Source organism: Bacillus sp. MT(2024) (genome assembly GCF_036362845.1).
Lineage (GTDB): Bacteria > Bacillota > Bacilli > Bacillales > Bacillaceae > Bacillus > Bacillus velezensis.
This window is the reverse complement of sequence record NZ_CP143632.1, coordinates 2529983-2644771: the sequence shown is the minus strand read 5'-3', so window position 1 is coordinate 2644771 and position 114789 is coordinate 2529983. Positions and strand designations below refer to the sequence as shown.

Sequence of the window (114789 nt, the reverse complement as noted above, 5' to 3'; positions counted from 1 at the left end):
CAGAGCATGATAAACAGGCTGATAGAAGGCCATTTCCCTTTTGATACGAAGTCGGATGGAACCTTTTGTCTCGGCAGGGAAGGCGCTCATTCCAAAAGGAGGATTCTGCACGCCGGGGGAGATGCGACCGGACGGATGCTGGTTGAGTTTCTGGTTCAGCAGTTGAGGGACGGCATTCGGATCATTGAACACGAGACGGTTGTTGATCTGCTGATTGAACACGGGCGATGCGCAGGCGTTGCCGTAAAGGATGCTTCAGGCGCCGTTTCTTACAGAAGGGCGGATTGTGTAGTGCTTGCTTCAGGCGGCTGCGGCAGTCTGTACCAATATCACACAAATGATTCCGCCATAACGGGAGACGGCATCGCTCTTGCCTTCCGTGCGGGAGCTGAGATCACGGATATGGAGTTCACCCAGTTCCACCCGACCCTCCTTGTGAAAAACGGGACTGTGTACGGTCTGATTTCTGAAGCAGTGAGAGGAGAAGGCGGATATTTAGCGGATCGCTTCGGGCGCAGGATCATGGCTGACAGACACGCGCTTGAAGATTTGGCGCCCCGGGATGTGGTTTCACGGGCGATTTATGAAGAAATGATGAAAGAAAATCCTGTTTTTATAAATTGCAGCCGAATAGCCGATTTTAACAAACGTTTTCCGACCATAACAGAAATTTGTCAAACAGCCGGCGTTGATCTTGAAAGCGGGATCCCCATAGCACCCGGAATGCATTTTTTAATGGGCGGAGTAAAAGCCGATACATGGGGGAAAACGTCCGTGCCTGATTTGTACGCCATAGGCGAGACCGCCTGCACAGGCTTGCACGGGGCGAACCGCCTTGCGAGCAACTCACTGCTGGAAGCGCTGGCAAGCGGGCAACGATGTGCTGAACATATCATTCAAACACCGTTAAACGGAAGATATAAAAAAACCCCGAAGAAAACTGATGTCATCTTACAAGTGCCGGACACAACGCTTCATGTGCTTCAAGCCAAAATGACAACCGGAGCGGGCATCGTCAGGGAAAAAGAAAACCTGCAGGCGCTGGCATCCTGGCTTAACAACGTATCTGTGCGTCATATAAATGTGAAGGATATCACAATGGAACAAGCCGAGCTATCCTGCCTATGGAAGACTGCGCAATTTGTTGTGACCTCAGCCCTTATTCGGGAAGAAAGCAGAGGCGCTCATTTTCGCACTGATTTTCCCGGGACGGGGAAAGAGTGGCACGGAAAACAAATCATTCATTCAACATCTGGAACAGTTATCAGAAAAAACGAAAGGATTGGGGAACTATGGACATTCTGCAGCTGAAACAAATGCTGACTCATTTTTTTCAGGAAGATATCGGAACGGGTGATGCGACGTCACAAGCGATTTTTTCTGATCAGCAATGTAAAGCGCGGATCATCGCAAAAACAGACGGCGTGTTTGCCGGAGAAGACGTTATCCGTGAAGGATGGAAGCTTTTACACGATGATATCCGCATCCGCTCCCTGAAAAAAGACGGAGAACGGATGAAAAGAGGAGACGTGCTCGCTGAAATGGAAGGCCGGGCGGCAGCTCTTCTTACGGGGGAGCGGGTCATTTTGAATCTCATACAAAGAATGTCAGGCATTGCGACCATGACGGATGAGGCCAAAAGGCGTCTTGATGATCCGTCCATCAAGCTTTGTGATACGAGAAAAACGACACCCGGGCTCAGAATGCTGGAAAAATACGCTGTGCGCATCGGAGGCGGCTTTAATCATCGCTTCGGCTTATATGACGGCATCATGATTAAAGATAATCATATTGCCGCCTGCGGATCGATAAAGGCAGCCGTGGAGCGGGCAAGAAAAACGGCGGGGCAGATGCTTGCGGTGGAAGTCGAAATTGAATCCGAACAGCAGCTGCTCGAGGCAATAGAAGCGGGCGCAGACATTATTATGTTTGACAACTGTCCGCCTGAGTCCGTCCGGCGTTTTGCAGGCATGACACCGGGTCATATCAAAACGGAAGCATCCGGAGGCATAACGCTCGACACATTGCCCGCTTATAAAGGGACGGGCGTCCAATATATTTCACTCGGATTTCTGACTCATTCAGTAAAAAGCGCCGACATCAGCATGGATGTTGAGGCTGCGGAACAGGGGGATTTTTAAGATGTCTATTTTTGACGTGCTAACTGCATCAGCCGAAATGATGCCGAGCCATTATAAAGACATGAGCACCGGAGAAATGGAAAAGCGTGTCGCCGCCATTAAACGGGCTTTCGGAAAGCGCTTATTCATTCCGGGGCATCACTATCAAAAAGACGAAGTGATACAATTCGCCGATACGGCAGGTGACTCCCTGCAGCTTGCTCAAGTGGCAGAAAAAAATAAAGAGGCGGAATATATTGTGTTTTGCGGCGTGCATTTTATGGCGGAAACCGCTGATATGCTGACTGATGATAACCAAACCGTCATTTTGCCTGACATGCGCGCCGGATGCTCGATGGCTGATATGGCAGATATTCAGCAGACGGACAAAGCATGGCAAGAGCTTCAAGAACTGTACGGTAACACCATCATTCCGTTAACATATGTTAACTCGACGGCGGAAATTAAAGCATTCGTCGGACGGCACGGAGGAGCGACCGTCACCTCTTCGAATGCCCGGAGTGTGCTGAAATGGGCTTTTAAACAAAAAGAAAGAATTTTATTTTTACCGGATCAGCATTTAGGCAGAAATACGGCCTATGACCTCGGCATTCCGCTGACAGAAATGGCTGTATGGGACCCGGGGCAGAACCGATTGCTTACTGAACATCCGGAAAACATTAAAGTCATCCTTTGGAAAGGGCATTGCTCCGTACACGAAAAGTTTACAGCGGAAAATATTTCTCAGCTGCGGCAGCGGGATTCCGGCATCCGCATTATCGTTCATCCGGAATGTTCGCGGGAAGTGGTCTCGCTCAGTGACGACAGCGGGTCTACCAAATATATTATTGATACGATTGAACAGGCAGAACCGGGAAGCAAGTGGGCGATCGGCACGGAAATGAATCTTGTTCAGCGCCTCATTCACTCGCACCCGGATAAACAGATTGAATCATTGAATCCCGATATGTGTCCGTGTCTGACAATGAACAGAATCGACCTGCCGCATTTATTGTGGTCGCTTGAGCAGCTTGAAAAAGGCGAGCCGAAGGGTGTCATTAAAGTTCCGGAAGCGGTTCGGACAGAAGCGCTTCGTGCTTTGAACAGAATGCTGAGTCATACGTAATCATAAAAATTTCCCCTCCTTCCCAAATTTTTTATCATCATGCCCAGTCCACCGGCATATAGTGTGAAGAAACGTATTGTAATGACAAATGTACCGTTCACGTTTTGTGCATAGGAGGGGAAAACGTTGAAAATTCATATCGTTCAAAAAGGCGATTCGCTCTGGAAAATAGCTGAAAAATACGGAGTTGATCTTGAAGAGTTAAAAAAACTGAATCATCAGCTTAGCAATCCAGACTTAATTATGCCTGGAATGAAGATAAAGGTGCCTTCAGAAGCCGTTCCGGTCAGAAAAGAACCCAAGGCCGGCTTCGGAACGTCTGCGCATAAGCATGAGCATCCATATGCCAAAGAAAAACCGAAATCAGTTGTGGACATTGAAGACACCATACCGGAAGAACCGAAGCCGTCAATTCCGTATGTGCCGCCAATCCCTGAAAAGCATGAAAATGTGCTGCCGGAAGCTGATATGAACCAATATTATCCGTCCAATCAGCTGTTTCAGCCGTGGTCGCCTCCTAAGCCGGAGGAACCGGTGACACATTTTGTCGAGCCGAAAGAAAAAGAGCATGACAATAACATTCCACAACAGGAGGAAATGATCAACATGGAAAACGCGAATTACCCGAATATGCCGAAGGCGCCTGAAGCCGGTAAGATGGAAGAAGAAAACGCCGCTTATCATCTGCCGAACATGCCAAACATTCCGAATGTCCCGTTTCCGAATATGCCGGCCGTTGAACCGCCTTTTATGCATTACCCGATGCCGTGCATGCCTTGTCCTTGTCCGGTTCCGGTGACACCGATGCTGCCGGGTTCGGGACTATGCCATCCGTGCTTCCCGGTAGGCGGGGGTTTCGGCGGTTTTGGAGGAGGTTATGGAGGCTTTCCGGTAATGCCGATGCCGTTACCGTACGGATTCCATCATCCGGGATTTGGGCCGCAAGCGGGTTACGGTGAATATGAAAACCAGGCCCATGAAAATGCAGAGCATTATGATGGTTCTGCATCAGGTTTCGGCGGTGCTCCGTACGGTCAAATGCCGTATTACGGCGGATATTCGTCACATTACGCAAACGCGCCTCATCATGATGGAAAATATAAGGATGATGATTGCGGCTGCCATGATTCACATCACCACCACCATCATCACCACGGTTCACATCACCATCACGCAAATATGCCTGTGCAGCCGTATCCGAATGTGGGTGCAAACGCCGGATATTTTATGCCTTACGGCGGAGCAAATCCTAATGCCGCGCCGAATCAGCCGAGTCCAAATCAAGTATTCGGACGGCCGGAGGAAGAAGAAGATTAATGTTTCGGGACGATGTATGTCGTTCCTTTTTTTATGTCCAACTGAGGAATGGACATAACTGACAAGCTTAAACCCGCCGTCGGCCGCACATCCTAAACATGAGCGGAAAACGCTCAAACAGCGATGAATCCACGGGGGGTTTTTCCATTGGGTAAAAAACTGATGACGATCGCAGGCGTTTTAGCCGTGACGGCAAGCTTAACGGCATGCGGAGCAAATAATGCCATGAATGACGGACGCTACAATCAGTCAACACGTCCGGTCGGATATTATTCGAATGATAATGATAACGGCAGACGCCAGTACGGAATGGACCATCAAGGACCCGTTTCTGAAATGATGGAAAACCGAAACGGCCGTCATAATACGACAAACGTGTCCGACCAGTATGCGCCTAATGACGGGGTTCCGTTAACGACGGACGGCACATATAACGGCCGAAATGTCAATACGCCGCCGGCAGCTATGTCTTATAATGGGTATGACAACGCCGAAAACATCAGGCTGGCGGCAAAAGTTGCAAACCGCGTGAAAAAAGTAAAAGGCGTACAGGATAGTCAGGTCATCGTGACTGACACGAGAGTCGTCATTGCCGTCAGAACAAATCATCCTTTTACGAAAAATGATGATAAACATGTCAAACATGCGGCCAAAAAATTTGCGGACGGCCGTACAATTCAAGTGTTTACCGACAACGCTACTTTTACAAAGCTGCAAGACATGAACAGAAACAGCCGTTAAACGGGACTGCCGGATGATTTCATCCGGCAGTATTTTTATGGATAAAGCTTCATCATTTCTTTACATATTCTTAAAACGCTCTTTATGTTGCGGTGTTAACATAAAAGTAATAAAACGTAACGGAGGGGCCGGAATGAAAAAAACGGAGCATGACAAAAGCCGCGGAGAAAAAACTGTGTATCTGACCGTAAGGGGATACCGGCTCAAACTGACGCCCGGACAAATGAAACTGATTTCAGCCGGCCGGGCATAATCATCGGGGCAGCCCTCATATAGAGGCTGCTTTTTTCCGGCTGAAACAGACAAATGAAAGAAAACGGTTAAGCACCGGCATCTTTGGTCAAACTAGCATCAAGAGTTTGATTGAATAAAGAGGTGTTATTGGTGAAACGAATTTGCGGTGCTCGTCTATTGTTTATGCTTATCTTATCGGCTGCAGTCCTGATTTGCGGAGGAAAAGGCGCATACGGGGCGGAGGTTGAGCATTACGGGCCGCTTCGGGTGCACGTCCAGCTGGAAAAGGTCTATCTGGACGGTGATGTCGGCATCGAACATACGGATGAAACCGTTTTGGCGATGGAGGATTTTTGGGCCGCATATGCGGGCTGGACGCTCGTTGAGCAGAAAAAAGGCTTCGTCCTTTTCCGTAAGCATGTTGATGACATTTCTCCGCTCAGTAAGGTTAACGGTTATATCGGCGTCACGGACGGAGGCGTCATCTCCACTTTTCACGGCCGTCCCGGATCGCTGGCCGAGCCGATTCAATCTTTCTTCCAGATTGATATAGAAAGGCTGGAAAGCCGATTGCAAAAGCACTTGGAACACGGCATACCGTACAGGACAAAAGCGGAGTTTGAGAGCGTGATCGATCATATTAAGACTTACAGCGGCTGACTTTGACGCAAGACATGTGACACATGTCTTTTTTTTCTGAATGGAAGGTGTCAAAGCGAACATACGTTAACTTTTCTATAAGACTTTGGCTGTTTTTGTGTTACAATGATAAGCAGTCAAAGAGGTGAATAGGTGTGATTGAATTCGTGAAGGGGACGATTGATTATGTATCTCCCCAATACATCGTGATTGAAAACGGCGGAATCGGCTATCAGGTCTTCACTCCGAATCCGTTTATTTATAAGGTAAGCAATCAAGAGACCATTTTTACGTATCATCATATAAAAGAAGACGCCTTTTCTTTGTACGGTTTTTCAACCCGGGAAGAAAAAGCGCTTTTCACAAAGCTGCTGAACGTCACCGGCATCGGGCCGAAAGGGGCCCTCGCCATCCTCGGTTCCGGTGACCCCGGAGCCGTCATCGAAGCGATCGAACAGGAAGATGAAGCCTTTTTGGTGAAATTTCCGGGTGTAGGCAAAAAAACGGCGCGGCAGATTATTCTTGATTTGAAAGGCAAACTGGCCGACGTCGTGCCTGAAATGATTGACAACCTGTTCAATCATGAAGCGCGCATTGAAAAACAAGAGGCTGAAACGGCGCTTGACGAGGCGCTTGAAGCGCTTAGGGTTCTCGGCTACGCCGAAAAAGAAATTAAAAAAGTGCTTCCTCACTTAAAAGAGGAAACGGCGCTTTCAACAGATCAATATGTGAAAAAAGCATTGCAAAAATTATTAAAGTAAGGTGATGTTCATGGATGAACGGCTCGTTTCAAGTGAAGCAGACAGCCATGAATCAATAATCGAGCAAAGCCTCAGGCCGCAGAATCTCGCCCAGTATATCGGCCAAAAGAAGGTGAAAGAAAATCTGCGCGTGTTTATCGATGCGGCGAAAATGAGGCAGGAAACGCTGGACCACGTTCTTTTATACGGGCCTCCGGGTCTCGGGAAAACAACGCTTGCGTCTATCGTGGCCAATGAGATGGGTGTGGAGATGCGGACGACGTCAGGTCCCGCCATCGAAAGACCGGGAGATTTGGCAGCCATTTTGACGGCGCTCGAACCAGGGGATGTGCTGTTTATAGACGAAATTCACAGGCTGAACCGCTCGATTGAGGAAGTGCTGTACCCGGCGATGGAGGATTTCTGCCTTGATATCGTCATTGGAAAAGGCCCGTCCGCCCGCTCCGTCCGTCTCGACCTTCCCCCTTTTACGCTTGTAGGAGCGACGACAAGGGTCGGATTATTGACCGCACCGCTCAGAGACCGGTTCGGGGTGCTGTCGCGCCTTGAATACTATACGCAGGAAGAGCTGACAGATATCGTGTCAAGAACGGCTGACGTTTTTGAAGTGGATATCGAAGAAGCTCCGGCTCTGGAGATCGCCAGACGGTCAAGGGGAACGCCGCGGGTTGCAAATCGGCTTCTCAGAAGGGTGAGAGATTTTGCCCAGGTGCTCGGCGACAGCCGCATCACGGAAGAAATCGCTCACGACGCGCTCGAACGTCTTCAAGTCGATGCGCTCGGCCTTGACCATATCGACCATAAGCTGCTGATGGGCATGATCGAAAAATTCAGCGGCGGTCCCGTCGGCCTTGATACGATTTCCGCGACAATCGGCGAAGAACCGCATACAATAGAGGATGTGTACGAACCGTATCTGCTGCAGATCGGATTTCTCCAGAGGACGCCGAGGGGACGGGTCGTGACTCCGGCTGTGTATGAACATTTTCAATTGGAGGCGCCCGCCCGTGACTGACTTTCCGAAGGTTCTCATGGTTCTCGGTGCCGTTTTGCTTATTGCCGGCGCAGTCTGGCACTTTGTCGGAAGGCTGCCCGGAGATATTTTCGTTAAGAAGGGAAATGTTACATTTTTCTTTCCCGTTGTCACTTGTATTGTGATCAGTGTGATACTATCCATTCTGCTTAATTTTTTCGGCAGAATGAAATAACAATAGACAGAATAAAGGTGAAATGATGAAAGTCGATTTATTTGATTTTGAACTGCCTGAACGCCTCATTGCCCAAGTGCCGCTGAAAGAGCGTGACGCATCGCGGCTGATGGTGCTCGACAAACAGACGGGCGGGCTGACGGACAGTTCATTTAAAGAGATTGTAAGCTTTTTTAATGAAGGGGATTGTCTCGTCTTGAACAATACCCGTGTGCTGCCTGCAAGATTATTCGGCACAAAAGAAGATACGGGAGCGAAAGTGGAGCTTCTGTTATTAAAACAGGAAGAAAATGATACATGGGAAACGCTCGTAAAGCCGGCGAAACGCGTAAAAAAAGGAACGGTCCTGACATTTGGCGACGGCCGGCTGACAGCGGTCTGCACGGAGGAGCTTGATCACGGAGGCAGAAAAATAGAATTTCGGTATGACGGGATTTTTTACGAAGTGCTTGAATCACTCGGTGAAATGCCGCTGCCTCCTTATATTAAAGAGCAGCTTGATGATAAAGAACGGTATCAGACCGTCTTTTCAAAAGAAATCGGATCTGCCGCAGCTCCGACGGCCGGACTTCATTTTACGGAAGAGATTCTGGACGAGCTGAAGCAAAAGGGTGTGCGGATTGAATTTATCACACTTCATGTGGGACTCGGCACATTCCGCCCCGTCAGTGCGGATGATGTGGAAGAGCATAACATGCACGCGGAATTTTATGAAATGACGGAAGAAACCGCCGCCTCTTTAAACGAGGTCAGAAAGGCGGGAGGGCGCATCGTGTCGGTCGGGACGACATCAACGCGCACCCTGGAAACCATTGCCGGCGAGCATGACGGCGTATTTACCGCTTCAAGCGGCTGGACGTCCATCTTCATTTATCCGGGATATGAATTTAAAGCGATTGACGGTATGATCACCAATTTTCATCTGCCGAAATCTTCCCTTATCATGCTCGTTTCTGCGCTTGCCGGCAGAGAGCATGTTCTTTCCGCCTACCGTCATGCGGTAGAAGAGGAATACCGTTTCTTCAGCTTTGGCGACGCCATGCTGATTATCTAATTTGAATGACAGGAGGCCTCATACAAAGTGGCTGAACAACCGATACGTTATGAATTTATAAAGGAATGCAAACAAACGGGAGCGCGGCTGGGCAGAGTTCATACGCCCCACGGCTCCTTTGAGACGCCTGTATTTATGCCGGTCGGCACGCTTGCTACGGTAAAGACGATGTCTCCGGATGAGCTGAAATCTATGGATGCGGGCATTATTTTAAGCAATACGTACCATTTATGGCTCCGTCCGGGACACGACATTGTAAAAGAAGCGGGCGGGCTTCATAAGTTTATGAACTGGGACCGCGCGATTTTAACAGATTCCGGCGGTTTTCAGGTCTTTTCATTGAGCAAGTTTCGTAATATAGAAGAAGAAGGCGTTCATTTCCGCAATCACTTAAACGGAGACAAGCTGTTTTTATCTCCGGAAAAAGCGATGGAAATTCAAAACGCCCTCGGCTCTGATATCATGATGGCGTTTGATGAGTGTCCGCCGTATCCGGCAGAGTATGATTACATGAAACGCTCTGTGGAACGGACCAGCCGCTGGGCGGAACGCTGCCTGGAGGCGCACGGGCGCTCAGATGAGCAGGGTCTGTTCGGAATCGTACAAGGCGGAGAATACGAAGACCTGCGGACACAAAGTGCAAAAGACTTGGTTTCGCTTGATTTTCCGGGGTATGCCATAGGCGGATTATCTGTCGGCGAGCCGAAGCACGTCATGAACCGAGTGCTTGAGTTTACAACTCCGCTTTTACCGAAGGACAAGCCGAGATATTTAATGGGTGTGGGTTCACCGGATGCCTTAATTGACGGCGCCATCCGCGGCGTGGATATGTTTGACTGCGTACTGCCGACCCGGATTGCCCGAAACGGCACGGTGTTTACGAATGAAGGGCGTCTGAATATGAAAAACGCCAAATATGAGCGTGATTTCCGTCCGATTGACGAAGAGTGCAGCTGCCATACATGCAAAAATTACTCCCGCGCTTACATCAGACATTTGATCCGCTGTAATGAAACGTTTGGAATTCGATTAACAACTTACCATAACCTTCATTTTCTGTTACACTTAATGGAGCAGGTCAGACAAGCCATCCGGGAGGATCGTCTTGGTGATTTCCGAGAAGAGTTCTTTGAGCGTTACGGCTATAATAAGCCAAATGCGAAAAGCTTCTAAATAAAACCATTCTTGAAAGGAGGGAAACAGATGGGTACTTTAGGCACAATCGTTCCTATTATTTTAATGTTTGCAGTGCTTTATTTCCTGCTCATCCGTCCGCAGCAAAAGCAGCAGAAGGCCGTACGCCAGATGCAGGAAGAGCTGAAAAAAGGGGATTCAGTGGTGACAATCGGAGGATTGCACGGCACTGTTGATTCAATTGATGAAAGCAAGGTCGTCATTAAAACAGGTGATAACACCCGTTTAACATTTGACCGCCGCGCAATCAGAGAAGCTTCCGCTGAATAACAGCGAAGCTCATACATACAAAAAAAAAGAGCGGAGAATCCGCTCTTTTTTTATTACGCTGATCTGCTTCCTTTCAAATCCACTCCGAAAATGCCGCCCAGCATACTGACTCCCAAAAAGCCGAGATGAAACAAAAGCTGACCGGATGTAAACGTTTTTCCGAACCCTAAATATTGAAACAGCAAGATGATTAATGAAAAACAGACGGCGGTTAACGCTCCGATCATCCAGCCTTTTTCCTTCGCTTTGCCGCCCGATATAAAACCTCCCGCAAATAAAGAAAGAAAAGAAAGCGCGGTGATCAGCCAGCTGAAAGATGATTCTTCCATTGAGGTAACCGTCAGTAAAAGCGAAATCGCCAAACTTGTAAGAAGCATCACCGCAAAAATAGCCACTAAACCGTACAAAACGCCTCTTCCCACTTGTTTCGTTTCTTCCATTTTTATCTCCTCTCCGCTCTGCGGCCTGATATATGACAAGCCGGAGCCCGTCTTTTTCTAAATGTATTCTCTGAATGTTCGAATTAGACGTAAATGCATGATGTTCAGCCCGTTTATTACATAATTCAGAGCCGATGGCAAATGCTATGACCGTTGGAGGTGCGATATGGAAGATATTTTCATTATTACGTTTCGTACGATTGTGCTTTATTTTATCATTCTTGTGATTTTCAGACTGATGGGAAAACGGGAAATCGGAGAACTGAGCATTTTAGACCTTGTCGTCTCCATTATGATTGCCGAGATTGCCGTATTGGCAATTGAAAATGTAAAAGATAAGCTTTTGCACACAATAGTGCCGATTGTCGTTTTAATGATTATTCAAGTAAGCCTTGCTTTTATTTCGCTCAAAAGCCAAAAAATACGGCAGCTGCTTGACGGAAAACCCACCATTATTATAAAACAGGGAAAAATTGATGAACGGGCGATGAGATCGCAGCGCTACAATTTTGACGATCTTCTTATGCAGCTGAGGGAGAATAACATCGATAGAATCTCTGACGTGTCGTACGCCATTTTGGAGTCTTCGGGCAAACTGTCAATCGTCAAAAAGAAAAACAATAAGGATAAGCAGATGGAAACATCGCTTATCGTTGACGGGGTCATTCAGAACGAGCATCTGGACAGAATCGGGAAAGATAAACACTGGCTTGAAAAAAATTTAGCAAAAAGAGGATATCGCGATCTTTCGGTTATATCATTCTGCACGTTTACGGACGGCGCTTTTTTTATTGATCTTAAAGATGAAAAAGGGGAGCCATAAATCGGTTTCACCGCGTCACGAACTTGCCGATGACCGGAATCCGGATCAGCTCTTCCCTTTTAATCAGCCTGAATAACAGAAGAAGCGCAATGTACAAAATCGAGGTCATTGCAATCCAGCCTGTGAGATTAACAGCCTCTGATCCTGAAAAATGAACGGCGTGCTTGATGATGCGGCTGACATAACCGCAAATGAATATGACGGCAAAACAGAGCGCGTATTCTTTTATTTTAATGCTGATCGGAAGCACCTTGCTTACGGTGGCCGCATGCAGCAGGGTGACAAGGACCATCCCCGTTACAATCGCAAGTGCGGCGCCCATGATGCCCAAGGAAGGCCTGGTCGCCAAAACAAAAATTAGGCCGGTTTTGACAGCGGCGCCGATAAAACTGTTCATCATGGCGGCCCCGGCTAAATTGAGAGCCTGCAGCACCGCCTGAAGGGGCCCCTGAAAATAGTAAAGCAGAAAAAACGGCGCCATCACTTTAACAAATACCGCCGCATTAGTTGATCCGTACATGACGGACATCAGTTCATCAGCGAAAGAGAATAAAATAACCACCGAAATGCCTCCGCTTAAAAGACACAGCCTCATCGCCTGTTCCAGACGGTATTCGACAACTTGCAGCTTTTTTTGCTCCATTCCTTCACTGATCGCAGGAACAAGCGCTGTTGACAGAGAATAGGTTATAAAGCTGGGCAGCGTCAAAACCGTCATGGCAAATCCGGTCAGCTCTCCGTACTGGCTGGTGGCGGCAGCGGTGGCCACTCCTGCAATCGCAAGGCTCTGCGCGACGACAATAGGTTCAAAAAACCAAGATAAATTTCCGATGAAGCGGCTTCCGGTTGTCGGGAGCGACACGCTCATCAGCTGGCGGAAGGTTTCTTTTCCATTTGCGATCGACTTGAAAAATTGTTTTCTGATTCTGATTGTTTTATTTGCTTTAAAACAAATGAATAAATAAATAAGAGAGGCAAGCTCCCCGATGACAGACGAAATCATGGCTCCTGCTGCGGCATATTCAATCCCGTACGGCAGAAACACCGTCGTGCAGACTGCGACAAGTGAAATCCGCACGATCTGCTCAAGCACTTGGGAAAACGCCAGCGGGTTCATATTCTGTCTGCCCTGAAAGTAACCGCGGAGCACGCTGGAGATCGCGATAATCGGCACGACGGGCGTAATCGCCAGAAGCGGGTAAACCGTGCGCTGATCCGTCAGCATCGTTTCGGACATAATCGGCGCAAAGCATAAAAACAGCGGCGTGAAGATGAGACTTAATATCCCAGTGACGGTAAGCGACATCACTAAAATGTGTTTCATTTTCTGCCGGTCCCCCCGCGCGCTTGCTTCAGCGACAAGTTTGCTGATGGCAACGGGGAGGCCGAATTGAGTCAAAGTGGTGGCCAAGAAAAATGTCGGGGCAGCCATCATGTATAAACCGACCCCTTCTTCACCGATAAACCGGGCGATAACCACCCGGTTGACAAAGCCGAGCATTCTCGTAATCATCCCGGCTGCGATGAGAATAAGAGTGCCCCTTAAAAAAGTCTGTTTTGCCATTTTATAAACCCCTGCCTTCTCAAACTACCTGGAATCATATACAATAAAGATATGCGCCGATGTCGTCCGAGCATGACAAGTCTTCGAGAAAAATGGAAAAAGGAGCGAGCGCCCAGTGGAGAAACATCCCGCCGAAATGTACAAAGATCATTTGCGGCCTTTCTTGTACAGTAAACTTGAAGAGTTCAAAATCCTCGGATACGATGATGTTGAGCACGAGAGTTTATGGTCATACTTAATACATAAAAAGTGGAAACAGAAAAAGGAACTGCCGCTGCATGAATTGGCCGGTCATATTTTATCAGTTAAAATTGGCGATTTTATGAACTATGCAACCGTTGAAGCTTTTAAGTCGTCTAATTGGCTGGAAAGCGATGAGGGTCAGGAAGCTTTGGATGAACTGCTGAGATAATGATTTGACGGCATAGGTTTAAGGAGGAAATACATAATGAAAAAAGGACGCTTGATTGCGTTTTTCCTGATCGTATTATTGATCGGCACAGGGCTGGGGTATTTTACAAAACCGGCTGCCGATAATATTACGTTAGGGTTGGATTTACGCGGCGGGTTTGAAGTTCTGTACGATGTGCAGCCCGTCAAAAAAGGCGATAAAATCACAAAAGACGTGCTCGTCAGCACGGTGCAGGCGCTGAACCGCCGGGCTAACGTTCTCGGCGTAAGCGAGCCGAACATTCAGATTGAAGGAAATAACCGTATCCGCGTTCAGCTGGCTGGCGTCACGAACCAGAACAGGGCGCGCGAAATTCTGTCAACGGAAGCGCAGCTCTCGTTCAGGGATACGAATGATAAAGAGCTGTTAAACGGCTCTGATCTCGTGGAAAACGGCGCGAAGCAAACCTTTGATCCGACGACGAACGAACCGATTGTCAGCGTTAAGCTGAAGGATGCGGATAAGTTCGGAGAAGTGACGAAAAAAGTCAAGAAAATGGCGCCAAATAATCAGCTTGTGATCTGGCTTGATTACCAAAAAGGCGATTCATTTAAAAAAGAAGTCGGTAAAAAACATCCGAAATATGTATCCGCTCCGAATGTGAGCCAGGAATTAAACACGAAGGATGTCACGATTGAAGGCCAGTTCACCGTTCAAAAAGCGAAGGACTTGGCCAATATTTTAAACGCGGGCGCGCTGCCTGTGAAACTGACCGAAAAATACTCTACTTCAGTAGGGGCGCAATTCGGACAGCAGGCTTTGCATGATACGGTAGAGGCCGGCATCATCGGTATTGCAATTGTTTTCTTATTTATGCTGCTTTATTACAGACTGCCTGGACTCATAGCGGTCATTACGCTTTCTGTATACGTGTATATTACGCTTCAAGTGTTTGACTGGATGCAGGCGGTGCTGACGCTTCCGGGTATTGCGGCTCTCATTTTGGGTGTCGGGATGGCGGTTGACGCCAACATCATCACCTATGAACGGATAAAAGAAGAACTGAAACTCGGCAAATCCGTACGCTCAGCTTTCCGTTCAGGGAACAGACGGTCATTCGCGACGATTTTCGATGCGAACATCACAACGATCATCGCAGCGGTCGTGCTCTTTATTTTCGGGACAAGCTCTGTAAAAGGGTTTGCGACGATGCTGATTCTGTCAATTCTGACAAGCTTTATTACAGCTGTCTTCCTTTCAAGATTCCTGCTCTCCCTTATCGTGGAAAGCAGATGGCTTGACCGGAAAAAAGGCTGGTTCGGCGTCAAGAAAAAACATATTATGGACATTCAAAAAACGGATGAAAATACTGAACCGCATACGGCATTCCAAAAATGGGATTTCACGAGCAAGCGAAAATATTTCTTTATTTTCTCAAGCGCTGTAACCATTGCGGGAATTATCATCTTGCTGGTCTTTAAGCTCAACCTGGGAATCGATTTTGCAAGCGGTGCGCGGATTGACGTGCAGAGCAATCATGCATTGACGGCGCAGCAGGTTGAAAAAGACTTTGACTCTCTCGGCATGGATCCGGAAAACATCGTGCTCTCGGGTAAAGAGAACCATGTTGCCGCGGCCAGGTTTGTCGGAGAGCCATCTAAAGAAAAGATCGCTGAAATCAAAACGTACTTTAAGGACAAATACGGATCTGAACCGAACGTCAGCACGGTATCGCCGACAGTCGGAAAAGAACTGGCCCGTAATGCTTTATATGCTGTCGCCATTGCATCAATCGGCATCATTATTTACGTATCAATACGTTTCGAGTACAGAATGGCTATCGCCGCAATTGTATCCCTGCTGTATGACGCTTTCTTTATCGTCGCGTTTTTCAGCATTACAAGGCTGGAGGTTGACGTAACCTTTATCGCCGCTATTCTCACCATAATCGGTTACTCGATAAATGATACGATCGTTACATTTGACCGGATACGCGAGCAGATGAAAAAACGCAAGCCGAAGTCATTTGCCGATCTGGAACACATCGTGAATCTGAGTTTGCAGCAAACCTTTACACGTTCGATCAATACGGTCTTGACCGTTGTGATTGTGGTCGTCGTGCTGCTCATTTTGGGCTCATCGTCAATTACAAACTTCTCCGTCGCCTTATTGGTCGGTTTATTGACGGGCGTTTATTCCTCTCTTTACATCGCCGCGCAGCTGTGGCTTGTATGGAAAGGAAAAGAATTTAGAGGGAAAAAATCAATCGAAGAGTAAAAGGAAACAGGCTGTCTTCCGGAAGGCAGCCTGTTTTTTTTAGGCCACATTGAACTTAAAACCTGCATTTGCTATAATGACATACGCTTACATAATCAATCATCATTGTAAAAACATGTAGGAGGGTTCTTATGAACGTTCGTGAGTCGGAGCTTCCGGGCATCGGCCAGAAAGTAGAAGTCATTACGAAAAATCATGATAAAATCAGTATTATTCTTCATGATGACGGCAGAAAAGAGCTCTATTACTTCGATGAGAATGATCATGACGAATGCTTGGCATCCGTTGAATTTAACGACGAAGAGGCAAGGCAGATTTCCGCTATTTTAGGCGGGATGACGTATAAGCCGAAAGCGCTGGAATCTGTGGAAGTCGCGCTTGATGACCTCGTCATTGAGTGGTTTAAAGCCGAATCTCATGCACCGGCTGTCAGCCGCACAATCGGAGATTTGGAGATCAAGAAACATTACAACGTCCAGATTATTGCGATCGTGAAGAAAAACCGGCAAAAACAGCTGAGCCCCGGTATTGATACCGTAATTGAAGAAGGGGACACCCTCGTTATATCGGGAGAAAGAAGCGGACTGAAAAAGCTGGTCCGCGAGCAATTAACGGCCCGGATTTCCTGAGACCGGGGTTTACTCCCGGGAAAATAGGGGAAAAGATAAGAATCAATAATTGGGGGCAGACGCATGAATAAACAATGGACTATTATATTCGCTTTACTATTTACTCTGATTGTCGCCATCTTTGCTGTCATTAACGTGCGGGCGGTTGAGGTTGATTATCTGTTCGGAACCGCTGAATGGCCGCTGATTTTAGTCATTTTAGGCTCTGTGTTAATGGGAGCGCTGATCGTGTTTTCAGCCGGTATATTTCAAGTGATGAAACTGAAGCGCGAAATTAAAATGCTGCGGAAAGAAAACAGATCCGCAGGTGAATTGACGGCTGATTCGGACGGCAAAAAAACAGCCGCGCCGCCGGAAGAAATGCTTGAAGAGAAAAAAGGATCAGAATAACATTTGAAACCCCTCAGTCCGCTCTAGTATAATAGGGTGGTTGAGGGGTGAATTTATGTTAGCGTCAAAAATGCGCTGGGAAATCCAGCAGCCGGATCAGGAAAAAGTCAAATCACTCACAGAACAATTAGACATAACACCTCTTGTGGCATCACTGCTTGTAAAAAGAGGTTTTGATACTGCCGAAAGCGCAAGGCTGTTTTTACATACAAAGGATGCAGACTTTTATGACCCGTATGAATTAAAGGGAATGCGGGAAGCAGTTGATCGGATAAAACTGGCGGTTTCTCAAGGGGAACCGATTATGATTTACGGAGATTACGATGCAGACGGCGTTACAAGCACGTCAGTGATGCTGATGGCACTCAAACAGCTGTCGGCGGACGTTGACTTTTATATTCCCGACCGTTTTACAGAAGGCTACGGCCCGAATGAACAAGCTTTCCGCTCCATAAAAGAGCGGGGATTTTCGCTGATCATTACAGTGGATACGGGAATCGCCGCCGTCCATGAAGCTGAAGTCGCAAAAGAGCTGGGCTTAGACGTCATTATTACCGACCACCATGAGCCGGGACCCGAGCTTCCTGACGTATTTGCGATCATCCACCCGAAGCAGCCGGGATGCGGCTATCCGTTTAAAGAATTGGCCGGCGTCGGTGTGGCGTTTAAGCTTGCCCACGCGCTTACGGGTTCTTTGCCGGAAGCTATGCTGGACTTGGCGGCAATCGGTACGGTTGCAGATCTGGTGCCTCTTCATGATGAAAACAGATTAATTGCGTCACTCGGAATTGAAAGGCTTCGGACGACAAATCGGCCGGGCCTCAAAGCTCTGATTAAGCTTTCCGGCGGAGATATCGGACAAGCTGATGAGGAAACGATCGGATTTCAGGTCGCACCGAGGCTCAATGCTGTCGGAAGAATAGAACAGGCCGATCCCGCCGTTCACCTGCTGATGACCGAAGATCAGTTTGAAGCGGAGGAACTGGCTTCGGATATTGACCGGCTGAATAAAGAGCGGCAGAAAATGGTGAAAACCATGACCGAAGAGGCTGTTGAAATGGTTCAGCAGCAAGGCGGAAACCCGTCTGCCATTGTAGTGGCAAAAGCCGGCTGGAATCCGGGAGTCGTCGGTATTGTCGCATCGAAGCTGGCTGAGCGTTTTTACCGGCCCGCTGTTGTGCTTGGAATAGATGAGGAGCAGGGAATCGCCAAAGGGTCGGCGCGAAGCATCAGGGGCTTCAACCTTTTTACGAGCCTTTCACAGTGCAGAGACATTCTTCCTCATTTCGGCGGGCATCCGATGGCGGCCGGAATGACGTTGAAGGCTGAAGATGTGGCGGAATTAAGGGACAGGCTGAATCAAATGGCTGAAGAAACCCTGACGGAAGAGGATTTTATTCCCGTTCAGGAGGTTGATCTTGTCTGCGGCGTTGAAGACATAACCGTTGAAAGCATTACAGAATTGAATATGCTGTCGCCGTTCGGCATGCTTAACCCTAAACCGCATGTGATGGTGAAAAATGCCGTGCTTGATGATGTGCGCCTGATCGGAGCGAATAAAAACCACGTAAAAATGACGGTGAAAAGTGATTCCGCCGTCCTTGACTGCGTCGGCTTTAACAAAGGAGAGCTGGAAGCCGGAGTTGTTCCCGGATCAACGATTTCCATTGTCGGCGAGATGTCCATTAATGAATGGAACAACAGAAAGAAGCCCCAGCTGATGATTAAAGATGCTGCGGTGCCGGAATGGCAGCTTTTTGATATCCGGGGCAAGCGGACGTGGGAAGACACGGTCACCGCGCTGCCGAAGGAAAAACGGGTGCTCATCTGCTTTAACGAAAAAACCGCTCAGAAGCTCCGTGAAAAAGAGCTGTCGGGCGAGCTTGCCGAGATCACTTCGGAATCCGAGGCGGAAGTTCTCCAGCTTGACGGAAAATATGCCGTTTTTCTGGATGTGCCGCCGTCAGCGGATCGCCTGCAGCATTTGCTTGACGGAAAGAAGCCGGAACGGATTTATTTTGTTTTTATCAATCATGAAGAACATTTCCTGTCCTCATTTCCATCGCGGAATGATTTCAAGTGGTTTTACGCATTTCTCTTGAAAAGGGGCGCTTTTGACTTCGGCAAGCATGGTTCAGAGCTTGCGAGACACAGAGGATGGTCAATTGACACAATCAATTTTATGACAAAGGTGTTTTTTGATCTCGGTTTTGTTAAAATAGAAGATGGTGTGCTGTCTGTCGTGAGCGGCGCGAAAAAACGCGACCTGGCAGATTCGCAAACCTATCAGGTAAAACAGCAGCTGATGGAATTAGACCAGAAGCTCAATTATTCCGCAGCCCATGAGCTGAAGGAATGGCTGAATAAGCTGATGAACCAAGGTTCAGAGGCTTATGAAAGTACGAGGAGGACATAGAACAGATGGATCTTAAAAAATACGTAACAATTGTGCCCGATTACCCGAAAGAAGGCGTACAATTTAAAGATATTACGACATTGATGGACAAAGGCGACGTATACCGTTACGCCACTGACCAAATTGTTGAATATGCAAAAGAAAAAGAAATTGATTTAGTTGTCGGGCCTGAAGCGCGTGGCTTTATTATCGGCTGTCCGGTTGCATACGCGCTCGGAGTCGGCTTTGCCCCGGTTCGGAAAGAAGGGAAACTTCCGCGTGAGGTCATTAAAGTCGATTACGGTTTGGAGTACGGAAAAGACGTACTGACGATTCATAAAGATGCGATCCTGCCGGGACAGCGCGTGCTGATTACTGATGACTTGCTTGCAACAGGCGGCACGATCGAAGCAACGATTAAGCTTGTCGAAGAACTGGGCGGCGTCGTAGCCGGTATTGCATTCTTAATCGAGCTTTCTTACCTTGACGGCAGAGACAAGCTTGACGATTACGATATTTTAACATTAATGAAATATTAACCGCATATGGAAAAAAGCACTCGTGTCAGGGTGCTTTTTTCCTATTATTTCATCATCCTGACAGATTCTTTAGGTGTTTTGAACTTCTGCCCTTTACATCTCTCGTTTTTTTCTTGATAATAAACTAATACAGTTTACATTTAAAAAAGGTGATTCCATGGCGAACGAACAAGTATTGACTGCCGAGCAAGTAATAGATAAAGCGCGCACTTATCTGCCGGAGGAGCAGATTGCGTTTGTTGAGAAAGCTTACCTGTATGCGCAAGACGCGCATCGCGAACAGTACCGCAAATCAGGTGAGCCGTACATCATTCATCCGATTCAGGTGGCGGGGATCCTCGTCGATCTGGAAATGGACCCTTCCACAATTGCGGGCGGATTTCTGCATGATGTGGTGGAGGACACGGATGTCACCCTCGACGACCTGAAGGAAGCATTTTCTGAAGAAGTGGCGATGCTTGTCGACGGTGTGACGAAGCTCGGTAAAATTAAGTATAAATCTCAAGAGGAGCAGCAGGCGGAAAACCATCGAAAAATGTTTGTCGCTATGGCTCAGGATATCAGAGTCATATTGATCAAGCTGGCGGATCGCCTTCACAATATGCGGACGTTAAAGCATCTTCCGCAGGAAAAGCAGCGGAGAATTTCAAATGAGACGCTGGAGATTTTCGCTCCGCTGGCCCATCGGCTCGGGATTTCTAAGATCAAATGGGAGCTGGAAGACACCGCTCTCCGTTATTTGAATCCTCAGCAATATTACAGAATCGTCAACCTCATGAAGAAAAAGCGCGCGGAACGCGAACTTTATGTCGAAGAGGTTGTCAATGAAGTGAAAAAACGCGTTGAAGAAGTGAATATTAAAGCGGACTTTTCAGGACGTCCGAAGCACATCTACAGCATTTACCGCAAGATGGCGCTGCAAAATAAACAGTTCAATGAAATATATGATCTGCTCGCCGTCCGTATTCTTGTCGGAAGCATTAAAGACTGCTACGCCGTACTCGGCATTATTCATACGTGCTGGAAGCCGATGCCGGGCAGATTCAAAGATTATATTGCGATGCCTAAGCCGAATATGTATCAGTCTCTGCATACGACCGTAATCGGGCCTAAAGGCGATCCGCTGGAAGTGCAGATCAGAACGTTTGAGATGCATGAGATCGCTGAATACGGGGTGGCCGCACACTGGGCATATAAAGAAGGCAAGGCTGCAAACGAAGAAGCGACATTTGAGAAAAAACTGTCCTGGTTCCGTGAAATTCTGGAATTTCAAAACGAGTCTACCGATGCGGAAGAATTTATGGAATCGCTGAAAATCGATCTGTTTTCTGACATGGTATACGTATTTACGCCAAAAGGCGATGTCATTGAACTGCCGTCAGGCTCTGTGCCGATTGATTTTTCCTACAGGATCCATTCGGAGATCGGCAACAAAACAATCGGGGCGAAAGTGAACGGAAAAATGGTGACGCTTGACCATAAGCTCCGGACGGGCGACATCGTCGAGATTCTGACGTCCAAGCATTCTTACGGTCCGAGCCAAGACTGGGTCAAACTGGCGCAGACGTCCCAGGCGAAACACAAAATCCGCCAATTCTTTAAGAAACAGCGCCGGGAAGAAAACGTCGAAAAAGGCCGTGAGCTTGTCGAGAAAGAAATTAAAAATCTTGATTTTGAAGTGAAAGATGTTTTAACACTCGAAAATCTTCAAAAAGTTGCCGACAAGTTCAATTTCTCAAATGAAGAGGATATGTACGCGGCGGTCGGGTATAACGGCATTACCGCTCTTCAGGTGGCCAACAGGCTCACCGAAAAAGAACGGAAGCTGCGTGACCAGGAAGAGCAGGAAAAAATCGTTCAGGAAGTCACTTCCGAGCCGAAACATTATCCGCAAGGGAGAAAACGGGAAGCGGGTGTGCGCGTAAAAGGCATTGACAACCTTCTCGTCCGCTTGTCGAAATGCTGCAACCCGGTGCCGGGCGACCATATTGTCGGTTTTATTACAAAAGGGCGCGGTGTATCCGTTCACCGGGATGACTGTCCGAACGTCAAAACGAATGAAGCGCAGGAACGTTTGATCCCCGTTGAATGGGAGCATGAATCACAGGTTCAAAGGCGCAAAGAATATAACGTTGAGATTGAGATTTTGGGGTATGACCGTCTCGGGCTTTTAAATGAGGTGCTCCAAGCCGTAAATGAAACGAAAACCAACATCTCCTCTGTCTCCGGCAAATCCGACCGCAATAAAGTCGCTACGATTCATATGGCGATTTTTATTCAAAACATCAATCATCTGCACAAAGTGGTCGAGCGGATTAAACAGATCAGAGACATCTATTCAGTCCGCCGGGTAATGAACTAAAAGGAGCTTGCTATGAAATTAGTTGTTCAGCGTGTAACAGAAGCGAGTGTGACGGTTGACGGCGCTGTCGCCGGCCGGATCGGACCCGGTATTATGGCGCTTGTCGGCATCACTCATGAAGATACAGAAGAAGATGCCGCTTACTTGGCGGATAAAATCGTGAATCTTCGGATTTTTGATGATGAAAGCGGCAAGATGAATTTATCGCTTTTGGATACGGGCGGGGAGATTTTATCCGTTTCCCAGTTTACGCTTTACGGCGAAACGAAGAAAGGGAGACGCCCGAATTTTATGAATGCGGCTAAACCGGATCAGGCTGTGCTCCTTTATGAAAAGTGGAACGAACTCCTTCGAGAAAAAGGAGTCAAAGTGGAAACCGGAATATTCGGAGCCATGATGGATGTTCAGCTGACGAATTCCGGGCCGATTACATTGATTATGGATTCTAAACAATAAAAAAGCTGCCGTTCGGCAGCTTTTTTTATGATTGAAAATAATGTTCCAATCCGCTTTCAATTCCGTCTGTCACTTTTTCCTGGTAAGAGCCGCTATGTATGATTGTTTCTTCTTGCGGTTGACTGAGATAGCCGAGCTCATACAGCATGGCAGGCCGTTTATTTTCCCTCAGGACGTAATAATCGCCAAACAGAACGCCGCGATCAGGAATAGGGGAACGCTTCACTACTTCAGAATGGACGTCTGAGGCAAGCTGGCGGTCCTTAGACGGACTGTAATAATAAGCCGTGCTTCCCCGCGTTGACGTATCGGCATAGCTGTCATAGTGAATGCTGATAAAGGCATCCGCATTCCGGTAATGAGAGGTTGAAACCCTGGCCTGCAGGCTGATAAATGTATCATCCTGTCTGGTGATATACACGTTTGCACCGGCCGCTCTCAATTTTCCGGCTAACAGCTTAGCTGTTTTAATCGTTACGTTTTTTTCAAACTTTCCGGAGTAGCCGATCGTTCCGCTGTCTTTTCCTCCGTGTCCGGGATCAACGACGATCGTTTTGTTTTTAAGTGAGCCGCTGCCGCCTGACGTGTTGGGAGAAGGTGCTTCGCCTGTTTCCTCACCGCTTTTTGACGTTTGTACGACCCAGTCTGCCACATATGCGGTTTGTCCGTTCTCAAGCCGGACTTCATACCATTTGCCGCTTGAGCCGACAATCGGGTAGGCTGCGCCTTTATCTGCTCTTTTTACGATAGAAGCGGAAGTCGAGGCCGAGCTCCTTAAGTTGGTGCCGCCGTAAACAATATACGCTTTTTTCGAGGAGCCTGAGCCCGCAGAACCGTCTCCTGAGCCCGATGCGCTGTCCGATGAGTCAGAATCCTTTATGATGTAGTGGCTTGCTGCCCAGCCTTTTTGCCCGTTTGCTTCAATTTTCAGCCAGCCGTGGTCTTCACTTAAGATGGAAACCTTTGTTCCGCGTGATAATTTAGTCATAATCGCTGAATCATGTGACGCTGCACTTCTGACATTCAATGAAGAAACGCCGACCGTTCCGTTTTTTGACCCGCTTCGGGCCGAAGTTGCTTTCGTATCCGATCCGCCGCTGTCCGCGGTGACGTATTCGGAAGAAACCCACCCGGTTGTGCCTTGATAAGAAATGTTCACCCATCCGCTGTTCTTGTCCAGCACGGATGCATGCGCGCCTTGCGGAAGTTTGCCGATGACTTCATACGATGTCCCCGGGCCTTTTCTGATGCGGAGGTCAGGATCGGTGGAAGTGACCGTTCCGCTTGTTGCGGATGAATTGTCTGCTCCCCCGGCTGTTTTTGATATCAGCCAGGAAACGACCCATCCGGTTTTACCTGGGCTCAGCTGAAGCTGTACCCAGTCTCCCTCTTCTTTAGTGATCGGGTATCTTTCCCCTTTTTTCACTTCAGCCTTAATTCCGTAGCTCAGGCCGGGACCGCCTCTGACATTGATCTTGTCTGTCGCGATGACCGCTTCTCCCTCTGCGGCGATTGCGGTGTGAAATGACGGAAGAAGCGCTGTGATGATGACGCCGCATAAAATAAGAGCAAGAGTTCTCTTCTTCATGGCTGTCCTCCTTTCTGAACTAACTAAAATACATTCTTGTATAATATCGTATTTTCCTTGCTGAATGTTAAATAAAAATAAAATGGTTTGTTTATACTAGTCATAAATACAGCGAAAAGGTGTGCAAATCATGAAATATCAACCAAAAATGGGACGCGCGCTGCACGATGCGGAAGGAAATCTGCACTTCAGTGATCAGAGCGATAGAGAAAAGGCGGGTTTTCTAGAAGAGACGTCGACGGAGTTCGGTCTCTTATCGAAAGAAGCGGTCGCAAGGAAAAACAGACGGAATAAAACTTGACAGGGGAGTGCAATCCCATTATTATAATAGAAATTGATGTACATAAGTCATGATAACGATTTTGAACCGATAATGGAGAAGAGTAGGTCAGAATGCATGGAGAAGAGAGGAACCGTCCCGGGCTGAAAGCGGATCCGCACTGCATCTTTCTCGAAACAACACTCCGGAGGTTCCCTGCTGAACGCTTTTGCAAGTCATTAGGCAGCGGACGTGAACCTGCGTTAAAGGTCAGAGCGGGGATGCTTCGGCATTCCAACTAGGGTGGCACCACGGGTATAACTCTCGTCCCTACTATACATGTATAGTAGGAGCGGGAGTTTTTTTATTTGAAGAAAGACATTAAGGAGGCCTGTAACATGGCATATCACATTCCAAGAGGCACACAGGACATACTGCCGGGTGAATCAGACAGATGGCAGTTCGTCGAACAAATTATGAGGGAGACGTGCCGCACTTATCAATATAAAGAAATCCGCACGCCGATCTTCGAGCATACGGAATTATTCGCAAGAGGCGTCGGTGAGTCTACAGATATCGTGCAGAAAGAAATGTACACGTTTGAAGACCGTAAAGGGAGAAGCCTGACGCTTCGGCCGGAAGGAACAGCCGCCGCAGTCCGCGCGTTCAATGAAAATAAATTATTTGCGAACCCGGTGCAGCCGACGAAGCTTTATTATGTCGGACCGATGTTCCGTTACGAACGTCCGCAGACAGGGCGTTTCCGCCAATTCTATCAATTCGGAATTGAAGCGATCGGCTCCAAAGATCCGGCCGTGGATGCAGAAGTCATTGCGCTTGCGATGAGTATTTACCGTAAAGCCGGTTTGAAACATGTCAAGCTTGTGCTGAACAGCCTTGGTGACCAGGAGAGCCGCAAATCCTACCGGGAAGCGCTCGTCAAACATTTTGAACCGCGCATCGGAGAGTTTTGCTCAGACTGCCAGTCGCGCCTGCACACAAATCCGCTCAGAATTCTTGACTGCAAGAAAGACAGAGAGCATGAACTGATGAAAACGGCTCCGTCCATTCTTGATTACTTAAATGAAGAATCAGCCGCTTATTTTGAGATGGTAAAACAATACTTAAACGGTCTTGGCATCCCGTTCGAAATAGATCCGAACCTTGTCAGAGGGCTTGATTATTATAACCATACCGCTTTTGAAATTATGAGCAATGCCGAAGGATTCGGAGCGATTACAACCCTTGCCGGCGGGGGCCGCTATGACGGGCTTGTTGAACAGATCGGCGGACCTGAAGCGCCGGGTATCGGATTTGCGATGAGCATCGAACGTCTGCTGGCAGCCATTGACGCTGAGAAAACAGAGCTTCCCGTCAATCAGGGGATTGATTGCTACATCGTGACGCTCGGAGAAAAAGCGAAGGATTATTCCGTTTCCCTTGTGTACAAACTGAGAGAAGCGGGCATCTCAAGTGAAATCGATTATGAAAATAAAAAGATGAAGGGCCAATTCAAAACGGCTGACCGTCTCGGCGCACGTTTTATTGCGATTTTAGGGGAAGATGAGCTTGCTCAAAATAAAATCAATGTAAAAGATGCGGAAACAGGAGAGCAGCGTGAAGTGGTGTTAGACGAGCTGATACAAGTGTTAAAGGCAGATCAAAAGCAGTGAAGGAGAGGAACGCTATGTTTGGAAGAACATATTATTGTGGCGAGATAACTGAAAAAGCGATTGGCGAAACCGTCAAACTGAAAGGGTGGGTACAGAAACGGCGCGATCTCGGCGGCTTGATTTTCATTGATTTGCGGGACCGCTCGGGTATTGTGCAAGTCGTGTTCAACCCTGACGTATCGAAGGAAGCCCTTGCCGCAGCGGAAGCAATCAGAAACGAATATGTGCTTGATATCGAAGGCACGGTTTCTGCCCGTGAAGAAGGCACGGTGAATCCCAACCTGAAAACCGGTAAAATTGAAATCAAAGCTGAAGCGGTGACGGTGCTCAGTACGGCGAAAACGCCTCCGTTTCCGATCAGTGACCAGGCGGCTGACGTTTCTGAAGACGTCCGGTTAAAACACCGCTATTTGGATTTGCGCCGCCCGGCGATGTTTCAAACATTGCAAATGCGCCATCAAGTCACAAAATCCATCCGCCATTTCTTGGATGAAAACGGATTTCTTGATATTGAAACACCGATTTTAACAAAAAGTTCTCCCGAAGGCGCCCGTGATTACTTAGTGCCGAGCCGGGTGCATGAAGGGGAATTTTACGCCCTTCCGCAATCGCCGCAGATTTTTAAACAGCTTCTGATGGTGTCGGGCTTTGAACGGTATTATCAAGTGGCCCGCTGCTTCCGCGATGAAGACTTGCGTGCCGACCGCCAGCCGGAATTTACGCAGATTGATATTGAAATGTCCTTTATGAGTCAAGAGGACATCATGGCTCTGGCGGAAGAGATGATGGCGAAAGTCATGCTTGAAACAAAAGGTGTTGAAGTACCGCTGCCGCTTCCGCGAATGACATATGAAGAAGCGATGAACAGCTACGGTTCCGACAAACCCGATACCCGCTTCGGCATGCTGCTGACGGACGTGTCAGACATAGTGAAAGATACTGAATTTAAGGTGTTCTCATCAGCCGTGGCAAACGGCGGCGTTGTAAAAGCGATCAATGTCAAAGGCGCTGCCGGCGACTATTCCAGAAAAGATATCGATGCGCTCGGCGTTTTTGCCGGAAATTACGGCGCGAAAGGTCTCGCTTGGGTGAAAGTTGAAGCTGACGGCGTAAAAGGCCCGATTGCGAAATTCTTTGATGAAGAGAAGCAGGCAAAACTGGCTGAAGCGCTTAATGCTTCTGAAGGCGATCTGCTCCTGTTCGGCGCTGATAAGTTTGAGGTTGTGGCTCAATCCCTCGGCGCGCTTCGCTTAAAACTAGGCAAAGAACGCGGCCTGATTGACGAAAGCCTCTTCAACTTCCTGTGGGTTGTGGACTGGCCGTTACTGGAGCATGACGAGGAAGAAGGCCGTTTCTATGCGGCTCACCATCCGTTTACAATGCCTGTCCGTGAAGATCTTGACCTGATTGAAACGGCGCCTGAAGATATGAAAGCGCAGGCTTACGACCTTGTCTTAAACGGCTATGAACTCGGCGGAGGCTCAATCCGTATTTTTGAAAAAGACGTTCAGGAAAAAATGTTCGGGCTTCTCGGCTTTACAAAAGAAGAAGCGGAGGAGGAGTTCGGATACCTTCTTGAAGCCTTTGAATACGGCGCCCCTCCGCACGGCGGAATCGCGCTCGGCTTAGACCGGTTGGTTATGCTTCTTGCAGGCCGCACTAACTTAAGAGATACGATCGCTTTCCCGAAAACGGCAAGCGCAAGCTGCCTTCTTACGGAAGCGCCCGGCGAAGTGAGCGACGCCCAGCTTGAAGAACTTCATCTTTCTGTCAAAAGAAAAGTGAAACAGTAAAGATCGGCAGTTTGTTTCTTGAAAATCAAAATCTGCTGTGATATGATTTTGACAAGTTAAATAAAGTCCTGATGTGTTAGTTGTACACCTAGTTTTGACCGAACATTTTTTTGATTTGGGAGCCCGCATTTTTAAATGGCGTACATGCCTCTTTTCATTCGCTAAAGAGGACTTACAAGATTTAAAAAAGGGCACCCACCTGCTGAGAGCGGGTTCAAAACGAAGGAAAGCTGCAACGGCACAATTGGGACTTTATTTTTTGTGCGCTAAAACCAGAATGTGGAGTGAGGTTCTTGTTACATCAGTTTTCCAGAAATGAGCTAGCGATTGGAAAAGAAGGGCTGGACACGTTAAGAAACAGCACGGTTGCCGTTCTCGGCGTCGGCGGAGTCGGTTCATTCGCAGCCGAAGCATTGGCGAGGTCCGGAGTGGGGCGGATCGTGCTTGTCGATAAAGATGATGTTGACATTACAAATGTAAACCGCCAGCTGCATGCGCTATTGTCGACGGTGGGACAGCCGAAAACAGAATTGATGAAAGAGCGGATCGCTGATATTAATCCGGATTGTGACGTCGTCGCCTTAAAAATGTTTTATACAGAAGAGACGTATGAGCAGTTCTTTGAGTATCCGCTTGATTACGTCATTGACGCGTCGGATACGATTCATTATAAAATTCATCTGATGAAAGAATGTCTGAAACGGAATGTTCCGCTGATTTCAAGCATGGGAGCGGCGAATAAAACAGACCCGACACGCTTTCAGATTGCTGATATTTCAAAAACCCATACTGATCCGATTGCCAAAGTCGTCCGCACAAGACTTCGCAAAGAGGGCATTAAAAAAGGCGTACAGGTCATTTTTTCTGATGAAAGCCCGATCGTCATCCGTGAAGACGTCAGAAAAGAAGTCGGGAATGATGAAGCGAAAATCCGCAAAGCGCAAATGCCGCCGTCTTCCAACGCCTGGGTTCCGTCAGTGGCCGGTCTGATTATGGGCGGACATGTTGTCATGGAGCTCTTAAAGGACATCGACATTAAACGGGTTAAAGATAAGTAAAAAGAAAAACAGCCTTCTTCAGGAAAGGCTGTTTTTTTATTTGAATCCGCCGTTTACACGAAAGATCTTGTCCGGTTATTTTTTCTGCTTCATCAGTTTTTCATACACTTGCTTTATGGCGGCTTCAAATTTCCCCGTTTGTTTCGGTTTATAGTATTGCTTGTTTTTTAACGGATCGGGCAAATATTGCTGTTCGACCCATCCGTTCTCGAAATCGTGAGGATATTGATAGCCGATCCCGCGTCCGAGCTCTTGGGCCCCTTTATAGTGAGCGTCTTTTAAATGTTTCGGCACATCGCCGATTTTACCAGTCCTGATGTCTTTGAGCGCCTCATCAACGGCTGAGATGGCGGAGTTTGATTTTGGCGAGAGGCATAATTCGATTACCGCATTGGCCAGCGGAATTCTCGCTTCGGGAAAGCCGATCCGTTCTGCGGTCTGAATCGCGCTCAGCACCCGGGGGCCTGCCTGCGGGCTTGCGAGGCCGATATCTTCATAGGCGATCACGAGAAGTCTTCTTGATATGCTTTCAAGGTCTCCGGCTTCGATCAGACGGGCCAGATAATGAAGGGCGGCGTTTGCGTCCGAGCCCCGGATCGATTTTTGGAACGCGGATAATACGTCATAATGCGCATCGCCGTTTTTATCATGGGTATAGCTTTTTTTCTGCAGACATTCCTCCGCCGTTTCCCGTGTAATCCGGATCGTGCCGTCGCTTGATTCCTTTGTGGAGAGCACGGCAAGCTCCAGTGCGTTCAAAGCGGAGCGGACGTCTCCTCCGCATCCTTGTGCGAAATGATCCATCGCGTCGTCGTCCACCGAAACGCTGTAGGAACCGAGTCCCCGGTGTTCATCTGTGAGCGCTCTTTTCAATGCCTGCTTGATCAGATCGGGTGTTAACGGTTCAAGCTCAAATATCTGGGTTCGGCTTCTGATGGCCGGGTTAATGGCATGATAAGGATTGGCGGTCGTCGCGCCGATTAAAATAATCATGCCGTTTTCTAAATAGGGCAGCAGAAAATCCTGCTTTCCCTTATCAAGCCTGTGCACTTCATCAAGGATTAAAATGACCTGACCTGACATTTTCGCTTCCTGTACGACAATCTCCATGTCTTTTTTATTATGAATGACGGCATTCAATTTCCTGAATGCGATGCTTGTCGATCCTGCGATCGCTGTGGCGATGGACGTTTTTCCGATGCCCGGCGGTCCGTACAGGATCATGGATGATAAGTGCTTCGCACGCACCATTCTGCCGATGATTTTATCTTCTTTGACCAAATGTTCCTGGCCGATAATGTCTTCGATATTGGCAGGCCGCATCCGATACGCCAATGGTTTCATGAACATCTCTCCTTACATATACAGGGTAACGGAAAACGGCCGATTAGAAAAGCGAATTGCGGCGGGCCCCGTGTTTCAATGAAAATTAGGATAAGTTATGTTATAATAACAGTTGGTCTATAAGATACTAAACAGATTATTCATATCCATTTACTTGTATAAATTAACAATTAGAATTGACTGGGGTGTTCATATTGAAAATATCGACAAAGGGAAGATACGGGCTCACCATTATGATTGAATTGGCGAAAAAGCATGGAGACGGTCCGACGTCGCTCAAAAGCATCGCCCAAACAAACAGCCTTTCTGAGCATTACTTGGAACAGCTTGTATCACCGCTCAGAAACGCCGGACTCGTAAAAAGCATCAGAGGCGCTTACGGGGGTTACGTGCTCGGGGGCCAGCCTGAAGAGATAACGGCCGGAGATATTATCAGAGTGCTGGAAGGGCCGATCAGCCCGGTAGAAGTGCTTGAGGATGAAGAGCCTGCCAAGCGGGAGTTATGGATCCGCATCCGCGACGCTGTAAAAGACGTGCTGGACAGCACGACGTTAGAAGACCTTGCGAGCTACACGGACGGCGAGCAGGAAGCTTATATGTTCTATATTTAAACCAGAGGTGTAAAGACAATGGAACGGATTTATTTAGATCATGCCGCGACTTCCCCGATGGATGAACGTGTGCTCGAAGAAATGAAGCCCCATTTCTTCGGCAGTTTCGGCAACCCGTCAAGCATTCATTCATTCGGGAGAGAATCCCGGAAATGGGTCGATGAAGCGAGAGCGGACATCGCGCGCCAAATCAGTGCGAAAGAACAGGAAATTATTTTCACAAGCGGCGGCACGGAGGCTGATAATTTAGCGATTTTCGGAACGGCTGCCGCCCGGAAGAATGAAGGAAAGCATATCATTACGACCGCTGTTGAGCATCATGCTGTATTGCACGCCTGCGAAAAGCTGGAAGAAGACGGCTTTGAGGTGACATACCTCATCCCCGGCCCTTCAGGACGGATCAGTGCAAATCAGGTGAAAGAAGCGCTCCGTGATGATACAATCCTTGTTACCGTCATGTATGGCAATAACGAAGTCGGAACCATTCAGCCGATTGACGAAATCGGAGAGCTGTTAAGCGGGCACCAGGCCTATTTTCACACAGATGCCGTTCAGGCATTCGGTTATATGCCGATTGATGTGAAAAAAAGCAGAATTGACATGCTGTCTGTTTCCGGTCACAAGCTTAACGGGCCTAAAGGGACAGGCTTTTTATATGTAAATCAAGAGGTGAAGCTGTCACCGATTCTTCTTGGGGGAGAGCAGGAACGAAAGCGCCGCGCGGGGACGGAAAATGTACCGGGCATCGCCGGCTTAAAAGAAGCGGTCGTCCTTTCAAACCGTGAGAGGGAAGAGAAAACAGCGAAGTATAAGGAGTTTAAGAACATCATCATGAGCACGCTGGAAGAAGCCGGCGTCACAGCGGAGGTGAACGGAGATGCCGAGAAATGCCTGCCTCATATTTTAAACCTTTACTTTCCCGGTGTGCCGGTGGAAGCGCTGCTGGTCAATCTTGACATGGAAGGCATTGCCGTATCCAGCGGATCTGCTTGTACAGCGGGATCCGTTCTTCCGTCCCATGTGCTTACGGCCATGTTCGGAAGTGAGAGCGGCAGGCTGACTTCGTCAATCCGCCTCAGCTTCGGCCTCGGCAATACGGCGGAACAAATCGAAACAGCCGCCGAAAAGCTTGCCGCCGTCGTTAAACGGCTTGCTTAAAACGGCGGACTTACGTTTTTAATGGAGTGAATGCAAATGGAAAAACGGCCGGAGGATACAAGAGTCGTAGTCGGCATGTCCGGCGGCGTGGACTCTTCCGTGGCGGCCCTTCTGCTGAAGGAGCAGGGCTACGATGTAATCGGAATCTTTATGAAAAACTGGGATGATACGGACGAAAACGGTTTTTGCACGGCAACGGAAGATTATGAAGACGTCATCCGGGTCTGCAACCAGATCGGAATTCCGTATTATGCCGTCAATTTTGAGAAGCAATATTGGGAGAAGGTATTTCAATATTTCCTTGATGAATATAAAGCCGGAAGAACCCCCAATCCGGATGTCATGTGCAATAAAGAAATTAAGTTTAAGGCTTTCTTGGATCATGCTCTGTCACTCGGCGCGGATTATCTTGCGACGGGCCATTACGCCCGCGTGGACAGAAGCGCAGGTACAGTGCGCATGCTCCGCGGTCTGGATGAAAACAAGGACCAGACTTATTTTCTGAATCAGCTCAATCAGGAACAGCTCAGCAAAGTCATGTTCCCGATCGGTGATCTGCAAAAAAGCCGCGTGCGGGAAATCGCCAAAGAAGCGGAACTTGCGACAGCTGCGAAAAAAGACAGCACGGGAATCTGCTTTATCGGCGAACGCAACTTCAAAACGTTTCTCAGCCAATATCTCCCCGCTCAGCCGGGCGATATGATGACAATGGACGGAGAAATAAAAGGGCGTCATGACGGTCTGATGTATTATACAATCGGACAGCGCCACGGTCTTGGAATCGGCGGAAGCGGCGAGCCGTGGTTCGCCGTCGGTAAAGATCTTGAAAAAAACATTCTGTATGTTGATCAAGGATTCCATAATCCGCTTCTGTATTCCGATAAGATCACGGCGACAAATGTCAGCTGGACGCGTCCCGGTCTGATGGACAGCGGCGAAATGACATGCACGGCGAAATTCCGCTACCGTCAGGAAGATCACAAAGTAACGGTGAAAATGACGGGTGATGATGAAGCGGAAATCATTTTTGACGGGCAGGTACGCGCCGTTACGCCGGGACAAGCCGTCGTTTTTTATGACGGAGAAGAGTGCCTCGGCGGCGGAACGATAGATGACGTTTATAAAGACGGAACAAAACTGTGGTACGTATAACACATGTAAAAAACCTCAACTCGCATGTTGGGGTTTTTTAGCGAAAGGAAGTTAAAAATGGATTATAATAAAATCGGGATTGACGCTATGCAGGAGGGCGATTTTGAAAAAGCGGCAGAGGCTTTTACGAAAGCGATTGAGGAAAACGGCCAAGACCCGGTGCCGTACATCAACTTCGCAAATCTGCTTTCTTCTGTGAACGAACTCGAACGGGCGCTTGCATTCTATAACAGAGCGCTTGAATTGGACAATTCGGCGGCAGCCGCTTATTACGGTGCGGGAAACGTATATGTGATGAAAGAATCGTTTTCCGAAGCGAAGGATATGTTTGAAAAAGCGCTTCGCTCCGGAATGGAAAACGGAGATTTGTTTTATATGCTGGGGACCGTTCTCGTTAAATTAGAGCGGCCGAAGCTTGCACTGCCGTATTTGCAGCGTGCCGTTGAATTAAACGAAAATGACACGGAAGCGCGCTTCCAGTTCGGAATGTGTCTCGCAAATGAAGAAATGCTGGATGAAGCTCTTGCGCAGTTTGAGACGGTGATCGAGCAGGATCCGGGCCACGCGGACGCATTTTATAATGCCGGGGTCGCTTACGCATACAAAGAAAATCGTGAAAAGGCGCTTGAGATGCTGGAAGGCGCAATCGGCATACAGCCTGATCATATGCTTGCGCTTCATGCGAAACAGCTTATCACCCAGTCATAACAAAAGGAGGGAAGGCTCGTGGATCAGCTGAACATCGAAGAACAGCCGTATGTAAAAGGCGTCATTCATACGGTCATTTATCATAATGACACCAACCTGTATACAGTGCTGAAAGTCAAGGTTGCAGAAACGTCTGAGGCGATCGAAGACAAGGTCGTATCCGTAACGGGCTACTTCCCTCTGCTGCAAGAAGATGAGACCTACACATTTTACGGAAAAACCGCCACGCATCCTAAGTTCGGCCTGCAATTTCAGGCTGAACACTTTAAAAAAGAAATTCCGACCACAAAAGAAGGGATCATTCACTATTTATCAAGTGATCTGTTTGAAGGAATCGGAAAAAAAACGGCGGAAGAAATCGTCAAAAAGCTTGGAGACGGCGCGCTCAATAAAATTCTGGCTGATGCATCGGTGCTTTATGATGTGCCGAAAATGTCAAAAAAGAAAGCGGACAAACTGGCGGGAGAGCTGCAGCGGCATCAGGGTCTTGAGCAGATTATGATCTCTCTGAACCAATACGGTTTCGGGCCCCAGCTATCCATGAAAATATATCAGGCCTACGAAACGGAAACCTTGGAGAAAATTCAGGAAAATCCTTATCAGCTTGTAAAAGACGTTGAAGGCATCGGCTTTGTGAAAGCTGACGAGCTGGGCGGAAAAATGGGTCTGTCAGGAAACCACCCGGAGCGGATCAAAGCGGCAATCTTATATACGATTGAATCGACCTGTCTTTCAGAGGGCCATACGTACATAGAGACAAAGCAGCTGATTATCAATACGCAAACGCTTCTGAATCAGTCAGCTGAAGGCGGCCGCGTCACGGAAATGGATGCGGCTGACGGCATCATCGCCCTCGGGGAGAGTAAGGATATCGTCATCGAAGGAGAGCGCTGCTATTTTCCGTCCTTGTTTTATGCGGAACAAAACGTCGCAAAACGCGTGCTCGACATTGCGGCCCAGACGGAGTATGCCGATCAGTTTCCTGAATCGGAATTTCTGCTTGCACTCGGTGAACTGGAAGAACGGATGAATGTTCAATACGCACCAAGCCAAAAGGATGCCATTCAAAAAGCGCTGTCCTCGCCGATGCTTTTACTGACCGGGGGACCGGGCACGGGGAAAACGACCGTTATTAAAGGAATCGTGGAATTATACAGTGAACTGCACGGCGTATCCCTTGACCCCGGTGATTATAAAAAAGACGAGGCGTTTCCGGTGCTGCTTGCCGCGCCGACCGGAAGAGCCGCAAAACGAATGAGCGAATCTACGGGTCTGCCGGCTGTTACGATTCACAGGCTGCTTGGCTGGAATGGCGCTGAAGGCTTTACCTATAATGAAGATCAGCCGATTGAAGGAAAACTGATCATTATAGACGAAGCGAGTATGCTTGATATTTGGCTCGCCAGCCATTTGTTTAAGGCGCTTCCTAAGCACATTCAGCTCATTATAGTCGGTGATGAAGACCAGCTTCCTTCAGTAGGACCGGGGCAGGTGCTCAGAGACCTTTTGGCTTCTGAGGTGCTGCCGACCGTACGCCTGACAGATATTTACCGTCAGGCTGAAGGATCATCCATTGTGGAACTTGCCCATGATATGAAAAAAGGACTGCTTCCAAAGGGGCTGACTGCGCCGACAAAGGACCGCTCATTTATCCGCTGTAATTCTTCACAGATTAGAGAAGTCGTGGACCAGGTCGTCTCGAACGCGTTAAAAAAGGGGTATACCTCCAGAGATATTCAAGTGCTTGCCCCGATGTACAGGGGAAAAGCGGGAATTAACGAGCTGAACATGCTTCTTCAGGACATCATGAATCCGCCTAAAGAAAAAAGGCGGGAGCTGAAATTCGGGGATGTCGTCTACAGGACGGGCGATAAAATATTGCAGCTTGTCAACCAGCCGGAAAACAATGTGTTTAACGGCGATATCGGCGAAATCGTGTCCATTTTTTATGCCAAAGAAAATACGGAAAAAGAAGACATGGTCGTTGTCTCGTTTGACGGCAACGAAATCACCTTTACGAAAAAGGATTTCAGCCAGTTTACCCACGCGTACTGCTGTTCCATCCATAAGTCGCAGGGAAGCGAATTCCCGATTGTCGTCCTGCCTGTCGTCAAAGGCTACTATCGAATGCTCAGGAGAAATCTGCTTTATACCGCCATTACAAGAGCGAAAAAATTCCTGATTCTTTGCGGAGAAGAAGAAGCGCTTGAATGGGGCGTCAAAAACAATGATGCCACCGTCAGACAGACATCGCTTAAAAACAGGCTCACAGAGCAGACTGAAGAGATGGATGCAGAACTGGCCGCCCTGCAAAAAGAGCTGCCGTTCAGTGTATATGATGCGAACATCGGAATGGAAGGCATCACGCCTTTTGACTTTATGGAAGAAAAAGCGTAAATAAAACCCGGCGTATGTTTATGCGCCGGGTTTTCGCCTGTGGAAGTCATTTCAAAGTATGCTGCCCGGCTTCTTGGCAAAACCTATACGTGTTCAACAAAAGGTGGTTGATCACACTTTGAGAACATGCCATGCAGCTGAAGGACGAACAGTATATGACGAAAACACCGGGCGCAGTCTCGGAATGATATCGGATGTATGTTTCTCTCTGGACGGCCGGTTTCTCGGTTTCGTGCTGGAGCAGAAACGCTTGTTTCACAACCGCCATCTTTTTTTAGGGGCAAGTGATATAAAAGAGATGGATCAAGAAGCCGTAGCTGCCGGTCATGCTCATTTGCAGCCTTTGCCGAAGAGCTGTTTCACCTTTGAACAGATTAAAATGCAGCCGGTGAAATCGCCTGATGGTGAAATGTTCGGTTTGCTGGAAGATGTATACTTTTGTTTGGACAGGGGCATAATCGTAGCATATGAACTCTCGGACGGCTTCTTTTCAGATCTGGCTGGCAGACGCCAAGTGCGCCGCGCCGCCGATACGCCTATTGAAGCGGGGAAAGAAGGCATCGTCCTGAACGGATAAGAGGTGTAGTCTGTGCTTGTATGTCCGAACTGCAAAAGTAAAGATATCGGCAAAATCGGCGTAAACCAATACTATTGCTGGGGCTGCTTCATTGAGCTGACGGTGGCCAAAGGCAAAATTGCGACACATCAAGTAGAGGAAGACGGCACGTTAAGCAGTCTTGATGATTTGTTTTCTGAAGACGAACGCAGTATCAATTTTTAAAGTTGAAAGGAGATACGCGCGATGGGCAGAACAATGACCTCTCTGTTGGCTTTAGGAGCTGGAGCCGTTATGTATCGTATGGCTTCTCAGTCCGATATGCTGAATAAAAAAGGTATGAAACGGATGAGAAGACGAGTCATGAAAATGTTTTAAGCAGAAAAAAGGATACTTCTCCGGAAGTATCCTTTTTACGTTTGTCTCGCTTCCAGCCGTCTGGCTGCGAGAGACAGGCTGTAATTAACCGCGAAATACATCAGGGCCGCCAGCAGAAAGATCGGGAAAAAATACCCCCCGTCAGCGCTTTGTCCGTTTAAAATCTGCGCGTTATGAATCAGTTCGGGCAGAGCGATGACGACCGCAAGTGACGTATCCTTTAATAAGGAGATAAACTGGCTCACAATCGGAGGAACCATACGCCTGAGCGCCTGCGGCATGACGACGAGAAAAAGAGTCTGCGTGTACGTCAGTCCTGAAGAACGCGCCGCTTCAATCTGTCCTTTGTCAACGGATTGCAAACCGCTTCTGATGATTTCTGACAGCATGGCCGATTCAAAAATCGTCAGCGCCGTGATGGCGGCCGCGGTAATTTCCAGTTTGATCCCGATTTCCGGAAGGGCAAAAAACGTAAAGAAAATGATTAATAACAGCGGCAGGTTGCGGATGGTTTCCACAATGGCCGCTATAATGCCCGAGACGATAGGAATGTTCGCATAGCGCAAAGTGCCGGCGGCAAGCCCGAAAATAAAACTCAGGACAATGGAGATCAGCGCAACATAAAGTGTGACCAAAAAGCCGTCCCATAAAAACAGCAGATGGTCAGGTGTATAGGCGCCGCTAAAATCCATGTTTTTCACTCTCCTTCTCTAATAACTCTTTCCGAGACGTCTTTCCAAATAGTGAACCCCGATGCTGAGCGGGATCGTTAATATCAAATAAAAAAGCGCGACGAAAATATAGACATCAAACACGACAAGAGTGCTCGAGGACACGAGATCCGCCTGATACATCAAATCGAGTCCCGCCACCACTCCGAGTATTGATGAGTTTTTGACAAGGTTGAGAAATTGGTTTCCGAGCGGGGGAATGACGATTTTTACGGCCTGAGGAAGAATGATATATCTCATCGCCTGACTGTAGGTGAAGCCTGACGATCTGGCCGCTTCCATCTGCCCATTGGGGACAGTCTGAATTCCGGCTCTGATGGCTTCTGCGATAAAGGCGGACGTGTAAATCGTAAGCGCAATTGTTCCCGCCTGAAAGCCGTCCAGTCTCAGCCCGGCGTTCGGAAGTCCGAAATAAAAAACGAATGTGATGAGGAGAAGCGGGATGTTCCGGATAAATTCCACATACGCAGTGCCGATCCATTGAAGGGGTTTGAAAGCCGTGATTCTCATGACTGCGATCAGAACGCCCAGCGCAAAGCTGCCTGCCAGCGCGATGAAGCTCGCAAGCAATGTGTGCAGGAAACCGTCCATATACATATCGAAGTTTTCCGTTAAAATTGAAAAGTTCATCTATGTCACTCCTTATAAAACGGGGATGAGCATGCCTGCTCATCCCGCGGTCCGTCCTATTTTGCCGGTTCTTCTTTTATCCATTTTTTATAGATTTTTTCGTACCTGCCGTCGGCTTTCATTTTTTTCAAAGAGGCGTTGATTTCTTTGACAAGGCCGGATTGGCCTTTTTTGACGGCGATTCCGTAAGGTTCATCGGTGAAGGTTTCGCCTGTCAGCTGATATTGTTTATTTTCATCCGCCATGCCGTATAAAATCGCATTATCGGTTGTGAGCGCATCTCCCTGTCCCGCTTTAAGCGCAGTGAACGCTTCGGCGTAATTTTCAAATTCCAGCACTGAGGCGTCAGGCGCTTTTTCCCTGATGTTCTGTGAGGAAGTGGAGCCTTTTACCGCCAATACTTTTGAGCCTTTTCCCAGGTCTTCGGTGCTTTTGATGCTGCTTCCTTTTTTGACGAGCAGGGATTGCCCGGCTTCAAAATAAACATCTGAGAAATCAACTTCTTTTTTCCGCTCATCCGTTATCGTCATCGTGGCGGTGATGGCGTCGATATCGCCGTTTTGCAGCATCGGAATCCTCGTTTTTGACGTCACTTCTTTAAATTCCGCTTTCTTCTCATCCCCCAGAATATCTTTTGCGAGCTGTTTTGAGATATCAATATCGAAGCCTTCAATATCACCGGAGCTTGGGTTTTTCAGCCCGAATAACCTCGTATCGGTTTTGACGCCGAAGATGATTTTGTCTCTGTCTTTAATAGAGGCTAACGTGTCTTTTCCCGTTCCTTTTGAATCCCCGGACGTTTCTTTCCCTCCGCAGGCTGCCAGCATAAAGACGGCCAGCAGTGATATCAATCCGAATGACAACCATTTTGTTACGCGTGACATAAGCGCTCCTCCGTTTCTTTTCAGTGATTTAAAATACGGCTTAAGAATAAACGCGCCCTCTCTTCACGGGGGCTTTCGTAAAATTCAGCCGGTGCAGCTTCTTCTAAGATGGATCCGCCGTCGATAAACACGATGCGGTCCGCCACTTCTTTTGCGAATCCCATTTCATGTGTGACGACTGCCATGGTCATGCCTTCCTTTGCGAGTGTTTTCATGACATCCAGCACTTCCCCTATCATTTCCGGATCAAGCGCGGATGTGGGTTCATCAAACAGCATAATCTCGGGCTTCATCGCAAGCCCCCTGGCGATGGCGACACGCTGCTGCTGGCCGCCGGAAAGCTGTGAAGGATAAGCGTCCGCTTTGTCCGGTATACCGACTTTTTTCAAATAGTATAAGGCCGTTTCCTTTGCTTCTTCTTTTGATTGCTTGAGCACTTTGATCGGTGCGAGCATGATGTTTTGCAGAACGGTTTTGTGCGGGTACAGATGAAAATGCTGAAACACCATGCCGATATTCCGGCGGACCTGATTGATATCCGTTTTCTTGTCATGGATGGAGACGCCGTTTACCGTTAAGGCGCCTCCATCAACTGTTTCCAGCTGATTAATGCAGCGGAGAAGCGTGCTTTTTCCCGATCCTGAAGGTCCGATGATAACGACGACTTCCCCTTTTTTAATGTGCAGATTAATGTTTTTCAGCACGTGGAAATGTCCGTAGTGCTTATTTACATCCTGAAATGAAATCATGGCCATCCTCCTTAAAAAACATGAGTCATATTGACTGGACAGTTTTGAAATCCTTTAACACATTACGATGGTTATACAGACTTTTATGAATATTAGTTAGATTATTTCGTAATTTCTGATAATTATTTCCGTCAAGAGGTCTGCGTCATAAGGCGGAGTTTATGAATCGGGAATAATTCCGGCTTTCTGTCAAAAGATAAAGCAAGAGGTGAAACGTCATGCTTCAAAAACCGCTGCAGCTCTTAATGTGGACGGCTGTATGTCTGCTCGTTTTGTTAACAGTGTATGTCTTTTGCATGCTCGATATGTTATGGTCTCCCATTTGGCTTGTTATAAAATCTCTCTTTATTCCTATATTCATCGCAGTATTTATTGCTTATCTTTTACTTCCGATTACTGAATGGCTTCATAGAAAAGGGATGCCTAGAACTTTAAGCCTGCTTCTGATTTATTGCCTGTTTTTCGGCGGAATCGGCTGGGGGGTTTATAAAGGGGTTCCTGTTTTAATTGAACAGCTGCAGGATCTGTCTGAGAGCATTCCCGGTCTGGCCGAAAACTACAACAGCATGCTGAGGCATCTGCATAATCACACAGATCATTGGCCTGACGGCATGCACCATCGGATGGACAAAATGATTCAGCAGACAGAAACGTTTCTTGCCGGCACGATTGAAAGCACGATCAGAAGCATCCGTTTCGTGCTTGATTATATCCTGATCGCGGCGACGATTCCTTTTCTCGTGTTCTATATGGTGAAGGATATAGACGTTATGAAAAAGACGGTCTGGTATTTGACGCCGAAATCCTGGAGAAAAAGGGGGAGTGAATTTCTGCGGGATGTGGACGACTCTCTCGGTGATTACATCCGCGGTCAGCTTCTCGTTTGTTTTTTGCTCGGGTTCATAGCCGGCGTTTCATTTTGGCTGTTCGGGCTTCCTTACCCGCTGATTTTGGGCCTTGCCATCGGGATTACGAATGTCATCCCGTATTTCGGTCCGTTTATCGGCGCTGTGCCGGCGCTGCTCCTTTCGCTGGCGATTTCCTCCAAGGCTGTGATCATCGTAATCGTCACGATTTTTATTCTTCAATTTATAGAAGGAAACATTTTGAGCCCGCTCATTGTCGGGCGAAGTCTCAGGATGCACCCCGTCGTGATCATGCTTGCGCTTCTTGCCGGAGGGGAGCTCGCGGGCATTCCCGGCATGATTCTCGCTGTTCCGGCGGCAGCCGTTTTAAAAGTGACGGCCATTCACTTTTTGCGGATCAGGACGGAACATTGACATTCGGGTTCTGCTTGTCTATAATTTCGAGTAGAATACATACGAATCTCGAGTGACGGATATGAGTACGCCGAAGCCCTGTTTAAGAGAGAAGCTCCGATACGCTGAAAGGAGCTTCAGCAGAAGATCGGCCGAAGCTAATCCTGAGTGCAGTTAAAGGCTGCCGCAATCCTGCGTTACGGGATGAAAGGTGACAGGCCTTTTTCGGCCTGTAATCAGGGTGGTACCGCGAGACAGCTCTCGTCCCTGTGTGAACGCATGGTTTGCATAGGGAGAGAGCTTTTTTGCTGTCGCAAAAGAGAATTTCGGGTAGTGATAAGGAGGAATATAGATGAAACACTTAACTTCTGCTGAAGTGCGTCAAATGTTTTTAGATTTCTTTAAAGAAAAAGGCCATGCCGTTGAACCGAGCGCCTCATTGGTTCCGCATGAAGATCCGTCTTTATTATGGATCAACAGCGGCGTTGCGACGCTGAAAAAATACTTTGACGGCCGCGTTGTGCCGGAGAATCCGAGAATTGTAAACGCGCAAAAATCAATCCGCACAAATGATATTGAAAATGTGGGGAAAACGGCGCGCCATCACACGTTCTTTGAGATGCTCGGAAATTTTTCCATCGGTGATTATTTTAAAGAAGAAGCCATCACGTGGGCTTGGGAGTTTTTAACGAGCGAAAAGTGGATCGGCTTTGATCCGGAGCTGCTGTCTGTAACGGTTCACCCTGAGGATGAAGAAGCTTATACGCTATGGGCGGAAAAAATCGGCGTTCCGGAAGAAAGAATCATCCGTCTGGAAGGGAACTTCTGGGATATCGGCGAAGGCCCGAGCGGACCGAATACAGAAATTTTCTATGACCGCGGCGAGAAATACGGCAATGATCCGTCAGATTCTGAATTGTATCCGGGCGGCGAAAATGACCGCTATCTTGAAGTGTGGAACCTGGTATTCTCAGAGTTCAACCACAACCCGGACGGCACGTACACACCGCTTCCGAAGAAAAACATTGATACGGGCATGGGGCTTGAACGGATGGTCTCCGTGATTCAGGACGTCCCGACAAACTTTGACACTGATTTGTTTATGCCGATTATTGAAGCAACAGAGCGTATTTCCGGAGATACTTACGGAAAGGATGCAGTGAAGGATACGGCCTTTAAAGTGATCGCCGATCATATCAGAACGGTCGCATTTGCGGTAAGCGACGGAGCTCTGCCGTCAAATGAAGGGCGCGGGTATGTACTGAGACGCCTCTTGCGCCGGGCAGTGAGATACGCGAAAACCATCGGTATCAGCCGTCCGTTTATGTACGAGCTGGTTCCGACTGTTGCAGGAATTATGGACGCTTTCTATCCGGAGGTGAAAGAAAAGCAAGAGTTTATCGCCAAAGTCATCAAAACGGAGGAAGAGCGCTTCCATGAAACATTAAACGAAGGTCTGGCCATTTTATCCGACGTGATAAAGAAAGAGAAGGAAAAAGGCAGCGGCATCATCTCCGGAAAAGACGTATTCAAACTGTACGATACGTACGGATTCCCGGTTGAATTGACGGAGGAATACGCGGAAGATGAGCAAATGAAGGTTGACCATAAAGGCTTTGAAGCCGAAATGGAAAAACAGCGTGAACGGGCGAGAAATGCGCGCCAAGATGTAGGAAGCATGCAGGTGCAGGGCGGCGCATTGCGCGACATTACCGCAGAAAGCACATTTGTCGGCTACAATTCCGTAAAAGCTGAAGCGAAGGTAATCGAGCTTCTTCATGACGGGCAATTAATCAGCGAGGCGCAGGAAGGGGATACCGTCCAAATCCTTCTCGACAAAACGCCTTTCTATGCTGAAAGCGGCGGACAGATCGGTGACAGAGGAGTGCTGAGGAGCGAGCAGGCTGTCGTAACCATTAAAGACGTGAAAAAAGCTCCGAACGGTCAGCATGTACACGAAGGCACGGTGGATAGCGGCACGATTCAAAAAGGCGCAAGCGTGACGGCTGAAGTTGAAGATCAAATGAGAAGCGGCGTGGTGAAAAACCATACAGCAACCCACCTTCTGCACCAGGCGCTGAAAGACGTTCTCGGCACACATGTCAACCAAGCGGGTTCACTCGTTACCGAAAATCGTCTGCGTTTTGACTTCTCTCATTTCGGTCAAGTGACAAAAGAAGAACTTGAACGCATTGAAGGAATCGTCAACGAAAAAATCTGGGAGAGCATTCCGGTAGCGATTGATTTGAAACCGATCAATGAAGCGAAAGAAATGGGCGCGATGGCCCTGTTCGGCGAGAAATACGGCGATATCGTTCGCGTCGTACAAGTCGGAGATTACAGCCTTGAGCTTTGCGGCGGATGCCATGTCACGAATACGGCTGAAATCGGTCTGTTTAAAATCGTATCCGAATCAGGGATCGGCGCAGGTACGCGAAGAATCGAAGCCGTAACAGGAAAAGGCGCTTATCAGGAAATGAACAGCCAGCTCAGCCTTCTGCAGCACGCTGCGGACGAGCTGAAATCAAACGTAAAAGACGTACCGAAGCGAATTCAGTCTCTTCAAGCAGAGCTGAAGGAAGCGCAAAGAGAAAATGAATCATTGCTCAGCAAACTTGGCAATGTGGAAGCCGGAGCCATTCTGTCTAAAGTAAAAGACATCGGCGGCGTAAAAGTGCTGGCTGAAAAAGTAAATGCGAAAGACATGAACCACCTTCGCACTATGGTGGATGATCTGAAAGCGAAGCTCGGTTCTGCGGTCATCATTCTCGGCGCCGTGCAAAACGAGAAAGTCAACCTTTCAGCAGGCGTGACGAAAGACCTGATCGAAAAAGGCCTTCACGCCGGCAAAATGGTCAAACAAGCGGCTGAAGTCTGCGGAGGCGGAGGCGGAGGCCGTCCGGACATGGCGCAGGCCGGCGGAAAGCAGCCTGAAAAATTGGAAGAGGCGCTCGCATCTGCGGAAGATTGGATAAAATCCGTTTTATAATCCTTTCAACTAGTGTAGAATGATGATAAGATGAGGACCTCAGGCTGAACTTTGCCTGCGAATTTGGGAAAGAGGTGCAAAACGGTGAGCTCGTTTGATAAAACGATGAAATTTAATTTCTCCGATGATTCTGCTGAAACAAACGTCGAAGAAGTGCTGAATACAGTATATGATGCGCTTCAGGAAAAGGGGTACAATCCTATCAACCAGATTGTCGGATACTTGCTGTCTGGAGATCCTGCATACATTCCTAGGCATCGCGACGCCCGGAACTTAATTCGCAAACTGGAACGTGACGAATTAATCGAGGAATTGGTAAAATCCTATCTAGAACAGCATAAAGAGGCGTAAATACATTCATGAGAATATTGGGACTTGATCTTGGAACGAAAACACTCGGCGTAGCTTTAAGCGATGAAATGGGCTGGACCGCTCAAGGCATTGAGACGATAAAAATAAACGAGGCTGAAGGAGATTACGGTCTGGACCGTTTATCCGAGCTGATGAAAGACTATAATGTAGAGAAGATCGTGCTCGGTTTTCCGAAAAACATGAACGGGACGATCGGTCCGAGAGGCGAAGCCAGCCAAACATTTGCGAAACTGCTTGAAACAGCGTACAATGTCCCTGTTGTGCTGTGGGACGAGCGTCTGACGACGATGGCGGCTGAAAAAATGCTGATCGCGGCTGACGTCAGCAGGCAAAAACGAAAAAAAGTCATTGATAAAATGGCGGCTGTCATGATCCTTCAAGGATATCTGGACAGTTTAAACTAAGAGGTGAAAGAAATGGAACACGGCGAAAAACACATTACAATTGTCGATGATCAAGGCAACGAACAGCTTTGCGAAGTGCTGTTCACATTTGAAAACGACACATTCAACAAATCTTACGTACTTTATTATCCGATTGATGCTCAAGACGATGATGAAATCGAAATTCACGCTTCAAGCTTCGAACCGAACGAAAACGGTGAAGACGGCGAACTGATGCCGATTGAAACTGATGAAGAGTGGGAAATGATCGAAGAAACGCTGAACACGTTTTTAGCGGAAGAAGACGAAGAATAAAATGAACAGAAAAAGCCGGAGCGCATATGTGCTTCGGCTTTTTTTTGTAATAAATTGCCGAATGCACATGAATCATGTAGTATAAGAGCTGTTGGGAGGAAAATACTTGTATGAATATCAATCAGACTAAAAATTCATTTCCGCGTAAAAACAAAAAAACAACGATAATACTGTCCTCCGTGATTGCTCTGCTTATCATCATTTGCGGTGCTTTTTTCTATGGAAAATCTCTGCTGTCTCCGGTTGACAAAGGCAGCAAAACGGCAGTCAATATTAATATTCCTAGCGGTTCTTCCGTTTCGGCAATCGCTGAAATTCTTGAGGATCAGCATGTCATCAAAAGCAAAAAAGCATTTCAGCTGTATGTGAAGTATAAAGGCGCTTCCGGGTTTCAGGCGGGATTTTACCACCTGAATAAAGGAATGGATGCGGATGCGATTATCAAAAAACTGACCGCGGGATCAACGGGATATGCCTTTCAGATCTCCGTTCCTGAAGGAAAACAGCTTACACAGATTGCGGATGCGATCGCAAAAGAAACATCATATTCAAAAGAAGAGATTATGGCGAAACTGGATGACAAAACATTCATCGGCAAACTGAAAAAACAGTTTCCTGATACAATAACGGACGCACTTTCAAACAAGAAGCTCAAGCATCCGCTCGAAGGCTATCTGTATCCGGCCACATATCCGTTTAATGATCCGGATGCATCGCTTGACACGATTTTGACGGCAATGGTTCAGGAAACAAACACCCGTATCGAAACGTATAAATCTGAACTGGAAAAAAAGAAACTTTCCGTCCATAACGCGCTGACGATGGCATCGCTTATTGAAGAAGAAGCCACCGCCAAAGCCGACCGTCACAAAATCGCCAGCGTTTTTTACAACAGGCTTGCAGAAAAAATGCCGCTGCAGACTGACCCGACGGTATTATATGCGGCCGGCAGGCATAAAAGCCGGGTCTACTACAAAGACCTGAAAATTGATTCTCCGTTTAATACGTATAAACATAAGGGGCTGCCGCCGGGACCGATTGCAAATGCCGGCGATTCATCATGGGAAGCGGCTCTCCGCCCTGACAAAACGGATTATCTCTATTTCCTTGCAAAATCAAACGGCGAGGTCGTTTTCACCAAAACATTAAAAGACCATAATAAAGCGAAGGAAAAGTATATTTCCAAAAAAGACAGCGAATAAAAGGAGGGCAAAAGCTCTCCTTTTATTCCATTCTGAAAGGTTTTATGATAAAATATATCGGGTTGTTTACTTATGGATAAAGAAGTGTCTTAAGAGAGTGTCCCCGCGGATTCGTCAGGGGCACTCCTTTTTAGAACGGAGGCTGTTTGCCGTGAATGATCGGTATGAACAAATAAACGAGTATATAAACGCGATGCTGAAGCCTCGGCCTGATAAAGTGAAAAAGCTTGAAGCCTATGCAAAAGAGCACCATGTTCCGATTATGGAAGAAGCGGGCATTGAAGTGCTGCTTCAAATGCTGTCGATTCAACAGGCGAAAAACATTTTGGAAATCGGCGCGGCAATCGGATATTCCGCCATACGGATGGCGCTTGAGCTTCCGGATGCGAATATTTACACGATTGAACGGGACGACAAACGCTATGAAGAAGCTGTGAACAATATAAAAGACTTTGAAATGGAAAAACGGATTCACGTAATGCACGGGGATGCGCTGGAACTTTCTGAGTCTGTCCGTGTCACGGCTCCTTATGATGCCATTTTTATCGACGCGGCCAAAGGCCAGTACACGAACTTTTTTGAGCTCTATGAACCGATGCTTGCGCCGGATGGAGTCATTTTTACGGACAATGTTCTGTTTAAAGGACTGGTGGCACAAAATCACTCGGACATTGAGCCGAAAAGAAGACGGAAGCTTGTTGAAAAAATTGATCAATATAACCAATGGCTGATGAACCGGCCTGACTATCAAACGGTCATACTGCCGGTCGGAGACGGCATCGCCATCAGTAAAAAGAAGAGGTGAATGATCATGAAAAAACCTGAACTTTTGGTGACTCCGACTTCTGTACAGGATATTCTTCCGCTCATTCAAGCGGGCGCAACGGCCCTGTTAGTCGGAGAACAGAGATACGGCCTGAGACTGGCCGGTGAATTTTCAAGAGAAGATATAAAAGAAGCCGTAAAGACAGCTCATCAGGAAGGCGCGAAAGTGTACGCCGCCGTCAATGCTATTTTTCACAACGAAAAAGTGGACGAGCTGAACGGCTATCTTGCCTTTTTGCAGGAGGCCGGCGTTGATGCGGCTGTTTTCGGTGATCCGGCCGTTTTAATGGCGGCGCGTGAAGCGGCTCCCGATCTCAAACTGCACTGGAGCACGGAAACAACGGGTACCAACTACTATTCCTGCAATTACTGGGGACGCAAAGGCGCACGGCGGGCAGTGCTGGCTAAAGAATTAAATATGGACAGCATCATTGACATAAAAGAAAACGCCGAAGTGGAAATTGAAATTCAAATCCACGGCATGACGTGCATGTTCCAATCGAAGCGTTCTTTAGTGGGCCATTACTTCGAATACCAGGGAAAAGTCATGGACATCGAACAGAAGAAAAAAGAAGCGGGAATGTTTCTGCATGACAAGGAACGGGGCAATAAATACCCGATTTTTGAAGATGAAAACGGCACGCACATCATGAGCCCGAACGATGTGTGCATGATTGATGAATTAGAGGACCTGATGGACGCCGGCATCGATTCTTTCAAAATTGACGGAGTTTTGAAGTCTCCTGAATACTTAACTGAAGTGACCCGCATGTACAGAGAAGCAATCGATCTGTGCTTTGAAAGCCGAGAGACATACGAAGAGAAAAAAGAGAGCTGGATAGAGCGGATTGAAAGCATTCAGCCTGTGAACAGAAGCATCGACACAGGATTCTTCTTTAAAGAAACGGTCTATTAAAAAGGAGGGTGCAACGGATGACAGCCGTAAATCAAACCATTTCCAAAGTCGTAAACGGAAAACGCGTCATTACGAAAAAACCTGAACTCCTTGCTCCGGCAGGAAACCTTGAAAAATTAAAAATTGCCGTTCATTACGGAGCGGACGCGGTTTTTATCGGAGGACAGGAATACGGACTCCGCTCAAATGCGGATAACTTCTCAATAGAAGAAATCGCAGAGGGCGTAGAATTTGCCAAAAAATACGGGGCAAAAATATATGTGACAACAAACATTTTCGCCCATAATGAAAATATGGACGGTCTGGAAGAATACTTAAAAGCGTTGGGAGACGCAAAAGTTGCCGGAATTATCGTCGCTGATCCGCTGATTATTGAAACATGCCGGAGAGTGGCCCCGGACGTAGAAATTCACCTCAGCACACAGCAGTCCCTTTCAAACTGGAAAGCGGTGCAGTTCTGGAAAGAAGAAGGGCTTGACCGCGTGGTGCTTGCCCGTGAAACGAGCGGACTGGAAATTAAAGAAATGAAGGAAAAGGTGGATATTGAAATTGAAACCTTTATCCACGGCGCTATGTGTATCGCTTATTCAGGACGATGCGTGCTGAGCAATCACATGACGGCCCGGGATTCCAACCGCGGCGGCTGCTGTCAGTCCTGCCGCTGGGATTATGACCTGTATCAGACAGACGGTGCAAACGCGGTCGCGCTTTATGACGAAGAAGACGCTCCGTTTGCGATGAGCCCGAAAGATTTAAAATTGATTGAATCCATTCCGCAAATGATCGAGATGGGTATCGACAGTCTGAAAATTGAAGGCCGGATGAAATCGATTCATTACGTTGCGACGGTTGTCAGCGTGTATCGCAAAGTCATCGACGCATACTGCGCTGATCCTGAAAACTTTGTCATTCAAAAAGAATGGCTGGATGAGCTGGACAAATGTGCAAACCGGGATACCGCGCCTGCTTTCTTTGAAGGCACGCCCGGGTATGAAGAGCAGATGTTCGGCGAACACGGAAAGAAAACAACATTTGATTTTGCCGGTCTCGTGCTCGCGTATAACGAGGAAACTCAAATGGTGACGCTCCAGCAGCGCAATTTCTTTAAACAAGGTGACGAAGTGGAATTTTTCGGTCCTGAAATCGACAATTTCACATTCACAATCGGCACTATTTGGGACGAAGACGGAAACGAGCTTGATGCTGCCCGCCATCCCCTGCAAATCGTTACATTTAAAGTAGACAAAAAGATTTATCCGAGCAACATGATGAGAAAGGGGAAGTAATCACCAATGGGTAAGAGTCCTGTAGTTATAGGCATCGCAGGAGGTTCCGGATCAGGAAAAACAAGCGTCACCCGTTCCATCTATGAACAGTTTAAAGGACACTCGATTTTAATGATCCAGCAAGACCTTTATTATAAAGACCAAAGCCATCTTCCGTTTGAAGAAAGGCTGAACACAAACTATGATCACCCGCTCGCATTTGATAATGACTATTTAATCGAGCATATTCAAGAGCTTTTGAATTACCGGCCGATAGAAAAGCCGATTTATGATTATAAACTGCATACGCGTTCTGAGGAAACCATTCCGGTTGAGCCGAAGGATGTCATTATTCTGGAAGGCATTCTCGTCCTCGAAGATAAAAGACTTCGCGACCTCATGGATATGAAACTTTATGTCGACACGGACGCGGATCTCCGTATCATCAGACGGATTATGAGAGATATTAACGAAAGAGGCCGTTCAATCGATTCTGTCATTGAGCAGTATGTGTCCGTCGTCAGACCGATGCACAATCAGTTTGTTGAACCGACGAAACGCTACGCGGACATCATTATTCCGGAAGGCGGACAAAACCACGTCGCAATTGATCTGATGGTCACGAAGATTCAAACGATCCTTGAACAAAATGCAATTTTGTAATACCATAGCATAGACATAAATAACTCAGACCATATTATGTATAGGCTGGAAGGGAATGAGACAGTTCCCTTCTTTCCCTGTTTATAAACCGAAACATTTGCAGAAAACACACATTCAGTTTAAGATAAACAGTACCTATATGGGAGAGAAGAACGAGGACTGCCCTGTGTTCTCATTCTTGATTTTTTCGTTTATGCTCTCATACATAATCACACGTTATTGTTGAGGGACAACCACCAAGGAGTGAAGGAACATGGCACAAGAAAAAGTTTTTCCGATGACTCACGAAGGAAAACAAAAACTTGAACAAGAATTAGAGCAATTGAAAACGGTTAAACGTAAAGAAGTAGTAGAGCGCATTAAAATCGCAAGAAGCTTCGGAGATCTGTCAGAGAACTCTGAGTATGATTCCGCAAAAGAAGAACAGGCATTTGTGGAAGGGCGCATCACGACGCTTGAAAACATGATCCGCAATGCGAAAATCATCGAGGACGACGGCGGTTCAAATGTAGTCGGTTTGGGAAAAACCGTATCATTCATCGAATTGCCGGACGGTGAAGAAGAATCTTACACGATTGTCGGAAGCGCTGAAGCTGATCCGTTTGAAGGAAAAATCTCAAACGACTCGCCAATCGCAAAAAGCCTGCTCGGCAGAAAAGTGGACGAAGAAGTGACAGTTCAGACGCCGGGCGGAGAAATGCTCGTGAAAATTGTGAAAATTTCATAAGATCCGTTTAACAATGAAACACCTCGTCCAAAATGTGGATGAGGTGTTTTTTATGATCGTATCAAAAAGGCTGAAAACGGCCGTGATTTGTTTTCTGCTCGTGTTTTTCTTTCTGCTTGCTAGGCTGGCTGAAATTCAGCTGTTTTTTACAGAATCTTTTTCAAAATCCAATATTAATCTGATTCAGGAAAGCGTCAAGCAGCGGACGGAAGAAGTCCTTATTTCAGACGGACGCGGCTCTTTTCTTGATCGGAACGGCAAAGAGCTGACCGGAAAAAAGCAGCCTGCCGTCATACTGTTTCCCTTTCTCGTGACGCAAGATTGGCCGGTTGACCGGGTATCAGACATTCTCGGAATGAAACAGGGGGAGCTCAGGCAGCTGCTCACGGAAGCAAAAAAACCGGTGATCCTGAACAGCAGAAAAATAAAACATTTGACGAAACAATCCGTGGCAAATATCAATTCTTTGAAATATCCCGGCATTTACGGCGTATATATGAAAGACAGCAAAGAAACAAACATAGCCGCTCATCTGTTGGGCGCGACAAACCAGGACCCTGAGCTTTTGAAAAAGAAATACCCCGGGAGGAAGGAACTGCCGATCACGGCAAAAATCGGGACAAGCGGGATGGAGCGGACGTTTGATGAGTTTTTACTGGCGGATCAGGACACAAAACTTTTGTATCATGTCGACGGAAGGGGAAACCCTTTATTCGGAATGGACGTCAAATATACGGCTGAAGCAAACGCGTTTTATCCGCTGCAAGTCAAAACCTCCATCGACCGCAATATTCAAGAAGCAATGGAAGATGTATTGAAAGACCGCGGGTTAAAAAAGGGGGGAGCCGTCCTTTTAGACATTGAAAAAAGCAGTGTGCTCGGAATGGTATCAAAGCCTGACGCTGACATGTCAAAGCAGCAGACACTGCAAAATTACATGCTGACGCCGATTTATCCGGGATCAGTGTTTAAAACGGTGATCGCCGCAGCCGCAATAGAACAAAACGAAGTGAAGCCGGGCACATCCTTTAACTGCAATCTCAACCTGTACGGAGAGCCGGGGGATGACAAAGGCACGCTCAGTTTTGGAGAAAGCTTTGCCCAAAGCTGCAATTATACGTTTACAAGTCTTGCGGAAAAATTGATCAAAAAAGATGATTCCGTTATTGAAAACATGGCGGAAAAACTAGGTCTCACACAGCGGGCGGGCTGGGAAGGCAAGCTGTACCGGGAAGACGGATTCAGGCAGCTGTATAATGAAAAAAGCGGGGTCATTTGGGGAGATGACAAAGACAAAACCGTAAAAAAAGCCGTCGCACAGACGGCGATCGGGCAAAAAAACGTGAAAGTCACGCCTCTTGAAGTCGCCAATATGATGGCGGCGATCGCGCGCGGCGGTGAAAAAAAACAAGTCAAAATTGCGGACAAAATTGAATACAAAAACAAAACGACGATGGCGTCATTCAAAGATCAGCCGTTAAAAGGGGAAAACATCGACAAATATACGGCGCAGCAGCTTCAAAAAATTCTCAGAGAAGTCGTCACCTCACCGAAAGGAACCGGCCGAAGGTTTCAGGATCTGCCGTATGAGATAGCAGGCAAATCGGGAACGGCCCAGACGGGAATGTTCACAAAAGAAAAACAGACGCTTTACCACAAATGGTTTGCGGGATACTTTCCCGCGGACAAGCCGAAATACGCTCTCGTGGTGCTGCACATGGACACGCCGGGGGATAAGGCTCTGACAAATACAGTGTTTTATGATATTGTTAAAAAGGTACATGAAAATGAAACAAATCAGACATAGAACAACCGCTCAGCCCATGTTAAAATATATGCTGAGCAAGAGGGATAAAGGAGTGCAGAATGATTGAGCAATAAACAATCTCGTTTTGAAAACCGTGATAAGCGCAGAAAAGCAAATATGGTGCTTAACATTTTAATTGCTATCGTATCTATTCTTATTGTCGTCGTTGCAGTCAGCCTCTTCATCAACAGTCCGTCGAGCGACGTGAGCGAAAAAGCGGACACGAGCCAGAAGCAGGAAACACCTGCATCAGGCAAGACGAAGCAGACATCCGATGAAGACATAAAAGACAGCAAAAAAGATAAGGCATCAGACGATGACAAAAAAGATAAACAGGATAAGGACACATCTGATTCATCTTCAGACTCTGACAGCAAAAAAGACGATGATTCATCGAAAAGTGATGACAGCAGCAAAAAAGACTCTGATTCAAGCGATCCTTTTAAAGGAGCAAAAATAACAGAGGGCGGCTCATCAAGCGATGTCGAGAAAACAATTGTTAACCCAAAATGGAAAGCGGTCGGAACAAAGCAGACGGGAGAACATGCGGCGACGTATGACTCAAGCTCTGAAGACTGGTCCGAAATGCTTGACGCCATCTCTTACGCAACAGGCGTGTCAAAAGATCACATGACAGTGCTGTGGCTCGGAAACAATGGAAGCCCGCAAGATGCGAAGGGTAAAGTTTTAGACAAAACGAACGGCAAAAAGTATCAGGTCACCATCACTTGGAAAGACAAAAAAGGCTGGAAGCCGACAAAAGTAGAAACGTTAAAATAACCGCAAAAAAGCAGCTGATTATTCAGCTGCTTTTTTCTGTCATACGTCAGCTGAAAAATGCACCGACGCGCTGTAAAGGATTCTGCCGTCAACGGCCGTCACCTGATGGGATACAGAACGGACGCGAAGCATAATCGCCTGGTTGTTTTCAATCTGAACGTTTATTTTCTTTTCAAGCTCCTGCAAAGATGCCGCTTCGAAAAATTCTACTTTATCTTTGATTAAATCCAATTGAAAATTCATCAGTACAGATCCTCCTGATTTTTCTTCTGAGTCAATGAAAGTATAAGCCTTTCTGCCGTAATTGCGCAATAATCCCAAAGTATTTTAGTACCCTTCCATTCTTTTTTGTGATAGGATAGGAACTGTTCCACGATTAATCCATACTATACTCATAGGAATTATAAATTATGGAGAGTGAAAAATATGGGCCGTGAATTTATTCCATTATTTGAAGATTGGGCAGCGACTTATGATGCCACAGTGCACGGGGCAGACAAACAATATGCTGATGTTTTTAAAGGGTATGACAATATTCTTGACAGCATCGTCGCACTTTCAGGTTCAAACGTTTTAGAGTTCGGACCGGGCACAGGGAATTTAACGGCGAAATTAGCCGCCGCGAACAAAAAGGTGTTTGGTGTAGAACCGTCTCCGTCAATGAGAAAACTGGCGGCTGACAAGCTTTCTGACAAAGCCGTGTTCAGTGACGGAGATTTTCTGGAGTTTCCCGCTCCGCCTTTTCAAATAGATACCATCGTCAGCTCGTACGCCTTTCATCATTTAACCGATGAAGAAAAGCGAACGGCTGTAAAGCAGTATGGCACAATCCTTCAGAAGCATGATAAAATAGTGTTTGCCGATACCGTCTTTAAAGATCATGAAGCTTATGATGAAACAATTAAAAAAGCAATCCGAAACGGCTATCATCAATTAGCGGACGATTTAAAGACGGAACATTATCCGACACTCGGGACAATGAAAAACATCTTTTCAGAAGAGGGATTTGCCGCGCGGTTTACGCAGCAAAATGACTTTGTCTGGATAATGGAGGCGATTAAACGGTAAATCGAAGGGATTGTGTATAAATGAAACTGGCAGTCATCGGAGCAATGGAAGAGGAAGTTACGATTTTAAGAAGCAAACTGAAAGACGCAAAACAAGAGATGATCGCTCACTGTGAGTTTACGACGGGCAGCTATGAAGGCGTCGAAGTTATCTTGCTGAAATCGGGGATCGGAAAAGTCAACGCCGCGATCAGCACGACGCTTCTGCTTGACCGTTTCAAACCTGATTATGTGATTAACACAGGCTCAGCGGGAGGTTTTCATCATACATTGAATGTAGGCGACGTCGTCATCTCAACAGATGTCCGCCATCATGACGTGGATGTGACGGCGTTTGACTATGAATACGGACAGGTGCCGGGTCTTCCGGCAGCATACAAAGCTGATGAAAAGCTGATCAGTATTACTGAGGAAGCGGTTTCTGAACTGAACGGCATTCAAGTCGCCAAAGGCACAATCGCTACGGGAGATTCTTTTATGAATGATCCGAAGCGGGTTGAAGACGTACGCGCCAAATTTGCGGATTTGTACGCGGTTGAAATGGAAGCTGCGGCTGTCGCACAGGTGTGCCACCAGTTCAAAACGCCTTTTGTTGTCATCAGAGCTTTATCTGATATTGCCGGAAAAGAATCTGACGTTTCATTTGATAAATTTTTAGAACAGGCTGCCGTTCATTCAACTGAGCTTGTCCTGAATGTCATCAAACGAATTCACTAAGCGGGGGATTCTCGTTCTCCTCCGCTTTTCCAGGAGGAGGACATATATTGAACGTGATAACAGATATTACAGAACTGATCGGAAATACACCGCTGCTCCGTCTCAAGCATTTTGATATACCGGAGGGAACAGCGGTTTATGCTAAACTTGAGATGATGAATCCGGGCGGAAGCATTAAAGACAGGCTGGGCGGGATGCTCATTGAAGATGCGCTTCGCACGGGAAAGGTGAAACCGGGCGGCGTTATCATCGAAGCGACTGCCGGAAACACCGGGATCGGACTCGCTCTGTGCGCCAGAAAGCATCAGCTTCGCGCCGTTTTTTGCGTCCCGGAGCATTTCAGCAGAGAAAAGCAGCAAATTATGAAAGCTCTCGGAGCGGACATCGTGCATACCCCGAGAGAAGAAGGCATGCAGGGAGCCATTCGAAAAGCGCTTGAACTGGAGAGAGAGATTAATAATTCTTATGCCGTTCTGCAATTTAAAAACCGAGTAAATCCATTGACTTACTATAAAACGATCGGACCTGAAATATGGAACGCGCTCGGCGGGGATATCCACACCTTTGTCGCAGGAGCGGGTTCCGGCGGCACCTTTGCCGGTACGGCAGCTTATTTAAAAGAGAAAAATCCTGCCGTCAAAACGGTGATCGTTGAACCGGAAGGCTCGATCCTGAACGGAGGAGAGCCGCATGCCCATAAAACGGAAGGCATCGGCATGGAGTTTATCCCGGAATATATGGACGAGAACCATTTTGACGCCATTTACACAGTGGATGACGATACGGCGTTTTCGCTTGTCAGAGAAGCGGCCGAGAAAGAAGGCCTATTAATCGGAAGCTCTTCAGGGGCGGCTCTTTATGCAGCGCTTGAAGAAGCGAAAAAAGCGCCCGCCGGATCAAATATCGTCACTATTTTCCCTGACGGCAGCGATCGATATATAAGCAAAAACATTTTTCAAGGAGGTCAGTAAGATGAAGAAAAAAACGCTGATGGTGCACGGAGGAATTACGGGAGATGAAAAAACAGGAGCGGTTTCCGTACCGATTTATCAAGTAAGCACGTACCGGCAGCCGAAAGCGGGCGAGCACACGGGTTATGAATATTCAAGAACGGCCAATCCGACGCGGGCGGCGCTTGAAAGCTTAATTGCGGAGCTTGAAGGCGGCGCGGCGGGATATGCGTTCGGCTCAGGCATGGCTGCGATTACTGCCGTCATGATGCTGTTTGACAGCGGCGATCATGTTATTTTGACGGATGATGTATACGGCGGCACTTACCGGGTGATGACAGGTGTGCTGAACCGCTTCGGCATTGAAGCGGACTTTGTTGATACGAGCAGTGAAGAAAAAGTCAAAAAGGCCATTCGCCCGAATACGAAAGCCATTTATATCGAAACACCGACAAACCCGCTATTGAAAGTGACTGACCTCAAACTGATGTCTGACATCGCAAAAGAAGCGGGCGTATTGCTTATCGTCGATAATACATTTTACACGCCGTATTTCCAGCAGCCGCTCAGCTTTGGCGCGGACATCGTGCTGCACAGCGCGACAAAATATCTCGGCGGCCACAGTGATGTCGTCGGCGGCTTAGTCGTGACGGCTGATAAAGAGCTCGGTGAAAAGCTTCATTACGTGCAAAACTCAACGGGCGGCGTTTTAGGACCGCAGGATTCATGGCTTTTAATGAGAGGCATTAAAACACTCGGACTCAGAATGGATGCCATCAATCACAGCGCCGGGAAAATCGCCGAGCTGCTTGAAGCGCATGATGCCGTTCAGACGCTCTACTATCCGGGATCAGCGAAACATCCGGGCCATGAGCTGACAAAAGCGCAAAGCTCCGGTTTCGGCGGAATGATTTCCTTTGATATCGGCAGCAGTGAACGCGTCGACGCATTTTTAGAAAAATTGAACCTGTTTACAATCGCTGAAAGCTTAGGAGCGGTTGAAAGCTTAATCTCCGTGCCGTCCAGAATGACGCACGCTTCGATCCCGCGCGACCGCCGGCTTGCGCTTGGCATTACCGACGGGCTCGTACGGATCTCAGTCGGTATTGAGGATACTGAGGATTTAACGGCGGATGTGAAACAGGCGCTTGATTCACTTTTATAAAGAATGGATAGATTTACATTCTCTGTCGGCTGTCAGCTTGTATTATAATGTTGGTAGACTATAAAACTGGCAGGTGACCTTATATGGAGAAGAAAAGACTGAAATCATTAATAGAAGATTTTAAGCATTACGCATTTATTCTGCTTGCAGTCAGCACCTTCATTTATATCGGCGCGGTTCTTCCCGGACAAGGGCTGACTGCGGGCCAGAAAATGCTGATGTTTGTAACGGATTGTGCATTTTTAGCGGGCGCTTATTTCTGCGTTGACCGTTCACTTATTTATAAAAAGAGGCTGGAAGAGGCCGATGAATAAAAAAAAGCCATTGTCTTTTGACAATGGCTTTTTCATTTCTTATTCAGATGGGGTTTCGCGTAATTCTTTTCCCATTCCTTTTAAAAACTGCAACCCGAAGCCGAGCGCGCGGTTAATATCAGGATCACCGACGGCTTTCATCAGTTCAAACATACTGACTTTCCTGTCCTCTTTTAAAAATCTTTGCGCCTGATCCGTCCCGGCCATGGCGCTTTCTAAAAGTCTGCCCATAAATTCGGGATCAGCTTTTGACAGCGCGCCTCCCGCGGCCATCATCGTATTCAGAAGATTGGTGACAGGTTCCCGGGAAATCTGTCCGAGTGCGATTTTGGCAATCTCCTCTTTTGCCTGGAGCATATAGCCGGCGGCATCAAAAATGCCCAAGCCATTCAGCTCTGCCATAATAGACATCGTTTTCGCGACGGCTTCTTCATTTTCTGCGAGAAGCGTCTTCAGTTCTTCCAGTTTTTCAGCTTTCAGCTGTTCCTCTGTTTTCGTTTCTTTTTGAATTTCAGTAATTGGGCTTGCCATAATGTTTCCTCCTTTCCTTAATCAGTTAAGTGCACATAGCCCGGACGGTTCCATTTTCGCTGAGCTTCCACACCGTTTTGCGGATGACGTTTTTTGTTCCGCGGATTCGTTTTCGGAAGCGGCGGTGTACCACAGGAACCGAGCACTTCCATGCGGACTTTTGTCTGTTTATAGGCAGGTGTATGTGTCCGTGAATCATACGCAGGCCCGGTCAGGAAATTAATCGCAGAATCTTTATCTGTAGAGTTCATCGGCAGATAAAGCTCATTTGCGCGGACACGGTCTGTCACAAGCGCATTCAATTTAACCGCCCCAAAAGGAGAGACGAGCCGGATCATTGTTCCGTCGCAAATTCCGCGTTCAGCCGCGAGCTCCGGCGATACTTCAACAAAAACATCCGGCACTTTAGACTGAATGCCCTTCGATTTGTTTGTCATGTTTCCTTCGTGGAAATGTTCAAGCATCCGTCCGTTGTTAATATGCAGGTCATATTCTTCAGGGAATACGGCAGGCTCCACCCAATCGCTCAGCGCAAAACGGGCTTTTTTGTCCGGGAAGTTAAAGCCGTCTTCATAAAGAAGCGGAGTGCTTTCTCCCGTAAAGCTTCCCCACAGAAAGCTGTTCCAGCCGCTAAGAACGTCGTAGCTTGCTTTTCCGAACAGCGGAGAAAGGCTTGCCATTTCTGAGAAAATGTCGCTTGGATGCGTGTAATTCCAATCAGCGCCTAAACGATTGGCGACTTCCTGAATAATCCACCAGTCGGGTTTGGCATCGCCTAGTGTCGGAAGCGCCTGATACAATCTTTGTACACGACGCTCTGTGTTTGTAAATGTTCCGTCTTTTTCAAGAGATGGAACTGCAGGCAGGATGACATCCGCGTATTGCGCCGTTCTTGAAAGGAAAATATCCTGCACAACAAAGAAATCAAGGCTGGATAAAATGTCATGAACATGGTTGGCGTTTGAATCGACGAGCGCCATATCTTCACCGACAAGATACATGGCTTTCATGTTTCCTTCTTCAATCGCATGGAGCATTTCGATATTATCAAGACCCGGCTTGCCGTCAATTTCAACACCGTAAGCTTTTTCGAATTTAGCGCGTGCCGCATCATCGGTAATATGCTGATACCCCGGAAGCCAGCCTGGAAGAGTTCCCATATCGCAAGCGCCTTGAACGTTGTTATGTCCCCGCAGCGGATAGGCTCCGGCGCCCGGGCGGCGGTAGTTCCCTGTGGCAAGCAGCAGATTGGAAATCGCCGCTGATGTATCAGAGCCGCCTGTATTCTGGGTAACGCCCATGCCCCAAAGAACACAAGTGCCGTCTGCATCACGAATCATTTCGGCAATGCGGATGATCGTATCCTGAGAAAGTCCGGTGATGCGCTCCGCATATTCTAATGTATACTTTTTCAGCGTTTCTTTATAATCTTCAAAGTAGTTGACATTCTCATCAATAAACGCTTGATCGTGCCAGCCTTGGTCAATCATATATTTTGTCACTGCCATGAGCCAGACTTGGTCAGTCCCTTGTTTCGGGCTGATAAAGAGGTCGGACCGTTCAGCCATTTCATTTCTGCGCAGATCGGCAACAATTAATTTTTGTCCGTGTAGCTTATGGGCGCGTTTCACGCGTGTGGCCAGAACCGGATGTCCTTCTGCCGGATTGGCGCCGACGATGAGCACGAGGCCCGCTTTTGCGATATCTTTAATTGTGCCGGCGTCGCCGCCCATACCGACTGTGCGGAATAAGCCGTCCGTTGCCGGTGACTGGCAGTAGCGTGAACAGTTATCCACGTTGTTGGTTTCAAATACTTGACGCGCTAATTTTTGAATAACGTAGTTGTCTTCATTCGTAATTTTAGAAGAAGAAATAAAACCGACAGAACCATTTCCGTGTTCGGCCTTGATCGAACCGAGTCTTGAAGCGACAAGATCAAGAGCTTCTTCCCATGACGATTCAACAAATGCGCCGTTTTTCCGGATAAGCGGTTTTGTAATCCGTTCTTCCGAATTCACGAAGTCCCAGCCGAATTTCCCTTTCACACAAGTGGAAATCGCGTTAACCGGAGCATCGGAAACAGGCTGAATTTTAAGGATGTCACGGCCTTTTGTCCATACTTCAAAAGAGCATCCGACGCCGCAGAACGTGCAGACTGTTTTTGTTTTTTTCGTCCGTTTATCGCGCATAGCCGCTTCCACTTCTGACACGGCGAAGATGCTTGTATAGTCGGGTTCAACATTTTTCACTAAATCAATCATCGGTTCCATGACATCTTCTTTTATTCCTGTCATAAATCCGGCTTGGCCGAGCATTGATTTTTCCATCAGTGCGTTACAAGGGCAGACAGTGACACATTGGCCGCAGCTGACGCAGGATGATTCATTAATGGCGACGCCTTCATCCCAAATGACCCGCGGGCGGTCGCGCTCCCAATCAATTGAAAGGGTCTCATTCACCTGAAGGTTTTGACACACTTCCACACATTGGCCGCAGGCGATGCATTGGTTCGGATCATAGCGGTAAAACGGGTGAGACATATCAACCGCGCACTTTGAATCATCTTTCGGCGTATACGGATATTTCTGATGCTCAATTCCCATCATTTCCGCTGTATTATGCAGTGTGCAGTTGCCGTTGTTGTTATCGCATACCGTACAGTAAAGCAGGTGATTCTCGAGCAGGCGGTCCATGGCCTCTGTCTGAGCCTCTTTTACCCTTCCCGACGTAAGCGAGATGGACATCCCGTTTTCTGCAGCCGTGGAACAAGAGCGCTGCAATTTCCCATTTACTTCAACAATACAGGTGTCACATGTTTGAATCGGATCTACTTCCGGTACATGGCATATTTGCGGAATCTCAATGCCGTTTTGGATTAAAATATCTAAAATCTTTGACCCCTCTGGTGCTTCATACTCCGTGCCGTCAATTTTGACACGGATAGACTGAACGTCTGTCACTTCCAATTCCCCTCCATCTTTTAAACTCGAAAAAAAGCCATGCACATAGATACCGGCCTCCTGTCCGGAGAACGGTATAAATACGCATGGCGGAATAGTTCACTAGCAAGTCTTACTAACAGACCAATCCTATTTGTATAAAACGATAGACTCGTAACACGTTTCCTATTACAAATCCATCTTCACTGCTTTTATTATAAGGTGATATTTATTATAATACAATACGAAAGGAAAACTTTAACCAGGTGAAATGTCAAAAAGGGGAACCGGGAATGTCTTTTATAGGCTGAAATCGGAGGGGACAATATGTCTAAAAAAATTCATGAATTTAACGATATTATCCGGAAATTGCGCAAAGAATTATTTGGAAAGGGGCCGGAACGAATTCACACCGTTTTTGTGGATAACATGGCGGTATCAACGCTTTACGGCAATCTAAGCGCAAGTGAGCAGTTTATCGCACGCACGCCTGAAGGAAGAGAAATGGTTCATGCGGCGCGGACCAGCTTAATTCAGGAACTGTATTCAAAACAAACGCCTGACGGAATGGAAGAGCTCATCGGAGCAAAGCTCGTGCATCTGTTTTCAGACATCAAGATCGAAGAGAATATTGCGGTGTCTGTATTTGTCTTTGACCGAACCATTGAAGAGCGCCGTGAAGAAATCAAAAGCTGAAAAAAATTCAATTGACACGAAATTGTCACATTTGATATGATATGAACTGCCAGCAGTGGCTTAAGGACGATTTTTTTATGGAATGTGTGCATGATCTGTACATTTTCTATAGCTAATATTTTCATTCTGCTTGATATTGTTGTATGGGTATGCATACAAGTTAGGCAGCATTCAAACCCGTTTTAGACGGGCTGTTTGAATGCTGCCTTTTTTGTTAGGCGTCTTTGGAAACTGCGGGCTGAAATGATAAATGGAGGGGTTATTATGGCTTTTCGTAAACCGGACGAAATAGCGGAGCTTGCGGTCGAATCAGGGGTAAAAAAGGTGCATTCACCGCTTTCAGCACTGATTGTATTAGGATTTTTGGGAGGAGCGTTTATCGCACTCGGTTATTTGCTTGATATCCGTGTCATCGGCGACCTTCCGAAAGAATGGGGAAGCCTGTCGAGTTTAATCGGGGCGTCCGTGTTTCCCATCGGATTGGTGCTCGTCGTTCTTGCCGGCGCGGAGCTGATTACGGGAAATATGATGTCGGTATCTATGGCGCTGTTTTCCAGAAGAATATCCGCCGGTGCATTAGTGAAAAATTGGGTGATCGTGACGTTGATGAATCTTGTCGGCGCACTGTTTGTCGCTTACTTTTTCGGACATGTTGTCGGATTAACCGAAACAGGACCTTACTTGGAAAAAACGATTGCGGTCGCACAAGGCAAATTGGATATGCCGTTTGGAAAAGTCATTGTTTCGGCGATCGGCTGTAACTGGCTTGTCTGTTTGGCCGTCTGGCTTTCTTTCGGCGCAGAAGACGGAGCTGGAAAAATCGCGGGTATATGGTTTCCGATTATGGCGTTTGTCGCGATTGGTTTTCAGCACGTTGTAGCCAATATGTTTATCATCCCGGCTGCGATTTTTGCAGGCTCTTTTTCGTGGGGTGATCTGATTGGCAATCTCATTCCGGCCTTTATCGGGAATGTAATCGGCGGGGCAGTGTTTGTCGGCCTTATTTATTTTATTGCATATTCAAAAAAAGATCAGAAAAAGCAAGGGATGAAAAGAGTTTCCTGAGGTAAGAAAGATGCCGGAAAACACGGACAATTGAAGCGGAATGCCAGCACATTTTCCGTCCAAATCTTGAAAAAAATGTTTACAAAATGGAAGCTGATGGATATACTTACAAAGTAAGAAAAAAGCAAAGGGAGGTTGAATCACATGACGACGTTAAACGGCAATCAAAATTTACAATTGAACCGATTCAGCCTGTGGAAGAGTTCGTGTCCTTCCTTAACCTCTGCCCGTCAAGCACGTTAATTTCGGAGTATCAGGACATTCGCAGCTCCCCGCAGGGAAAGAAGCTCCGTCTTCTTTTGTCTGCGGATTTAGTCTGCCCGCAGCGCATATGAAGTTTGCTGCGGGTTATTTTCGCTTGTGCGGATATTGAAAGGGGGTGAGCGATAATGACCATTAATCTTTTCTTTTTAACACTGACCATTTCAAAGCGTTTTAAAAGTGCGGAAGAGTATGAACGAGAACAGCAGGTCGAAGAGTTTTATAATGAAGCGAAAGAACGACAGCTGAAACACTTTTATATGAACTGAACGGACACGAAGGGCTAAAACGGAGGAGAAGGAGGAGATCATCATGTTCAGAATTGAACTGCTGAATCATTACACAATGGAGAAGGACCAGGTTTAGCGAGGATGTTGCTGTCACGTCGCAGACGGCCTGCATACCATGGTAAAGAAAGAAAAATTGGTAAGCGGGTGATAGCATGCAAGGCGGTCAGAACAGAATTCCATCCATCGGGCACGGGTATGCGTCAATGCCCCATTCATTTAAACACGGCTACGGCAACCCGTATCGCCGGCAGAGAATGGCGGCGCTTTCCCGGCAGACAAGATATATAGCACCGTATTATTGGTACTAGAGCAGGCGGAAAACCTACGTTTTCCGTCTTTTTTTTATGAAAACAAATATAAATTTCAAATAAATCGAAACGTTCATGAAGAGAAGTGCGTCTAGTTAGTACCTCATACTAACACGAGGTAATATTATTTCTGAATAATAAATCACAGGAATGGAAAAGCGGGTGTTATACAATGTTGCAACATACATCTTCAGCATTAAAACGAATGCGCGCGAAATACTTTGCTGCATCAGAACCGGCAGAGTCAGTCATTCAGCAAATATTGATGGACATACAGGAATACGACCGCATTTTGGAAATCGGGACCGGAAACGGCTCAATGTTTAAACAAATCATCGGACAGCTTGAAAAGGGCAGTCTTAAAAGCATAGAAACATCGAAACGTAAAATACGGAAAACACAGCGCGCAAACCGTTCGGTTATAAAAGCCGGGCTCGGAAACATTCAGCAGGGGAGGCCTGAAAGCTTACCGTTCCGCGATCGCAGCTTTCATAAAGTTTTCTCATTACATACTGCTGAAACAGTCAGCGATTACAGGACAGCATGTAAAGAAGTGTACCGCGTTCTTCAAATTGACGGATGTTTCTATATGGTTTTGAAACCTTCGCGGATGAGTGAGAAGGATGTGATTCAGGTGCTCTATGATCAGCATTTCAGAGACATTTCAGTTGTCAGCAGAGATTCATTCCATTTTATTACTTCCATTAAATAGAATATTTCTTGGGAAATAAAAAGAGCTGCTTAAGTCACTGCAGCTCTTTTTGTGAAATTGGGCATATTTCCTTATTTTTGGTTATTTCACATCTATTTTATATTAAAAAAAGTTTTTTTCTTATACAATGGTAATCAGATGACCGTACATTTTAAATATTTTGAACAAACGGAATGAACATTCATTCCGCATTTAGAAAGGGGGATGAAATGACAGCTTCAAACAAGGTTGAACTCATTATGAAAGCGTCGCTTACTTTGTTTACAGATAGAGGATTTGACGCCACGACGATTCCGATGATTGCCGCTCAGGCCGATGTCGGAACCGGCACAATCTACCGTTACTTTGACAGTAAAGAGACACTTGTGAACGTACTGTATCAGGAAAGTGCGCAGCGTTTTATGAAAAAAGTCAAAACGGACTTTCAGGGTATCTCTGTAAGAGAAGGGTTTCATCACCTGTTTTATTGTCTGATTGATTTTACGAAGGAAAGTGAGTATGCATTGTTTTTTCTTGAAACGAATAAGGACGCCTACTTTCTGAATGAAACGAGCCGTAAGCTTCTTGATGAAATAACACAGATGCTTGACGTCTTTTTTCAGCGCGGCAAGTCTGAAGGTGTGCTCCGCAATCTGCCGTCCAATGTGCTGATGGCGCTGCTGCTCGGGGCATATCTCAAACTCTATCAGCTTATTCGGACGGGAAGCGTCGAAATAACAAAACCGTTTCTGAAAGAACTGGAACAATGTTCTTGGGATGCCATCAGAACTCATTAATTATTCGCCGAAGGAAGGAAGATCGATATGAAACAGCTAAGCGCTATACCGCAGCCGAAAACATACGGACCTCTGAAAAATCTCCCTCACTTGGAAAAAGAAAAACTGTCACAATCGCTCTGGAAAATTGCCGAAGAATACGGCCCGATCTTTCGTTTTGAATTTCCGAGCTCTGTCGGGGTCTTCGTCTCAGGCCGCGAGCTCGCGGCAGAAGTCTGTGATGAAAAGCGATTTGATAAAAACCTCAGTAAAGCCTTGCTGAAAGTCCGTGAGTTTGGCGGTGACGGACTATTTACGAGCTGGACTCACGAAAAGAATTGGCAGAAAGCGCATCGGATTTTATTGCCGAGCTTCAGCCAGAAGGCGATGAAAGGCTATCATTCAATGATGCTTGATATTGCCATGCAGCTCGTGCAGAAGTGGAGCAGATTAAATCCGAATGAAGAAATTGACGTTGCCGAAGATATGACGCGCCTGACGCTGGATACAATCGGCCTGTGCGGATTTCATTACCGCTTTAACAGCTTTTACCGCGACACACAGCATCCTTTTATCACGAGCATGCTTCGCGCGCTGCAGGAGGCAATGCGCCAATCACAGAGACACAGCCTGCAGGACAAGCTGATGATCAAAACGAGACATCAGTTCCAGCAGGATATTGAAGAGATGAATTCGCTTGTAGACCGGATCATCGCTGAGCGGAGGGAAAATCCGGATGAGAATCTGTCTGATCTTTTAGCATTGATGCTTGAAGCGAAAGATCCTGTAACAGGGGAAAGGCTGGATGATGAAAATATCCGCTATCAAATTATTACTTTTTTGATCGCTGGGCATGAAACCACAAGCGGACTGCTTTCATTCGCAATTTACTGCCTGCTGAAAAATAAAGATAAATTGAAAAAAGCCGTTCAGGAAGCCGAGCGGGTGCTGACGGGAGAGACACCTGAATATAAGCAGATTCAGCAGCTGACATATATCCGCATGGTGCTGAACGAGACTTTGCGGCTGTATCCGACTGCCCCGGCATTTTCCCTGTACGCGAAAGAAGATACGGTTCTCGGCGGGAAATATCCGATTGCGAAGGGACAGCCGGTGACGATTCTGACTCCGCAGCTGCACCGGGATAAAAGCGCGTGGGGAGAAGATGCCGAGTTATTCCGTCCGGAAAGGTTCAGCGATCCCGCGGCAATTCCGGCTGATGCGTATAAGCCGTTCGGAAACGGACAGCGCGCATGCATCGGGATGCAGTTTGCTCTGCAGGAAGCGACAATGGTGCTCGGCCTTGTCCTTAAACACTTTGAACTGATTGATCATACTGATTATGAGCTTACGATTAAAGAAGCTTTAACCATTAAGCCCGGTGATTTTAAAATCCGTGTGAAAAACAAGGATGTGTCCAATCAGCAGTCCGCACAAAACCATAAAGCTGAAGGCAGCGGTCACAAAGAAGAAACGACAGAAATACCGTCCCACGGAACGCCGCTTCTCATTCTTTACGGATCAAATTTAGGAACTGCGGAAGGAATCGCGGAAGAGCTGGCTGACATCGGCAGAAGCAAAGGATTTTCAACTGAAACCGGCCCGCTCGATGATTATACGGGGAAACTGCCTGTAAAAGGCGCAGTCGTTATTGTGACGGCTTCTTATAACGGGGCGCCGCCTGATAATGCGGCGGGCTTTGTGAAATGGATGGAAACCCTTGAAGATCAGGAATTAAAGGGTGTTTCTTACGCTGTCTTCGGCTGCGGAGACCGCAACTGGGCCGCCACTTACCAGAGGATCCCCCGCCTGATAGACAAAGTGCTTGAAGAAAAAGGGGCAAAAAGGCTGACTTCTATCGGGGAGGGCGACAATGCCGATGATTTTGAGTACAGTCAGGAAGCCTGGGAAGACTCATTCTGGAAGGACATCATGAAGGCTTTTCATATAGAGGCCGCTCCAAAACAGGCAAACAAATCACAGTTATCAATCGAATACGTAAGTGAAGCAGCCGAGACGCCGATTGCCAAAACGTACAAAGCATTTGAGGCGGAAGTCATCACAAACAAAGAGCTTCATACCGAAAGCAGCAAGCGTTCAGTCCGGCATATTGAGCTGCGTCTCCCGAAAACCGAAACGTATCGGGAAGGAGACCATCTCGGGGTGCTTCCGCAAAACAGCGGGGAACTGATCAGCCGTGTCATTCGCCGATTCGGTCTTGATCCGAACCAGCACTTTAAGATCAAGGGCCGGCAGCTGCCTCATCTGCCGACGGACCGGCCGGTTAATGCGCCGGAGCTTTTGGCGTCATATGTAGAGCTGCAGGAACCGGCAACGAGAGCCCAGCTTCGCGAACTTGCCGCCCATACCGTGTGCCCGCCGCACCAAAAAGAATTGGAGCATCTTTATTCTGACGATGCGGCATATAAAGAAAACGTGCTGAAAAAACGAATGACCATGCTGAACCTGCTGGAAGATTATCCGGCTTGTGAACTGCCGTTTGAGCGCTTTTTAGAACTTCTGCCGTCCTTAAAGGCGCGCTATTATTCAATCTCAAGCTCACCGAAGGCAAACAAAAGGGAGCTCAGTATCACGGTCGGCGTTGTGACGGCTCCGGCGTGGAGCGGCCGGGGAGAATACAGGGGCGTGGCTTCGAACTATTTAGCCGGATTACAAAATGGCGATTCTGCCGTCTGTTTCATCCGCTCGCCGCAGTCGGGTTTCGCATTGCCTGAAAATACGAAAACGCCTCTCATTATGATCGGAGCAGGCACCGGAATTGCACCGTTCAGGGGATTTATCCAGGCGCGGGCTGCAGAAAAAATGTCCGGTAACAGCCTGGGCGAAGCTCATTTATACTTCGGCTGCAGACATCCTGAAGAAGACGATCTGTACAAAGATGAATTCGACCATGCGGAGAAAAACGGCCTTGTCACCGTGCATCGGGCGTATTCCAGATTAGATCAGGACTGTAAAGTTTACGTACAGGATGTCCTGCTTCGCGAGGCTGCACAGATTATTGCGCTTCTTGACCAAGGCGGCCATCTCTATATATGCGGAGACGGAAGCAAAATGGCTCCGGCTGTCGAAAATGTACTGCTTCAGGCGTATGAAAAGGTGCATAACACTGATTCAAAAGTTTCCTTGAATTGGCTTGAACAGCTGCAGGCGGAAGGAAGATATGCGAAAGATGTTTGGGCAGGTGTGTAACAGAAGCGTAAGGCAATTGAAGATTGTGTTTTAATTGAAGAAAGCCGGCACGATATTTGAAATCTACTGAATCAAAAGGAATAGTTATAGGGAGTATCGTGCCGGCCTTATCTTTAGTATCGGACAAAAGACACAAATCTTTAATGTTTTTATTGATTTACATGCAGGCAGCTATGTCCCTTTTTTCTGAATTCCGCCAGAAATAAAACCGGATAAGACAGCAATAGCAAAACCGAAATAAATGAAATGATACCGATCCAATGAAAATGCGTCCAAAAGAAACCGCCGCAAGACCCGGCCACGCTTGACCCGATATAGTATGCAAGCAGATATAATGAAGAGGCTTGCGCGCGCTGATCACCGGCTGCGCGGCCGACCCAGGCGCTTGCGATCGAATGTGCGCCGAAAAAGCCGAAGGTAAAGACGGCAATCCCCGCGATTTTAAGGGCAAGCTGGGGCAAAAGTGTCACCGCTGCACCGGCCAGCATAACAAAAATCGCAATCTTAATCATTTTTGCACTTCCGAAAAGGTCCGCTTTTTTCCCCATATAGACAGAGCTGAACGTTCCCGCGAGATAGACAATAAAAATAAAACCGATCACAGTCTGTGACAAATGATAAGGAGCCGCCATTAAATGAAAGCCGATATAATTATATAATGTCACAAAACTCCCCATTAATATAAATCCCAGAGATATTAACAAAAGCAGCCGTTTGCGGTGTAGAACCGCTCCGTATTCCTTACATGCCGCTTTTACGCCCGCATGCCGCTGAGATGAATGGCGCGGAGCCGGAAGAAAACGCCAAAACAAATAGCTTAATACAATAGAAAGAATGCCGATAATGGCAAGCGCCGGCCGCCAGCCGAATACATCAGTCAGAAGCCCCGTTAACAGCCTGCCGCTCATTCCCCCGATGCTTGTGCCGCTGATATATAAGCCCATCATTTTCCCGAGGCCCTTCGGATCAAACTCCTCGCCTACATATGTCATAGCGACAGCAGGAACGCCTGCCAGAAAAATACCGAGCAGCCCCCTCATCGCCAAAAGCGCCGGAAAAGCCGGACTGAACGCTGTTAATAGACCTAAAACAGAAGTAGCTGTTAACGACAGCACCATTAATTTTTTTCTGCCGAATCCGTCAGACAACGAAGCGGCGGCCAATAATGAAAATGCCAAAACGGCTGTTGAGATGGATAAAGTTAAGCTGGCAGCTGCAGCGGAAATATGAAACTCTTCCGAAAACAAAGGCATAAGCGGCTGTGTCGTGTAAAGCGTGGCAAATGTCACAAAGCCGCTGATAAACAGAGCTAAGCTGGCCTTTCTGTAAGCCTTTGTATGAGGCTGAATAAACGTCATGAATGTCCCTCTTTTCTCACTGTTGGTTATATATGTATCGTACGCTTTTCATTTCAATGTGTCTAATTTATAATAACTATAGAATTAATGCGTGTAGGTTATGAGGAAAGGGGAGAAGGAGAAAATGGAGCTTCATCAAATTGACAACTTCATTGCGGCGGCAACTCATCAGCATTTCACAAATGCGGCAAAAGAAAGGATGATTTCTCAGCCGGCATTAAGCCGATCGATTATCAGGCTCGAAGAAGAATTAGGCGCGCCGTTATTTTACAGAGAGACAAAAGCCGTCCGGCTGACAAGGCACGGAGAGCAGTTCTTAATAAAAGCAAAACAAGCGAGACGAGCTTTAAATGAAGGCGTTGAACAAGTGAAAAAAAATATGAGCCTGGAGCACGGCGAAATATCTGTATCTTTTCTTCATACGCTCGGGCTGCGCTTAATGCCTCAGCTGATTGCCGAATTTAAAAAGCTATACCCAAACGTGATCTTCCGGCTTTATCAAGGCGCAAATGAAACGCTTCGCAAAATGGTGGAAACGGGAGATGCGGATATCTGTCTCAGCTCCCCGCCGCTTCCCAGCGAGCTTTTACAATGGACAGTGCTGGAGAAAGAGCCTCTTTATGCGGTGCTTCCTGAGAACCACCCGCTTGCAGGAAATAAAAGCATTCAAATGAAAGAGATGCAGGACGAGGATTTTGTCGGATTTAAACCGGGATACGGGCTGAGGTATATGTTTGATCTGATGTGCCGGGATTTGAATATACACCCGCATCTCGCATTTGAAGGAGAGGAAGTGTCAACCATATTAGGGCTGACCGCCGCGGGTCTGGGGGCTGCAGTGCTGCCGAAAACCGCGGAGCATTCATACTTTCCGGTCGTTTTTCTCCCGGTTGCAGATTACCAATGCGAACGCACCATAGCGTTAGCCCAGTTAAAAAACCATGCTCTCTCTCCCGCTGCTGAGCGTTTTAAACAGTTTGCACTTGATTATTACAAAGCACGCAACTGAGCGGTCATTTTATTAAAATCGAAGTTGAAAATAAAGCAGAAAGAAATACAGAAAACGGAGGAAAACCATGGCGAAAAAAACAGTGAAAACAAATGCTGTCCGTATCATTGAGCAGCAAAACATTCCCTATGAGCTATTAGGTTACAAAACAGAAGGGGGACAGCCCGCAGACGGTCTTTCCGTTTCACAAAAAATCGGATACTCTGCCGAATATGTTTATAAAACCTTAGTGGCATCTGCAGGAACTGATCGTTATTACGTCTTTGTCGTTCCCGTTGCAAAAGAACTGAATCTGAAAAAGGCTGCGAAGGCGGCAGGTGAGAAGAAAATAGAAATGATTGCCATGAAGGACCTTTTGGGAGTGACCGGCTATATACGCGGCGGCTGTTCTCCGATCGGAATGAAAAAAAGGTTTCCGACTTTTATTGATAGATCCGCTGAAACACTGGAGTTTATGATTGTCAGTGCGGGGAAAATCGGAATGCAGCTGAAAGTAGCGCCTCAAGATTTAGCCGAAGCAAGCGGGGCGGTATTTACAGACATTGTATAAATGTCCGGTGGATCTAATGGAATACACGTTTCAAGGGAGAATGATAATGAAAAAAAGATATGAAAACTTGAATGGCGTGAAGAATGAACATGGATTCATGGACATGTGGAAATGGATGAAAGAACGAAGAGAAAAAAGTAAAGACTTAAGCGAGAATATTCCGAAGGCGGTCACAAGGGATGTCCGTGATGTTGCCGTCAATCGGACGGAAACCGCCATAACATGGATCGGCCATTCTTCATTTCTGATCCAAATACAGGGGCTTAACATAATGACCGACCCTGTATGGGCGCGGAGGATGGGTTTTCAAAAACGGCTGACAGAGCCGGGATATGAATTGAGCGAACTGCCTGACATTGATGCCGTGCTCATCTCACATGGGCATTATGACCATCTTGATTTTCCGAGTATAAAAAAACTGAGAGGAAACCCGGATTTTTACGTGCCTGCGGGATTGAAAAAGCTGTTCATCAAAAAAGGCCGCAAAAAGGTTCATGAAATGAATTGGTGGGATCGTTTTGAGGTGCGGGGGGTGAGTATATCATTTGTTCCGGCCCAGCACTGGACACGGAGAACGCTTTGGGATACCGATACCTCTCATTGGGGAGGCTGGGTCATAGAAAGCGAAAACGGCGAGTCCATCTATTTTGCAGGAGATACAGGCTATTTTGAAGGCTTTAAAGAAATCGGAGAGAGGTTTCGTATTAAGGCGGCTCTGATGCCGATCGGAGCATACGAACCCGAATGGTTTATGAAAGTGTCACATATCAATCCGGAAGACGCCGTGAAAGCGTTTTTGGAGCTGAAGGCTGACAGCTTCATTCCCATGCATTACGGGGCATTCCGGCTTGCTGATGATACAGGCCCGGAAGCATTAAGCAGACTGCACAGCGAGTGGGACCGGCGTGCATTACCTCCTGAAAACCTGAAAGCATTAGCGCTTGGCGAAACATTTTGGCTGTAACAGCAGGTTTTCGCTGCCGACACCAATCGTTTAAAAACGGTTGGTGTTTTGTTGTCAACCAAAGGTGAACAGCCTCAGTATAAAACATGATTTTTCCGGAATCTGCGGTAAAAAACAAAACTTTTTACTCTTTTGTTTCACTATACAATGAAAACGGTTTCGTATGCGCAGTATATTTAACCTATCATAATTGCTCCAGCAGAAACGGACAGGAAGGATAGAAAAACAGATGAAATACATGAATTCAAGACAGAAAAAGATTTTGTATCTGTTGTTATCTGAACCTGATGACTACTTAGTTGTGCAAGATTTCGCAGACAGGGTCCGCTGTTCTGAAAAAACGATCAGGAATGATTTGAAAACGATTGAAGATTTCCTGAATGAACATGTTCAAGCTCAGCTGATCCGCAAACCGGGATTAGGCGTCTATTTACATATATCTGAACAGGAAAGGTCACGGTTAAGCCGGCACATTTATAATGAGCACTTTACATGCAGGCACAAGACCGATGAAGAAAGAATACTTCACATCGCTTATGATTTATTAATGAATTCAAAGCCCGTTTCCGCAAAAGAAATTGCCGCACAGCATTTTGTAAACAGAGCTTCCATTAAAAAGGATATTAGTGCGGTTGAAGAGTGGCTGAAGCGATTTGATCTCACACTGGTTTCTAAACAGCGGCTCGGCTTAAAGATTGAAGGGGACGAAAAAAACAAAAGAAAAGCATTGGCGCGAATTTCAGATTTGATTGATAATGCGGAGTTTACAAGCCAATTTATAAAAAGTAAGTTTTTAAGTCATGAAGCGGACTTTGTGAGAAAAGAAATCAAGTTATTACAAAAAAACCATTCTATCTATTTTACGGATGAAACATTTGAAAATTTGCTGCTGCATACATTGCTGACCATCCGCCGTATCAAAATGAAACAGCCGGTCGCCATCTCTGCAAGACAGCTGGAGGCGGTAAAAAAGAAGAAAGAATATGAATGGACACTGGCTTGTTTAAAACGGCTTGAGCCGGTATTTGCCATCCGGTTTCCCGAGGAAGAAGCCGTCTATTTAACTTTACATATAATAGGCGGGAAAGTCCGCTATCCATTGCAGCAAGAAAAGAAGCTTGATCTTGAAGATTCTGAGCTTTCCAAAGTCGTCAGGCATTTGATCAATCGTGTTTCAGAACTGAAAATGCTGGATTTTCACAAAGACCAGGAATTGATCAACGGATTGAACATTCATCTCGATCCGGTGTTGAAGCGGCTGAGCTATGATCTCTCTGTTTCAAACCCCATGCTCCACGATATCAAAAAAATGTACCCTTATTTGTTTCATCTTATCATTGACGTTTTAGAAGACATCAATCAAACATTTGATCTTTATATTCCTGAAGAAGAGGCGGCCTATTTGACGCTGCATTTTCAGGCAGCGATCGAACGGCTGCGCCGAAGCAGTCATAACCCTAAAAGGACGATCATCGTCTGCCATATGGGCATTGGCATGTCGCAATTGCTGCGGACTAAAATTGAACGCAAATTTCATCACATTACGATAAAAGACTGTATCGCAAAAGCGGAGCTGACAGAGTATATCAAAAAGCATAAAGATATAGATTTCGTCATTTCTACGATAGAGCTTGGAAATGTAACGATCCCTCATATCGTCGTATCACCGCTTTTGGAGCCTGCTGATGAAAAGAAGCTCAGCGCATTTATGCAACAGCTTGATACATCATACCGCCGGGAGCAAAAAACGTTTAAAATGCTGAATGATACGACTCCGTTTCTCGTTTTTTTACAGCAAGAGACAGAGCACCGTTATCAGGTCATTGAACAGCTGGCGCAGGCTTTGTATGAAAAAGGCTATGTAGAAAAAGAGTATGGCATTCATGCAGTAATGAGAGAAAAAATGTCGGCGACAAATATCGGGGCGGGTATTGCCATCCCTCACGCGAACTCTAAATATATCAAACAATCAGCCATTGCAATCGCCACCTTAAAAGAGCCCATTGAGTGGGGGACGGAAAAGGTGTCGCTTGTATTTATGCTTGCCGTCAAACACGAAGATCAAAACAAGGTAAAGCAATTATTCAGTGAGCTTTCCTATCTTAGCGAGCAGCCGGCATTTATTCAAAAACTGACGGAAGAAAAAAATGTGATGACGTTTTTATCGTATTTAAACTATTAAAAGCAGGGAATGGCTCCCTGCTTTTTTTCTGTTTATAGGGAAAAATGCCGTTATTTCCGGAACTTATGGTAAAAAAACGCGCTTATCACAGGCTGATTTCAGTATAAAGTTGAGACAAGATCTTGAAATTCAGACTGCAAAGGAGGATTTATATGAAACTGTTAGCGATTACATCATGTCCGAACGGCATTGCCCATACGTATATGGCTGCTGAAAATTTACAAAAAGCAGCCGGCAGATTAGGCGTTGAGATCAAAGTGGAAACCCAGGGCGGAATCGGGGTGGAAAATAGGCTGACCGAAGAGGAAATCCAGGAAGCAGACGCAATCATTATCGCGGCGGACCGTTCGGTGAACAAAGACCGATTCGCGGGAAAAAAGCTGCTGGCCGTCGGGGTTCAGGAAGGCATCCGCAAACCGGAAGAATTAATTCAAAAAGCGCTTAGCGGTGAAGTGCCGATCTATCAATCTGCTTCAAAAGCTCAAACCGCAAGTCAGCAGGGCAAAAAACAAAACCCGATTTACCGTCATTTAATGAACGGCGTTTCTTTTATGGTTCCTTTCATTGTCGTCGGCGGATTATTGATAGCGGTTGCATTGACGCTTGGAGGAGAAAAAACACCAAAGGGCTTAGTCATTCCGGATGCGTCTTTTTGGAAAACGATTGAACAGATCGGCAGCGCTTCTTTTTCATTCATGATCCCGATTTTAGCCGGGTACATCGCGTTCAGCATCGCCGATAAGCCGGGTCTTGTCCCCGGAATGATCGGCGGATATATTGCGGCATCCGGCAGCTTTTACGACAGTGCGAGCGGCGCAGGATTTCTTGGAGGAATCATTGCGGGATTTTTGGCGGGATATGCGGCGCTTGGAATCAAAAAATGTAAAGTTCCTAAAGCAATACAGCCGATTATGCCGATCATTATTATTCCGGTGTTTGCCTCACTGATCGTCGGTTTGGCGTTTGTATTTCTGATCGGCGCCCCCGTCGCTCATATTTTCGCATCATTAACGGTTTGGCTTGCGGGAATGAAAGGCTCGAGCTCAATTCTCCTGGCATTGATTTTAGGAGCGATGATCTCCTTTGATATGGGAGGACCCGTAAACAAGGTGGCCTTTCTATTCGGATCGGCAATGATCGGAGAAGGAAATTATGAAATTATGGGCCCGATTGCCGTTTCCATTTGTATACCGCCGATAGGGCTTGGGATTGCGACGTTTTTAGGAAAAAGAAAATTCGCCGCCGCAGAAAGAGAAATGGGAAAAGCGTCATTTACGATGGGCCTTTTCGGTATCACGGAAGGAGCCATTCCATTTGCGGCCCAAGATCCCCTTCGTGTGATCCCGAGTATTATGGCGGGTTCTATGACCGGCTCGGTGATAGCGATGATCGGCCATGTGGGGGACAGAGTGGCACACGGCGGCCCCATCGTTGCTGTACTTGGAGCAGTAGATCATGTATTGATGTTTTTTATCGCTGTAACAGCAGGCTCTCTTGTCACCGCTCTGTTGGTTAATGTACTGAAGAAAGATATGGCGAAATCCCCCGCGCCCGGTGAGGTGCTGCCGTCTGCCGCACCAAATGAAGCTGCAGCGGCAAAAGAAACAAAGGAACCATCTCAGGCTGACAGCCGAAAAGCCGGGATGACCGAAATCAAAAAACTGACTGACATTATCAGCACGGACTTGATTGAACCGCATTTATCCGGCGAAACGAGGGATGACATTATCGATGAAATGATCGAGAAATTGTCCCGTAAAGGTATGCTTCTGTCTGACAGCGGATTTAAACAGGCCATTTTGAGCCGTGAACAGCAGGGAACCACGGCGATAGGTATGAATATCGCCATTCCGCACGGAAAGTCTGATGCCGTCAGAACGCCGGGTGTCGCATTCGGAATAAGACGTTCGGGTGTTGACTGGAACAGCCTTGATGGTTCTGATGCAAAACTGATTTTTATGATTGCCGTACCGAAGGAAAGCGGCGGAAATCAGCATCTGAAAATATTGCAGATGTTATCCCGAAAACTGATGGATGACAGCTATCGGGAAAGGCTGCTCTCCGTTCAGACAAAAGAAGAGGCGTATGAGCTTCTGGAAGAAATCGAATAAAGCGGGGGATGATCATGTCTACTGAACCGATATTTTTCAATCCGGTTTTCAAAGAAAGAATTTGGGGAGGCGCCGCCCTGCGTGATTTTCACTATAATATTCCGTCCGAGCGGACAGGGGAGTGCTGGGCCTTTGCCGCTCATCAAAATGGACAGAGCACAGTTCGAAACGGCATGTATAAAGGATGTACGCTCGGTGAATTGTGGGAGCATCACAGAGATTTATTCGGAAACCTTGAAGGAGACCGTTTTCCTCTTCTTACAAAAATTTTGGATGCGGACCAAGACCTGTCCGTTCAGGTGCATCCGAATGATGACTTTGCCAAAATGCATGAAAACGGGGAACTTGGAAAAACCGAATGCTGGTATATCATTGATTGTGAAAAAGATGCGGAGATCATTTTCGGCCATAACGCAACAACAAAAGAAGAACTGATATCCATGATTGAGCGCGGAGAATGGGACGGGCTCCTGAACAGAGTTAAGGTAAAGCCGGGAGATTTCTTTTTTGTCCCAAGCGGCACCGTTCACGCGATTGGAAAGGGCACACTTATTTTAGAGACGCAGCAAAATTCAGATACGACTTACAGATTGTATGATTACGGAAGAAAAGATGCGGACGGCAGGCTGCGCGAGCTCCATTTGGAAAAAAGTATAGAAGTGACAGACGTTCCATCTGTCCGTGAACGGCCGACCGTTCAATATAAACAAACAGATGATCTGCTGGCAGCTGTTTTAATAGAATGTCCTTATTTTTCAGTCGAAAAGTGGGATGTAAAAGGTGAAGTGAATTTATTCCAGAATCATCCCTTCCTTCTTGTCAGCGTGATCGAAGGAGACGGAATAATGATTGCAGGCGGGCATGAACATTCCTTTAGAAAAGGAGATCATATTCTCCTGCCTTCCGGTTTGGGAGAATATAAACTGGCGGGCCATGCAAATTGTATTGTGTCTCATCTGTGATCTTCAAAACCCTTCTCTGGCATCAGAGAAGGGTTTCTCGTTACTTTTACAAAAAGGCCGAAATTTCCGTGGTTCGTTCCTGAATTTATTCTCTCAATTTGTATATCTCCCGAGCCATCGATTCAAGTATGTACATCGCGGGGATTTGGGTGGTGATATTCGCATTTTCAACCCATTCTTCCGTCACGTAATATGAAATATTCACATCGGACATTTTGGCAATGGTTGAATGTTTATGATTTGTAATACTGATGACCCGGCTTCCTTCTTGTTTCAGCTGATTCAGATGAGTCACCGTAGAATCTCCTTCACCTGAAACCGATAATGCGATCGTGATGCTGTTATGGCGGAAATGGGAATGGGCCGGAAAGTAAGGATCTTTAATATACATTGAAAGTTTCCCTAAGCACGAAAAATATCTGGCTCCGTATTCGGCGAGAATTCCTGAACTACCCACTCCGATAAAAATGACGCTTTCTGCATCGGCCGCAAGGGCTGCTGCTTCCTTCAGCTTTTCTTCCATCCCTCCGCTTACTGTTCTTTCAAAAAACTCGGCAACGGAATGATGGGGACTCTTTAAAATCGTTTTTTTATTTGCCTCCGCATACATTTTCAGCTTCACCTTAAACTCTGAAAACCCTTCACAGTTTATTTTTTTGCAGAAACGTAAAATAGAAGCCGTAGATACATGGGTTTCATTTGCCAATTCACGGATGCGCATATAGACGACTTTCTCGCTGTTTTGGGAGATGTAGTTGTATAAAGAAGTTTCAAGCTCGTTAAATGAAGCAATCATTTCGTGTGTGAACATGCAGGGGGATTCTCCTTTTTATGAGAATGGTGAATGTACATCTCATCGTAACATATCATTTTTAAAAGAAACATAGTGTTATATTTATGTGACAAATCACTTTTTGTGTCATTCAAAACAAGACGTCAGCCAATGATTTACGGTCAAAACAACTGCGGATATAATTCGTTCATACGCTTTATGCATGATCTCTTCAAGGGGCGCTGACAAAAGCGGCCGAAAAAAGGAGGACAATATGAGTATCAAACTGATAGCGGTTGATATGGACGGAACGTTTTTGAATGATGAAATGGCATATAACGAAGAGCGTTTTATGAATCAGTATCGTGAATTAAATGCGCGGGGAATTAAATTTGCCGTAGCAAGCGGAAACCAATATGCGCAGCTTACATCCTTCTTTCCGGAAATCAAAAGTGAAATCGCTTTCGTTGCCGAGAATGGCGCTTTCGTCGTGAATGCCGGAGAAGAAGTATTCGCGGGTAACATGTCTGAAGACACTATAATAGCAGTAATCCGTGCTTTAGAGCAGTATGAGGTGAAAAACGTCATTGTCTGCGGAAAAAAAAGCGCGTATATTCATGAAAATGCCAGTGAAGATGAATATCTGCATGCCAGTAAGTATTATTATGTGTTAAAAAGGGTGCCGCATTTTGAAAACATCGATGATGACATTTTAAAATTTTCCATCAGCTTTCCCGCCGAACATTGTTCCGCACTTCTGAGCCATTTAAAAAACGCAATCGGGTCTTTCGTCACGCCTGTATCAAGCGGGCACGGTGACATAGATCTGATCATACCGGGGCTTCATAAAGCAAGCGGGATTAAGCTTCTCCAGAAACAATGGGGGATAAATGATGAAGAATGCGCGGCCTTCGGAGACAGCGGCAATGATTTGGAGATGGTGTCGGCCGTGAAATACGGAGTCGCCATGGATAATGCGCAGGAAAGCATTAAACAGGCCGCGGCGCATATCACGCAATCAAACAATGAGGAAGGGGTCTTAAATGCGATTGATTCAATCCTCAAATGTGAAAAACCCTTTGTCTGAAAAAAGACATTTTAACTGCGGAGGTGCTGAACGATGATTAAATTAGTGATTACGGATTTAGACGGCACATTTTTAAATAATCAAGGCGATTTTGACAGAACGTTATTTGAAAAGACAAAAAGAGTAATGGAGGAACAGCATGTCGCTTTCGCCATCTGCACCGGGAAGCAGTGTGAAAGGGTGGAAGCCTTATTCGGAGAAGACGCGAAAGATTTTTGGATTTTAGGAGACAGTGCCGCACGTATAAAAAAGAACGGCAAGTTCGTATATGAATCTTTGATCAGCAATAAAGCCGGACTGTCAATTATAGGCGCTTTAGAAAAAATCAGCTGCGGGCACACCATTATCGCGTGCACAAAAAAAGGCGCGATCGTAAAAGAAAATCTGTCTGAAAGTGAAATGAAATATGTAAATGCCTCTTATGCACATGTAACGAAAATAACTGATTTTACTGAGATAAAAGACGATTTTATCAAGATTACGGTTCATGACCCCGACGCCAACTGTCCGGAAACGAGAGAAAAGCTGCATGAATTTTTTCACCAATTATATATCGTAGCATCAGAAGATACCTGGATGGATATATCAAATATCGGAATACATAAAGGATCAACAGTACAAGAACTGCAGCGATTATTAGGGGTTTCGGCTGATGAAACAATGGCATTCGGAGACGGCCGCAATGACAAAGAATTGATGGAAGCGGCATCCTACAGCTTTGCGGTTAAGAACGCCATTGACGAAATAAAAGATGCGGCGCACTTTGTCATCAAATCAAATGAGGAAAGCAGCGTCATGCACACGATTATGAGAATATTAGCGCTGCAAAAACAATGAGAAAGCAGATGGGCTAAAGCCAATGAGGCAGGACTTACTAGGAAAAGAAAAAGCGGGCTATTCTCAGACTTTAATTCACTCCTCATTTTCCGGAAATATGTTAAAAATGAATAAATATCTATATTTGACTCGATTGTATTGGTATAATATGTATAAAATGAATGAAACGGCGTAATATCAAGATGAAAAAAATCACTTCATATCATTTGATATCAGACAAAAAGTAGGAACTTCCTCGTTTTGAAATTGGGAGGTGTTTGTATTAGCCCGCTGTTGAGTCCCGCGTATATCATTCTCATTTTTCTTCCGGCAGCTTCTTTTCTGTTAGGGATATTAGGGTATTTCATCTTTAAAAAAGTATGGATGATGGTTGTTATTGTCTTCATTTTGTCCTTGATATTTATGTTTATTGTAATAGGTGCCGAGCCGACATTTTTCATTTGGGTGGCTATGATGACGGGGAGCTGTTTTATCTCCGGTTCAATCACTAAGACGATATGGACTTTTGCAAAGCGAAAATATTAGACACAGAAGAATCCTGTTTGTCGATTGAAGAAAAAGAAGTATAGAGTGATCTGTTATGTTCTTATATTTTGACTGTTATTGTCAGATCGGGCTTTCTGATAAAAATGTCTGTCTATCGTTTTGTTCTTTTTTAACTAAACGGAGCACTATAATTGAACTGCAGATACATAGAAAAACAAAAAAGGATAAGGAGGATTTTTATGTTTCAAACCTTAGACCATTTTTTGAAATCTTGGGAATTCGAAGCCGACGCGACACAAAAACTGCTGAATCATCTGACTGATGAATCACTTAAACAAGAAATCACTTCACAACATTGGACTTTAGGCCGTATTGCATGGCATACTGTCGCGGCCATTCACATCATTACCTCAAACACAGATTTAACGTTTCATGCTCCTGCTGAAGATTTTCCTGTTCCTGCATCGGCGCGGTTTATTGCTGAGAGTTATCATCAAGCCAGTAATGCATTTGTGCAGGCGTTAAAAACGCAATGGACTGACGATACACTTCAAGAATGTGTTAACTTTATTGGTCAGCAATTGCCAAATGGTTCACTTTTGATGTTTTTAATTCAACATCAAAACCATCATCGAGGACAAATGACTGTCCTTATGAGACAAGCAGGTTTACCTGTTCCGGGTATTTATGGTCCGGCAAAAGAGGAATGGACAACATTTGGTTTGGAAGCTCCGAAATAGGATGTTGTTGCAGGGCTCGAATGAATAGATGATACCAATCGATGTTGGTATCTTTTTTGTTTTAGTCTTCGTGACATGCAGACGAATCAACAGTTCAAAAGGTGTAAAGTGAGTTCAATAACTGCAGAAAGGTGATTATGATGATAACTAAAATGACTCGTTTCAATATGAAAGACTTCAATAAACCAAACGAACCTTTCGTTGTTTCAGGGAGAATCATCCCTTCATTTGAAAACAATGTTTGGACATATACAGAGGAGAAATTTGCTGAACCTTATGTCAAAAAATATGACGATGCTGACATTGATGTCAGTTATATTGAAGAAGAGGATAAAGTTGTCTTTTTTTATTACGCAGAGAACGACTGTGTCGGCCGGAGTAAGCTTCGTTCTAATTGGAATGGATACGCACTGATTGAAGACATTGCCGTTGCAAAAGATTATAGAAAAAATGGTGTCGGGACGGCTTTATTACATAAAGCGATTGAGTGGGCAAAGGAGAATCATTTATGCGGTCTTATGCTTGAAACACAAGATATTAATGTTTCAGCTTGTCATTTTTATGCCAAAAATAACTTTGTCATAGGAGCGGTCGATACAATGCTTTATTCCAATCTTTCAACAGCAAATGAAATTGCGGTTTTTTGGTACTGTAAATTTTAAATATAACAGTATTTGATGTTTCGTCATTTAGCGGGTGTGTGCCGCAAAGTATTCAAAACATCGGCTTGAGGATTTATAATAAGGTATATCAATCAATGCAGGGGGAGTTATGTATGAAGTGCAAAAAAATGAACAGGGTACAATTAAAAGAGGGAAGCGTATCAATGGCCCTATAAACTGCGTCTGCCCTCATTAATGGAGGGAAATTTGTGAATACGCCTTATTCACAGTCAGCTTTACGGCACAACCAAGTGTTCATTTGGCTTTGTGTTCTGTCATTTTTCAGCGTATTAAATGAAATGGTTTTGAACGTCTCGTTACCTGATATCGCCAACGATTTTCATAAACTGCCAGCGAGTGCAAACTGGGTGAACACGGCCTTTATGTTAACCTTTTCCATCGGAACTGCTCTGTATGGGAAGTTATCAGATCAGCTGGGCATCAAAAAACTGCTCCTATTTGGAATTATGGTAAATGGCTTCGGATCGATCATTGGATTTGTCGGACACTCTTTCTTTCCTGTACTCATTCTGGCCCGATTTATTCAAGGGGCTGGTGCAGCCGCATTCCCGGCTCTTGTGATGGTTGCAGTAGTACGCTATATTCCGAAAGAAAACAGGGGTAAAGCATTTGGTCTGATCGGTTCGCTGGTGGCAATGGGGGAAGGTGTCGGACCAGCTATTGGCGGAATGATCGCTCATTATATTCACTGGTCATATTTGCTGCTTATTCCGACAGCAACAGTTATCACCGTTCCATTCCTGATGAAACTGCTGGAAAAGGAAGAAAGAGTCAGCGGGCGCTTTGATATGACGGGGATTATATTAATGTCTGCAGGCATCGTATTTTTTCTGCTGTTTACAACTTCATATAGAATGTCTTTTCTGATCATCAGTATTCTAGCTTTCCTGATATTTGTGAGACATATTAGGAAAACTCAAGATCCCTTTGTTGACCCTGCACTGGGGAAAAATGTTTTGTTTATGATGGGCGTCCTTTGCGGAGGCCTGATCTTCGGCACTGCTGCAGGATTTGTGTCTATGATTCCTTATATGATGAAAGATGTTCACCATTTAAGTACTGCGGCAATTGGAAGCGGGATTATGTTCCCCGGGACAATGAGCGTCATCATCTTCGGTTACATTGGAGGATTGCTTGTTGATCGGAAAGGTTCTTTGTATGTGCTGACCATTGGGATTGTATTGATGTCTTCCAGCTTTTTAATCGCTGCCTTTTTCATAGATGCGGCACCTTGGCTCATGACCGTTATAATCGTTTTTGTTTTTGGGGGGCTCTCCTTCACAAAAACGGTTATATCTACAATTGTGTCTGGCAGTTTGAAACAAAAGGAAGCCGGCGCCGGAATGAGTCTTCTTAATTTTACGAGCTTTTTATCAGAGGGAACGGGTATTTCGATTGCAGGCGGTTTATTATCGATCCGCTTGCTGAATCAAAGGCTGCTGCCTGTTAACGCTGATCATTCCGCTTATTTGTACAGTAATATGCTCATTCTTTTTGCAGGAATCGTTGTTATGAGCTGGCTGGTAACCGTGAATGTCTATAAACGTTCGCGAAGAAATGACTAAAAAGGGAAAAGGATCAAACTTGATAAAAGTTTTGATCCTTTTTTTGAGGAGCTTCCTTATTCCGAAACCTTTTGCCGATCAATGAAAGGGGAGTTAAAGTGAATTACATTTATAAGAAAAAGGAAAAGAAAAATGGAAATTGTATCATTTCAATCAGAGATAAATGGGAGAACGCACTTATTGAGTTTGAACAAAAAAATAATCAAATTGAGATCGTAATCAATCACCGTAACGAGAAAACAACCAAGTTTTCACTGCCAATCGAGACTTTTGAAAAAGTGTATGAGGATATTAAAATAGGCCGGAGAGAAAGTTAATCATTCTGTTTGAAAATGACCATGAAGTTCGTAAGCAGTATGGTTTTAACATGCATCTGGATTCTCCTGGCAAAGTAAAGGTTTTTGGGGATTTATGTCAAAATAATAGTAAATACCTTATGCAACAGGGAGTTTGGTTGCTTCATAAGGAGGGGGAAGTATGAAAAATAAGATTCACATATTGGGAGCCTCTGGTGTCGGAACGTCAACATTGGGTGTTGCATTATCAAAGCATTTGCCGCATACGCATCTTGATACTGATGATTACTATTGGACAGATAAATTCACTAAAAAAAGAGAAATCCCTGAAAGAAGAAAGTTGCTTGAAAAAGACTTGACAATAAATGAGAAATGGATTCTTTCTGGCGCAGTGTGCCGCTGGGGCGATGATCTAAAAAGTTATTTTGACCTTGTCATCTTCTTATGGATTCCGCAGGATATACGGCTTGAGAGATTAAGGCATAGGGAATTTCAGCGTTATGGAAACGAAGTGTTAGCCGGCGGCAGTAAATATGAACAATCAAAAACATTTTTAGAGTGGGCTTCTTTATATGATCATGCCGGAATGGAAGTTAGAAGCAAAGCTTTACACGAACATTGGATGGAAGATTTATCTTGTCCATTGTTAAAAATTGAAGGAGATTACTCAGTCAATGAAAGAGTTGATCGTGTCTTGGATTATCTGAATTCTAATTAAACTAACGGATGGAGATAACTGCAAAATCCAAAAGTCAAAGACAGTTCCGGCCATTTTAACGGAGCTGTTTTTTTATACCGCCTTCAGTTTGTCTGTTGTGAAGTGATTTATTCTCGGAAAGAAGCAGCGGAATTAATAGAGAACTCACTTCGGGAAACCGTGAAGGCAGGAATCAAAACGGGAGATCTTGGCAGTCAATCATCAACGTCAGACTTTGCAGAAGAATTGCAGAAAGGATCGGACGTTAAGGCGGAAAATAAGAGGTGAGAAGCAGATCATCAAAACGCAATACACCTCAATTTATATTTTCAGTAAGAACGGCTCTGCTCATTAAAAAACTCAATTCGAAGATTAGTGGCATCAATATTGCCGCAGATCGAGTGACATAAAGAGGAAGGGATGAGACCCCTTCCTTAAAACCTTCAATTCCTCTAATTTCATTGTAAGATATATTCCTTTTTTGAAATGGGTATCCAAATTTCACTTTTAAAAGATGGCGATGTTACATCTTTATGCTCGTTCCACAGGGTTTCTGGGCCTTCAATTTGTTCATAATGGGACGATGGAAACCATTCGGAATAAATCCGCCCCCATACTTCCTGCAGTGCATCCGGAAATGATCCGGCTGCTTTGAATACAGCCCACGTTGAGGCAGGGACTTCAAGCTGTGATAGATGATTTGGGCAATGTTTCGTTGTGGCTGCGCCAATATAGTGATCAAGCTCTCCGTTTTCCTCTGTCCGGCCTTCAGAAAAGTTCGTGGATGCACTGATGAGTCCTGCAGGCGCTGCATTAGAAAGCTCTTTTAGTTGATTGATTGCTGCTTCATTTAAACTTTCCCACATCAATGCAATGTCAGGATTCACGCCTTTGAACAAAATAGGGACTCTTTTTTTAATGCCGACGATGCGAAATTTTATTATGCAATAGTTCACTCTATTTCTGCTTTCAATTTTTCGAACCATTCTAAATTAACCAAGTGATGTGAACGGGAATTTTCATTCATACGGCGAAAGTAATTGATTGTGCCGGGAATTTCTTGAGTGATGGCCAGGTATTCATCAAGGAGCTCGATTCGAGTTTTAGTCTGATCGATTTGTGATTGGATCAGATCCAGTAATTTATTTTTGTCGAATTCATCGGCAAAGAGTAACGCCCCATAAAATTGCAGGTTCACATATTCCGATTTGGTGCCGTATTTGATCATTAATTTTTCGAATTCTGCCCTTCCCGAATCTGTGACTTTAAAGTTACGGATCTCACGCCCGCTGGTTGAGGGTTTCTGCTGAATCTGTTCAATCAAACACTTTTCTTCAAGTTGCTGCAGATTGTAATAAAATGAACCTTTCGTGAAGTTAACAATGTATTTGTAATGACGTTTTTCCATTAAGGCCAGAAGTTCATAGCCGTGAGCTCCGGGGTTTTGGATGAGCAAGCCAAGGATAAGTAAGGGAATTATGGTTTCATCACCTTCGCCATCCGCGCCTCAAATTCCGCGTACGTGATTTCACCCGAAGCCAAATCCATACTATGAAGGTAAATCTGTTCTGTTTTAGAATAGTCACCTTTCACTTTCAATGATTGCTCCTCTCCCGAAATGGGTTTCAGGATATGGTGCTTTTTCGAAAAAGCCTCGAAATAGCGGTAACCGAATTTACGTTGTGAAGCTGCGTCTAAATGAATGCCATCAGGATTCGCAGTCAAACCTGCTGCAGTAACAAAATAACAATTCTGTTGTTCATTAGCAAAACGCAGCAATTGTTCATTAACCTGTCGAAATTCAGTCGCGTGCTGTCCAAAACCGGTCTTCCCAAGAAAGTCACCAAGCCCTCCAATAATCAACGGTACATCATCAAGTTTCAACTCGTTTCTTAGCGTCTCAATGATAAGAGTTAATTTCTCGTAATAAGTTTCATGCAGCGAACGATAACTGTCACTCTCACCTTGGTGCCAAAGGATTCCGCAAATTTGACTGGAACGGAGGGCGAAGCGGGCTTCGGACAAAGCATGCTGAAAAAGGATGCCTTCCGGATGCCAGTCATTCAATGAACTGCCGCCTTCCGCACACGGGATCAAGCCAATTTCTTCATCGGGATGAGCTTTTGACCATGCATCTGCAAAAGATGCCGCCAGGCCAACGCCGGAAACCGGACGGTCGTAATTAATCGGCTCTGTCATCATCTGCCATTGTCCATTGCGCAGCATTTTAATTTTTTCATTATAGATAGGGTCTACTTCATTCAAAAATCCACGGCCTGCCATATTCGACTGCCCCAACATTAAAAAAGACTTTATCATCTAATTTTTTCACTTCTTTACATCAATATTTTAGTCTAATTAGACTATAGTCAATTCAGCTTGTCTTGTAAAGTTTTAATAAGGTTTTATTATGATGTATGAAAAGCGTTCCTGTGAAACAGCAAGGAGCGATCATGAAAGGCTAGCTTTCTTCCACCACCCCTTATTAAGCGATTTGAGGAAGTGTCAGGAAAGAGGGCTGCACAGTTTACTGCTTCTATCTTAAGTCTTGATAACAGCGAGCAGATGCTGCAGAAAACAGATCTTATGAGTGCCATCTCATCTGCAATGGTGGCAGAAACTCGACCTGCCTATAGATAAAAACTTAGGGGATGTCTGGATAGTTCCTTATGGAGGAAAGGCTCAATTCCAGCTTGGATACAAAGGGTACATACAGATTGCTTTGCGAACAGGCCAATATAAGTCCATCAATTGCATACCGATTCATGAAGGCGAATTGGAGAAGCGGAATCCGCTGACTGAGGAGATCGAGATTGAGTTTGAAAAGCGTGAATTCAGACGTAGTAATTGGTTATGCAGCTTATTTTGAGTTGATAAATGGCTTCCGAAAAACAGTGTACTGGACAAAGGCACAAGTAGAAAAGCACAAAAAGAAATTCAGTAAGTCTGATGTTGGATGGAAAAATGACTGTGATGCGATGGCTCCTAAGTTTCCGAGCCTTCAAGCAAAGAAAATACAGAAAACCAAGCGCGCGAGAAGCCGATCCTTTGATGGCAAGCCTGTTCAAGCTTCAACTTTTATTCGAATGGTTCAAGATACGCCAACGATTTTAAGAGTTGCGCTGACTAAGGATCAAAAGTCTGTTCCATCAATTAGCACAGCTAACTTAAGCACAAAAGAAGTAATTGCTGAAGTTAACATTACCTCTGACACGCTTGAAAACAACATCGAACAAGAAGTCGCATACAGATGCGACTTCTATCAATTTCTAATTAATAGAAAGTAACCGTAAGAAAAAAATTAAGGACTTGCAGCCTTATAGCCGTATATAAACAAATTTAATCGCTCATAACATGTCATCAAACTTAGCCTATTCAATATGGATTCCAATTTAGGAGTTTAAGAGCCATTGATGTGCTCATAAATATCTTTCACATCTACCGGACAGTGGGCGAGTAAAATACGTCACTATGCATATGCTGTATTTTTTCCCAGTTGGCGGGATTGGTTGTATCAAAAGAGCGGTGCTCCAGAATGGCTTGATATAGGGCGGTTTTTTGTTCCAAATGGGCAATGTGCTGTTTGGCTTCTTCGAGCTGAGCGAGCGCATCTTCTTTATGCTCCATCATGAGTGTGTACCGTTGTGGGATGGTCGAATCTCCTTCGAGACAGAGATTCACGTACGTTTTAATGTCTTCAATCGGCATTCCGGATTGCCTGAGGCATTTGACGCCAAACAGCCAGTTGATTGATTCTTCATCGAACAAACGGATATTGTTTTTATTGCGCTGTACGCTCGGCACCAGGCCTTTATCCGTGTAAAAGCGCACCGCATGCTCAGTGAGTCCGGTTATCATCGCTGCTTCTTTGACTGTATGCATGTGTAATCCTCCTTTAAAAATTTTTTAAAAAAGTGCTTGCCTTCGTGTTGCACGAAGGTAATAAGCTTATTATAACGCAAACCAGCCGCAGCGGAATTCATTCTGCAGTGCCCGATTTTCGGGATGCGTGCCGTTTGTCGTTCTACATTTGAACAATAGGAGGAATTACAATGCAAACCGTAACATTAAACAACGGATTGAAAATGCCAATTATCGGCTTCGGTGTATACCAAGTCCCCGATGCTCAAGAATGTGAAAACGCAGTATATGAAGCACTGATGGCCGGTTATCGCCTGATTGACACTGCTTCCGGTTACCTAAATGAGGAGGCAGTCGGACGTGCAATCAAGCGGAGCGGCGTACCGCGTGAGGAGCTGTTCATTACGACCAAGCTCTGGATTCAGGATGCCGGCTATGAAAGTGCCAAGGCGGCATTTTCCAAATCTTTAAATAAGCTGCAGCTGGATTATCTTGATTTATACCTTATTCACCAGCCATACGGCGATTACTACGGCGCTTGGCGCGCGATGGAGGATCTGTACCGCGAAGGAAGAATCAGGGCAATCGGAGTCAGCAACTTCCATCCCGACCGTCTAATGGATCTGATCATGCATAATGAAATCGTGCCAGCCGTCAATCAAGTCGAAACGCATCCATTCTGCCAGCAAAAAGAAAGTGCTGCTTTTATGAAAGAGCAGGGAGTTCAACACGAGTCATGGGCACCGTTCGCTGAAGGGCGCAATAACATGTTCAGCAACGGCGTGTTGACTTCCATTGCGGAAAAACACAATAAATCCGTCGCCCAGGTCGTGCTGCGTTGGCTTGTTCAGCGTGAAGTCGTTACGATTCCAAAATCGGTGCGCAAAGAACGGATTGTCGAAAACTTTGACATTTTTGATTTTGAGTTGAGCTTAGAGGATATCGAAAAGATTTCCACCCTTGATAAAGGAGAAAGTCTTTTCGGGTCGCACCGAGATCCTGAAATTGTAAAATCGATAGGCGCCATGAAATTCGATCTGTAAGCTTTGTCTAATAAAACAGTTAAGTTTAATGAACTTAAAAGGTTAATCCCATGGATTACACAGAGGATATCGATACTACAACTTAGGGAATTAGAACCTTATCGGGTATGAAAATTATTCGAAAATGCCAAGTTTGTTCATAAGGGAGGGTTAATGCTAAAAAGACTGCGTGCAGCTTACATTTTAACGGAAGAACAATTTGATGAGATGGTTAAACCAGAAAATCTGAAACCTAATATTTGAATCTTTTAAGATAAAAACTAGTTACTAATCAGTAGCTAGTTTTTCTTTTTTCCACCGTTGAAAATCACCTCAGTAGGACAAACTTCAGGATGATAGCCATTAGCTGTAAGGTTATCAACCGAGGAACAAGGGATCAAACATCGGCAGCCAGATCGAGGTCAGCATAAAGAAAGCAGGGACTGAAGTATGCCTGGGAAGGATTTTCTGAGGAGTTTTTAGAGCGTCCGGCGTTGAATCGTTTGAGAGAGGACGCAAGTTAAGGACTTATAAGTCAAGTCATTTGATACCAAAATGCAGTAACGAATGAGAAAAATGATTTTCATAACTGTCACATCTCTTTTTCTATATTCTAACTTTATTGAATGTGAGTCACCGGTGGATATTATGCCGGCTGAAGTGATTTTCGTTTCATCTATTGAAATAAGGCTATATGAAAATGACAAATTAATAATACCTGCTGATTTGATTATTATTCCTAAACGGTGGCGCTCTGGAGAAGATGAAGAACTGAAAATGGGTGAGAATTTGATGGTTGTCTCCTTAAAAGGCGGGCAATCATTTTTTATTCTCGATAAAATTTAATGATAGTAATCCTGAAAAAATAAATAATTGTAAAGACCTAATCTATGCTTTAAAATAACTATAATATTTTGAAAATTTTATCCGAGGTGGGTTATGAAAACTATTGGTCTTATTGGCGGAATGAGTTGGGAATCTTCAGTTGAGTATTATCGAATTATCAATGAAGAAATAAAAAAGAAGTTAGGAGGGCTTCACTCGGCAAAATGCCTTTTATACAGTGTTGATTTTAAGGAAATTGAACATTATCAATCCGTAGGGGCTTGGGATAAAGCAGGTGAAGCTTTAGGTCAAGTTGCAAGATCATTAGAAAAAGCAGGTGCAGATTTTATTGTAATATGTACAAATACTATGCATAAAGTTCTTGGATATATCCAAGAAATGATCACTATACCTATTTTGCATATTGCCGATGCAACTGCAGAACAAATTATTAGACAAGACATTCGCTCAATAGGATTGCTTGGTACTAAATATACGATGGAACAAGATTTTTATAAATCACGTATTGCGTCTCATGATATTAATGTCATTGTTCCTGATGATGAGGAAAGGGAATTAATAAATAATATTATTTATCAAGAACTGTGTCTGGGTGAAATTAAACAGTCTTCCAAAAACATTTATAAGAAGATCATAAATAATTTGGTGGATAGAGGAGCAGAAGGAATCATTCTTGGATGCACTGAAATTGGACTATTAGTAAAGGCAGAGGATTCAAAAGTGCCATTATTTGATACGACTTTAATCCATGCTCAAAAAGCAGTAAATAAATCCCTTTCGATTTCTTCTTAGAATGATTATTTCTTATATTTTAAAACCGCTCTTTAGGAGCGGTTTTTATTATGGTTCATTCAATCAATAAATGGAGGAACGTTATAGGAGTGATCTTATCATGACCCTTTCCTCAGAAATTGAATTTGATGATATTGAAGATGACAGCGAAGTTATAGAGACCTCTCAAACCTACAAAATATATTTTGAAAATGGCCGTATCACAAATGAATTCATCACAGGCCTTGACGCGATTAAATAGTTTGTATATTTGTCCCTTCACACTGAGCGCTACGCATATTCTGTTCATAGTCATGATTGAAAAAGATAAAATAGAAAAAGCCGGAATGTCAGATCCGGCTTTTCGCTCACTTTCCCTTCTTCTTCCGCTTCTCCTTTTCCGCCCGGTAAAACTCATGAAACATCTTCATCAATGCGCGTTTTTCAATCCGCGACACATAACTCCTTGAAATGCCGAGCTCCTTTGCGATCTCGCGCTGCGTTTTTTCTTTTTTTAAATCAAGCCCGAAGCGGCCGACGATGACTTCTTTTTCGCGGTCGTCTAAAATATCGATATATTTTTTGACCTTTTCAAGTTCCATGTTGAGCTGAATGGTGTCGATCACATCTTCGCTTTCCGACTTGAGAACATCAATCAGGCTTATTTCATTCCCTTCTTTATCCTGGCCGATCGGGTCATGAAGGGAGACGTCTTTTTTCGTTTTTTTCAATGCGCGCAGATGCATTAAAATCTCATTCTCAATACATCGTGCGGCATATGTGGCAAGCTTCGTGCCTTTTCCGGCTGAGTAGCTTTCAATTCCTTTGATCAGCCCGATTGTACCGATGGAGATCAGATCTTCTGCGTCTTCTCCCGTGTTTTCGAATTTTTTTACAATATGGGCGACTAAACGGAGATTATGTTCGATCAGCATATTGCGGGCGTGTTCATCTCCTTCGGCCATAAGGTCTAAGTATTTTTTCTCCTCACTATTTGAGAGCGGTTGTGGAAAGGCATTATTTTTCACGTATGATACTAAAAACACGAGTTCTTTCACAATAAACCCGAGCGCTGCAAAAACACCTGTCACCATCCTCACCTCCACAAAGTTATGTAGGCAAAAGCCTATATGTAACTGTATGTGGCAGTCAGGCTGTTTGTGTCTGTACAGGGAAATTAATCAAAGGCAGGTTTTATTTCTTACAGCCTCTTGATTTTTGCTGATTGAGCCTGTATATTGTTAAAAAAAGTAAGGGTGAAAAGAATATAACGAAAAGCGCTGAAGAGACGAGTAGACAGATATCATTCATGACAGAGAGCTCCGGGAGCTGTGAAGGAGTATGAATGGATGTGTTGAAACAAACCTCTTAGCTTCGCATCGGAATCATGAAAAACGAGGATGATGCGGCGGATACTCCTGTTACCGAGTAAGCTTTGTACCCGGCTTAGGCCGGCACCAAACCGAATTGAGGTGGCATAGCGGGCTGTTTCCCGTCCTCAAGACTTTATTGTCTTGAGGGCGTTTTTTATTTCTAAGGGAGGGATAAGATGAAAAACCGGAAGTCTTGGCTGTACCCGATGCTTCTGTTAACCGGAATCGGGATAGCAAATATTGGTGAATGGATTTATTTTTTGTCTCTTAATCTTATTGTCTTAAAAGAAACGGGGTCTGCTTTTGCGGTTTCCATCATTTATTTAATCAGGCCTGCGGCTGTTTTGATGACAAATGGGTGGGCGGGCAGCATCATCGACCGGTGTAACAAACGGAATATGATGATGTCGCTTGATTTCATCCGGGCTGCATTCATTGCCGTTCTGCCGCTGATGTTTACTGTAGGGTCTTTGTTTTCTGTTTATTGTATCGTGTTTTTGATTCAAATGGCCAATGCGATGTTTCGTCCGTGTTCCATGGCGTATGTGACGATGCTTATTCCGGCTGAAAGGAGAAAACGATTCAATTCACTAAGGGCTTTGTCGGAATCAGGGGCTTTTCTCCTCGGGCCGGCTGCGGCCGGGCTGCTTTTTATCGCCGGCACGCCGATTTTTGCGATTTGGGTGAATGCGGCGGCTTTGGTGCTGTCCGGTTTCATCACGATGATGCTGCCGAACCTTGAAAATGAGCCCCACGTACATTCTCCCGCACAGAAGCTTTCTTTGGCAGTGTACAAAGAAGATTGGAAGCTCGTCTATCGCTTCAGCCGAACGGCGCGAAACGTCATGATCATTTATTTTTTATTCAGTCTGGTCATGACCGTTATGCCATCCGCGCTTGATTCGCTTGAAGCCGCTTTTTCAAAAAAAGTTCTTCAGCTGACTGATGCCGATTACGGTTTTCTCGTCAGTGTCTCAGGGGCAGGCATTATTGCGGGGGCGCTTGTCAATGTATTCTTTAATAAAAAAATGCCGGCTTCTTTATTGATGGGAATGGGCTCTTTATTCACAGCGGCAGGATATATGATTTATGCGTTTTCTGACGTTTTTTGGACGGCTGCTTTCGGATTTTTCCTTCTCGCTTTTTTTCTGGCGTTTGCCAATACAGGCTTTCTGACGTTTTATCAAAAGAAAGTTCCGGTGGACATCATGGGGAGAGTGGGGAGCTTTTATTCATTAGTCGAAGCCGTCTTCATTATAGTGGTAACGGCGGTTTTCGGAGCGGCGGCTGTCAGTTCTTCCGTCCGCGTCATCGTCATCGCAGGGGCTGCTGTTATGCTGGCGTTGGCAGCCGTTTTATGCTCGTTCTTATTTGCGGCCTCAAAAAGGAGGACTCCCGATGTATTTCAAGCGGATCAATGTAAACAAACATAAAGAGACGGCCGTTTCATTTCGTGAGGATTCGTTTTTCGTCAGTTTTGGCACGGCGGATCATTTTAATAAGGATGAATATCTCAGATGGCTGTCATCCCAAATCAAATGCTTTCCCGCCGGTTTTATGCTGCTTCTTCATAACGGGCAGCCGATCGGACAGCTTGAAGCTTCCATCAAATTTTACCGCAGCCAAAAAATCGGTTATGTGCACCTTTACTATATGACTGAGCAGCAGAGGGGAAGAGGGTGCGGAACAAAACTGCATCAATACGCGAATCAGTTTTTCAGAGCGAACGGTGTTTCGGAATATCACCTGAGAGTTTCGCCGGGCAATGAAGCGGCTCTGTCATTTTACAGAAAGAAAAACATGGAAGTGATCGGTTCAGAATGTAACGGAAAAGTTCTCAGAATGAGAGGAGCCGTACCGCCGGAATAGGGGGCGGTACGCGTTTCATTTTCTCGTTGTTTTTAAAAGACCGGGAAACTTCTTATAAATGACCGCCATTAAGACGAGCATATACATTCCGTAAATCCCGAAAGACAGCAGTTTGTTGCTTGTAAATGAAGCGCCTGCGACGGTCACGATCACAATGTTCGGAATTTTGCCGAGCACCGACGCAGAAAAAAAGATCGGCCATCGTATGTTACTCAGCCCGCAGACGGTATTCATGGCAAGCGACGGTATAATCGGAATCAGCCGCCCGAAAAGCACCGCCGTAAACGCGTGCTGATGAAATGAATCTTCATATTGAGCCGCGGCCGGGTAAGCCACCAGCTTTTTTCTGGCCCAGTCTCTGAATCCGTACCGGACGAGAAAAAACAATGCCATTGTTCCGAGCATCGCGCCTGACAATGTAATCCACACTCCGTTTACAATCCCGAAAACCGCTCCGTTTAAGGCTGCGATAATGGCGAATGGAACGATCGGAAAAAATACGTCAGCTGCGACCAGAAGGATACTCATAAGCACGGCGTACATGCCGCCCGCGCGAATCATGCTGAGCCAGACGTCTTTTTGCATAAAGCCGATCATCACGACAGCAATGATGACGGCAAGACTGAATCCCTTTTTTATCATCTGTACGTTCACCTCTTTTCAATTAGTATACAGCACAAATCTATCTCCTTCTATTAAAATAAGCTGTCCGATAAGCGTACTTGTTTATCAGCATTTGCCGTTCGATGAGAAACGGCTGCACCCGGATTTGGACAAAAACAAGCGGGAAGCGGGGATGTACATCATTTGATGCAGAGAATGATTTTTTATAAAAGGGGACACGTTAACAGTAGTGTTTACTGGAGGTGTAAACGTTGAGATGCTTTCATCTGATCATCATGATATGCGTCCTCACGAGTCTCACTGCCGTGTCCGCCGATGCGAAATCTTTAAAAAGAAGTGACATGGAGAAGACGGGAAACGTGTACTGGGATATAAGGTCTGAAAAAAAGAAGCTATCTTTAACCTTCGATGACGGCCCCCATCCTGTCTATACGGAGGGTGTGTTAGACGTGCTGAAACAGCACAATGTTAAAGCAACCTTTTTTTGTATCGGGAGCCGTATAGACAAATACCCCATAACGGCAAAACGCATCGTTGAAGAAGGACATGAAATCGGCAACCATACGATGAACCATGTTTATTTTCACCGTTTAAAACGCAAAGACATTTTACAAGAGCTTCACAGCTCCGCGCATCATATCAGATCGCTGCAGCCGGAAGGGGACAAGTTATTCCGCCCGCCGGGAGGGTCGTTGAATCAGACGGCTTTCAAAAGCATCTTAAAAGAGGGCTATCATATCATCATGTGGTCATGGAACCAAGATCCGAGGGACTGGAAAAGGCCCGGAAAAGGAAAAATCGTCAGGCACGTTGTTTCACATGCCAGAGATGGAGATATCGTTCTTCTGCATGACGGCGGAGGAAACCGGCGCCAGACGGTGGAGGCTTTGAAAGAAATCATTCCCCAGCTGAAAAAGCAGGGCTACACGTTTGTTAAGGTTTCGGATTTGATCGGACAGGATTCCGGTCCTTTTCATATCCAGTAAAGAGAGCGCCGCGTTGAAAGCCGCCAAAGAGATGTGTACCATAGGAGGTAAGGTTTGGAGGGAGAGAAAATGAAGTTTGCTGTTCTTTTTATTACGATAACCTGTCTGTTATCAGGATGCGCTGCGGGCAAAGAGAAAAGTGTTGTCGCGTTCGGCGACAGCAATACGCGCGGTTCCAACTGGGATTATCGTGATTATCCGAAGGCGCAGCAGTGGGTAAACATTTTAAAAACAGCGGAACGCGGCCGTCTTACGGTTATAAATGCGGGAATAGGCGGCCAGACGACTGAGGATGCGCGCCTGCGCTTTCAAAGCGATGTGCTGGAGCGTAAGCCCCAATATTTATTTATCATGTTCGGAACAAATGATGCGGGCATTTTGACGGGAGATCAGCCGCGAGTATCAAAGAAACGGTTTAAAGAAAACCTGACTTATTTCATAAACGAAAGCAGAAATCACGGCATAAAGCCGATTTTAATGACGTGCATCCCGGTTATAGAAGGAAACGGAACGCATCATCTCTATTACTATTCGAGATATAAAGCCTCAGCCTTTAAAGAAAAAGGCGGCGCGAGAAAATGGCATAATTCCTATAACGGCGTTACGAGGCAGGTTGCAGCTGAGTTGAAAGTGCCGCTGGTGGATAACTGGAAACACTTTATACGCGCGGACGGCGGCAAAGATACAGACCGGGCGCTGATCCAATCCGGACTGATAGATCCCTCCGGAAATCATATGACGCCAAAAGGCGCCAGAATCTTAATTGAAGGCATAAAAAATGGGCGGGTTTTGGAACGCTGACGCCGTCAGCTGCCTAAACCGTTTTGCTTCTACTTCATAGGCTGTAGAAAAAACATCTTTTGGAGGCGATTGCTATGAACCGCGGTTTCCCTCCGCAATATCCTGTATGCCCGCCTCCTCGGGTGAATGCGGGGTACTGGTACGCATTTTTTGTTGTGCTGCTCGTCGTCATTCTCGTCCTGGGCGGTCTGTATTGGTTCAATATATAGCAGCCGTCCTCTTAAACACCTCTATTTTAGGGGTGTTTTTTGTTGAAAGTGGTAGTAATGCGCATAACCGAAGTGATATAATATCAGTCATCTGAGTAAAAAAAGGAAATTCGCCCGGGAATTTTTTCTGTTTAAGAAGAAACGGAAATAATGTGTCCGAGCGATCTTCTTTTGATTTCGTTTTCAATTAACTCGATAAATTCACGGCTCAAATTCATTTCATTGGCTTTGAAATAAGATTCTATTAGTAATTCATCAGAAAGCTTTCTCATGCCGGGGACCCAATTAATGGGAGTGGCACCTCCTTACAATTGTAATCAATCATCAGACGCAAGCATATGATGGAAGGTTGCGTTTCAATCATGGTGAGGTTATCTTTAATCTACCATGAAATACAAATAAGAACAATCGTTCTGTTATCCACACTCGTAAGTGGATAACTTGTTAGTATCTTGTTTATAATCTGGATAAATCCGGATGTAATAAGAGTGGATAATGTGTGTAATTTTATCCACAACTGGTGAAGAAACCCAATTTTTGTCGAAATTTTTTTACTGAGTCCGACTTTGTTTTTAAATCTGACAGGTTTCGACATATAGATGATAGAAAGAAAAGGAAGGGTGCGGGTTTTGTTAAAAAAGTTTTTTTTACCTGACGAATTTGTGAAAAATATATTTCATATCACACCGGAAAAGCTCAAGGAACGCAATGTGAAAGGGATTATTACAGACCTTGACAACACGCTTGTGGAGTGGGACAGACCGAGTGCGACACCTCGATTAATCGAGTGGTTTGAAGAAATGAAGGAGCACGGCATTAAAGTCACGATCGTCTCCAATAATAATGAACGAAGAGTGAAATTATTCTCGGAGCCGCTTGGCATACCGTTTATTTATAAGGCAAGAAAACCGATGGGGCGCGCCTTTAAAAGAGCCGTCAGCAGCATGGATCTGAAAAAAGAAGACTGTGTGGTCATCGGCGATCAGCTGCTTACTGATGTTCTCGGCGGAAACAGAAACGGGTATCATACGATCCTCGTCGTGCCTGTCGCTTCCTCTGACGGAGTCATGACGCGCTTTAACCGCCGGATTGAACGGAGAATATTGAGTTCTTTGAAACGTAAAGGCCATATTCAGTGGGAGGATTAGGAATGGAAAAGGTTGTTTGCATCGGCTGCGGAGTAACGATCCAGACCGAGGATAAAAAAGGTCTCGGATACGCGCCAAAGGCATCGCTCACGAAGGAGAATGTCATTTGTCAGCGCTGCTTCAGACTGAAAAATTACAATGAAATTCAAGATGTTTCATTAACGGATGATGACTTTTTAAATATCTTGCACACAATCGGCGATACTGACTCTCTAATTGTCAAAGTCGTTGATATTTTTGATTTTAACGGAAGCTGGATAAACGGGCTGAACCGCTTTGTCGGCGGTAATCCGATCATTCTTGTCGGTAATAAGGCCGATATCCTGCCGAAATCCGTAAAGCGGGAACGGCTCGTCCAATGGATGAAACGCGAAGCGAAAGAATACGGCTTAAAACCCCTTGATGTCTTTTTAATCAGCGCTTCCCGCGGACAAGGGATGAAGGAAGTCATTGACGCCATTGAACATTACCGCGAAGGGCGCGATGTGTATGTGGTGGGCTGTACCAATGTCGGCAAATCCACATTTATCAACCGGATTATTAAAGAGGTCTCAGGGGAAGAGAATATTATTACCACCTCTCAATTTCCGGGCACGACGCTTGATGCAATTGAAATCCCGCTTGATGACGGATCTGCGCTTTATGATACGCCGGGAATCATTAACCATCACCAGATGGCGCATTACGTGGACAAGCGTGACTTAAAGGTGCTGACACCGAAAAAAGAACTGAAGCCGCGCACTTTTCAGCTGAATGAAAAACAAACGCTTTATTTCGGCGGGCTTGCCCGGTTTGACTATGTATCAGGCGATAAAACGGCGTTTGTCTGCTATATGCCGAATGAATTGATGATTCACAGAACAAAGCTTGAAAATGCTGATGCTTTATACGAAAAGCATGCGGGAGAACTGCTTACCCCGCCCGGAAAAGATCATTTGGATGAATTTCCGGAGCTTACGGCCCACGCGTTTACGATTAAAGAAGGAAAGACGGATATCGTTTTTTCCGGACTCGGCTGGGTCACGGTGCAGCAAGCAGATAAAAAAATAACGGCATACGCTCCGAAAGGCGTACACGTATTTGTCCGCCGTTCATTAATATAGAGAGAAGGGGAGAGGGAGCATGAAACAATTGTACGGAGTAATCGGAAATCCGATCGGGCATTCAATGTCACCCGATATTCATAACGCGGCTTTGCAAGATAAGAACATCAACGGGCAGTATTTTGCGTTTCAGGTGGAACCTCGTCATCTCAAGGACGCCGTTAACGGAATCAAGGCGCTTGGCATCTGCGGAGTGAACGTCACAGTCCCGCATAAAGTCGCGATCATGGAGCATCTGGATGAAATACATGAAAGCGCAAAAGTACTCGGGGCCGTAAATACCGTCAAAAGAGAGGGAGACAGGCTCATCGGGTATAATACTGACGGAGATGGGTTTTATAAATCCTTAGTCAAAGTATTGGACAAACCGATATCAGAGCTCTCCATCCTCATGATTGGGGCGGGAGGGGCGGCAAGAGCGATTTTTACGACGATCGTCCGCAGAGAGCCGAAACAATTTGACGTTTGCAACCGCACGCCGGAAAAAGCAGAAAGTCTGATTGCTGCTGCTCCCTCTTTTCAGCAGAAACGCGCCCTTACTTTAAAAGAAGCTGAAAATCAGCTTGAACAATATGACGTCATTATTCATACAACATCTGTCGGCATGTATCCGAAAACGGATGCCGTGCCGCTCTCATTGGAACGGGCCAAAACGGGCGCCATCGTTTGTGATATCGTATACAACCCGATTCAAACGGCGTTCTTAAAAGAAGCTGAAAAAAGAGGTTTAACAACCCTTGACGGTGTCGGCATGTTTGTGGAACAGGCTGCACTGTCTTTCAAGCTGTGGACGGAACAAGAGCCTGACAGCGGCTTAATGAGAGCAATTGTTGAAGGAAAACTAGGAGGAACACAATGTTAACAGGAAAACAAAAACGGTTTTTGCGTTCAAAAGCGCATCATTTAACGCCTATTTTTCAAGTGGGAAAAGGCGGAGTCAACGAAAACATGGTGAAACAGATTGCCGAGGCTTTAGAAGCAAGAGAGCTGATTAAAGTCAGCGTGCTTCAAAACTGCGAAGACGATAAAAACGATGTCGCAGAAGCCCTTGTGAAAGGCAGCCGCTCACAATTGGTGCAGACGATCGGAAATACGATCGTATTGTATAAGGAATCAAAGGAAAATAAACAAATCGAGCTTCCGTAAGGTGGTTGACATGAAGAAAATCGGAATATTCGGGGGCACATTTGACCCTCCGCACAACGGACATCTTCTGATGGCTAATGAAGTCCTTCATCAGGCGGAGCTCGATGAGATTTGGTTTATGCCTAATAAAATCCCGCCGCATAAGCAGAATGAAGACTTTACAGACAGCCGGCACCGGGTGGAGATGCTGAAGCTTGCCATCAGCTCTAATTCCTTCTTTAAGCTTGAGCTTGCGGAAATGGACCGGAAAGGCCCTTCTTATACCTATGATACCGTCCGTTTACTGAAGGAGCGGCACCCGAACGACAAGCTTTTCTTTATTATCGGGGCGGATATGATTGAATATCTGCCGAAATGGTACAAACTGGACGAACTGCTCACGCTCATTCAATTTATCGGAGTGCGGCGCCCGGGGTATCATATTGAGACCCCGTACCCGCTGCTTTTTGCCGACGTTCCGGAATTTGACGTTTCGTCAACGATGCTGAGAGAACGTCTCAAAGCAAAAAAGCCTACGCAATACTTAATGCCGGATAAAGTGAGGCAGTATATAGAGGAGAATGATTTATATGAATCGTGAGGAAGCACTTGCCTGCGTCAAAGAACAGCTGACCGAGCATCGCTACATCCACACAATCGGCGTGACAGATACGGCGGTTATTCTCGCAGGCCGGTTCGGAGCAGATCCGAAAAAAGCGGAAATGGCGGCTATTTTTCATGATTATGCAAAATTCCGGCCGAAAGAAGAAATGAAGCAGATCATCGTGCGGGAAAAAATGCCGGCTGAGCTCTTGGATTACAATGCCGAGCTGTGGCATGCCCCTGTGGGAGCGTATTTGGCTGAGAAAGAAGCGGGGATCACTGATCCTGAGATCTTGGATGCAATCCGCTATCACACGTCAGGGCGTCCCGGAATGACCCTTTTAGACAAAGTCATCTACGTTGCGGATTACATTGAACCCGGCCGCCACTTTCCCGGAGTGGAAGAGGTGCGCCGTCTGGCGGAAACAGATCTGAACGAAGCGCTCATACAAGCGATGAAAAATACAATGATATTTCTGATGAAAAAAAACCAGCCGGTCTTTCCGGAGACGTTTGCAACCTATAACTGGCTGGTGTCTCAAAAATGACAGGAGGAATATGGAAAATGAATCAAGCTTCCGTTTTAAAAATCGCGGCAAAAGCATGCGACGATAAACGTGCAGAAGATATTTTAGCGCTGGACATGGAAGGAATCTCACTTGTAGCGGATTACTTTTTAATCTGCCACGGGAATTCTGATAAACAGGTTCAGGCCATTGCGCGTGAAATTAAAGATCAGGCAGAAGAAAACGGCATTGATGTCAAAAAGATGGAAGGGTTTGATGAGGCCCGCTGGGTTTTAGTTGATCTCGGCGACGTCATTGTCCACGTTTTCCATAAAGATGAAAGAAGCTACTATAATCTTGAAAAGCTATGGGGCGACGCGCCGCTCGCAGAGCTTGAACTCGGCTTGAACTCATGATTTACCAAGGCTTCGCCGGTGTATATGACGAGTTAATGTCACATGCGCCGTATGATGAATGGGCGGGCTGGATTGAAGCGTCTCTTCCGGAAAAGGGAAGGGTGCTTGATCTTGCCTGCGGAACCGGAGAAATATCCATCAGGCTTGCTGAAAAAGGCTGCGAAGTCACGGGGATTGATTTGAGTGAAGATATGCTGAGCTGTGCCCAGCAGAAAAAAACGGGAAAGCCGATTCTTTTTCTCCAGCAGGATATGAGAGAGCTTTCCGGTTTTGAAGAACAGTTTGATGCCGTAGTCATCTGCTGTGATTCCCTAAATTACTTAAAAACGAAAAATGATGTCTTAAGCACCTTCAAAAGTGTTTTTCAAGTTTTGAAGGAGGGCGGCCTGCTTCTGTTTGACGTCCATTCCCCGTATAAAATGACGGAGCTTTTTCCGGACAGCACCCATGCGGATCAGGATGAGCAGATCAGCTATATCTGGCAAAGCTTTGCCGGCGATGAAGAGCTTTCTGTCATCCATGATATGTCCTTTTTCGTATGGAACGGACAATCTTATGACCGCTATGACGAGACGCATGAGCAAAAAACATTTTACATTGAAGAATATAAACAAATGCTTGCAGAGACCGGATTTGAATTGAAGAAAGTGACGGCTGATTTTACAGACCGGCCTCCTTCAACAGAGTCTGAACGTCTTTTCTTTACGGCAGGCAAACCAAAAACCATCGTTTAAACGGAACGATGGTTTTTAAAATGCATTTTTTGCGATTGGCGCGATAAAGCTCTTTATGGCATACTCAGTTACACGTGAAATTGCTTCTTCACTAACGATATATCTTCATCGTATTTGTCATGTGTACGCTGAAAGACACGATTGAACATATCCTGAACACCGCTTTCGAGAGCCTTCAGTCCTTCTCCGGTGACGCCGCCTTTTACGCATACTTTTTCCTGCAAGGCGGGAAGCGTGTAATGCCCCGTTTCAAGAAGCTTTCCGAGACCGACAAGCATTTCTGTCGACATAATCACGGCTTCTTCTTTGGTGATGTCCGTTTCTTCCACTGCCGCGTCAATAAAGCGCTGAACGAGATAACTCATAAAAGCGGGCCCGCAGCTGACAATGTCTGACGCCGCTCTTGTAATGCCGCTGCTGATTTCCACAGGTTTTGAAATATGAGTGAACAGCGTTTGAATATCCGCTTTTGCAGCCTCGCTGCAGCTTTTGCCGAACGTAACAAGCGAGACGCCGGCCAAGGCGCGGTTCGTAATGCTCGGAATGACGCGGGCCGTCTGACACGGAACCGTATGTTCAATCTGATTCGTCTGAACGGGGCTGGTAATGGAGATTAAAATGTGATCTTTTCGTAAATGCGGTGTGAGTTTTTTCAGCAAAGGATATATATCCAGCGGTTTTACACAAATGAATATTATTTCATTATCCTGTACGAGCTTTTCCTGATCCTCGGTGACATGGATGCCGCTGAAACGTTCTTTTAGTTTTAATGCTTTTTCGATTGTTCTGTTTGTGATGGTGATATGTGAGGGATCGGCAGCGTTTGATTCGATAAACGATTCAATCAGGATCGTTCCCATGTTTCCGGTGCCGATAAAGCCTATTTTCAATGAATTCCCCTCCTTTTTCCCTTAATCCTCTAAACCTTATGCGGGGAGGCAATGCAATATGACGAAAGCGATGATGACGGAGCGGCTGCGGCGGAACCTGAAAATTCTGGGCGCTTGTCTTGCGGCAGGGGCGGTTTTTATCTGTATTTGGCTGTTTCGTTCTGAAAAGGAAGAGCCGGTCAAACAGCAGTCCGTGCTCGGCCAAACAGCCTCGGCATCCGTCGCGGACAAAAAAGACACCGCAGACGATAAGATTATGATTGATGTGAAAGGTGCGGTCCGAAATCCCGGCGTGTATGAAATGAAAGCGGGAGACAGAGTGACGCAAGCCATTGAAAAAGCCGGAGGCCTGAAGAAAAAGGCGGATGAATTGAATGTTAATTTAGCAGAGCAGCTGCGGGACGGGACGATTGTTTATATTCCGAGTGAAGGCGAAGAAGAGAATCACCCGAAAACAGCAGCGGGTGAAAAGGAGAATGCAGCTGTCAATATCAATACGGCATCTTTGGACGAACTTCAGGCGATTTCCGGGGTGGGGCAGAAAAAAGCGGAAGCCATTATCGCCTACCGAGAAGAAAACGGACGGTTTCAGACTGCTGAAGATTTGATGAATGTATCAGGCTTTGGAGAAAAGTCATTTGAGCGGATAAAAACTTCCATTACGGTAAAGTGAATTGACGGTTCTGCTTAAATCTATGTAAACTTAGAAAAGCAACAAGACTTTTTGGAGGGAACACTTGTGGAACGAATCTCATGGAATCAATATTTTATGGCGCAAAGCCATTTGCTGGCGCTGAGAAGCACATGTCCGAGACTGTCAGTCGGGGCAACCGTAGTCAGAGATAAGCGGATGATTGCCGGCGGATACAACGGCTCAATCGCCGGCGGCGTCCATTGCGCTGATGAAGGATGCCTTTTAATAGATAATCATTGCCAGAGGACCATACATGCAGAGATGAATGCGATTCTGCAATGTTCTAAGTTCGGTGTTCCGACGGAGGGCGCCGAAATTTATGTGACGCATTATCCTTGTATTCAATGCTGCAAATCAATTATCCAGGCAGGCATCAAAACGGTCTATTATGCCGAAGATTACAAAACACAGCCTTATGCAAAAGAGCTGTTCAGCCAAGCCGGAGTCAAGGTGGAGCAGGTCGAACTTGATGAAATGATCATCGATCTGAAAAACCGCGAAAAATTGTCTTTTGTAGCAGGTCTGATTCAGCAATTATCTGATGCGGGAGTTAAGGCAGATGAACTGAAAAAAATTCATGAACAGGCCAATGAGCTGTTTACCAGTTACGTATAAATGAAATATAAATACCTTCTTCTGCCTCTGGCGGCGGTTTCTGCAACTGCGGGAATTGCCGCCGCTCATGTCTTCTGGGTTCTGCTCCTTTTTCTTCTGTATCTTCTCTTTATTATGATAAAAACAAAGCAGCCTGCTCCGGTTGTTGTCTGCCTCGTTTCTTTTTGTGTTTATTTCTTTCTTTATACGGTTTGTGACGCTGCGAATGTAACGCGGTATCAGGCCGGCAGTTATACTGAACAGGCCGTCATCACTAATATTCCGAAGGTTGACGGAGCGAAAATGTCAGCCGTTATCCGTACACATGACAAGGAAAAATGGGCGGCTTCGTATAAAATCCGGTCTCTTGAGGAAAAGAGACTCATTGAACAGCTTGAACCGGGGATGCGCTGCACGTTTACAGGCTCTCTGGAACAGCCTGCACATGCGACGATTCCCGGAGGTTTTGATTATAAGGAATATCTTTACTCTCAGCAGATTCACTGGTTATTTTCCGTGACTTCCATTGAGCAGTGTGAAAAATCCAAACAGCCGCTGTTTAAACTGCTGAACTTCAGAAAAAATTTGATTTCAATCATTCGGAATCACGTACCTGAATCTTCCGCCGGAATTGTTGAAGCGCTGACCTTAGGTGAAAGATTTTCTATAGAGGACGATATACTGAGTGCATATCAAAATTTGGGAGTCGTTCATTTAATGGCGATTTCCGGAATGCATGTCGGTCTTATTACGGCGGGACTATTTTATGCTCTGATCAGAATCGGGCTGACAAGAGAAAAGGCGGGGATGTTGCTGCTGCTGTTTTTGCCGGTGTATACGCTGCTGAGCGGTGCCGCCCCATCCGTATTGCGCGCATCCCTCATGCTGGGATTTTATATCGCCGGAACTCTTGTTAAACGCGGCATTCATTCCTCTGCTGCATTGTCTCTGTCTTATCTGCTGCTCCTGCTGTTTAATCCTTACTTCCTTTGGCAGGCGGGCTTCCAGCTTTCCTTTGCGGTAAGCGCCTCTTTAATTCTGTCATCCTCCATTTTAAAGAAAGCGGGGAAAAGCAGACTTGCCGGGCTTGCGATGGCCTCATTCATTGCAGAGCTCAGCTCACTTCCGTTTCTTCTCTATCATTTTCAGCAAATTTCACTTGTCAGTTTTCCGATGAACATGGTGATGGTGCCATTTTATACGTTATTTGTCATTCCGGTTTCTGTCATCGGCTTCCTTCTTCTTTTGCTTTCAAGGCAGATGGGAGAATGTTTGTTTGATATGTTTGACCTTGTGATGAAGCCTGTGCATGATTTCATTACATATGCGGCATCCGTTGATTTATTTACTATGATTGTGTCAAAGCCTGACTTTCTTTCCCTTCTTCTGCTTGCGGTTTCCGTTTTTACGCTTTTTGCGGCTTTGGAAAAGGGAGGTTTTTTAAAACTCAGGAAATCGGCTCTTTTTTTCTGCGCGGTTTTGGCTTATTTAATATGCCGTCCGTATTTCAGTCCATGGGGAGAAGCGGATATGCTTGATATCGGGCAGGGAGACTCGCTGTTTATAAGCGCGCCATACCGCAAAGGGACCGTAATGGTTGATACAGGGGGAGTGATTGCTTATCCCGGAGAATCATGGAAAGAAAAACGCCACCCGTATTCTATCGGCGAGAAGGTTTTGATTCCGTTTTTAAACGGAAAAGGGGTGAAAAAGCTGGATGCGCTGTTTTTAACCCATGCGGATCAGGATCACATCGGAGAAGCCGGAGTGTTAATCAAAAATCATAGAGTCAAACGGTTAATTGTCCCCGTGGGATTCGTAAAAGAACCGAAGGATCAGAACATATTAAAAATGGCGAAAGAAAACAACATTCCCGTTGCCGAAGCAAAGCGGGGCGACACCATTACAGCGGGTGATCTTCAGTTTCAGGTGCTGTCTCCGGAGTCATCTGACGGAAAGAGTAAAAATGATTCATCACTGGTGCTTTGGACGGTTTTAGGCGGAGTGAGCTGGCTTTTGACGGGAGATTTAGAATCGGACGGCGAAACAGAAGTGCTGAAAACGTATCCGAAACTGAAGGCTGATATATTGAAGGCGGGTCATCACGGCAGCAAAAGCTCAACGAGTGAAGCCTTTTTGAAACAGCTTCAGCCGGAAGCAGCGCTGATTTCAGCAGGAAAAGAGAATCGATACCATCATCCGCATGAAGAAGTGCTGGATCGTTTGAAGGCGTACTCTGTCAATGTGCTTCGCACCGATATCAGCGGAACGATTCAATACAGATTTGAAAAAGGCGCCGGAACGTTTTCCGTCTTCCCTCCATATGATATAGAAGAAACCAGGGCGCAAGAAGTAAAAAAGACTGCCGATTGACAGCAGCCCGGAATGCGGCTAAGAGCCGATAAGATGGATGGCTGTTGCCATCACGAACAAAAAGGCGAAAAATCCGAAGGACACGACAAAACCGACAGCTGAGTCAACAGCATCATTTCGTTTGCTTTGAACGTTTTTTTCAAAATCATTCAATTTCATCCCTCCTGACTTCCCTAAGTATACTGGAATTGTTTTGAAAAATCTAGAAGTGATGGTAACGTTTTCTGTTCTTGTGATTATCGCCTTTTTACAAGCAGACCCGGGAGCTTGTGAATCAGGCGTTTATTATAAATGAGGAAGCTGTCCTTTTTAAAGCTTCCTCTTTACTATTTGCCGAACTCAATTTAGGATAGAAGGGGATCAAGAAAGAGAGGAAGTCATACGATCATGGTATTTGATGTTTGGAAAGCCCTGAAAAAAGGGGATGTCCGCTCCGTTTATTGCTTATACGGAAAAGAAACGTATCTGCTCCAAGAGACTGTCAGCCGGATCAGACAAGCTGTCGTTGATGAGGAGACTAAAGATTTTAACCTGTCTGTTTTTGATCTTGAAGAGGATCCGCTTGACCAGGCCATAACCGATGCGGAAACGTTTCCGTTTATGGGAGAGAAGCGGCTGGTTATCGTAAAAAATCCGTCTTTTTTAACAGGGGAAAAAAAGAAAGAAAAAATAGAGCATAATACAAGCGCTTTGGAGACTTACCTGAAGGAGCCTGCGCCTTATACGGTCTTTGTGATTGTGGCTCCGTATGAAAAGCTGGACGAACGGAAAAAGCTGACGAAAGCGCTGAAGCAAAAAGGCCTTATGATTGAAGCTAAGGAGCTGAATGCAAAGGAGACGACTGATTTTACGATTAATCTGGCGAAATCCGAAAATAAAACGATGGATACAGAAGCTGCCGAGCATTTGGTTCTGCTTGCAAACGGCCATCTGTCTTCCATATATCAGGAAATACAAAAACTCTCCGCCTACACCGGTGACAGACATGAGATCACGCTTGAAGATGTCCGGGAGCTTGTCGCAAGAAGTTTGGAGCAGAATATTTTTGAGCTGATCAACAAAATCGTGAACCGAAAACGGACGGAAAGTCTTCAAATATTTTATGATCTTTTAAAACAAAACGAAGAACCGATCAAAATTATGGCGCTGATCGCCAACCAATTCCGTCTGATTATGCAGACAAAGTATTTTGCGGGACAAGGATACGGCCAAAAGCAAATCGCTTCCAATTTAAAGGTGCACCCCTTCCGGGTAAAGCTGGCGATGGATCAGGCGAGGCTATTTTCTGAAGAAGAGCTGCGGCGTATTATAGAAAGGCTCGCAGTGATGGATTATGAAATGAAAACGGGGAAAAAGGACAAGCAGCTCTTGCTGGAGCTCTTTCTCCTTGAGCTTCTCCGGACTGAATGAAAAAAACGATCCCCGTTAAAGGGATCGTTTTTGTATTATGCAGAAAGTCCGTTCACTTGTTTCGCAAGTCTAGATTTGTATCGAGCTGCGGCATTTTTGTGTACAAGACCTGTTTTCACTGCTTTATCAATGCGTTTCGCTGCTTCAGAAAGAGCAGTTTTCGCTTTATCCGCTTCGTTGTTAGCAACAGAAGCTTCAACTTGTTTGATTGCAGTACGCATAGCAGATTTGATTGTCGCGTTATGAGCGCGGCGTTCGTTGTTTGTTTTTGTACGTTTAATCGCTGATTTAATGTTTGGCATGTGTTTCACCTCCTAAGATACAACCTGTAGCACAGTGTCTTAAGGTTAAATCTTCTTCACAATAGAACAAATTGTATTCTATCAAACAGAACTTTAGATTGCAATATAAATGTAAAGTATTTTTCGTTGATGGGTAAATTCGCATGATTCGTTTTGTAAATGGCCACACTATGTACCACGATGATTGAAGGAGGTCTTTCCTGTGAAAAACAATGAACTGGATGTCAATCAATTTCTGATACGGACGGATTTAGCGGTAGAAACGAAACAGGCGGTAAAAGACGGACAAACCGGTCAGACAAAAGAAATAAACGGGTTTATTGAAAAAGAACGCGACAAGGGCGGCATTAAAGTCAGAACCGTCGATATTACCAAAGAAGGCGCCGAGCTATCGGGGAAAAAGCAGGGACGCTATGTCACGATCGAGGCTCAAGGGGTTCGGGAACACGACTCTGACATGCAGGAAAAAGTAACGGAAGTGTTTGCCGAGGAATTTTCCGCCTACCTGTCGGCATTAAAGATTCCAAAGGATGCAAGCTGTTTGATCGTCGGTCTCGGCAACTGGAATGTGACGCCGGATGCGCTCGGCCCTCTCGTGACCGAAAACCTTCTTGTGACAAGGCATCTGTTCAGGCTTCAGCCGGAAAACGTACAGGAAGGGTACAGGCCGGTCAGCGCGCTTGCTCCCGGTGTGATGGGATTAACGGGAATTGAAACGAGCGATATTATTCAAGGTGTGATCAAAGAATCAAAGCCGGATTTTGTGATTGCGGTAGACGCTCTTGCGGCAAGAGCCGTTGAAAGGGTGAACACGACCATCCAATTTTCTGATACGGGCATTCACCCGGGATCAGGCGTCGGCAATAAGAGAAAAGAATTAAGCAAGGAAACGCTCGGCATCCCCGTCATCGCAATCGGGGTACCGACTGTCGTTGATGCGGTTACGATCGCGAGCGATACGGTGGATTATATATTAAAGCATTTCGGCAGAGAGATGAAAGATGACAGCCCGTCAAGATCTCTGGTGCCCGCCGGAATGAACTTCGGCAAAAAGAAGGTGCTGACAGACGAAGACCTTCCCGGAGAAAAAGAACGCCAATCCTTTCTCGGTATTGTCGGCACACTGGACGAAAACGAAAAACGCCAGCTGATTCACGAAGTGCTCTCTCCGCTCGGCCATAATCTGATGGTCACACCGAAGGAGATTGACACCTTTATTGATGATATGGCGAACGTGCTTGCAAACGGGTTAAACACCGCCCTTCATGAAAAAGTGTCACAAGATAACAAAGGCTCTTATAATCATTAAAATGGTTCTACCTCCTCTAGCTTGTTCATAGAGTAATTACTAGACAAGCGCTGGAGGGATTCAAATCATGAGAAAAAAACGCAGAAACCGTCAAATTGTCGTTGCAGTAAACGGTGGAAATGCGCTCAAGGGCATGTTTTTGTTTATGACAAGCCTTATCGTTATTTTCGTATTATCGGGTGTGCTCACATCGCTTCGCCCTGAACTGAGGCTTTCTTCGGATTCTCTTCACGGAATTGCCGGAGAACTTCCGGGTGACGCGTTTGCACACCTCCTCGGTATGGAAAATCATTATTTCGCCTCAGAGCTTCCTGAAAAAGACTCTTTTCAGCTGTCCCGGCTTTCCTTAAAACTGGCGACAAGTATTAATATGGAAGACCCGCGGAGTTTCTTGGGACGTGAGCTGCCGGGATTTGCCCAATACGATACGGAGATCCTTCTGGCGGGGCAGGGGACGGATTATACGAATATGCCTGCTGAATCTCCGCCGCCGTCGAAGGTGATGGAAAAAGAAAAAGAAGTGAACCTGGCAGAAATCGAAAACAAAACGAAAAAAGAAGAAACGGCGCCGCCGAAACATTCAACAGGCAGCAAAAAAGTCGTTTTTATTTACCACACTCATAATACCGAATCCTATCTTCCTCTGTTAAAGGGGGAAACAAATCCGGATAACGCCCGCCATTCGAAGGCCAATGTCACGCTTGTCGGAGATATGTTCGGAAAAGCGCTTGAAGCGCAAGGTGTAGGAGCGACCGTAGATAAAACCGACATTCAGGCCCGCCTGAACAAAGACGGCTTAAATTATGCGCGAAGCTATGACGAATCAAGGCCGGTCGTAAAAAGCGCGCTCGCCAAAAATAAAAATCTGCAATATACCATAGACATTCACCGGGATTCCCGCCGCAAGAAAAATACGACAGCCGACATCAAAGGAAAAAGCTATGCCAGAGTCGCCATCGTGGTCGGCAAAAAAAGCGCTAATTTTGAAGAAAACTATAAACTCGCAAGTGAACTTCATAAGCTGATGGAGAAAAAATACCCCGGCTTAAGCGTCGGTGTTTTATCAAAAGGCTCTCCGGGAGATAATGGAGTATACAACCAGGATTTAAACGACAGGTCGCTTCTGCTGGAATTCGGGGGCGTGGATAACAATCTTGAAGAACTGAGGCGCGCATCAGATGCCGTGGCCGATGTGTTCAGCGAACTGTACTGGGATGCAGACAAGGTCAGCTCGCAATCAGGAGAGAAGAAAAAACAATAGAAATCAGGTGATTCGAATGATCCGTTTTACCGGCAAATGCCTGCTGATCGCCATTGTCATGTTTTTCGGCGTTTTGTTCGGCATGCAGCAGGCAAACAGCGGAATGCTTGATATGAAAGGATACAAAGATCCCTCCTTAAAAGGAGCATTCACGCTCGGCGGCGGAGAAGGACAGGAAAAAGAAGCTTCCATTTTGGGGCAAACCGTTACGGCGAAAGATCTGGAAGAAAAACAAAAACAGCTGGAACAGGCGGAAACCTTCAACCTGTTTTCAAAAGCGGGAGAAACCCTTTCAAATACCGTGACGGACTCGGCGCAGGCGATGTACGAGTGGGTTTCGAAACTGAACCGATAGCATTGATGAAGAGAAAAGCGGATGATTCCTTAAAGGAAGCTTTTCTCTTTCTTGTTTTAATTGAATGTTTACAATCCTATTGATATAATCTAAGCTAGTGTATTTTGCGTTTAATAGTAGGAGTGATAGATTGTGACAGATAAAGAAAAGCGTTTAGAGAGGCAGTCAAGAATCCGGAATTTCTCCATCATCGCCCACATAGACCACGGCAAATCGACCTTGGCGGATCGGATTTTAGAAAAAACATCGGCGATCACCCAGCGGGAAATGAAAGAACAATTGCTTGATTCAATGGACCTTGAACGCGAACGGGGAATTACCATCAAATTAAATTCCGTTCAGCTGAAATACAAAGCAAAAGACGGAGAAGAATATATATTCCATCTCATCGACACGCCCGGACACGTCGACTTTACATATGAAGTTTCGCGAAGCCTGGCTGCCTGTGAAGGCGCGATTCTCGTTGTTGATGCGGCTCAGGGAATAGAAGCGCAGACATTGGCGAACGTCTATCTGGCGCTTGATAATGATCTTGAGATTCTTCCTGTCATTAATAAAATCGATCTTCCGAGCGCAGAGCCAGAACGTGTGCGTCAAGAGGTTGAGGACGTTATCGGCCTTGACGCTTCAGACGCCGTCCTCGCTTCAGCGAAAGCGGGCATCGGCATCGAAGACATTTTAGAACAGATCGTAGAAAAAGTGCCGGCTCCCGCGGGAGATCCGGAAGCTCCGCTGAAAGCGCTCATCTTTGACTCGCTTTATGACGCGTACCGCGGAGTCGTCGCGTATATCAGAGTCGTAGAAGGAACGGTCAAACCGGGCCAGAAAATTAAAATGATGGCAACCGGAAAAGAGTTTGAAGTCATTGAAGTCGGCGTCTTTACGCCGAAAGCGCAGCCGGCTGACGAATTGACAGTCGGTGACGTAGGCTATTTGACAGCCGCAATCAAAAACGTCGGCGACACCCGTGTCGGTGATACGATCACGAGCGCGGTTAAGCCTGCGGCAGAAGCGCTTCCGGGCTACCGCAAACTCAATCCGATGGTATACTGCGGACTTTATCCGATTGACACAGCCAAATATAATGATTTGCGTGAAGCTCTGGAAAAACTTGAATTGAACGATTCATCTCTTCAATACGAGGCGGAGACGTCACAAGCCCTCGGCTTCGGTTTCCGCTGCGGTTTTTTAGGAATGCTTCACATGGAAATCATTCAAGAGCGGATTGAACGGGAATTTAAAATTGACCTTATTACGACCGCGCCGAGCGTTATTTATGACGTTTATATGACGGACGGCGAAAAGATCATCGTGGATAACCCGTCAAACATGCCTGACCCGCAAAAAATAGAGCGGGTGGAAGAACCTTATGTCAAAGCGACGATGATGGTTCCGAACGATTACGTCGGAGCGGTTATGGAGCTTTGTCAGGGGAAACGGGGCAACTTTATCGATATGCAGTACTTAGACGCCAACCGGGTCAGCATTGTATATGAGATGCCTCTTGCGGAAATCGTATATGAATTTTTTGATCAGCTGAAATCCAGCACGAAAGGGTACGCCTCTTTCGATTACGAGCTGATCGGCTACAAACCGTCCAAACTCGTCAAAATGGACATTATGCTGAATGCAGAAAAAATTGATGCGCTGTCGTTTATCGTGCACCGCGATTACGCATACGAGCGCGGGAAAGTCATCGTCGAAAAATTGAAAGAATTGATCCCCCGCCAGCAATTCGAAGTGCCCGTGCAGGCAGCGATCGGACAGAAAATCGTGGCCCGCTCAACCATTAAGGCCATGCGGAAAAACGTCCTTGCAAAATGTTACGGAGGAGACATCTCGCGGAAACGGAAGCTTCTTGAAAAACAAAAAGAAGGAAAACGCCGGATGAAGCAGGTCGGCTCGGTAGAAGTGCCGCAGGAAGCGTTTATGGCCGTTCTTAAAATGGATGACAGCCCGAAAAAATAACGGAAGCCGCCGCAGTCCCGCGCTGCGGCTTCTTTCTGTAAAGAAGAAGGTGTTTCAAAATGAAATCAGCTTATATTCATATTCCGTTTTGTGAGCATATCTGCCACTATTGCGATTTCAATAAATATTTTATTCAGAGCCAGCCTGTCGATGAGTACTTAAACTCACTCGAAAAGGAAATGATAAATACAATAGAACGGACGGGACGCCCTGATCTCCGCACGATTTTTATCGGGGGAGGCACGCCGACATCGC

General features: G+C 46.0%; 121 protein-coding genes, 1 other RNA gene, 8 pseudogenes and 2 other annotated features (2 of these 132 only partly in view). Of the genes and pseudogenes, 107 read left to right on the top strand and 23 right to left on the bottom strand.

Translation table 11 applies throughout. The features are described 5' to 3' along the window. The 13 genes from nadB to yajC form a co-directional block, all read left to right on the top strand. Positions 1 to 1311, top strand: partial view of an L-aspartate oxidase gene (nadB, locus tag VP472_RS12935; RefSeq protein ID WP_146277251.1) — the 3' portion only. 255 nt of this gene lie to the left of the window's left edge; 1311 of the gene's 1566 nt are visible here — the last part of the coding sequence; its start codon lies beyond the left edge, outside the window; the stop codon is at positions 1309 to 1311. Beyond that, entirely contained in the window at positions 1293 to 2141 is an 849-nt protein-coding gene (nadC, locus tag VP472_RS12930) for a carboxylating nicotinate-nucleotide diphosphorylase (RefSeq protein ID WP_060674721.1), read from the top strand. The genes nadB and nadC overlap by 19 nt, the downstream gene beginning before the upstream one ends. Position 2142: 1 nt before the next feature. Beyond that, positions 2143 to 3246 carry a quinolinate synthase NadA gene (nadA, locus tag VP472_RS12925; RefSeq protein ID WP_146277249.1) on the top strand — a complete coding sequence of 368 codons (1104 nt, stop codon included), beginning with the start codon at positions 2143 to 2145 and terminating at the stop codon, positions 3244 to 3246. A 126-nt stretch (positions 3247 to 3372) separates the two neighbouring features. After that, a complete protein-coding gene (safA, locus tag VP472_RS12920) occupies positions 3373 to 4563 on the top strand; it encodes a spore coat assembly protein SafA (protein WP_146277247.1) in 1191 nt (396 codons plus the stop codon). A 147-nt stretch (positions 4564 to 4710) separates the two neighbouring features. Next, positions 4711 to 5304, top strand: coding sequence for a YhcN/YlaJ family sporulation lipoprotein (locus VP472_RS12915; protein ID WP_069013531.1), 594 nt, complete (start codon positions 4711 to 4713; stop codon positions 5302 to 5304). Between the two features lie 133 nt (positions 5305 to 5437). Further along, positions 5438 to 5557 (top strand): hypothetical protein, encoded by a 120-nt coding sequence (locus VP472_RS20150; protein ID WP_373364962.1) that lies wholly within the window; start codon positions 5438 to 5440, stop codon positions 5555 to 5557. Between the two features lie 131 nt (positions 5558 to 5688). Continuing rightward, entirely contained in the window at positions 5689 to 6198 is a 510-nt protein-coding gene (locus VP472_RS12910) for an intercompartmental signaling factor BofC (RefSeq protein WP_012118093.1), read from the top strand. A 134-nt stretch (positions 6199 to 6332) separates the two neighbouring features. Continuing rightward, positions 6333 to 6938 carry a Holliday junction branch migration protein RuvA gene (ruvA, locus tag VP472_RS12905; protein WP_003152683.1) on the top strand — a complete coding sequence of 202 codons (606 nt, stop codon included), beginning with the start codon at positions 6333 to 6335 and terminating at the stop codon, positions 6936 to 6938. 10 nt (positions 6939 to 6948) lie between these two features. Further along, positions 6949 to 7953 carry a Holliday junction branch migration DNA helicase RuvB gene (gene ruvB / locus VP472_RS12900; protein WP_146277245.1) on the top strand — a complete coding sequence of 335 codons (1005 nt, stop codon included), beginning with the start codon at positions 6949 to 6951 and terminating at the stop codon, positions 7951 to 7953. Then, the gene (locus VP472_RS12895; RefSeq protein WP_003152687.1) at positions 7946 to 8146 is read left to right on the top strand and encodes a DUF2905 domain-containing protein; all 201 of its coding nucleotides are present in this window, start codon (positions 7946 to 7948) and stop codon (positions 8144 to 8146) included. The genes ruvB and VP472_RS12895 overlap by 8 nt, the downstream gene beginning before the upstream one ends. Positions 8147 to 8171: 25 nt before the next feature. Continuing rightward, positions 8172 to 9200, top strand: a complete 1029-nt coding sequence (queA, locus tag VP472_RS12890; RefSeq protein WP_003152692.1) for a tRNA preQ1(34) S-adenosylmethionine ribosyltransferase-isomerase QueA — start codon at positions 8172 to 8174, stop codon at positions 9198 to 9200. Between the two features lie 27 nt (positions 9201 to 9227). Then, positions 9228 to 10373 (top strand): tRNA guanosine(34) transglycosylase Tgt, encoded by a 1146-nt coding sequence (gene tgt / locus VP472_RS12885; protein ID WP_007408186.1) that lies wholly within the window; start codon positions 9228 to 9230, stop codon positions 10371 to 10373. Positions 10374 to 10403: 30 nt separating this feature from the next. Next, positions 10404 to 10664: a preprotein translocase subunit YajC gene (gene yajC, locus VP472_RS12880; protein WP_003152695.1), complete on the top strand. Its 261-nt coding sequence runs from the start codon at positions 10404 to 10406 to the stop codon at positions 10662 to 10664. Positions 10665 to 10717: 53 nt separating this feature from the next. On the opposite strand, the gene VP472_RS12875 is transcribed toward yajC, so the two are convergent. Continuing rightward, on the bottom strand, positions 10718 to 11104 hold the full coding sequence (locus VP472_RS12875; RefSeq protein ID WP_146277243.1) for a TIGR04086 family membrane protein: 387 nt from the start codon (positions 11102 to 11104) through the stop codon (positions 10718 to 10720). 166 nt (positions 11105 to 11270) lie between these two features. Between VP472_RS12875 and VP472_RS12870 the strand changes: the two genes are divergently transcribed. Continuing rightward, entirely contained in the window at positions 11271 to 11927 is a 657-nt protein-coding gene (locus VP472_RS12870; RefSeq protein WP_003152699.1) for a DUF421 domain-containing protein, read from the top strand. Positions 11928 to 11934: 7 nt separating this feature from the next. Here VP472_RS12870 and spoVB read toward each other — a convergent pair whose 3' ends face one another. Beyond that, positions 11935 to 13491: a stage V sporulation protein B gene (gene spoVB / locus VP472_RS12865; protein ID WP_025649680.1), complete on the bottom strand. Its 1557-nt coding sequence runs from the start codon at positions 13489 to 13491 to the stop codon at positions 11935 to 11937. Positions 13492 to 13606: 115 nt separating this feature from the next. Here spoVB and VP472_RS12860 point away from each other — a divergent pair, with 115 nt between their 5' ends. From VP472_RS12860 to dtd, 8 genes are all read left to right on the top strand, one after another. Further along, entirely contained in the window at positions 13607 to 13903 is a 297-nt protein-coding gene (locus VP472_RS12860; protein WP_007408189.1) for a post-transcriptional regulator, read from the top strand. Between the two features lie 36 nt (positions 13904 to 13939). Continuing rightward, complete coding sequence (secDF, locus tag VP472_RS12855; protein WP_146277241.1) at positions 13940 to 16159, top strand: protein translocase subunit SecDF; 2220 nt, start codon at positions 13940 to 13942, stop codon at positions 16157 to 16159. A gap of 131 nt (positions 16160 to 16290) precedes the next feature. Next, a complete protein-coding gene (locus tag VP472_RS12850) occupies positions 16291 to 16788 on the top strand; it encodes a cation:proton antiporter regulatory subunit (protein ID WP_012118088.1) in 498 nt (165 codons plus the stop codon). Between the two features lie 63 nt (positions 16789 to 16851). Next, entirely contained in the window at positions 16852 to 17178 is a 327-nt protein-coding gene (locus VP472_RS12845; protein WP_003152709.1) for a LapA family protein, read from the top strand. A 55-nt stretch (positions 17179 to 17233) separates the two neighbouring features. Next, positions 17234 to 19594: a single-stranded-DNA-specific exonuclease RecJ gene (recJ, locus tag VP472_RS12840; protein WP_146277239.1), complete on the top strand. Its 2361-nt coding sequence runs from the start codon at positions 17234 to 17236 to the stop codon at positions 19592 to 19594. A 5-nt stretch (positions 19595 to 19599) separates the two neighbouring features. Beyond that, the gene (locus tag VP472_RS12835) at positions 19600 to 20112 is read left to right on the top strand and encodes an adenine phosphoribosyltransferase (RefSeq protein ID WP_003152714.1); all 513 of its coding nucleotides are present in this window, start codon (positions 19600 to 19602) and stop codon (positions 20110 to 20112) included. Between the two features lie 157 nt (positions 20113 to 20269). Then, the gene (gene relA, locus VP472_RS12830) at positions 20270 to 22474 is read left to right on the top strand and encodes a GTP diphosphokinase (protein WP_060674703.1); all 2205 of its coding nucleotides are present in this window, start codon (positions 20270 to 20272) and stop codon (positions 22472 to 22474) included. 12 nt (positions 22475 to 22486) lie between these two features. After that, the gene (dtd, locus tag VP472_RS12825; RefSeq protein ID WP_007408194.1) at positions 22487 to 22930 is read left to right on the top strand and encodes a D-aminoacyl-tRNA deacylase; all 444 of its coding nucleotides are present in this window, start codon (positions 22487 to 22489) and stop codon (positions 22928 to 22930) included. A gap of 25 nt (positions 22931 to 22955) precedes the next feature. Here dtd and VP472_RS12820 read toward each other — a convergent pair whose 3' ends face one another. Further along, positions 22956 to 24518, bottom strand: a complete 1563-nt coding sequence (locus tag VP472_RS12820) for an N-acetylmuramoyl-L-alanine amidase family protein (RefSeq protein WP_070082159.1) — start codon at positions 24516 to 24518, stop codon at positions 22956 to 22958. Between the two features lie 130 nt (positions 24519 to 24648). On the opposite strand from VP472_RS12820, the gene VP472_RS12815 reads away from it, so the two are divergent. The 5 genes from VP472_RS12815 (at position 24649) to VP472_RS12795 (ending at position 29301) form a co-directional block, all read left to right on the top strand. Then, on the top strand, positions 24649 to 24819 hold the full coding sequence (locus VP472_RS12815) for a YrzK family protein (RefSeq protein WP_094247699.1): 171 nt from the start codon (positions 24649 to 24651) through the stop codon (positions 24817 to 24819). Positions 24820 to 24879: 60 nt separating this feature from the next. Beyond that, positions 24880 to 25112 (top strand) — a binding site (T-box leader). 63 nt (positions 25113 to 25175) lie between these two features. After that, the gene (hisS, locus tag VP472_RS12810) at positions 25176 to 26450 is read left to right on the top strand and encodes a histidine--tRNA ligase (RefSeq protein ID WP_146277237.1); all 1275 of its coding nucleotides are present in this window, start codon (positions 25176 to 25178) and stop codon (positions 26448 to 26450) included. 14 nt (positions 26451 to 26464) lie between these two features. Next, positions 26465 to 28243: an aspartate--tRNA ligase gene (aspS, locus tag VP472_RS12805; RefSeq protein ID WP_060674699.1), complete on the top strand. Its 1779-nt coding sequence runs from the start codon at positions 26465 to 26467 to the stop codon at positions 28241 to 28243. Positions 28244 to 28305: 62 nt separating this feature from the next. After that, positions 28306 to 28498, top strand: a non-coding RNA gene (ssrS, locus tag VP472_RS12800) — 6S RNA. A gap of 38 nt (positions 28499 to 28536) precedes the next feature. Next, the gene (locus VP472_RS12795) at positions 28537 to 29301 is read left to right on the top strand and encodes a tRNA threonylcarbamoyladenosine dehydratase (protein WP_102421633.1); all 765 of its coding nucleotides are present in this window, start codon (positions 28537 to 28539) and stop codon (positions 29299 to 29301) included. A 75-nt stretch (positions 29302 to 29376) separates the two neighbouring features. On the opposite strand, the gene VP472_RS12790 is transcribed toward VP472_RS12795, so the two are convergent. Further along, the gene (locus VP472_RS12790; protein WP_003152729.1) at positions 29377 to 30645 is read right to left on the bottom strand and encodes a replication-associated recombination protein A; all 1269 of its coding nucleotides are present in this window, start codon (positions 30643 to 30645) and stop codon (positions 29377 to 29379) included. 194 nt (positions 30646 to 30839) lie between these two features. Between VP472_RS12790 and cymR the strand changes: the two genes are divergently transcribed. The 8 genes from cymR to VP472_RS12750 all read left to right on the top strand — a co-directional run bounded on the left by cymR (position 30840) and on the right by VP472_RS12750 (position 37605). Continuing rightward, a complete protein-coding gene (gene cymR, locus VP472_RS12785; protein ID WP_003152730.1) occupies positions 30840 to 31256 on the top strand; it encodes a cysteine metabolism transcriptional regulator CymR in 417 nt (138 codons plus the stop codon). Positions 31257 to 31274: 18 nt separating this feature from the next. Then, the gene (locus tag VP472_RS12780; protein ID WP_058906211.1) at positions 31275 to 32414 is read left to right on the top strand and encodes a cysteine desulfurase family protein; all 1140 of its coding nucleotides are present in this window, start codon (positions 31275 to 31277) and stop codon (positions 32412 to 32414) included. Between the two features lie 36 nt (positions 32415 to 32450). Beyond that, positions 32451 to 33566: a tRNA 2-thiouridine(34) synthase MnmA gene (gene mnmA / locus VP472_RS12775; protein ID WP_058906210.1), complete on the top strand. Its 1116-nt coding sequence runs from the start codon at positions 32451 to 32453 to the stop codon at positions 33564 to 33566. Positions 33567 to 33653: 87 nt separating this feature from the next. Continuing rightward, entirely contained in the window at positions 33654 to 34274 is a 621-nt protein-coding gene (locus tag VP472_RS12770) for a tetratricopeptide repeat protein (RefSeq protein WP_088005508.1), read from the top strand. An 18-nt stretch (positions 34275 to 34292) separates the two neighbouring features. Continuing rightward, a complete protein-coding gene (gene recD2 / locus VP472_RS12765) occupies positions 34293 to 36671 on the top strand; it encodes an SF1B family DNA helicase RecD2 (protein WP_146277235.1) in 2379 nt (792 codons plus the stop codon). A 118-nt stretch (positions 36672 to 36789) separates the two neighbouring features. Further along, entirely contained in the window at positions 36790 to 37248 is a 459-nt protein-coding gene (locus VP472_RS12760; protein ID WP_146277233.1) for a PRC-barrel domain-containing protein, read from the top strand. A gap of 12 nt (positions 37249 to 37260) precedes the next feature. Further along, the gene (locus tag VP472_RS12755) at positions 37261 to 37452 is read left to right on the top strand and encodes a hypothetical protein (protein WP_003152738.1); all 192 of its coding nucleotides are present in this window, start codon (positions 37261 to 37263) and stop codon (positions 37450 to 37452) included. 21 nt (positions 37453 to 37473) lie between these two features. Then, positions 37474 to 37605: a YrzQ family protein gene (locus VP472_RS12750; RefSeq protein ID WP_003152741.1), complete on the top strand. Its 132-nt coding sequence runs from the start codon at positions 37474 to 37476 to the stop codon at positions 37603 to 37605. A gap of 35 nt (positions 37606 to 37640) precedes the next feature. Here the strand turns inward: VP472_RS12750 and VP472_RS12745 are convergent, their stop codons facing one another. From VP472_RS12745 to VP472_RS12730, 4 genes are read right to left on the bottom strand one after another with little or no spacing between them, the layout of a single operon-like run. Next, positions 37641 to 38297, bottom strand: coding sequence for an amino acid ABC transporter permease (locus VP472_RS12745; RefSeq protein WP_025649673.1), 657 nt, complete (start codon positions 38295 to 38297; stop codon positions 37641 to 37643). Positions 38298 to 38315: 18 nt separating this feature from the next. Next, positions 38316 to 38966: an amino acid ABC transporter permease gene (locus tag VP472_RS12740; protein ID WP_146277231.1), complete on the bottom strand. Its 651-nt coding sequence runs from the start codon at positions 38964 to 38966 to the stop codon at positions 38316 to 38318. Between the two features lie 56 nt (positions 38967 to 39022). Beyond that, complete coding sequence (locus VP472_RS12735) at positions 39023 to 39850, bottom strand: transporter substrate-binding domain-containing protein (RefSeq protein ID WP_070082155.1); 828 nt, start codon at positions 39848 to 39850, stop codon at positions 39023 to 39025. Positions 39851 to 39870: 20 nt separating this feature from the next. Then, the gene (locus tag VP472_RS12730; protein ID WP_014305489.1) at positions 39871 to 40599 is read right to left on the bottom strand and encodes an amino acid ABC transporter ATP-binding protein; all 729 of its coding nucleotides are present in this window, start codon (positions 40597 to 40599) and stop codon (positions 39871 to 39873) included. Between the two features lie 218 nt (positions 40600 to 40817). On the opposite strand from VP472_RS12730, the gene VP472_RS12725 reads away from it, so the two are divergent. From VP472_RS12725 to VP472_RS12665, 13 genes are all read left to right on the top strand, one after another. After that, positions 40818 to 41879, top strand: coding sequence for an AI-2E family transporter (locus tag VP472_RS12725; RefSeq protein ID WP_014305488.1), 1062 nt, complete (start codon positions 40818 to 40820; stop codon positions 41877 to 41879). Positions 41880 to 41922: 43 nt separating this feature from the next. After that, positions 41923 to 42130, top strand: a binding site (T-box leader). Positions 42131 to 42210: 80 nt separating this feature from the next. Then, the gene (gene alaS / locus VP472_RS12720) at positions 42211 to 44847 is read left to right on the top strand and encodes an alanine--tRNA ligase (RefSeq protein ID WP_146277229.1); all 2637 of its coding nucleotides are present in this window, start codon (positions 42211 to 42213) and stop codon (positions 44845 to 44847) included. An 84-nt stretch (positions 44848 to 44931) separates the two neighbouring features. After that, positions 44932 to 45198 carry an IreB family regulatory phosphoprotein gene (locus VP472_RS12715; protein WP_012118070.1) on the top strand — a complete coding sequence of 89 codons (267 nt, stop codon included), beginning with the start codon at positions 44932 to 44934 and terminating at the stop codon, positions 45196 to 45198. A gap of 8 nt (positions 45199 to 45206) precedes the next feature. Beyond that, positions 45207 to 45623, top strand: coding sequence for a Holliday junction resolvase RuvX (ruvX, locus tag VP472_RS12710; protein ID WP_003152750.1), 417 nt, complete (start codon positions 45207 to 45209; stop codon positions 45621 to 45623). A 12-nt stretch (positions 45624 to 45635) separates the two neighbouring features. Further along, positions 45636 to 45917 (top strand): DUF1292 domain-containing protein, encoded by a 282-nt coding sequence (locus VP472_RS12705; RefSeq protein WP_003152751.1) that lies wholly within the window; start codon positions 45636 to 45638, stop codon positions 45915 to 45917. Positions 45918 to 46027: 110 nt separating this feature from the next. After that, positions 46028 to 47119 (top strand): endolytic transglycosylase MltG, encoded by a 1092-nt coding sequence (gene mltG, locus VP472_RS12700; RefSeq protein WP_013353010.1) that lies wholly within the window; start codon positions 46028 to 46030, stop codon positions 47117 to 47119. Between the two features lie 151 nt (positions 47120 to 47270). Then, positions 47271 to 47924, top strand: coding sequence for an O-methyltransferase (locus VP472_RS12695; RefSeq protein ID WP_003152755.1), 654 nt, complete (start codon positions 47271 to 47273; stop codon positions 47922 to 47924). 6 nt (positions 47925 to 47930) lie between these two features. Further along, positions 47931 to 48860, top strand: a complete 930-nt coding sequence (locus VP472_RS12690; RefSeq protein ID WP_003152757.1) for a peptidase U32 family protein — start codon at positions 47931 to 47933, stop codon at positions 48858 to 48860. 17 nt (positions 48861 to 48877) lie between these two features. Then, on the top strand, positions 48878 to 50146 hold the full coding sequence (locus tag VP472_RS12685) for a peptidase U32 family protein (protein ID WP_003152759.1): 1269 nt from the start codon (positions 48878 to 48880) through the stop codon (positions 50144 to 50146). 6 nt (positions 50147 to 50152) lie between these two features. Continuing rightward, positions 50153 to 50788, top strand: a complete 636-nt coding sequence (udk, locus tag VP472_RS12680) for a uridine kinase (protein WP_003152763.1) — start codon at positions 50153 to 50155, stop codon at positions 50786 to 50788. 253 nt (positions 50789 to 51041) lie between these two features. Next, positions 51042 to 51515: a transcription elongation factor GreA gene (greA, locus tag VP472_RS12675; protein ID WP_003152766.1), complete on the top strand. Its 474-nt coding sequence runs from the start codon at positions 51042 to 51044 to the stop codon at positions 51513 to 51515. A gap of 52 nt (positions 51516 to 51567) precedes the next feature. Further along, a complete protein-coding gene (locus VP472_RS12670; RefSeq protein WP_003152768.1) occupies positions 51568 to 53322 on the top strand; it encodes a peptidoglycan D,D-transpeptidase FtsI family protein in 1755 nt (584 codons plus the stop codon). A gap of 63 nt (positions 53323 to 53385) precedes the next feature. Then, complete coding sequence (locus VP472_RS12665; RefSeq protein WP_003152769.1) at positions 53386 to 54102, top strand: YrrS family protein; 717 nt, start codon at positions 53386 to 53388, stop codon at positions 54100 to 54102. 39 nt (positions 54103 to 54141) lie between these two features. Here the strand turns inward: VP472_RS12665 and VP472_RS12660 are convergent, their stop codons facing one another. Beyond that, positions 54142 to 54345, bottom strand: a complete 204-nt coding sequence (locus VP472_RS12660; protein WP_003152771.1) for a YrzA family protein — start codon at positions 54343 to 54345, stop codon at positions 54142 to 54144. Between the two features lie 183 nt (positions 54346 to 54528). On the opposite strand from VP472_RS12660, the gene VP472_RS12655 reads away from it, so the two are divergent. The 5 genes from VP472_RS12655 to VP472_RS12635 all read left to right on the top strand — a co-directional run bounded on the left by VP472_RS12655 (position 54529) and on the right by VP472_RS12635 (position 58315). Next, positions 54529 to 55170, top strand: coding sequence for a class I SAM-dependent methyltransferase (locus tag VP472_RS12655; RefSeq protein WP_013353005.1), 642 nt, complete (start codon positions 54529 to 54531; stop codon positions 55168 to 55170). A gap of 20 nt (positions 55171 to 55190) precedes the next feature. Further along, on the top strand, positions 55191 to 55886 hold the full coding sequence (gene mtnN, locus VP472_RS12650) for a 5'-methylthioadenosine/S-adenosylhomocysteine nucleosidase (protein WP_003152774.1): 696 nt from the start codon (positions 55191 to 55193) through the stop codon (positions 55884 to 55886). Between the two features lie 47 nt (positions 55887 to 55933). After that, a complete protein-coding gene (locus tag VP472_RS12645; RefSeq protein ID WP_146277227.1) occupies positions 55934 to 56857 on the top strand; it encodes an O-acetylserine dependent cystathionine beta-synthase in 924 nt (307 codons plus the stop codon). 1 nt (position 56858) lies between these two features. Then, positions 56859 to 58001 carry a bifunctional cystathionine gamma-lyase/homocysteine desulfhydrase gene (locus VP472_RS12640; protein ID WP_146277225.1) on the top strand — a complete coding sequence of 381 codons (1143 nt, stop codon included), beginning with the start codon at positions 56859 to 56861 and terminating at the stop codon, positions 57999 to 58001. Between the two features lie 83 nt (positions 58002 to 58084). Continuing rightward, a complete protein-coding gene (locus VP472_RS12635) occupies positions 58085 to 58315 on the top strand; it encodes a YrhC family protein (RefSeq protein ID WP_013353003.1) in 231 nt (76 codons plus the stop codon). A 39-nt stretch (positions 58316 to 58354) separates the two neighbouring features. Here the strand turns inward: VP472_RS12635 and VP472_RS12630 are convergent, their stop codons facing one another. Together VP472_RS12630 and fdhF are read right to left on the bottom strand one after the other, a co-directional pair. Then, the gene (locus VP472_RS12630; RefSeq protein WP_003152780.1) at positions 58355 to 58846 is read right to left on the bottom strand and encodes a helical membrane plugin domain-containing protein; all 492 of its coding nucleotides are present in this window, start codon (positions 58844 to 58846) and stop codon (positions 58355 to 58357) included. Between the two features lie 17 nt (positions 58847 to 58863). Next, positions 58864 to 61806, bottom strand: a complete 2943-nt coding sequence (gene fdhF, locus VP472_RS12625; protein ID WP_146277496.1) for a formate dehydrogenase subunit alpha — start codon at positions 61804 to 61806, stop codon at positions 58864 to 58866. 306 nt (positions 61807 to 62112) lie between these two features. Here fdhF and VP472_RS12620 point away from each other — a divergent pair, with 306 nt between their 5' ends. From VP472_RS12620 to VP472_RS12590, 7 genes are all read left to right on the top strand, one after another. Then, positions 62113 to 62481 carry a Na-translocating system protein MpsC family protein gene (locus VP472_RS12620; protein WP_003152783.1) on the top strand — a complete coding sequence of 123 codons (369 nt, stop codon included), beginning with the start codon at positions 62113 to 62115 and terminating at the stop codon, positions 62479 to 62481. A gap of 264 nt (positions 62482 to 62745) precedes the next feature. Continuing rightward, positions 62746 to 63546, top strand: coding sequence for a formate/nitrite transporter family protein (locus VP472_RS12615; protein WP_007408225.1), 801 nt, complete (start codon positions 62746 to 62748; stop codon positions 63544 to 63546). A gap of 389 nt (positions 63547 to 63935) precedes the next feature. Then, on the top strand, positions 63936 to 64076 hold the full coding sequence (locus VP472_RS12610) for a YrzI family small protein (protein WP_003152787.1): 141 nt from the start codon (positions 63936 to 63938) through the stop codon (positions 64074 to 64076). Between the two features lie 173 nt (positions 64077 to 64249). Then, positions 64250 to 64405, top strand: a complete 156-nt coding sequence (locus tag VP472_RS12605) for a hypothetical protein (protein WP_007408227.1) — start codon at positions 64250 to 64252, stop codon at positions 64403 to 64405. A 172-nt stretch (positions 64406 to 64577) separates the two neighbouring features. Beyond that, positions 64578 to 65117 carry a class I SAM-dependent methyltransferase gene (locus VP472_RS12600; protein WP_102421627.1) on the top strand — a complete coding sequence of 180 codons (540 nt, stop codon included), beginning with the start codon at positions 64578 to 64580 and terminating at the stop codon, positions 65115 to 65117. 209 nt (positions 65118 to 65326) lie between these two features. Next, positions 65327 to 65893, top strand: a complete 567-nt coding sequence (locus VP472_RS12595; RefSeq protein WP_003152789.1) for a TetR/AcrR family transcriptional regulator — start codon at positions 65327 to 65329, stop codon at positions 65891 to 65893. A gap of 27 nt (positions 65894 to 65920) precedes the next feature. Continuing rightward, complete coding sequence (locus VP472_RS12590) at positions 65921 to 69082, top strand: bifunctional cytochrome P450/NADPH--P450 reductase (protein WP_146277222.1); 3162 nt, start codon at positions 65921 to 65923, stop codon at positions 69080 to 69082. Between the two features lie 149 nt (positions 69083 to 69231). Here VP472_RS12590 and VP472_RS12585 read toward each other — a convergent pair whose 3' ends face one another. Further along, entirely contained in the window at positions 69232 to 70440 is a 1209-nt protein-coding gene (locus VP472_RS12585) for an MFS transporter (RefSeq protein WP_146277220.1), read from the bottom strand. Between the two features lie 124 nt (positions 70441 to 70564). On the opposite strand from VP472_RS12585, the gene VP472_RS12580 reads away from it, so the two are divergent. The 6 genes from VP472_RS12580 to manA all read left to right on the top strand — a co-directional run bounded on the left by VP472_RS12580 (position 70565) and on the right by manA (position 78218). Continuing rightward, positions 70565 to 71449 (top strand): LysR family transcriptional regulator, encoded by an 885-nt coding sequence (locus VP472_RS12580; RefSeq protein WP_153986675.1) that lies wholly within the window; start codon positions 70565 to 70567, stop codon positions 71447 to 71449. 67 nt (positions 71450 to 71516) lie between these two features. Next, positions 71517 to 71999, top strand: a complete 483-nt coding sequence (ybaK, locus tag VP472_RS12575; RefSeq protein WP_057080462.1) for a Cys-tRNA(Pro) deacylase — start codon at positions 71517 to 71519, stop codon at positions 71997 to 71999. Between the two features lie 46 nt (positions 72000 to 72045). Continuing rightward, a complete protein-coding gene (locus VP472_RS12570) occupies positions 72046 to 72963 on the top strand; it encodes an MBL fold metallo-hydrolase (RefSeq protein WP_146277216.1) in 918 nt (305 codons plus the stop codon). A 229-nt stretch (positions 72964 to 73192) separates the two neighbouring features. Then, the gene (locus tag VP472_RS12565) at positions 73193 to 75145 is read left to right on the top strand and encodes a mannose transport/utilization transcriptional regulator ManR (RefSeq protein WP_070082146.1); all 1953 of its coding nucleotides are present in this window, start codon (positions 73193 to 73195) and stop codon (positions 75143 to 75145) included. Positions 75146 to 75297: 152 nt separating this feature from the next. Further along, entirely contained in the window at positions 75298 to 77256 is a 1959-nt protein-coding gene (locus VP472_RS12560) for a fructose-specific PTS transporter subunit EIIC (RefSeq protein ID WP_102421624.1), read from the top strand. Between the two features lie 14 nt (positions 77257 to 77270). Further along, complete coding sequence (gene manA, locus VP472_RS12555; RefSeq protein WP_013352992.1) at positions 77271 to 78218, top strand: mannose-6-phosphate isomerase, class I; 948 nt, start codon at positions 77271 to 77273, stop codon at positions 78216 to 78218. An 85-nt stretch (positions 78219 to 78303) separates the two neighbouring features. Here the strand turns inward: manA and VP472_RS12550 are convergent, their stop codons facing one another. Then, entirely contained in the window at positions 78304 to 79029 is a 726-nt protein-coding gene (locus VP472_RS12550) for a MurR/RpiR family transcriptional regulator (RefSeq protein ID WP_053573170.1), read from the bottom strand. A 235-nt stretch (positions 79030 to 79264) separates the two neighbouring features. Here VP472_RS12550 and VP472_RS12545 point away from each other — a divergent pair, with 235 nt between their 5' ends. The 9 genes from VP472_RS12545 to VP472_RS12510 all read left to right on the top strand — a co-directional run bounded on the left by VP472_RS12545 (position 79265) and on the right by VP472_RS12510 (position 85402). Then, a complete protein-coding gene (locus tag VP472_RS12545; RefSeq protein WP_070082144.1) occupies positions 79265 to 80077 on the top strand; it encodes a Cof-type HAD-IIB family hydrolase in 813 nt (270 codons plus the stop codon). Between the two features lie 33 nt (positions 80078 to 80110). Beyond that, entirely contained in the window at positions 80111 to 80914 is an 804-nt protein-coding gene (locus VP472_RS12540; protein WP_013352988.1) for an HAD-IIB family hydrolase, read from the top strand. 240 nt (positions 80915 to 81154) lie between these two features. Continuing rightward, positions 81155 to 81439: a DUF2651 family protein gene (locus VP472_RS12535; protein WP_077722623.1), complete on the top strand. Its 285-nt coding sequence runs from the start codon at positions 81155 to 81157 to the stop codon at positions 81437 to 81439. Between the two features lie 200 nt (positions 81440 to 81639). Further along, entirely contained in the window at positions 81640 to 82140 is a 501-nt protein-coding gene (locus VP472_RS12530) for a DinB family protein (protein WP_025649660.1), read from the top strand. 140 nt (positions 82141 to 82280) lie between these two features. Continuing rightward, positions 82281 to 82802, top strand: a complete 522-nt coding sequence (gene satA, locus VP472_RS12525) for a streptothricin N-acetyltransferase SatA (protein ID WP_013352985.1) — start codon at positions 82281 to 82283, stop codon at positions 82800 to 82802. Between the two features lie 113 nt (positions 82803 to 82915). Next, positions 82916 to 82978: a tetracycline resistance efflux system leader peptide gene (locus tag VP472_RS20145; RefSeq protein ID WP_134816631.1), complete on the top strand. Its 63-nt coding sequence runs from the start codon at positions 82916 to 82918 to the stop codon at positions 82976 to 82978. Positions 82979 to 83011: 33 nt separating this feature from the next. After that, complete coding sequence (tet, locus tag VP472_RS12520) at positions 83012 to 84388, top strand: Tet(L)/Tet(K)/Tet(45) family tetracycline efflux MFS transporter (protein WP_146277214.1); 1377 nt, start codon at positions 83012 to 83014, stop codon at positions 84386 to 84388. Between the two features lie 98 nt (positions 84389 to 84486). Then, on the top strand, positions 84487 to 84705 hold the full coding sequence (locus tag VP472_RS12515) for a hypothetical protein (RefSeq protein WP_063636810.1): 219 nt from the start codon (positions 84487 to 84489) through the stop codon (positions 84703 to 84705). Between the two features lie 160 nt (positions 84706 to 84865). Beyond that, positions 84866 to 85402, top strand: a complete 537-nt coding sequence (locus tag VP472_RS12510) for an ATP-binding protein (protein ID WP_146277212.1) — start codon at positions 84866 to 84868, stop codon at positions 85400 to 85402. Positions 85403 to 85839: 437 nt separating this feature from the next. On the opposite strand, the pseudogene VP472_RS12505 reads toward VP472_RS12510, so the two are convergent. The 3 genes and pseudogenes from VP472_RS12505 to VP472_RS12495 form a co-directional block, all read right to left on the bottom strand. Continuing rightward, positions 85840 to 86316: pseudogene (locus tag VP472_RS12505) on the bottom strand (GyrI-like domain-containing protein); the annotation flags it as partial. Positions 86317 to 86333: 17 nt separating this feature from the next. Further along, the gene (locus VP472_RS20140; RefSeq protein ID WP_077722620.1) at positions 86334 to 86861 is read right to left on the bottom strand and encodes a PadR family transcriptional regulator; all 528 of its coding nucleotides are present in this window, start codon (positions 86859 to 86861) and stop codon (positions 86334 to 86336) included. Continuing rightward, on the bottom strand, positions 86858 to 87700 hold the full coding sequence (locus tag VP472_RS12495; RefSeq protein ID WP_146277209.1) for a sialate O-acetylesterase: 843 nt from the start codon (positions 87698 to 87700) through the stop codon (positions 86858 to 86860). The genes VP472_RS20140 and VP472_RS12495 overlap by 4 nt, the downstream gene beginning before the upstream one ends. 98 nt (positions 87701 to 87798) lie before the next feature. Here VP472_RS12495 and VP472_RS12490 point away from each other — a divergent pair. Together VP472_RS12490 and VP472_RS12485 are read left to right on the top strand one after the other, a co-directional pair. Beyond that, positions 87799 to 88371, top strand: a pseudogene (locus tag VP472_RS12490) (recombinase RecT); the annotation flags it as partial. Further along, a pseudogene (locus tag VP472_RS12485) lies at positions 88360 to 88620 on the top strand (hypothetical protein); the annotation flags it as partial. The pseudogenes VP472_RS12490 and VP472_RS12485, both read left to right, overlap by 12 nt. Before the next feature lie 199 nt (positions 88621 to 88819). Here VP472_RS12485 and VP472_RS12480 read toward each other — a convergent pair. Then, entirely contained in the window at positions 88820 to 89263 is a 444-nt protein-coding gene (locus VP472_RS12480; protein WP_013352974.1) for a MerR family transcriptional regulator, read from the bottom strand. A 170-nt stretch (positions 89264 to 89433) separates the two neighbouring features. On the opposite strand from VP472_RS12480, the gene VP472_RS12475 reads away from it, so the two are divergent. The 7 genes and pseudogenes from VP472_RS12475 to VP472_RS12450 all read left to right on the top strand — a co-directional run. Beyond that, complete coding sequence (locus VP472_RS12475) at positions 89434 to 90285, top strand: aldo/keto reductase (RefSeq protein WP_146277208.1); 852 nt, start codon at positions 89434 to 89436, stop codon at positions 90283 to 90285. Between the two features lie 3 nt (positions 90286 to 90288). Further along, the gene (locus VP472_RS12470; RefSeq protein WP_076984016.1) at positions 90289 to 90396 is read left to right on the top strand and encodes a winged helix-turn-helix transcriptional regulator; all 108 of its coding nucleotides are present in this window, start codon (positions 90289 to 90291) and stop codon (positions 90394 to 90396) included. Then, a pseudogene (locus VP472_RS20135) lies at positions 90386 to 90528 on the top strand (class II fumarate hydratase); the annotation flags it as partial. The gene VP472_RS12470 and the pseudogene VP472_RS20135, both read left to right, overlap by 11 nt. Before the next feature lie 139 nt (positions 90529 to 90667). Continuing rightward, positions 90668 to 90785 (top strand): annotated as a pseudogene (locus VP472_RS12465) (hypothetical protein); the annotation flags it as partial. A gap of 55 nt (positions 90786 to 90840) precedes the next feature. Next, positions 90841 to 91110: a phage portal protein gene (locus tag VP472_RS12460; RefSeq protein WP_146277494.1), complete on the top strand. Its 270-nt coding sequence runs from the start codon at positions 90841 to 90843 to the stop codon at positions 91108 to 91110. 93 nt (positions 91111 to 91203) lie between these two features. Next, entirely contained in the window at positions 91204 to 91902 is a 699-nt protein-coding gene (locus VP472_RS12455; protein ID WP_146277205.1) for an aspartate/glutamate racemase family protein, read from the top strand. A 100-nt stretch (positions 91903 to 92002) separates the two neighbouring features. Then, a pseudogene (locus VP472_RS12450) lies at positions 92003 to 92140 on the top strand (DUF2634 domain-containing protein); the annotation flags it as partial. Between the two features lie 109 nt (positions 92141 to 92249). Here VP472_RS12450 and sigK read toward each other — a convergent pair. Then, a complete protein-coding gene (gene sigK / locus VP472_RS12445) occupies positions 92250 to 92975 on the bottom strand; it encodes an RNA polymerase sporulation sigma factor SigK (protein ID WP_020956104.1) in 726 nt (241 codons plus the stop codon). 455 nt (positions 92976 to 93430) lie between these two features. Between sigK and VP472_RS12440 the strand changes: the two genes are divergently transcribed. Together VP472_RS12440 and VP472_RS12435 are read left to right on the top strand one after the other, a co-directional pair. Continuing rightward, the gene (locus VP472_RS12440; protein WP_146277203.1) at positions 93431 to 94687 is read left to right on the top strand and encodes an MFS transporter; all 1257 of its coding nucleotides are present in this window, start codon (positions 93431 to 93433) and stop codon (positions 94685 to 94687) included. Continuing rightward, the gene (locus tag VP472_RS12435; RefSeq protein ID WP_146277201.1) at positions 94653 to 95123 is read left to right on the top strand and encodes a GNAT family N-acetyltransferase; all 471 of its coding nucleotides are present in this window, start codon (positions 94653 to 94655) and stop codon (positions 95121 to 95123) included. Before VP472_RS12440 ends, VP472_RS12435 begins: the two co-directional genes overlap by 35 nt. Before the next feature lie 15 nt (positions 95124 to 95138). Here VP472_RS12435 and VP472_RS12430 read toward each other — a convergent pair whose 3' ends face one another. Next, the gene (locus VP472_RS12430) at positions 95139 to 95765 is read right to left on the bottom strand and encodes a TVP38/TMEM64 family protein (RefSeq protein ID WP_017418184.1); all 627 of its coding nucleotides are present in this window, start codon (positions 95763 to 95765) and stop codon (positions 95139 to 95141) included. A gap of 233 nt (positions 95766 to 95998) precedes the next feature. Here VP472_RS12430 and VP472_RS12425 point away from each other — a divergent pair, with 233 nt between their 5' ends. From VP472_RS12425 to VP472_RS12415, 3 genes are all read left to right on the top strand, one after another. Then, on the top strand, positions 95999 to 96733 hold the full coding sequence (locus VP472_RS12425) for a polysaccharide deacetylase family protein (protein WP_070082134.1): 735 nt from the start codon (positions 95999 to 96001) through the stop codon (positions 96731 to 96733). A gap of 69 nt (positions 96734 to 96802) precedes the next feature. Next, positions 96803 to 97534 carry an SGNH/GDSL hydrolase family protein gene (locus tag VP472_RS12420; RefSeq protein WP_025649828.1) on the top strand — a complete coding sequence of 244 codons (732 nt, stop codon included), beginning with the start codon at positions 96803 to 96805 and terminating at the stop codon, positions 97532 to 97534. Positions 97535 to 97608: 74 nt separating this feature from the next. Continuing rightward, positions 97609 to 97743 (top strand): hypothetical protein, encoded by a 135-nt coding sequence (locus tag VP472_RS12415; RefSeq protein ID WP_003152848.1) that lies wholly within the window; start codon positions 97609 to 97611, stop codon positions 97741 to 97743. Between the two features lie 131 nt (positions 97744 to 97874). On the opposite strand, the gene VP472_RS12410 is transcribed toward VP472_RS12415, so the two are convergent. Continuing rightward, complete coding sequence (locus VP472_RS12410; protein WP_003152850.1) at positions 97875 to 98015, bottom strand: sporulation histidine kinase inhibitor Sda; 141 nt, start codon at positions 98013 to 98015, stop codon at positions 97875 to 97877. A 357-nt stretch (positions 98016 to 98372) separates the two neighbouring features. Between VP472_RS12410 and VP472_RS12405 the strand changes: the two genes are divergently transcribed. The 8 genes from VP472_RS12405 to VP472_RS12370 are packed head-to-tail and all read left to right on the top strand — an operon-like array spanning position 98373 to position 103378. Then, positions 98373 to 98891: a YqeG family HAD IIIA-type phosphatase gene (locus tag VP472_RS12405; RefSeq protein WP_007408254.1), complete on the top strand. Its 519-nt coding sequence runs from the start codon at positions 98373 to 98375 to the stop codon at positions 98889 to 98891. A 2-nt stretch (positions 98892 to 98893) separates the two neighbouring features. Next, entirely contained in the window at positions 98894 to 99994 is a 1101-nt protein-coding gene (gene yqeH / locus VP472_RS12400; RefSeq protein ID WP_146277199.1) for a ribosome biogenesis GTPase YqeH, read from the top strand. Positions 99995 to 100013: 19 nt separating this feature from the next. Then, a complete protein-coding gene (gene aroE, locus VP472_RS12395; protein ID WP_015417858.1) occupies positions 100014 to 100856 on the top strand; it encodes a shikimate dehydrogenase in 843 nt (280 codons plus the stop codon). Further along, positions 100850 to 101140, top strand: a complete 291-nt coding sequence (gene yhbY / locus VP472_RS12390; RefSeq protein WP_003152858.1) for a ribosome assembly RNA-binding protein YhbY — start codon at positions 100850 to 100852, stop codon at positions 101138 to 101140. The genes aroE and yhbY overlap by 7 nt, the downstream gene beginning before the upstream one ends. 10 nt (positions 101141 to 101150) lie before the next feature. After that, the gene (locus tag VP472_RS12385; RefSeq protein WP_003152860.1) at positions 101151 to 101720 is read left to right on the top strand and encodes a nicotinate-nucleotide adenylyltransferase; all 570 of its coding nucleotides are present in this window, start codon (positions 101151 to 101153) and stop codon (positions 101718 to 101720) included. After that, positions 101710 to 102270, top strand: a complete 561-nt coding sequence (gene yqeK, locus VP472_RS12380; RefSeq protein ID WP_032856887.1) for a bis(5'-nucleosyl)-tetraphosphatase (symmetrical) YqeK — start codon at positions 101710 to 101712, stop codon at positions 102268 to 102270. The genes VP472_RS12385 and yqeK overlap by 11 nt, the downstream gene beginning before the upstream one ends. A 17-nt stretch (positions 102271 to 102287) precedes the next feature. Beyond that, the gene (rsfS, locus tag VP472_RS12375; RefSeq protein ID WP_003152864.1) at positions 102288 to 102644 is read left to right on the top strand and encodes a ribosome silencing factor; all 357 of its coding nucleotides are present in this window, start codon (positions 102288 to 102290) and stop codon (positions 102642 to 102644) included. Beyond that, positions 102641 to 103378 (top strand): class I SAM-dependent DNA methyltransferase, encoded by a 738-nt coding sequence (locus tag VP472_RS12370; protein WP_014305450.1) that lies wholly within the window; start codon positions 102641 to 102643, stop codon positions 103376 to 103378. Before rsfS ends, VP472_RS12370 begins: the two co-directional genes overlap by 4 nt. A 68-nt stretch (positions 103379 to 103446) precedes the next feature. Here the strand turns inward: VP472_RS12370 and comER are convergent, their stop codons facing one another. Next, entirely contained in the window at positions 103447 to 104268 is an 822-nt protein-coding gene (gene comER, locus VP472_RS12365; protein WP_146277195.1) for a late competence protein ComER, read from the bottom strand. Positions 104269 to 104326: 58 nt separating this feature from the next. On the opposite strand from comER, the gene VP472_RS12360 reads away from it, so the two are divergent. From VP472_RS12360 to VP472_RS12350, 3 genes are all read left to right on the top strand, one after another. Beyond that, positions 104327 to 104941, top strand: a complete 615-nt coding sequence (locus VP472_RS12360) for a helix-hairpin-helix domain-containing protein (protein ID WP_146277193.1) — start codon at positions 104327 to 104329, stop codon at positions 104939 to 104941. 66 nt (positions 104942 to 105007) lie between these two features. Beyond that, complete coding sequence (locus VP472_RS12355; RefSeq protein WP_003152868.1) at positions 105008 to 105577, top strand: ComE operon protein 2; 570 nt, start codon at positions 105008 to 105010, stop codon at positions 105575 to 105577. After that, complete coding sequence (locus VP472_RS12350) at positions 105578 to 107929, top strand: DNA internalization-related competence protein ComEC/Rec2 (RefSeq protein ID WP_146277191.1); 2352 nt, start codon at positions 105578 to 105580, stop codon at positions 107927 to 107929. It abuts the gene before it with no gap. Between the two features lie 18 nt (positions 107930 to 107947). Here the strand turns inward: VP472_RS12350 and VP472_RS12345 are convergent, their stop codons facing one another. Beyond that, positions 107948 to 108082 carry a YqzM family protein gene (locus tag VP472_RS12345; RefSeq protein ID WP_003152870.1) on the bottom strand — a complete coding sequence of 45 codons (135 nt, stop codon included), beginning with the start codon at positions 108080 to 108082 and terminating at the stop codon, positions 107948 to 107950. Between the two features lie 40 nt (positions 108083 to 108122). On the opposite strand from VP472_RS12345, the pseudogene VP472_RS12340 reads away from it, so the two are divergent. Together VP472_RS12340 and holA are read left to right on the top strand one after the other, a co-directional pair. Then, positions 108123 to 108277 (top strand): annotated as a pseudogene (locus VP472_RS12340) (hypothetical protein). Positions 108278 to 108316: 39 nt separating this feature from the next. Next, positions 108317 to 109358: pseudogene (holA, locus tag VP472_RS12335) on the top strand (DNA polymerase III subunit delta). Positions 109359 to 109374: 16 nt separating this feature from the next. On the opposite strand, the gene rpsT reads toward holA, so the two are convergent. After that, the gene (rpsT, locus tag VP472_RS12330; protein WP_003152876.1) at positions 109375 to 109641 is read right to left on the bottom strand and encodes a 30S ribosomal protein S20; all 267 of its coding nucleotides are present in this window, start codon (positions 109639 to 109641) and stop codon (positions 109375 to 109377) included. 202 nt (positions 109642 to 109843) lie between these two features. On the opposite strand from rpsT, the gene gpr reads away from it, so the two are divergent. The 5 genes from gpr to hemW form a co-directional block, all read left to right on the top strand. After that, positions 109844 to 110950, top strand: a complete 1107-nt coding sequence (gene gpr, locus VP472_RS12325; protein WP_146277187.1) for a GPR endopeptidase — start codon at positions 109844 to 109846, stop codon at positions 110948 to 110950. Positions 110951 to 111017: 67 nt separating this feature from the next. Next, positions 111018 to 112211, top strand: coding sequence for a stage II sporulation protein P (spoIIP, locus tag VP472_RS12320; protein WP_013352939.1), 1194 nt, complete (start codon positions 111018 to 111020; stop codon positions 112209 to 112211). A gap of 16 nt (positions 112212 to 112227) precedes the next feature. Next, positions 112228 to 112566 (top strand): YqxA family protein, encoded by a 339-nt coding sequence (locus VP472_RS12315; RefSeq protein ID WP_007408270.1) that lies wholly within the window; start codon positions 112228 to 112230, stop codon positions 112564 to 112566. A 132-nt stretch (positions 112567 to 112698) separates the two neighbouring features. Further along, the gene (gene lepA, locus VP472_RS12310) at positions 112699 to 114534 is read left to right on the top strand and encodes a translation elongation factor 4 (protein ID WP_013352938.1); all 1836 of its coding nucleotides are present in this window, start codon (positions 112699 to 112701) and stop codon (positions 114532 to 114534) included. Between the two features lie 59 nt (positions 114535 to 114593). Beyond that, positions 114594 to 114789, top strand: the beginning of a protein-coding gene (gene hemW, locus VP472_RS12305; RefSeq protein WP_070082131.1) for a radical SAM family heme chaperone HemW. It continues 944 nt past the right edge of the window; 196 of the gene's 1140 nt are visible here — the first part of the coding sequence; it begins with the start codon at positions 114594 to 114596; the stop codon falls past the right edge of the window.

What these genes read in the sequence shown, in the direction of transcription:
- udk (WP_003152763.1), top strand. Translation starts at nt 50,153, where the DNA reads ATGGGTAAGAGTCCTGTAGTTATAGGCATCGCAGGAGGTTCCGGATCA.
- VP472_RS12730 (WP_014305489.1), bottom strand. Translation starts at nt 40,599, where the DNA reads ATGATTTCATTTCAGGATGTAAATAAGCACTACGGACATTTCCACGTG.
- VP472_RS12495 (WP_146277209.1), bottom strand. Translation starts at nt 87,700, where the DNA reads ATGATAAAGTCTTTTTTAATGTTGGGGCAGTCGAATATGGCAGGCCGT.
- sigK (WP_020956104.1), bottom strand. Translation starts at nt 92,975, where the DNA reads ATGGTGACAGGTGTTTTTGCAGCGCTCGGGTTTATTGTGAAAGAACTC.
- ybaK (WP_057080462.1), top strand. Translation starts at nt 71,517, where the DNA reads ATGGCGAAAAAAACAGTGAAAACAAATGCTGTCCGTATCATTGAGCAG.
- VP472_RS12740 (WP_146277231.1), bottom strand. Translation starts at nt 38,966, where the DNA reads ATGAACTTTTCAATTTTAACGGAAAACTTCGATATGTATATGGACGGT.
- VP472_RS12315 (WP_007408270.1), top strand. Translation starts at nt 112,228, where the DNA reads ATGATCCGTTTTACCGGCAAATGCCTGCTGATCGCCATTGTCATGTTT.
- alaS (WP_146277229.1), top strand. Translation starts at nt 42,211, where the DNA reads ATGAAACACTTAACTTCTGCTGAAGTGCGTCAAATGTTTTTAGATTTC.
- VP472_RS12570 (WP_146277216.1), top strand. Translation starts at nt 72,046, where the DNA reads ATGAAAAAAAGATATGAAAACTTGAATGGCGTGAAGAATGAACATGGA.
- VP472_RS12410 (WP_003152850.1), bottom strand. Translation starts at nt 98,015, where the DNA reads ATGAGAAAGCTTTCTGATGAATTACTAATAGAATCTTATTTCAAAGCC.
- VP472_RS12750 (WP_003152741.1), top strand. Translation starts at nt 37,474, where the DNA reads ATGGGCAGAACAATGACCTCTCTGTTGGCTTTAGGAGCTGGAGCCGTT.
- VP472_RS12620 (WP_003152783.1), top strand. Translation starts at nt 62,113, where the DNA reads ATGTCTAAAAAAATTCATGAATTTAACGATATTATCCGGAAATTGCGC.
- aroE (WP_015417858.1), top strand. Translation starts at nt 100,014, where the DNA reads ATGAAACAATTGTACGGAGTAATCGGAAATCCGATCGGGCATTCAATG.
- spoIIP (WP_013352939.1), top strand. Translation starts at nt 111,018, where the DNA reads ATGAGAAAAAAACGCAGAAACCGTCAAATTGTCGTTGCAGTAAACGGT.
- ruvB (WP_146277245.1), top strand. Translation starts at nt 6,949, where the DNA reads ATGGATGAACGGCTCGTTTCAAGTGAAGCAGACAGCCATGAATCAATA.
- VP472_RS12845 (WP_003152709.1), top strand. Translation starts at nt 16,852, where the DNA reads ATGAATAAACAATGGACTATTATATTCGCTTTACTATTTACTCTGATT.
- mltG (WP_013353010.1), top strand. Translation starts at nt 46,028, where the DNA reads ATGAATATCAATCAGACTAAAAATTCATTTCCGCGTAAAAACAAAAAA.
- secDF (WP_146277241.1), top strand. Translation starts at nt 13,940, where the DNA reads ATGAAAAAAGGACGCTTGATTGCGTTTTTCCTGATCGTATTATTGATC.
- VP472_RS12725 (WP_014305488.1), top strand. Translation starts at nt 40,818, where the DNA reads ATGCTTCAAAAACCGCTGCAGCTCTTAATGTGGACGGCTGTATGTCTG.
- VP472_RS12735 (WP_070082155.1), bottom strand. Translation starts at nt 39,850, where the DNA reads ATGTCACGCGTAACAAAATGGTTGTCATTCGGATTGATATCACTGCTG.
- satA (WP_013352985.1), top strand. Translation starts at nt 82,281, where the DNA reads ATGATAACTAAAATGACTCGTTTCAATATGAAAGACTTCAATAAACCA.
- VP472_RS12460 (WP_146277494.1), top strand. Translation starts at nt 90,841, where the DNA reads ATGATTTTCATAACTGTCACATCTCTTTTTCTATATTCTAACTTTATT.
- VP472_RS12790 (WP_003152729.1), bottom strand. Translation starts at nt 30,645, where the DNA reads ATGAAACCATTGGCGTATCGGATGCGGCCTGCCAATATCGAAGACATT.
- queA (WP_003152692.1), top strand. Translation starts at nt 8,172, where the DNA reads ATGAAAGTCGATTTATTTGATTTTGAACTGCCTGAACGCCTCATTGCC.
- hisS (WP_146277237.1), top strand. Translation starts at nt 25,176, where the DNA reads ATGGCATATCACATTCCAAGAGGCACACAGGACATACTGCCGGGTGAA.
- VP472_RS12435 (WP_146277201.1), top strand. Translation starts at nt 94,653, where the DNA reads ATGTATTTCAAGCGGATCAATGTAAACAAACATAAAGAGACGGCCGTT.
- VP472_RS12705 (WP_003152751.1), top strand. Translation starts at nt 45,636, where the DNA reads ATGGAACACGGCGAAAAACACATTACAATTGTCGATGATCAAGGCAAC.
- VP472_RS12420 (WP_025649828.1), top strand. Translation starts at nt 96,803, where the DNA reads ATGAAGTTTGCTGTTCTTTTTATTACGATAACCTGTCTGTTATCAGGA.
- recJ (WP_146277239.1), top strand. Translation starts at nt 17,234, where the DNA reads ATGTTAGCGTCAAAAATGCGCTGGGAAATCCAGCAGCCGGATCAGGAA.
- VP472_RS12350 (WP_146277191.1), top strand. Translation starts at nt 105,578, where the DNA reads ATGAAATATAAATACCTTCTTCTGCCTCTGGCGGCGGTTTCTGCAACT.
- VP472_RS12530 (WP_025649660.1), top strand. Translation starts at nt 81,640, where the DNA reads ATGTTTCAAACCTTAGACCATTTTTTGAAATCTTGGGAATTCGAAGCC.
- ruvX (WP_003152750.1), top strand. Translation starts at nt 45,207, where the DNA reads ATGAGAATATTGGGACTTGATCTTGGAACGAAAACACTCGGCGTAGCT.
- VP472_RS12415 (WP_003152848.1), top strand. Translation starts at nt 97,609, where the DNA reads ATGAACCGCGGTTTCCCTCCGCAATATCCTGTATGCCCGCCTCCTCGG.
- rpsT (WP_003152876.1), bottom strand. Translation starts at nt 109,641, where the DNA reads ATGCCAAACATTAAATCAGCGATTAAACGTACAAAAACAAACAACGAA.
- VP472_RS12590 (WP_146277222.1), top strand. Translation starts at nt 65,921, where the DNA reads ATGAAACAGCTAAGCGCTATACCGCAGCCGAAAACATACGGACCTCTG.
- VP472_RS12475 (WP_146277208.1), top strand. Translation starts at nt 89,434, where the DNA reads ATGCAAACCGTAACATTAAACAACGGATTGAAAATGCCAATTATCGGC.
- yajC (WP_003152695.1), top strand. Translation starts at nt 10,404, where the DNA reads ATGGGTACTTTAGGCACAATCGTTCCTATTATTTTAATGTTTGCAGTG.
- nadA (WP_146277249.1), top strand. Translation starts at nt 2,143, where the DNA reads ATGTCTATTTTTGACGTGCTAACTGCATCAGCCGAAATGATGCCGAGC.
- VP472_RS12550 (WP_053573170.1), bottom strand. Translation starts at nt 79,029, where the DNA reads ATGTTCACACACGAAATGATTGCTTCATTTAACGAGCTTGAAACTTCT.
- VP472_RS12660 (WP_003152771.1), bottom strand. Translation starts at nt 54,345, where the DNA reads ATGAATTTTCAATTGGATTTAATCAAAGATAAAGTAGAATTTTTCGAA.
- VP472_RS20150 (WP_373364962.1), top strand. Translation starts at nt 5,438, where the DNA reads ATGAAAAAAACGGAGCATGACAAAAGCCGCGGAGAAAAAACTGTGTAT.
- VP472_RS12600 (WP_102421627.1), top strand. Translation starts at nt 64,578, where the DNA reads ATGTTGCAACATACATCTTCAGCATTAAAACGAATGCGCGCGAAATAC.
- VP472_RS12560 (WP_102421624.1), top strand. Translation starts at nt 75,298, where the DNA reads ATGAAACTGTTAGCGATTACATCATGTCCGAACGGCATTGCCCATACG.
- VP472_RS12820 (WP_070082159.1), bottom strand. Translation starts at nt 24,518, where the DNA reads ATGAAGAAGAGAACTCTTGCTCTTATTTTATGCGGCGTCATCATCACA.
- VP472_RS12640 (WP_146277225.1), top strand. Translation starts at nt 56,859, where the DNA reads ATGAAGAAAAAAACGCTGATGGTGCACGGAGGAATTACGGGAGATGAA.
- VP472_RS12370 (WP_014305450.1), top strand. Translation starts at nt 102,641, where the DNA reads ATGATTTACCAAGGCTTCGCCGGTGTATATGACGAGTTAATGTCACAT.
- VP472_RS12480 (WP_013352974.1), bottom strand. Translation starts at nt 89,263, where the DNA reads ATGCATACAGTCAAAGAAGCAGCGATGATAACCGGACTCACTGAGCAT.
- VP472_RS12430 (WP_017418184.1), bottom strand. Translation starts at nt 95,765, where the DNA reads ATGATAAAAAAGGGATTCAGTCTTGCCGTCATCATTGCTGTCGTGATG.
- dtd (WP_007408194.1), top strand. Translation starts at nt 22,487, where the DNA reads ATGAAATTAGTTGTTCAGCGTGTAACAGAAGCGAGTGTGACGGTTGAC.
- VP472_RS12360 (WP_146277193.1), top strand. Translation starts at nt 104,327, where the DNA reads ATGACGAAAGCGATGATGACGGAGCGGCTGCGGCGGAACCTGAAAATT.
- VP472_RS12835 (WP_003152714.1), top strand. Translation starts at nt 19,600, where the DNA reads ATGGATCTTAAAAAATACGTAACAATTGTGCCCGATTACCCGAAAGAA.
- mtnN (WP_003152774.1), top strand. Translation starts at nt 55,191, where the DNA reads ATGAAACTGGCAGTCATCGGAGCAATGGAAGAGGAAGTTACGATTTTA.
- VP472_RS12545 (WP_070082144.1), top strand. Translation starts at nt 79,265, where the DNA reads ATGAGTATCAAACTGATAGCGGTTGATATGGACGGAACGTTTTTGAAT.
- yqeK (WP_032856887.1), top strand. Translation starts at nt 101,710, where the DNA reads ATGAATCGTGAGGAAGCACTTGCCTGCGTCAAAGAACAGCTGACCGAG.
- VP472_RS12510 (WP_146277212.1), top strand. Translation starts at nt 84,866, where the DNA reads ATGAAAAATAAGATTCACATATTGGGAGCCTCTGGTGTCGGAACGTCA.
- VP472_RS12690 (WP_003152757.1), top strand. Translation starts at nt 47,931, where the DNA reads ATGAAAAAACCTGAACTTTTGGTGACTCCGACTTCTGTACAGGATATT.
- VP472_RS12815 (WP_094247699.1), top strand. Translation starts at nt 24,649, where the DNA reads ATGAAATATCAACCAAAAATGGGACGCGCGCTGCACGATGCGGAAGGA.
- VP472_RS12630 (WP_003152780.1), bottom strand. Translation starts at nt 58,846, where the DNA reads ATGGCAAGCCCAATTACTGAAATTCAAAAAGAAACGAAAACAGAGGAA.
- VP472_RS12385 (WP_003152860.1), top strand. Translation starts at nt 101,151, where the DNA reads ATGAAGAAAATCGGAATATTCGGGGGCACATTTGACCCTCCGCACAAC.
- relA (WP_060674703.1), top strand. Translation starts at nt 20,270, where the DNA reads ATGGCGAACGAACAAGTATTGACTGCCGAGCAAGTAATAGATAAAGCG.
- VP472_RS12635 (WP_013353003.1), top strand. Translation starts at nt 58,085, where the DNA reads ATGGAGAAGAAAAGACTGAAATCATTAATAGAAGATTTTAAGCATTAC.
- VP472_RS12615 (WP_007408225.1), top strand. Translation starts at nt 62,746, where the DNA reads ATGGCTTTTCGTAAACCGGACGAAATAGCGGAGCTTGCGGTCGAATCA.
- VP472_RS12745 (WP_025649673.1), bottom strand. Translation starts at nt 38,297, where the DNA reads ATGGATTTTAGCGGCGCCTATACACCTGACCATCTGCTGTTTTTATGG.
- VP472_RS12655 (WP_013353005.1), top strand. Translation starts at nt 54,529, where the DNA reads ATGGGCCGTGAATTTATTCCATTATTTGAAGATTGGGCAGCGACTTAT.
- VP472_RS12580 (WP_153986675.1), top strand. Translation starts at nt 70,565, where the DNA reads ATGGAGCTTCATCAAATTGACAACTTCATTGCGGCGGCAACTCATCAG.
- yhbY (WP_003152858.1), top strand. Translation starts at nt 100,850, where the DNA reads ATGTTAACAGGAAAACAAAAACGGTTTTTGCGTTCAAAAGCGCATCAT.
- VP472_RS12565 (WP_070082146.1), top strand. Translation starts at nt 73,193, where the DNA reads ATGAAATACATGAATTCAAGACAGAAAAAGATTTTGTATCTGTTGTTA.
- VP472_RS12595 (WP_003152789.1), top strand. Translation starts at nt 65,327, where the DNA reads ATGACAGCTTCAAACAAGGTTGAACTCATTATGAAAGCGTCGCTTACT.
- VP472_RS12540 (WP_013352988.1), top strand. Translation starts at nt 80,111, where the DNA reads ATGATTAAATTAGTGATTACGGATTTAGACGGCACATTTTTAAATAAT.
- greA (WP_003152766.1), top strand. Translation starts at nt 51,042, where the DNA reads ATGGCACAAGAAAAAGTTTTTCCGATGACTCACGAAGGAAAACAAAAA.
- yqeH (WP_146277199.1), top strand. Translation starts at nt 98,894, where the DNA reads ATGGAAAAGGTTGTTTGCATCGGCTGCGGAGTAACGATCCAGACCGAG.
- VP472_RS12585 (WP_146277220.1), bottom strand. Translation starts at nt 70,440, where the DNA reads ATGACGTTTATTCAGCCTCATACAAAGGCTTACAGAAAGGCCAGCTTA.
- manA (WP_013352992.1), top strand. Translation starts at nt 77,271, where the DNA reads ATGTCTACTGAACCGATATTTTTCAATCCGGTTTTCAAAGAAAGAATT.
- nadC (WP_060674721.1), top strand. Translation starts at nt 1,293, where the DNA reads ATGGACATTCTGCAGCTGAAACAAATGCTGACTCATTTTTTTCAGGAA.
- spoVB (WP_025649680.1), bottom strand. Translation starts at nt 13,491, where the DNA reads ATGGCAAAACAGACTTTTTTAAGGGGCACTCTTATTCTCATCGCAGCC.
- VP472_RS12605 (WP_007408227.1), top strand. Translation starts at nt 64,250, where the DNA reads ATGCAAGGCGGTCAGAACAGAATTCCATCCATCGGGCACGGGTATGCG.
- rsfS (WP_003152864.1), top strand. Translation starts at nt 102,288, where the DNA reads ATGAATCAAGCTTCCGTTTTAAAAATCGCGGCAAAAGCATGCGACGAT.
- mnmA (WP_058906210.1), top strand. Translation starts at nt 32,451, where the DNA reads ATGGAAAAACGGCCGGAGGATACAAGAGTCGTAGTCGGCATGTCCGGC.
- VP472_RS12685 (WP_003152759.1), top strand. Translation starts at nt 48,878, where the DNA reads ATGACAGCCGTAAATCAAACCATTTCCAAAGTCGTAAACGGAAAACGC.
- VP472_RS12870 (WP_003152699.1), top strand. Translation starts at nt 11,271, where the DNA reads ATGGAAGATATTTTCATTATTACGTTTCGTACGATTGTGCTTTATTTT.
- VP472_RS12850 (WP_012118088.1), top strand. Translation starts at nt 16,291, where the DNA reads ATGAACGTTCGTGAGTCGGAGCTTCCGGGCATCGGCCAGAAAGTAGAA.
- VP472_RS12780 (WP_058906211.1), top strand. Translation starts at nt 31,275, where the DNA reads ATGGAACGGATTTATTTAGATCATGCCGCGACTTCCCCGATGGATGAA.
- VP472_RS12455 (WP_146277205.1), top strand. Translation starts at nt 91,204, where the DNA reads ATGAAAACTATTGGTCTTATTGGCGGAATGAGTTGGGAATCTTCAGTT.
- aspS (WP_060674699.1), top strand. Translation starts at nt 26,465, where the DNA reads ATGTTTGGAAGAACATATTATTGTGGCGAGATAACTGAAAAAGCGATT.
- VP472_RS12440 (WP_146277203.1), top strand. Translation starts at nt 93,431, where the DNA reads ATGAAAAACCGGAAGTCTTGGCTGTACCCGATGCTTCTGTTAACCGGA.
- VP472_RS12610 (WP_003152787.1), top strand. Translation starts at nt 63,936, where the DNA reads ATGACCATTAATCTTTTCTTTTTAACACTGACCATTTCAAAGCGTTTT.
- VP472_RS12770 (WP_088005508.1), top strand. Translation starts at nt 33,654, where the DNA reads ATGCAGGAGGGCGATTTTGAAAAAGCGGCAGAGGCTTTTACGAAAGCG.
- VP472_RS12875 (WP_146277243.1), bottom strand. Translation starts at nt 11,104, where the DNA reads ATGGAAGAAACGAAACAAGTGGGAAGAGGCGTTTTGTACGGTTTAGTG.
- VP472_RS12670 (WP_003152768.1), top strand. Translation starts at nt 51,568, where the DNA reads ATGATCGTATCAAAAAGGCTGAAAACGGCCGTGATTTGTTTTCTGCTC.